This window comes from Glycomyces tritici (assembly GCF_030403505.1).
In genome coordinates this window covers 605,782-719,136 of the sequence record NZ_JAUEMJ010000001.1, presented here as the reverse complement: position 1 = coordinate 719,136, position 113,355 = coordinate 605,782, and the positions used below count along the sequence as shown (strand labels likewise).

The window sequence follows — 113,355 nt, the reverse complement described above, 5'->3', positions numbered from 1 at the left end:
TGACCGGCTGCACCTTCACGTTCGAGCCGTTCCTGGAGCGCGCGGGCATACCGCTGCGCCACCTCGAGCAGGGCGTCAACGTCCCCATGTACCGCACCTCGCTGAAATGCCTGGGCGCCAGGCGCTTCCGCGGCCCCGTGGTGGTCTCGATGCGGCCCATGCCGGCCGCGATGATCGACCTCGCCGCGGCGGTCACCGCCGACATGCCGTACGCGCACGGCGCCCCCGTCCACATCGGCCGCCCCGGCGCGATCGGCATCCGCGACCTCGACCGGCCCGACTTCGGGGACCCGGTGCGCCTCCACGACGGCGACGTACCGGTGTTCTGGGCCTGCGGTGTGACGCTTCAGGAAGCGGTGGTCAAGGCGAAGCTGCCGTTCGCGATCACCCACGCGCCCGGGCACATGCTCATCACCGACCGCCGCGCCAGGCCCGGCGGCACCGGGGAGATCCGCCTGGTTTCATGAGCACCGCATCCGTAGAACGGACCCGGCCGCTAAACCGGGCCCGGCGTCGCCCCCGCCGATGCCGGGGCCGGCTCCGGCAGGCGGAACAGGCCCAGGAACCGCTCGGCCATCGCCTGGTCGCCCTGGACGGTCACGCGGCCCGCGTGCAGCGAGACGTCGAGGCTGCGGTTGCCCAGCGTGAGGCGCTTGAGCGTCTCGGCATCGGTGCGGATCACCGCGTGCGGGTGCTCGGGCCGGCCCGGCGCCAGGAGCAGCTGCGCGTCGATGATCTCGGCGATGAACGGCCGGTCGTCGACCCACAGCTCGAACGCCGCGTCGAACCCGCGCGCCGCGACCGGCATGAACAGCGTCCGCATCGACAGGATCAGCGCGTCCGCGCCCATCGGCGCGTCCAGCGGGATCGCTGCGGAGCGGGCGCCCCAGCGCAGCAGGAACACGATGACCGGTTCGAGGTCGCGGCCCCATTCGGTGAGCTCGTACACCTTGGAGGCGGCCGGGGGCGGCAGGCGGCGCTTGGAGACCACGCCGTGCGTCTCGAGTTCGCGCAGCCGCTGCGAGAGGACGTTGGCGCTGGCCCCGTGGAGGCCGACGCGGAGATCGGTGAAACGCTTGGGGCCCAGGAGCAGTTCGCGGACGATGAGCAGCGACCAGCGCTCGCCCACGAGGTCGAGCGCGTGGGCGGCCGGACAGCCGTCGCCGTAAGTGCGCACGGGTCTCCTCCAGAGCACAGAGTGGGGTGTGAAACCGCTGGTGAATCCCATTGCGGTTGTATGTATTCATCATAGAGTCACGTAAGGCGAGCCTCAAGTCCTGGTTAATGACCAACAGATCTCGAAACGGTAACGTGCGCTCTGTAAAAGGTGCGTGTCCGCTCTCGCGTCCGGGTTGCGCCGGGCGGGATCGTGCGGCACCATTCAGGGCGTGCCAGAACTGACCGCCTCCTCACTGATGGAGCACCAGCAAGCCGCCAACACGTTGGTCGCCCTCCTCGAGGGCAACGGCCGATTCATCGCCGGCGAGCCCCGCTACAAGCGCGACATCACCGCGGCCCGCGAGGCCGCACCCGGGCAGACCCCCAGCGCCGCCGTCTTCACGTGCATCGACTCGCGGGTGACCGCCGAGAGCGTGTTCGACTGCGACTTCGGGCAGCTGCTCGTGGTCCGCACGGCCGGGCACGTCCCGGACCGGGCCGCCGTCGGCTCGCTCGAGTTCGCCGCCGCCGAGCTCGGCATCGCGCTCGTGGTGGTGCTGGGGCACGAGCGGTGCGGCGCGATCAACGCGGCGCTGCACGCGGTCGAGGACGACGCGCACGACCCGCGCACCGACTACCTCGTCGAGCAGCTGTGGCAGCCGGCCTCGCAGGCGTGGTCGGAGACGAAGGAGCCCGAGGAGGCCGCCTCGCGCGCGATGCGGCTCCAGGTGCGCCGCACCGTCGCCGACCTGAGCCGCCGCGAGAGCCTCGACGGCGTCCTGGTGGTCGGCGCGGTCTACGACCTGGACACGGGCAGAGTAACCCTCATCGACGAGAACTGATCGCGAAGAGCTGTCAGAATCAGGGTATGAGCGACCAACCCTTGACCGAGGCCGAGATCGAACTCGCGCTGTCGGACCTCCCCGGCTGGAGTCACGTCGGCGACCGGCTGGAGCAGACCTGGACCTTCGACGGCCACCTCCGGGCGCTCGCCGCCGCGACCGCGGTCGGCTTCCTGAACGAGCAGCGCGGCCACCACGCGGACCTCACCGTCAACTACGACAAGCTGCGCGTCTCCGCGACCACCCACTCGGCAGGCAACAAGGTGTCCGCCAAGGACACCGAACTGGCGCGGGCCGTCAGCGACCTCCTCGACTGAACTCCCAACGGATCTGCTCGATCGGCCGCGCGGGAGTGGCTCCTGCGGCCTGTGGTGCACCTGTGCCACCTATGCGTACTACCAGGGGAAATGGGGAATGCATAGGGTCTTCATCTCTGCGAAGATGAAGTGAGCACAGGTGGGAGCACCTCATGGACGCAATGGACGCATTTGCCGCGCGGCCTTCCAGTACCGACAAGCGCATCGCCCTCGACCGCCTCGCCACGGCCCGGCGCAAGGGCGTGCTCGACGCCCGGCAGTACCGCCTGCGGCGCCGGATGGCCCAGCGGGCCCGGAGCGTCGCCGACCTCCAGGCGCTCCTGCTGGACGTCGGCGACGACGAGCTCGGCGGCGAGGACCACTGGCGGTACGGGCGCTGGCGCGGGCCGGTCAGGGAAGGCCGCGAACTCGAGATCCAGCGCTTCGTGGGCGCGCTGTTCGTCGTGGCCGCCATCGTGGCGGTGATCGTCTGCGTGTCCGTGGCGATCGTCCTCTACAGGCACTTCAGCTAGGCGACGAGCGCCTTCAGCTTGTCCCGCAAGGCGTCGAGGGACTCGGCGAGCCACGGCATCTCCAGCGGGTCGTCCGACATGAGCGCCGCGAGGCGCTGGGAGTCGGACTCGCCGTAGAGGCCGGTGACGGCGACGCGGATCGTCAGCGCCGCCGGGTCGTCCCCGAACGCGTCCCCCGCGATGACCACGATCCCGAACTCGTCCAGCAAAACCTGGGAGAGGTCGGCGCTGGTGCGCACGCCCCAGCGCTCGGCCAGCGCCGCGCGCAGGGGAGCGAACTCCGGCCACACGTAGAACCCGCCCTGCGGGACGCGCACCTGGCAGCCGACCGCCGCGAAGATCTCGGCGACGGCGTTCGCGACCGCGCCGTGCAGGCGCCGCGCCATGGCGACCCGGTCGACGAGCTCGGCCGGGTCCGACCAGGCGTAGGCGGCGGCGTGCTGCATCGGCAGCGGCGCCGAGGACCAGAGCTCGGAGGCGATGCCGCGCACCGACTCCTGGAGTCCGCGGCCCAGGTCCGAGTCGGGGAAGCGGGCCGCGCCGATGCGCCAGCCGCCGAGCGCGTAGTTCTTGGAGAGCGCGGTGGTCGTGACGGTGCGCTCGGGCGCCCACTCGCTGGGGGAGGGGAAGGCACCGGGTTTGAACACGAGGTCGCGGTAGATCTCGTCGGCGACGATGACGAGGTCGAGTTCGCGGGCCTTGGCGCACAGGGCCTGCACGGAGGCCTCGGAGGCGAGGCGGCCGGTCGGGTTGTCCGGGAGGGTGACCACGACCAGGCGCGGGTCCCGGCCGGCGGCGCGGGCCTCGCGCACGGCCGCCTCCATGAGGGCCGCGTCGGGAACGCCGCCTTCGCCTTCGGGCACGGGCACCCGGATCGGCTCGCGGCCGAGCAGGTGCGACTGGGCGGCGTAGGAGACCCACGCGGGGCGCGGGAGGACGACGTCGCCGCCGATGGCGTGCTGGAGCGCGAACAGCAGCGGCTTGGAGCCGGGGCCGAGGAGCACCTGCCCGCCTTCGGTGGGGTTGCCGCGGCGGGTCCAGTACCCGGCGGCGGCGTCGCGGGCCTCGTCGGTCCCGGCCACGGGGCCGTAGGCGATGCGGCCGGCGGCCTGGGCGAGCCGCTGGCTCAGCAAGGGGTGCACGGGGATGCCCGCCTCACCGAAGCCGAGCGCGACCACCTCCTGCCCGGCGGCGCGGCGCGCGGCGATGGCTTCGTTGGCGGCGAGGGTGGCGGAGACGGTCACGGTGACTCCCTGGTGGATGGTCGTGAGACGTGGACCAATCTCCTCTCGAATGAGCATCATCGCAAGTATTTCTAGCTTTCGCCGAGGGTAAGATTTCCTTATGCTCGATGTGCGCCGCCTGCGGCTTCTCTACGAATTCGCGGGCCAGGGATCGATAGCCGCCACTGCCTCGGCGACCGGCCAGACCGCTTCGGCCGTCTCGCAGCAGCTGGCCGCCTTGGAAAAGGAGACCGGCGTGTCGCTCCTGGAGCGCACCGCCCGGTCGGCCCAGCTGACCGACGCGGGGCGCCGCCTCGTCGCCCACACCGCGCACATCCTCGAGGCGATCGACGCGGCCGAGACCGACCTGCTCGCCGAGTCCGCCGAGCCGCGCGGACGGGTCACCGTCACCGCGTTCCCCACCGTCGCCGTCGCCCTCGCGGGCCCGATCGTGCGCCGCCTGCGCCGCTACCCCGAGCTCCAGATGGTCCTGCTCCAGCAGCACACCGTCTCGGAGTCCCTGGCGCGCGTGCGGTCCGGCGAGATCGACCTGGCCCTCATCGACGACTGGTCAGGCCAGCGCCGCCCGCCCACCTCCGGCCCGCTGACCTTCCACCACCTCGTGAACGACCCGCTCGTGGCGGTCCTGCCGACCAAGCACCCCTTGGCGGCCAAGGAGGTCCTCTCGGCGCACGAGCTGGCGGGGGAGTCCTGGATCGCCTCCCCGGACGGCGAGCCGTCGCGCATGGCGCTGGCGCGGCTGTGGCGGGCCGAGGGGATCAGCGCGCCGGTCTCGGAGTTCGAGGGGCTCGACACGATCCTCACTTTGGTCGCGAAGGGCCTGGGAGTGACGGTGGCGCCGTGGATGGCCGCGGCCGAGCGCAAGGACGTGGCGGTGCGGAAGGTGGCCGAGGACCTGCCGGGCCGGGAGGTCTACGTGGTGCACCGGACGGCCTCGACGGGCCGCCCGGCGGTGATGACCGTGCTCCAGGCGCTGCACCAGGCCGCGCGGAAGCTGATGACCGCTGCGGAGCGGTTCTAGGAAGCGAGGCTCACCTGAGGTGCGAGGGCGGGTAGGGCGACTCGTCCTCGTCCCACGCCGCCGCCTCAGGGGCGGGCTTGGGCTTCGGCTTCTCCTTGGGGGCCTTGGGTGCCTTCGGCTGGGGGTTGCGCCGCGCGAGGTAGGCGGCGAGCCAGGTCGTGATCGGCACGGCCGCGATGAGGCCGAGCGTGCCGGCGACCGACCGCACGATCTCGGTGGCGACGAGCTGGCTCGTGAGCACCTGCTCCAGGGGCCGGTTCGCGGCGCTGATGAGCACCAGCAGCGGCAGGGACGCGCCCGCGTACGCCAGGACCAGGGTGTTCACGACCGAGGTCAGGTGGTCGCGCCCGACCCGCATCCCCGATGTGAACAGCCGCCCCGAGCTCCACTTCGGGTTGGCCTTCGCGACTTCGTCCACAGTGGCGGCCTGCGAGACCGTCACGTCGTCGATGACGCCGAGCGCGCCGATGAGGATGCCCGCCAGGAGCAGGCCCGACATGTCGATCGGGTACTGCAGCGCCAGGTTCGTGGTGTTCTCGTCGAGCACCCCGTTGAGCTTCGTGAGGTTCACGGCCGCCTCGGCCAGCAGCACCGTGACGATGAGCGACGCGAGCGTCCCGACCACGGCCACCGTGGTCGTGCGGTTCCAGCCGTGCCCCAGGTAGAGCGAGACGAGCATGATCGCGGCCGAGCCGACCACGGCGACGAGGATCGGCGAGGACCCGTCGAGCACCGCCGGGACCATGAACAGCAGCACCACGGCGAAGGTGATCCCGAGGCTCACCAGCGACCGCAGGCCCTTCCACCGTCCGAACGCGACCACGGCGAGCGCGAACGCGATCGCGAGCGCCCACAGCGCGCTGGAGCGGTCGTGGTCGATGATGTGGTACTGCTGGCCCGAGACGGAGTCGGGCGTGTGGAGGAGGATGACGTCGTCCCCGACCTCGACGACGGGAGCGCCTGGGCCGCTGGGGATGTCGACGATCGCCTCCTCGTCCGCGTGCTCGCCGGACAGCAGGCGCACGACCACGTCGCCGCACACGGTCGCCTGCAGCTGCTCGTTCAGCTCGGCGTCCGCCTCGTCGCACTCGGTCTCGTGCACCGCGAGCACGTGGCCGTCCACCTCGGTGCCGTACGCGTCGATCGCCTCGGCGTCGGCGACCCCGGAGGGCCACAGGAGGATCAGGCCGAGGATCGTCGCGGCCGCCGCCGGGACCAGGATCCACAGGGCGGCACGGGGTACGGCGTCGTTCGGGACGGCATGGCTGTGCATCGGCTGATTCGCGGCATCCTCGTTCACGACCGTGAGCTTACGATCCCCGCCCCCCGCCGCCGCGCAGCAGCGCGCCCGACCGAGTGCCGCTCGGATGCCGCAACTCCGCACCGCCCGGACAAATCGGACCGTGAGCAGTCGGCTACCAGCAGTTTCGGACTGTAGCGCTCCAGTCGCCCAGAGTCAGAAACGTCATACGTCCACCGGGTCGACCCAGCGGACCGCGGAGTAATTGCGCCACAAGTGGAGCAGTGCCGGGTCCCCGCGGACCAGCAGGTCGTCGAACGGCAGCCGGTTCCACAGCGCCAGGTACAAGAGCTCCACCGGGCCCTCGATGACGCAGTGCGGGGTCTCGACCTCGCTGAACGTCACGAGCGGACCCGTGTCGGTGGGGTGGATGTACCAGTCGCCGCGCCCCGGCGGCAGATCGGTGGCATGGATGTGGAGCACGGACGGGCGCAGCGCCCGCACCCTGCTCGACGGCCTGCCGTGGAACCCCAGCAGCAGCTCGTCGATGCCGTCCGCCGCGAACTCGGGACAGATCGGTGAGATCTCGTCGCCCCGGGCCTGCTCGGCGTCGACACGGTGGATGGTGGTCTCGTGGGCCTGCCTGCGGACCCAGAAGCGGCGCGACGACTCGGAGGGGAACTGCTGCCAGCACTGGAGCCCGCTCGGGGCGGCCTCCAGCACGGCCGCGAGCCGCAGCAGCCCTTCGCGGACCCAGTCGACCAGCAGGTCGTCGTGCGGCATGGGCCCCACGATGCGCTGGAACTCCTGTTTCCGTGGATCGTAAGGCAACGCTTCGCCCACGATCGCCGCCGCCCATCGATGGACGGTCCCGATGTGGGTCAAGAGATCCTTGACGTTCCATCCTGGGCAGGTGGGCACGCTCGCATTCAGCGCGAGTTCTCCACCAGCGACAGCGATCCGCTCCCCTTCGGTGCGCAGCCCGTTGATTTGATCGCCGATGTTCATCCCCTGAAGTTTCGCACCTGTGTCGCGAATTACGCAAGCTCGGACATCGGACCGATACATAAGTGTTAAAAGAGGAAGCCCTGGCGAGTAGGACGATTCGGGACTCCAACCCCACCGGCAGCACCCGGATAAGGTCGACCCGTGGACCACCGACTGCTCGTCATCACCGCGATCCCCGGCTGCCCCCGGCCGCTCATCGAGCAGATCGCCCTCGCCCTCCGTGGCGGACCCTTCGCACTCGTCCTGCGCGACAAGCACCTCCGCTGGGACGAGCGCGCCGCACTCGCCGAGGCGCTGCAGCCGGCAGTGGACGCGGCCGGAGGCCTGCTCATCATCGCCGACCCGGCCGCACCCGTCGCCGCCGCGCACCTCTCGCGCGCGTTCCCGGTGCCCCGGCCCCGCCCCGCGCTCGTCGGCCGCTCCGTCCACGCCGGCGAGCCGATCGACCCCGGCCTCGACTACTGCACCTACTCGCCGGTCTGGGCCACCGACTCCAAACCCGGCTACGGGCCCCCGATCGGGACCGACGCCCTGCGCGAGGCGTGCGCGGCGAGCCCGGTCCCGGTGTACGCGCTCGGCGGCGTCACCGGCCCCGACCGCGCCCTCGCCGCAAGGGAGGCGGGTGCGGCGGGGGTCGCGGTCATGGGCGCGGTGATGCGCGCCGCCGACCCGGAGCGCGCGGTGCGCTCGCTCCGGGCCGCGCTGGGGTTACCTGGTCAGGCCGTTGTCGGCGATGACCTTTGAGTAGAACTTCGCGCTGTCCTTGGGAGTGCGCTGCTGGGTGGCGTAGTCGACGTGGACGATGCCGAAGCGCTTGTCGTAGCCGAAGGCCCACTCGAAGTTGTCCATGAGCGACCAGGCGGTGTAGCCGCGCACGTCGGCGCCGGCCTCGATCGCGTCGTGGACGGCCGCGATGTGCGCGCGCAGGTACGCGACGCGCTCGTCGTCGTGGACCTCGCCGTCCTCGCCCGGCCCGGTCGGGTAGGCCGCGCCGTTCTCGGTGATCATCGTGGGCACGCCGTAGTCCTTCTGGATGCGCACCAGCAGGTCGGTCAGGCCCGTGGCGTCGACGGCCCAGCCCATGTCGGTGAACTCCAGGCCCTCCGGCGTGTAGGTCTCGATGCCGATCGTGCCCGGGCCGACGTCGCTCTCCGGCTCGCCGGGCTTCGCGCGCAGCCAGGTGGGGCTGTAGTAGTTGACCCCGAGCACGTCGATGGGCTGGTTGATGGTCTCGAGGTCGCCCTCTTGGACGAAGGACCAGTCGGTGTGGTGCCGGGTGCGCTCGATGACGTCGGCGGGGTACCGGCCGAGCAGGATCGGGTCAAAGAAGACCCGGTTCGCGATGCCGTCCACGACCCGCACGGCCTCTTCCTCGCCGCGGCACTGCGTGGGGTTGAGCACGATCGAGACCTGCTCGGCCCCGGCGGCGCGCAGCGACTGCACGGCGAGGCCGTGCGCGAGGTTCAGGTGGTGCACGGCGGCGAGCGCGGCGGCGGGCTCGGTGCGGCCCGGCGCGTGGTGGCCGTTGCCGTAGCCGAGGTAGGCCGAGCACCACGGCTCGTTGAGGGTCCACCAGGTGTGGACCCGGTCCGAGAGGCGCGCGCCGACGATGGCGGCGTAGTCGCCGAAGCGCTCGGCGGTCTCGCGCACGGGCCAGCCGCCGCGGTCCTCGAACGCCTGGGGGAGGTCCCAGTGGTAGAGCGTGGGCATCGGCTTGATGCCGGCGGCCACGAGCTTGTCGACGAGGCGGTCGTAGAAGTCCAGGCCCTTGGGGTTGGCCGGGCCGGTGCCGTCGGGCTGGATGCGCGGCCACGCGATGGAGAACCGGTAGGTGTCGACGCCGAGGGAGGCCATCAGGGCGATGTCCTCGTCGACGCGGTGGTAGTGGTCGCAGGCCACGGCCCCGGACTGGCCGCGCCAGGTCTTGCCGGGGGTCGCCGAGAACGTGTCCCAGATGGACTGGCCCCGGCCGTCCTCGGTCGCCGCGCCCTCGATCTGGTATGAGGCCGTGGCGGTTCCCCACAGGAAGCCCTGGGGGAAGGTCAGCTGCGTCATCGGTCGCACCTTTCGCGAACTATTCGGCTGTACTTCTGTAACAGCAGGCGGTTGCCGGGCCCCGGAATGATACGTCATTGGTATCGCTCCCATGAATTGGGTGGCGACAGATATCGATCCAATCCCGCCGGGTAACGATTCGGCAATGCACACTTGACAATCAGTGTTACCCAGAGCACCATTGCCAGCGTCGCCCCAACGGCGGGTGAGGCAGTCCCTACCTGGGGCGGAACCAGTGAGAGCGGTTCCCGGCAGGCAGGGACAGGGAGGCAGTCGGACTCGCCGGGGGCACCAACACCTGCGAAGAGAGGGAAACCCCGATGAGCAAGACGCGAAGAATATCCTGCCTTGCGGCTGCCACCAGTGTCACCGCGCTCGCCGTGGCGGCGTGCGGCGCCCCTGACGAGGGGAACGAACAGGAGAGCTTCAACATCCGCGGCGAGATCCCCGCGGCCGCCGAGGACTGCGCGCAGTACGACTCCTACGGCGACTTCGAGGACGAGACCGTCACCATCTTCGCCTCCATCCTCGACCAAGAGGCCGACGAGATGCAGGCCGGCTGGCACTACTTCGAAGAGTGCACCGGCATCAACATCGAGTACGAGGGCACCGGCCAGTTCGAGGCCGACATGAAGGTCCGCGTCGACGGCGGCACCGCCCCCGACATCGCGCTCTTCCCGCAGCCCGGCCTCATGTCCAACTTCAAGGACGACCTGGTCCCGGCCTCGCCGGAGCTCACCACGCTCGCCACCGAGGGCTGGTCGGAGGACTGGCTCGCCTACGGCACCATCGACGGCCAGCTCTACGCCGCGCCGAACTCGGCGAACGCCAAGTCGTTCATCTGGTACTCGCCGCAGTTCTTCGCCGACAACGACTACACCGTCCCCACCACGTGGGACGAGCTGATCGCCCTCTCCGACACGATCGCCGCATCCGGCACCACCCCGTGGTGCGCCGGCTTCGAATCGGGCGGCGCCACCGGCTGGCCGGGCACCGACTGGATCGAGGACATCGTCCTGCGCGAGGGCACCGACGTGTACGACCAGTGGGTCAACCACGAGATCCCCTTCAACGACCCGCAGATCGTCAGCGCGATCGACAAGGCCGGAACGGTGCTCCAGAACGAGGAGTACGTCTTCAACGGTCCGGACACGATCAGCTCCACCGCGTTCCAGACCGCCGGGCACCCGATCCTGAACAACGAGTGCGCCTTCTACCGCATGGCCTCCTTCTACGGCGCCATGTGGCCTGAGGACACCGTGGTCGCCGAGGACGGCGACGTGTTCGCGTTCCAGTTCCCGGAGACCGACCCGGCCGCCAACACCATGCTCGTCGGCGGCGAGTTCGTGGCCGCGTTCTCCGACTCCGAGGCCACCGAGGCCACCCGCCAGTTCCTGGCGTCGGAGCTCTACCACAGCACGCGTCTGCAGACCGGCCCGTGGAGCACCGCCCAGCAGGGCGTCGACCCGGCGGTCGCCACGACGCCGGTCAACGTGTTCGCCACCGAGATCCTGACCGACCCGGCCGTCACCGTCCGCTTCGACGGCTCGGACCTCATGCCCGGTGAGGTCGGCGCCTCGTCCTTCTGGACCGGCATCGTCGAATGGGCCGACGGCACCAAGACCTCGCAGCAGATGGCCGACGACATCGAAGCCTCCTGGCCGCAGTAGCCTGCCGCCTGCACAGCTGTAGATGAGCACGCCGAGCGGGACCGGACCGGTCCCGCTCGGCCCCATTGCACCCGCGGCACCGCCCGCGACCCGCCGATGGACCCGCTCGGTGCAGCTGGCAAGCCGTCATCAGGCAGAGACAACTGGAGTCGCACAACGTGGACATCTCCGATTACACCGACCGCTTCGGCCTCCTGGGCGTCGGCCTCGTCGCCTTCGCAGCGGTCCTGCTGGCCCTCTACGGCCTCGCCGAACTCGCCTCGCGCCGCGACCGCAGCCGTGCGGTCGCGCTCGTGTTCCTGGCCCCCGCCGTCCTGTTCCTCGTGGTCGGCCTCGTCTACCCCGCCATCCGCACCGTCGCCATGTCGTTCTTCTCCGGCGACGGCTCGGAGTTCGTGGGGATCGACAACTACACCTGGGCCGTCACCGACCCGGACGCCCTGAAAGTCCTCATCAACACCGTCCTGTGGATCGTCATCGTCCCGCTCGTGTCGACGGTGGTCGGCCTCGTCTACGCCGTCCTCATCGACGGCCGCAAAGGCGAGCGCGCCTACAAGGCCCTCGTGTTCCTCCCCATGGGCATCTCGTTCGTGGGCGCCTCCATCATCTGGAAGCTCGTCTACGAGTACGACCGCTCGGGCGACCAGATCGGCCTGCTCAACCAGATCCTCGTCTGGTTCGGCGGCGACCCCGTCAACTGGCTCAACGAGACCCCCTGGAACAACTTCCTGCTCATGGTGGTCCTCGTGTGGATCGAGGTCGGCTTCGCCACCGTCGTCCTCTCGGCCGCGCTCAAGGGCGTGCCCACCGAGATCGTCGAGGCCGCCCGCATCGACGGGGCGAGCCCCTCGGAGATCTTCTGGAACGTCACCGTCCCGTCGATCCGCTCGGCCATCGTCGTCGTCGCCGTCACCGTCTTCATCGCCACGCTGAAGCTCTTCGACATCGTGCGCGCCATGACCGGCGGCCACCACGGCACCGACGTCCTCGCCCACAACATGTGGGACCAGGCCTTCCGGCTCGGCAATGACGGACGCGGCGCCACCATGGCCGTGCTGCTGTTCGCGCTCGTCATCCCCGTCGTCATCTACCAGGTGCGCAACATGCGCCGCCAGGAACTGGAGACCCGATGAGCGTCGACACCAAAGCGCAGGAGCAGGCCTCCCGGATCGGCGAGACCCGCGGCGCGCGCCTGCGCCGCGTCCTCTCCAGCCGGGTCGCGAGCATCGTCGCCCTCGTCATCGCAGCACTGTGGACGATCCCGACCGCCGGGCTCTTCATCTCCTCGCTGCGCCCGGAGGACGACATCAACGAGACCGGCTGGTGGATGTTCTTCACCAACCCGGGCTCGGCCACGCTCGAGACCTACAACTACGTCCTGTACTCGAACACGCAGGGCGGCGGGCTCATCCGCAACCTCATCAACACGATCGTCATCACCATCCCCGGCGTGGTCATCCCGGTGGTGTTCGCGGCCATGGCGGCCTACGCGCTGTCCTGGATCGACTTCAAGGGCCGGAACTTCCTGTACATCGCGATCTTCGCGCTGCAGGTCGTCCCGCTCCAGATGGCGCTCATCCCGCTGCTGTCGTTCTTCAGCAAGGGCCTCCACGTGGGCGGCGTGACCATCACGCCCGCCTGGGAGCTCGAGGGCGTGAACACGATCGTGCAAGTGTGGATCGCCCACTCGATCTTCGGGCTGCCACTGGCGATCTTCCTGCTGCACAACTTCATGCGGGAGCTCCCCGGCGACGTCATGGAGGCCGCCCGGATCGACGGCGCCACCCACTCGCAGATCTTCCGCAAGGTGGTCCTGCCGCTGGTGACCCCGGCGATCGCGTCCATCGCGATCTTCCAGTTCCTGTGGGTGTGGAACGACTTCCTGGTCGGCCGCACCTTCGGCGGCGGCGAGGCCACCCGGCCGCTCACCGCGGTCCTCGGCGACATGGCCGGCAGCTGGGGCAACAACTGGACCCGCCTGCCGGCGGCGGGCTTCATCGCGATCATCGTGCCGCTCCTGGTGTTCCTGCTGCTGCAGCGCTACTTCGTGCGCGGTCTGCTGGCGGGCTCCGTCAAGGGCTGAGCGAGGCGATCACCGTGAGGGGAGGGGGCCGCGAGAAGGCCCCCTCCCCTCCGGTCTACCTGCCGCCGTTCCACAGTCGCTGGAAGTGCTCGGCGTAGCGGTCGGCCACGCCCTGGTCCGCGACCCGCAGCAGGTTGTCGTCCGCGTGCTTCAAGGCGTTGCCGCTGAGGTTGTGCGTCCCGGTCCACACCACCGCGCGGTGCGTCCCGCCGAAGCCCGCCTCGGCGACGATGTACTTGTTCCGGTGCGACGCATGCACCTTCACGTTGCTCGAGCCGAGCTTCTCCTCGATCCAGCCCGGACTCGACGTCTCCGCGTCGAGCACCACCACCCGCACGGTGCAGCCGAGCCCTTGGATCCGGTCGAGCTGGGTCCGCACGGCCGGGCGGTTCGACTGGAAGTTCGCGTGCGCCACCAGCACCCGGTCGCCCCAGGCGCACTCGGTGATCTCCGCGAGCTGGTCGGCGACCGCGTCGCTGCCGCGCGGGAACACCCACGCCCGCCCGAGGACGCTCCTGGTGCTCTTCTCCTTGTCGGTCCAGCCGTCCCAGTTCCCGGCGTACAGCCGGTTCCAGTACGACGTGTAGAAGTCGAACAGGCCCCGGTCGCCGTGGACGCCGAGGAGGTTGTGCGCCTGCGTCGTCTGCGACCACGTGAAGTTGAAGCTCGTCACCAGCACCGTGGGCGCGCCGCCCTGCTCGATGAGGAAGAACCGGTTGTGCATGGGGCCCTTGCGGGTCCCGAACGCGTTCGGCAGGCACGAGCCGGGGCACTGGCGGACCATCGCCCCGGCGGCCTTGAGCTTGCCGATCGCCGGGTCGTTCGCCGCCGGCCTGTCGGAGCGGGTGCCGAGCACGGCCCGCACGTCCACGCCGCGCTTCTCGGCGGCGACCATCGCATCGGCCAGCGGCGCCACGGGGGCGTCGAGCGTCCACTGGTAGACGGCGGCGCGGATCGTGTCGCCCGCCGCGGTCGCGTCGACCTGCCGGACGAGCTCGCTGACGATCGCAGTGTCCTTGGCGCCGTTGGGATCGGTGGCGCACATCGTGTAGCTGCCGGTCCGGGTGCAGCCGGTGCCCGCCGCGTCGGCCTCGGTCGCGGCGTTCAGGGTCAGTGCCGCGAGTAGTACGCCCGCCGCCGCCAAGGCGATGATGCTCCGGTTCATGCCGGTTCTCCGTTTCTGCGGTGCCTGGGACATGAACATGGCACGGGTTCGGGCGGTCGGCGGGCTTTCGGGCGGGTACCGGACGTTTCGCATGGTAGGGCGGTCACGGCCGTGTAATTTCCACGAGGGTGAAATGCGGTTGTTGTCAGGCGGATTCCTGGAAACGACGGTCGGATAGCCGACGATCTCTCAACAATTGATGGAGAGATCCCCACTCGCAATGCCGCTTCGACCAGTGCAGTCAGGAGTCATCATGAGTATGAGCGCCGCAGACGAACTGCCCGAGGAATTCCGCCGCAGCCTCTCTGAGCAGGCCCGGCAGGACCCCGACCACCTGGAACCGAAGATCCTCGCGGAGGAGCAGCCCCGGCTGGCCGAGCCCGCGAGCCCCGGGTGGCTCTTCATCGGCATGCTGCTGGTGGTGGCCGTGGGGGTGCTGCTGCTGCTCATCTTCGCCTCGGGCGGGAACGCCGACCAGTCGCTGATGCTCTAGGGAACACGCTTGCATCACTGCCGCCCCATCACGGCGCCGTCCGCGTTGCGGGAGTGGCAAGATCTGGACCGTGGAAACCTGGCGTGGAATAGACGCGACCCCTGAGGGCTGGCCCGCCTCCGTCGTCGCCATCGGCGTGTTCGACGGGGTGCACCGCGGCCACGCGGCCCTCGTCCGCACCGCCGTCAAGGCCGCAGCCGAGCGCGAGGCCCGCTGCGTCGTCGTCACCTTCGATCCCCATCCGACCGCCGTGGTCGCACCGCACGCGATGCCCACGCAGCTCACCGGCATCGAGCGGCGCATCGAACTGCTCGGCGCGCTCGGCGTCGACGCCGTGTGCGTGCTGCCGTTCACGAAAGAGCTCTCGCAGCTGAGCCCGGACTACTTCGTGCGGCACGTCCTGGTGGGCGGCCTGCACGCCAAGGCCGTGGTCGTCGGCGAGAACTGGCGCTTCGGCCACAAGGCCGCCGGCGACGTCAAGAAGCTCGCCGAGCTCGGCGAGGAGTTCGAGTTCGAGGTGCTGCCGCAGACGCTCACCTCCGATGAGGAGGCGTTCTCCTCGACCCGCGTGCGCGGCCTCATCGCCGAGGGCGACGTCGCCGGCGCCGCGGTCCTGCTCGGGCGCGACTACGGCATCGAGGGCACCGTGGTCCACGGGGCCGGGCGCGGCGGGACCGCCCTGGGCTTCCCGACCGCGAACATCGAGTGGACGCCGGGCGCGGCGATCCCCGCCGACGGGGTCTACGCGGGCTGGTTCCACCACGACGCCCACCGGCACGCCGCCGCGATCAGCGTCGGCACGAACCCCACCTTCGAGGGCACCGCGCGCACGGTCGAGGCGCACCTGCTCGACTTCGACGGCGACCTCTACGGCGAGCACGTCCGGCTCGACTTCACCGCCCGCCTGCGCGGCCAGATCACCTTCACCGGGATCGAGCCGCTCATCGAGCAGATCGAGACCGACGTCGCAGACACCCGCCGGGCTTTGGACCTGGGCTGACGCCCTGTTAGCCTGGACGGGTTGTTCACTTGACCAGCCTGCTCGACACCGCGGGTTGGCCGTAACCATGAAAGGGTGTTCGAACATGGCGCTCGACGCTGAAAAGAAGGCCGCGATCATCAAGGAGTTCGCGCAGTCCGAGGGCGACTCGGGTTCCACCGACGTCCAGGTCGCGATCCTGACGACCCGCATCCGCGAGCTCACCGGCCACGTCCAGGAGCACAAGCACGACCACCACTCGCGTCGTGGCCTGCTCCTCCTGGTCGGCAAGCGCCGCCGCCTTCTCAAGTACCTGAAGAAGGAAGACATCACGCGCTACCGTGCGCTCATCGAGAAGCTCGGCATCCGCGACAACGCCTAATCACGACTTGCAGATAGGGAGCGTCCCGCCCGGGACGCTCCCTTTCGCGTACCCCGCCCGAGTGCCTGTCGCGGCTCACTTTTGCTTCGCCTCTGCCGCCGCGTCGGCCGGATAACGTATGGTGGGGGCTGAGCACACGCTCGACCGCAGCGCCTCAGGGAGGCGCGGCGCGGCCCGCCAGAGACCGCCCCGGTCCTCGGTAGTGGCATCCGGAACGTCCCGCACGACGCGGGGCCGAGCTTCCGAGTGCTTCGATCGAAGACCGGAAAAGCGCGCAGGCGAGCCGCATTCCGAACGACGCAGTGCGATGCACTGCAAAAGGAGATCGACACTCTATGTCCGATAACGAACGGACACCCGAGGCCTTCAACCTCGGGGAGCACCACGCCACCGCCGTGATCGACAACGGCGCCTTCGGCACCCGCAAGATCGTCTTCAGCACCGGCCGCCTGGCCAAGCTGGCCCAGGGCTCCGCGATCGTCCAGATGGACGACACCGTCGTCCTCGCGACCACCGCGGCCTCGAAGAACCCGAAGGACCACTTCGACTTCTTCCCGCTCACCGTCGACATCGAGGAGCGGATGTACGCCGCCGGGCGCATCCCCGGGTCGTTCTTCCGCCGCGAGGGCCGCCCGAGCGAGAACGCCATCCTCACCTGCCGCCTGATCGACCGCGGCCTGCGCCCGTCCTTCGTGTCGGGTCTGCGCAACGAGGTCCAGGTCATCGGCACGATCCTCTCGGTCGACGCCCGCGACGAGTACGACGTGGTCGCCATGAACGGCGCCTCCATGTCGACCCAGCTCGCCGGCCTGCCCTTCTCGGGCCCGCTGGGCTCGACCCGCATCGTCCTCATCGAGGGCACCTGGGTCGCGTTCCCGACCCTGGAGCAGATCGAGAAGGCCACCTTCGACATGATCGTCACCGGCCGGGTCCTCGACTCGGGCGACGTCGCGATCATGATGGTCGAGGCCGAGGCCACCGACAACACGATCAGCCTCATCGCGGCCGGCGGCACCAAGCCGACCGAAGAGGTCGTCGCGAGCGGCCTCGAGGCCGTCAAGCCGGTCATCGCCGAGCTCGTGCGCGCCCAGGCCGAACTGGCCAAGGTCGCCGCGAAGCCCGTCGCCGACTACCCGCGCTTCCTGGACTACCAGGACGACGCGTACGCCGCCGTCGAAGCGGCCGTCTCGGCCGAGCTCGACCAGGCCCTGCAGATCGCCGACAAGACCGACCGCCAGGACGAGCTCGACCGCGTCAAGTCGGTCATGCTCGAGAAGCTCGGCGCGGACTTCGAAGGCCGCGAAGGCGAACTGGGCGCCTCGCTGCGCTCGCTCACCAAGAAGCTGGTCCGCAAGCGCGTCATCACCGAGGGCGTCCGCATCGACGGCCGCCTCCCGGCGTACATCCGGCCGCTCGCCGCCGAGGCCGGGATCCTTCCCCGCGTCCACGGCTCGGCCCTGTTCGAGCGCGGCGAGACCCAGATCATGGGTGTCACCACGCTGAACATGCTGCGCATGGAGCAGGCCATCGACACGCTGTCGCCGGTCAGCAAGAAGCGCTACATGCACAACTACAACTTCCCGCCGTACTCGACCGGTGAGACCGGCCGCGTGGGCTCGCCCAAGCGCCGCGAGATCGGCCACGGCGCGCTCGCCGAGCGCGCCCTCGTGCCGGTGCTGCCGAGCCGCGAGGAGTTCCCGTACGCGATCCGCCAGGTCTCCGAGGCGCTCGCGTCCAACGGCTCGACCTCGATGGGCTCGGTCTGCGCGTCCACGATGTCGCTCATGAACGCCGGCGTGCCGATCAAGGCCCCCGTCGCGGGCATCGCGATGGGCCTCATCTCCGAGGAGGTCGACGGCGAGACCAAGTACGTCACGCTGACCGACATCCTCGGCGCCGAGGACGCTTACGGCGACATGGACTTCAAGGTCGCCGGCACCGCCGAGTTCGTCACCGCCCTGCAGCTGGACACCAAGCTCGACGGCCTGCCGTCGGACGTGCTGGCCCAGGCGCTGCAGCAGGCCAACGACGCCCGCCACGCGATCCTCGACGTCATGCTCGACGCGATCAGCGAGCCGGGCGAGCTGGCCGCGACCGCGCCGCGCATCACGACCCTGAAGATCCCCGTCGACAAGATCGGCGCGATCATCGGCCCGAAGGGCCAGACGATCAACCAGATCCAGGACGACACGGGCGCGGACATCACCGTCGAGGACGACGGCACGATCTACGTGTCGGCGGAGAACGGCGAGGCCGCTCAGGCCGCGGTCGAGACGATCAACGCGATCGCGAACCCGACCCTCCCGAACGTGGGGGACCGGTTCCTGGGCACCGTCGTCAAGACCACCGACTTCGGCGCGTTCATCTCGCTGACGCCGGGCCGCGACGGCCTCCTGCACATCTCGAAGGTCGGCGACGGCAAGCGCGTCGAGCGGGTCGAGGACGTGCTGAGCGTCGGCGACAAGGTCGAGGTCGAGATCGGCGACATCGACAACCGCGGCAAGATCTACCTGGACAAGGTGTACCCGGAGGGCCAGGAGCCCGAGGGGTACAAGAAGGGCCGTCCGGCCGAGCGCAAGGAGTCCCGCGGGGACTCTCGCGGTGACCGGGGCGACCGCGGCGACCGCGGCCCGCGCCGCGACCGCGAGCGTTCCGGCGGCGGCGAGCGCGGCGAGCGCCCCTCCAGCGGTGAGCGCGAGCGCACCGGCGAGCGCGGTGCTTCGAGCGACGGCGAGCGCCGCCGCCGCCGCACCCGCCGCAGCGACGAAGGCGGAGGCTCGGAAGAGTAGATGAGTCGACCCCAGACTCACACGCTGATTGACGATCCGCTGGGCGGCACGGTCCGAGTGACCGTGCTGCCCGGCGGTTTGCGTGTGCTCACCGAATCCGTTCCGACCATGCGCTCCGTTTCGGTGGGCGTGTGGGTCGGCGTGGGGTCCCGCGACGAGGCCCCCGAGCTCGCCGGCGTCTCGCACTTCTTGGAGCACCTGCTGTTCAAGGGCACCGAGAAGCGCACCGCCACGGAGATCGCCGAGGCCGTGGAGGCCGTCGGCGGCGAGTCGAACGCGTACACCGCGCGGGAGCTGACCTGCTTCTATGCGCGCGTGCTCGACGACGACCTGCCGATGGCCGTCGACGTGCTCGGCGACGCCATGTGCAACTCGCTCGTGACCGCCGCCGACGTCGAGGTGGAGCGCGACGTGATCCTCGAGGAGATCGCCGCGTCCGCCGACGAGCCGTCGGATGTGGTGCACGAGCTGTTCTCGCTGGCGCTGTTCGGCGAAGGCGCCCTGGGCCGGGACATCGCGGGCGACCCGGACACGGTCCGGGCGCTCACGCGCGACCAGATCTTCGACTTCTACCGGCAGCACTACCGGGCCCCGAACCTGACGGTGTGCGCGGCGGGCGGGGTCGACCACGCCGAGACCGTGAAGCTCGTGGCGGAGGCGTTCGCGCCGATCCTGGGCGGCGCCGAGGTGCCGCGCCAGCGCCGCCACGACGAGGACGTGCTGCCCGCGCCGGTGCCGCTCATGGTGGAGCACCACGACACCGAGCAGGCGCACCTGGTGGTCGGCTGCCGCCTGTTCTCGCGGCACGACCCGCGCAAGGACGCCTTCGAGGTGCTGAACAACATCCTCGGGGGCGGCATGTCCTCGCGGCTGTTCCAGTCGGTGCGCGAGCGGCGCGGCCTGGCGTACACGGTGTACTCGTTCTCGACGTACTTCGCGGACACGGGCATGTTCGGCGTCTACGCCGGCTCCAACCCGGACCGGGTCCACCAGGTCCGCGACCTGGTGCTCGCCGAGCTCGCGAAGGTGGCCGCCGAAGGCGTCACCGAGGCGGAGCTGCGGCGCGGCCAGGGCATGAGCAAGGGCGGCATGGTGCTGGCGATGGAGGACTCCGGTTCGCGCATGAACGCGCTGGGCCGCGAGGAGCTGCTGTACGGCGAGCACACGACGCTGGAGCGGGACATCGCCGACATCGAGGCCGTGACGGTGGAGCAGATCAAGGCGGTGGCCGCCGAGATCCTGACGCAGCCGATGACGACCGTGGCCGTGGGGCCGTTCGACCAGGGGGATTTCGCATGATCAAGGTGGGTGTGCTCGGCGCGCACGGACGCATGGGCAAGGCCGTGTGCGAGGCGGTCGACGCCGCCGAGGACATGGAGTTGGCGGCGACCGTGGACCGGGACGAGTCGCTGGACGCGCTCGCGGGCGTCGACGTGGTCGTGGACTTCACGCTGCCCGACGTCGTGATGGGCAATCTGGAGTGGTGCGTCGAGCACGGCATCCACACCGTGGTCGGCGTGTCGGGCTTCGACGCGAAGCGCTTGGAGGCCGCCCGCGAGATCATCGCGGCGGACCCCGAGGTCGGTTCCGTGATCGCCCCGAACTTCGGGATCGGCGCGGTCTTGATGATGCAGTTCGCTGCGAAGGCCGCCAAGCACTTCGACTCGGCGGAGATCATCGAGTCGCACCACCCGCGCAAGGTCGACGCGCCTTCGGGCACGGCCGTGCACACCGCGCGCGTGATCGCGGCTGCCCGCGCCGAGGCCGAGCTGCCGGACATGCCGGACGCGACGGAGACGGACCCGCAGGGTGCGCGCGGCGCTGAGGTCGAAGGGGTGCGGATCCACGCGGTCCGCTCGGCGGGGTACGTGGCGAGCCAGGAGGTGCGCTTCGGCGGCCCCGGTGAGCGGTTCGCGATCAGCCACGACTCGCTCGACCGGGCCTCGTTCATGCCGGGCGTGCTGCTGGCGGTGCGCGAGGTCGTGAAGCGACCGGGTCTGACGGTGGGTCTCGACGACCTGCTCGACTGAACTCAGCAGAACCAGAGCTCATCAAGACCAGAGCTGCTTGAACACCAGAGCCGTTTGAGCACCAGAGCGACGAATACGAAAGGGCCCGCCGGAAGGCGGGCCCTTGTTCGTTGCCTCCGCTACTCGATGGCGGGGCTTTCGCTGACGGTGTCGTCCTGCGGTGTCGGGCTGGGGGTCGCCTCGGAGCCGCCGGACCCGGTGTCGGGCGTGGTGGGCGCGCTCGGCGACTCGGTGGTCGCGGACTCGCTGGGGGAGGTGCTCGACGAGGGCGCCTCGGAGGTGGGCGTCTCGCTCGGGGACCCGGATTCGGTGGGCGCCTCGGAGGTCGTCGGGCTCACGGGGGCGTCGCTCTCGATGTGGGTCTCGGTGATGGTCACCTGCGGGTTGTTGGTGATGAACCGGTCGGGCTCGCCGGTCAGGGCGCCGAGGACGTAGAGGGCGCCGACGGTGAGGGCGAAGACGAGGACGCTGGAGATGAGGATGGCGACGAGGGCCCGCTTGTTCGACTGGGTCTTCGTGAGGTGGCCCTCGGGCGCCGGTTCGGCCGGGATCACGATGACGTCGGTGTCGGCCGCGCCGACGGAGCCGGTGGCATCGGCCGTGCCGGCGTCGCCGGGCCGGCCGGCGAGAACGGCCGTCTCGTCCCCGGGCTGTTCGGTGCCGGGGAGCTTCGCGGTGGCCGTGACCTTCTCGGCGCCCATCTCCACGGTCGCGGCCGTGACCTTGCCCCTGGCGACCGGTGCGAGTGCGGTGATCTGCGATTTGATCTTCTCGCCGGTGCGGCGCATGGCCCGGAGGATGAGGACGGCGCCGATGGAGGAGCAGACGCTCAAGACCGCGGTGCCGGCGAGGGTGCCCCAGAGGCCGAGGAGTTTGGCGAGGACTGCGCCGAGGACGGTGGCGCCCGCGGCGGCGAGGACCTGCCCGATGCTCAGTTCCATGCTGGGGTCGTGTTGCTTGTGCCCCTTGCTCTTCGACTCGTACTGAGTCACCGACCCTCCCCGCTGGTGTTATAGATCCGTTATGCCGACAGGCTCACCAGAATACGGGCCGTGTGGAACACGGCTACGGTTTGTGCTGGAGCTAACGGCTCACGCAGACGGGTTGCCGACGGAGAAGCGGCGCAAACGCGTCCACTGCCACAGCCACAGCAGCCCGCAGACGACCAGCAGGAACACGATGCCCGCTATGAGGAACGCGACGCCGTCGTTCGCGACGGCGGTGGCGTTGAGGTCGTACTCCTCGCCGGGGGTCATGGTCCAGGTGACGGTGCGGCCATCGAGGGTGCCGTTGTGCTCGGTGACGCGGGCGGGGAAGTCGACGCTGAGGAGGATCTCGGCGTCCTCGAACGCGGTCGGGTCGAGGAACCCGGCGGCGCGCAGGTCCCAGTGGCCCTCGAGGCCGTATTCGCGGCCGGTGTGGTCGAGGCGGAGGTAGCCCCAGTCGTCGCCGCCGAACTCCGCGAAGTCGGCGAGCGGGCGGTCGGTGAAGGTCGCGGTGTAGCCGCTGTAGCCGTCCTCGTCGTACGGGGTGCGCTCGGTGCCGGGCACGCCGTCGAGGAGGGCGTCGAGGAACGCGTCGAGCTGCGCCTGGTCCAGGCCCTCGTCGGCGGCCTGGGCGACGAACTCGTCGCTCCAGGCGGCGGTGAACTCGCCGCCCACGGTGTCGTCGGGGCGGACCTGGAGGCCGAGGTCGAGCCGGAGGCACCCGGAGGTAGCGACGAGCAGCCCGAGCGCGGCGGCGACGGCGAGCGCACGGCGAGTTTGCAGACCCAGCATGACCTGAGCCTAGGCCCGGAAAAGCGCCGCTTCGGCGGTTTCGACCGACTCGGGAGGAGCGGAATGTCGTACCCGTACGCCATCCTGTTTTCGGGGGCCCTGAAAACGAGCCCCGGTCCCTCCGGCCGTGCCCGAGAAACCGACGTGAGCGCGATGCGCTGCCCGCATGCCGCCCGATCCAGGTGACGCCTGCGAGCCATCGATCGGGGGGCGTCCGGGAACCCCGAGGAACGGGCCCCGATCCCCTCCCGCCGTGCCCGCCGAACCCGACCCGCTCACCCGTTCCCGTTAGGCTGTCGGGGAGGAGGCGATGTGTGCGCAGTCGATGAGGCCACGCTGGCGTCAGAGCCCGGTCAGGGCCCGCCCGAATCCAAGCGCGGCAACCCGGTGCAGCGCTGGGTCGCCGGCGTGCTCGGGCACCCCGCGTTCGCGCCGCTCGCGATCCTCGGCTGCTTCTCGGCCGCCGCGGCCGGGATCGTCGTCACGGACCCGACCGACAACACCGGCCCCAGCACCTGCCTGTTCAAGATCGCCACGGGCTTCGACTGCCCCGGCTGCGGCGGCACCCGCGCGTTCTACTACCTCGTCACCCTCAACCTGCCCGAGGCCGCGCGCCACCACCTCATGGCCGTCTTCGCCGCCCCGTTCATCGTCTGGATGTACCTCGCCTGGGCCCTGCCGCGCCTCGCCCCGCGCCGCACCTGGCGGCTCCCGACCTTCCACCTCACCCCGAACGCCCTCACCGCGTTCCTCATCGTCTGGGGCGTCTTCTTCATCGCCCGCAACCTGCCGTGGGAGCCGTTCAGCTTCTTCTACGTATGAGAAAGGCCCGGCCGCGCGAGCGGCCGGGCCTCATGTGGGTGTCGGATTGCAGCTGTTACGCGTAGGCGCTCGCGCGGTGCAGGTAGATGTCGCCCGAGACCGAGCGGGCCCGCACTTCGAGGCTCGTGCCCGTGCTCGACGGGGCCGGCGAGGTGTCGCCCGTGGCCAGCTCGGAGGTGACCGAGCCCGCCTTGGCGTCCAGGTCGACCCAGATGTCCGTCCCGGGGATCACGCCGAGGCTGATCCGGCCCGAGACCGTGTTCGCCTTGACCGAACCGGAGCGGAGCGCGCTCAGCTCGATCCCGCCCGAGAGCGTGTTCACGTTCGCGTTCGAGTCGAGCCGCTCGGCCGTGATCGAACCGGCCACCGTCTTCGCGGAGAAGTCCCCGCCGACGTGGTCGGCCCGCACCTGGCCCGAAGCGGTGTTCGCCCGGAAGTCCTCGACCGCGTCGATGACGCTGATCGAACCCGAGACGGTGTTCGCGCGGACGCTGGTCGCGTTCTCCACGGTCGCCGACCCGGCGACCGTGTTGATCGAGACCGCGCCGAGCTTGCCGTGCAGGCTGATCGGCGCCGACGTCGTCTTGACCGAGATCTCCGAGCGGACCGGCACCTTCACCGAGAGGTGCACGCCGATCTCCTTGCGGAAGAACCAGTTCTGCGCCTTCTCGGGGGCCACGACGCGCAGGTGCCCGTTCTCGAACTCGACGCGCGCCAGGTCGGCGGCGTCGGCGTCCCCCTCGGTGCGGCGCTGCGCGGGCTTGACCTCCACGAGCACCGTGTCGAGCTCGTGGGAGGTGACGGTGACCGAGCCGTCGGCGAGGGTGATCGCCGCCGTGATCGGCCCGTCATGGGTGAATTCGGTGTACTCGTTCATGCTCGGTGCTCCTAAGCCCTGGCGTAGCCGGTGATGCGCTGGCTGTACTTCGCGCCGGCGGGCTGGCCCGAAGTGCGCGAGATGTGGACGGCGTTGTTGATCGCGCGCACCAGCCAGGCGTTGACCGAGGCGCCGTCCGAGGAGGCCGCCTTCTCGACGTCCTCCTTCAGCGACTCGGGAAGACGCAATGTGATGCGGGCGACGTCGTCGTCCACCGGCGGGGCCGGAGGCGGCGCGATCTCGGCGGTCTCGCCGCCGCTCACCCGCAGGTCCACTTCGCGGCCGCGCACGCGCAGGTCGACCGAGGCCGAGGAACCGGCCTGGTCGAGGCCCGCGGTGATCTCGGCGGCGGCCTCCGAAAGGGCTTCCATGAGCGCCAGGCGAGCCCCCGCGTCGAGCGCCTCGGACAGCAGTTCAGCGGTCCGCGCGGCTTCCTCGCCACCGGGCGCGGCGGCAGCGGTGAGGCTCCGGCGGAGCGATTCGATATACGGCGTCAAGTCCATGACACCATGGTGACATCATTTCTGACGTCTGTCAAGCGGCGTCATAGAACCAGACAGTGCGATCCGAACCACCACCCCCACCCGCACACCGACCCGACACCCCCCGAAGCCGGGCGCGTGCCGGACCACACTCCGCAGCCGAGTACCCTCAGGGAGTCGAGAACCAGCAATAACAGGCACCGAACACGAAACGAGGGGGAGCGGGGATGCCCGAAATCGTACCGATGGACGTCCAACTCATCGCCTGGACGCACTTCGAGTCCCCGGCCGACGTCCCCTGGGAGACGGACGCCGACGGCGGCCAAGCCCTCGCCGAATTCGCCGGACGCGCCTGCTACCAGTCCTGGAAGAAGCCCAACCCCAAGACCGCCACGAACGCCGGATACCTCGAGCACATCCTCCAGGTCGGCCACCTCTCGGTCCTCGAGCACGGCACCGTCAGCTTCTACCTCAGCGGCATCTCCCGCTCCCTGACGCACGAGCTGATCCGCCACCGCCACTTCTCGTACTCCCAGCTCTCCCAGCGCTACGTCCCCGAACGCGACGCCGCCATGGTCGAACCCGACGCCATCGCGAACGACCCCGAACTGCACCAGCGCTTCCTCGCCGCGGCCGAAGCCGCCCAGAGCGCCTACAACGACCTCCTCGAAGGACTCGAGAAGCAGTTCGCCGACGTCGCCAACCCCACGCTGCGCCGAAAGCAAGCGCGCCAAGCGGCGCGTTCAGTACTCCCCAACGCCACCGAGACCCGCATCGTCGTGACCGGCAACTACCGCGCCTGGCGGCACTTCATCGCCATGCGCGCCTCCGAGCACGCCGACGTCGAGATCCGGGCGCTGGCCATCGAATGCCTCAAGCAGCTCAAAGAGAAGGCCGCCAACGTCTTCGCCGACTTCCAGATCACGAAGCTCGACGACGGCACCGAGGTCGCCTCCAGCCCCTACGTCACCGAGGGCTAGAGCCGCGGGCAACTTCACGCACCACCGGGCAACGCTCGCAAGGACCGCCGAGCGGGCCGACCACAGGCCCGCAAGGCCCCATGAGCGCCGTTTCAAGGTGGCGCGGCGAAAAAACTTGAGACAGTTACAAACGCAGCGAGCGGCCGGGCGCAGGCGCCCCGGCCGCCGGACCAAGCATTGGTGAAAGCAACATGCGCAACGCAACGCGCCCCTTCGGGCGAACACTCGCGGCCATGATCACGCCGTTCACGCCCTCGGGCGAACTCGACGTCCCCGGCACCGCCGCCCTCGCGCGCCACCTCGTCGACGAGCAGGGCTGCGAGGGCCTGGTCGTCAACGGCACCACCGGCGAATCCCCCACGACCACCGACGCCGAGAAGACCCAGGTCCTGGAGACCGTCCTCGAAGCCGTCGGCGACCGCGCCCACATCATCGCCGGGGCCTCCACCTACGACACCCGCCACTCCGTGCGCCTCGCCCAGGACGCCGAGAAGGCCGGCGCCCACGGGCTCCTGCTCGTCACCCCCTACTACAACAAGCCCACCCAGGCCGGCGTCGTCGCCCACTTCACCGCCATCGCCGACGCCGCCGACCTGCCGGTCATGCTCTACGACATCCCCCCGCGCTCGGTCATCGGCATCGAAGAGGAGACCTTCCAGCGCCTCGCCGAGCACACCCGGATCATCAGCGTCAAGGACGCCACCGGCGACCTCGCCAAGGCCCAGCGCGTCCGCGCCGCCACCGGCCTCGCCTTCTACTGCGGCGTCGACGAACTCAACCTCGCCGCCTACGCCACCGGCCAGGTCGGCATCGTCTCCGTCGTCGCCCACCTCATCGGCAAGCACCTCAACGCCATGTTCGACGCCTACGACGACGGCGACACGGCCAAGGCCTCCGAGATCAACGACCGGCTCCTGCCCGCCGTCACCGCCCTCATGGGACGGGGACCCGGGGTCATCGCCGTCAAGGCCGGACTCGCCGGCCAGGGCGTGCCCGCCGGCGAACCCCGCCTGCCGCTCCTGCCCGCGGACGACGCGCTCGCCGCCGACATCGCCACCGCCCTCGCCGACCTGAAGGAGGCCTGATGGGCCTGACACGACCCAAGAACCTCGGCGCCCCGGGCGCCCTCCCCGAAGGGGCGCTGCGCGTCATCCCCCTCGGCGGACTCGGCGCCATCGGACGCAACATGACGCTCTTCGAGTTCGAAGGGCGCCTGCTCATCGTCGACTGCGGGGTGCTCTTCCCCGACGTCGACCAGCCCGGCGTCGACCTGATCCTGCCGGACTTCACGCAGATCCTCGACCGCCTCGACGACATCGAGGCCATCGTCGTCACCCACGGCCACGAGGACCACATCGGCGCGATCCCCTACCTCCTGGAGCACAAGAACGACATCCCCGTCGTCGGCTCCAGGTTCTCGGTCGCCCTCGTGGAGGCCAAACTCCGCGAGCGCCGCATCAAGCCCGCCGGGATCGTCGTCGCCGAGAACGAGACGCTGCAGCTCGGGCCGTTCGGCTGCGAGTTCCTCGCCGTCAACCACTCGATCCCGGACGCGCTCGCCGTCGCGATCCGCACCGATGCCGGCCTGGTGCTCCACACCGGCGACTTCAAGATGGACCAGCTCCCGCTCGACGGCCGCATCACCGACCTCGCCGGCTTCGCCCGCCTCGGCGACCAGGGCGTCGACCTGCTCCTCTCGGACTCCACGAACGCCGAGATCCCCGGCTTCGTGACCTCCGAGCGCCAGATCGGGCCCGTGCTCGACCGGCTCTTCGAGGACGTCAAGGGCCGCATCATCGTCGCCTCCTTCGCCAGCCACGTGCACCGCGTGCAGCAGGTCCTGGACGCCGCCTACGCGCACGGCCGCAAGGTCGCCTTCGTCGGCCGCTCCATGGTCCGCAACATGGCGATCGCCCGCGACCTCGGCCTCATGGAGGTCCCCGAAGGCCTCCTCGTCAGCATGGACGAGGCCGTGCGCCTGCCCGCCGACGAGATCGTCTACATGTCCACCGGTTCGCAGGGCGAGCCGATGAGCGCCCTGGGCCGCATGGCCTCCGGCGACCACCGGCACATCGCCGTCGAGCCCGACGACACGATCATCCTCGCCTCGTCGCTCGTGCCCGGCAACGAGACCGCCGTGTACGGCGTCATCAACCGCCTCGCGCGCACCGGCGCCACCGTGATCCACAAGGACGTCGCGAAGGTCCACGTCTCCGGCCACGCCCCCGCGGGCGAGCTGCTGTACGTGCTCAACGTCGTCAAGCCCTCCAACATGATCCCGGTCCACGGCGAGGCCCGGCACCTCCAGGCGCACGCGCGCCTCGCCATCGAGTCCGGGGTCCCGGCCGACCAGGTCATCGTCATCGAGAACGGCGACGTCGTCGACCTGATCGACGGCCGCGCGCGGCTCGTCGGGAACGTCCCGAACAACCTGATCTATGTGGACGGCCTCTCCGTGGGCGACGTCGGCGAGCCGGTGCTCAGCGAGCGCCGGATGCTCGGCGACGGCGGCTTCATCGCGGCCACGGTGGTCATCGACTCCGAGAACGGCAAGATCGTCGGCGGCCCCACGGTCTCCGCGCGCGGGTTCTCCGAGGACCCCAAGGCCTTCGACGGCGTCCTGCCGCTCATCGACGACGCCATGGAGCGCGCCGCCGTGGACGGCATCACCGACCCGCACCAGCTCCAGCAGATCCTGCGGCGCACGGTCGGCAAGTGGGTCAACGACACCTACCGCCGCCGCCCGATGATCGTGCCGCACGTCCTCGAAGTATGAGGGGACGCTTGAGGCGCAGTCTCGGGGTATGAGTGGACGCATGAGGCGCAGTCTCGGAGTATGAGAGAACGCCTGAGGCGCAGTCTCGGAGTATGAGGACGCGAGCAGCGCAGTCGGAAGTCCGAGGCGCGCACGTCTCGAAGCAAGCGAACGCAAAGCGGCGGGGCCGCGTCCGATCGGACGCGGCCCCGCCGCTTTCTCGACGCCTACTGCTGCGGGTTGTGGCCCGGCCAGGCGTTGCCCGGCTGTTGCTGCTGCGGGGGCTGCGGCTGGACCGTCATCTGCATGGTCTGCGGCGGCTGCTGCTGGTACGGCTGCTGCGCGTACTGCGGCTGGGCGGGCTGCTTCGGCGGCGACCAGCGCATGAGGAAGATGCTGGCGGCCAGGAGCGCGGCGGCCAGGATGTAGAGCCAGATGCCGCCTCCGGCGCTGGCCTTCACATCGATGTCGGCGTCCTCCCAGGCCTCGCTGCTGAAGGCGTTGTTGAACTCGATGACAGGGTGGAGCGCGGCGGCGATGGTGATCGCGGCCAGGCCGATGCCGCCGAGCTTGGCGGCCCACTGGAGTCCGGGCTTGACGCCGGCGGCGGCCCAGCCGGCGAGGACCGCGAGGACGAGCGCGGGGGCGAGGCCGGGCAGGCCGACCCCGGCCGTGTCGATCCCGAAGACGCCGACCTCGTCGGCGTCGCTGCCGCCGAACGAGACCTGCGGGATGAGGGAGCCGATCGCGATGAGCAGCAGGCCGGCCCCGGCGAGGCCGAGTCCGATCGGCGTCGGGCGGTCCGGGCCGCTCGGGAGGAGCTGCTGGTAGACCGGCTGCGCCTGCGCCTGCGCCTGCGCCTGCGGCTGGCTCGGCTGAGGTTGGGCAGAGTAGTGGGCTGCGGGGTCGCTCAAAGGAGTGATCACACCTAACTGCGCATCATGGTGAGGACGGGTCACCTTGTCGGACATGGGGCATGCCGTTCCACATCCTAAAGGGTGCTTGCCAGTCGCGAGATTCACTCGCGTCACAAGGGTGTAGGGGCGATGTCGTACCCCCGCGCTATTTTTGTGCCAGGGGTCCCTTAAGGGGGATTTATCAGCTTAAAGCAGGATTTGCTAGCCTTTCGCGCGGAATGGCAGCGGGTTCGGCGGTTCGATGCGGAGCTCGTTGACCACCATGTCCTCGGGGGAGTTGAGGAGGCCGATGATGGTCGCCGCGATCGACTCCGGGCTCGTCGCGCGGGCCGGGTCGTAGTCCGCGCCGTACTGCTCGCGCACACTGCGCTGCATGTCCGTGGCGAAATGCGAGGGGTACACGCTGGTCACCCGCACCCCGTTGGGCTGCTCCTCGCCACGCAGCGAATCCGCCAGCGCCCGCAGCGCATGCTTGCTCGCCGCGTACGAACTCCACTTCGGCCCCGCGTTGAGCCCCGCACCCGAGTTGACGAAGACGACGTGGCCGCGCGCGGCGCGCAGGGCCGGGAGCAGGGCGCGGGTCAGCTCGGCCGGGGCGGTCACGTTGATCGTGAGCGTCCGCTCCCACTGCTCGAGCGGCTGCTCGGCGACGGCGCCGAGGTGGGCGATCCCGGCATTGTGGATCACGGCGTCGAGCCGTTCGAGGCCGAGTGCGGCCACCGCGTCCGCGATCCCCGCCGGCTCGGCCAGGTCGAGCACGAGCTTCCGGTCGTGCGACACACCGTCCAGAGCGGACTCGCTGCGCGCGTGCGCGATCACCGTGTCGCCGCGCGCGGTGAGCTGCTCGGCGAGGGTGCGGCCGAGTCCACGGCCCGCGCCGGTCACCAGAATCGTTTTCGACATGCCGTCACATTAACCGTTTTCATGGTTGCCTTCGGGCCGACTCCGCTCGGGATGAGGGCGGTAACGTATGGGGCATGATGGCCAGGACGAGCGGCAGTTCGGGCGGCGCCGCCCGCAAGGGGGGCGCGGTCCGCAAGAGCAGTGCACCCGCGGCGCGCCGCAAGCCCGCCGCCTCCGCGGCCAGATCTCCCGCGAAGCCCGCCCCCCGCAAGGCGGCGAAGAAGACCGCCAAGAAGACCACCGCAAAACGGGCCGCCAAGAAGACCGCCGCGAAGCGCAAAGGCATGGACGCGGTCCCCGGGCCGCTCGAAGCGCTGGGCCTCGGCCTGCGCGGCCTCTGGGTCGGCACCGCCCGTTCTACGGGCTGGATGGCCCGTTCCGTCGGCAAGGAGGCCGCCACGGCCCGCGACATCGATCCCGCGCACCGTCGAGACGGCCTCGGGCTCTTCCTCATCGCCATCGCGATCGTCCTGGCCTGCGCGGTCTGGTTCGACGTGGCCGGCCCCATCGGGGAGCGGCTCGCGTTCATCCTCGACTGGCTGCTGGGCCTCGCCACGCGCGCGCTCCCGGTGCTGCTGGTCCTGTGGGGACTGCGCGTGATGCGGCAGGTGGCGCCCGAGGACGCGCACGGCCGTTCGCTGGTGGGCTGGTCCTCGATCTGGCTCTCGAGCCTCGGTCTGCTGCACCTGATCTCGGGCCTGCCGTCCGACATGGGGGAGCGGATGGTCGCGGGCGGCCAGATCGGCTGGATCGTGGGCGGCGGCCTCGCGCTGGGCGTCTCGTCGTACGTGGCGTTCCCGCTGCTGATCCTGCTGCTGCTCTTCGGGGTCCTGGTGGTGACGGCGACGCCGCTGAACCAGGTGCCGTACAAGCTCGGCCGCCTGTGGGACCTGGCGACCGGCCGGGTCGACGCCTATGAGGACGACGACGAGGAGGGCGAGGAGCCCACTCCCCGCATGACGCGCGCCGAGAGCCGTGAAGCGAAGCGGCTCAAGGAGGAAGAGGCCCGCCGGGTGCACCGTCCGACGACGGTGCTGCCGCGCCTGGCGCCCGAGGAGGTGCCGGAGCTCAACTCCGAGCACGTGTCGGCGCGCGACTCCACGCCGATCGCCGAACCGGAGCCGGTGCGCGAACCGCCGAAGCACTCGCCGCCGCCCAAGCGGATCGAGCAGCCGACCCTGTCGGACGGCGGCGCGGCCATGGACGGCGACTACCGGCTCCCGTCGATGGACCTGCTCCCGATCGGCCCGACCGCCAAGAAGCGCTCCAAGGCCAACGACTCGGTCATCGCCGCCCTGCAGGAGGTGTTCGCGCAGTTCCAAGTGGACGCCGCGGTCACCGGCTTCACGCGCGGCCCCACGGTGACCCGCTACGAGGTCGAGCTGGGCCCGGCGGTGAAGGTCGAGCGGATCATCCAGCTCTCGAAGAACATCGCGTACGCGGTCAAGAGCTCCGACATCCGCATCATCAACCCGATCCCGGGCAAGAGCGCCGTGGGCGTCGAGATCCCGAACACCGACCGCGACGACGTGGCGCTGGGCGACGTGCTCCGCTCGCCGCTCGCGCAGTCCGACGCGCACCCGATGATCGTGGGCCTGGGCAAGGACGTCGAGGGCGGCTACGTCCTCACCAACCTGACGAAGACCCCGCACCTCTTGGTGGCCGGCGCCACAGGCTCAGGTAAATCGAGCCTCATCAATACTTTGCTGGTGTCGATGCTGGTGCGGGCCACGCCTGAGCAGGTGCGACTGCTCCTCATCGACCCCAAGCGGGTCGAGCTCACCAACTACGAGGGCGTGCCGCACCTCGTCCATCCCATCGTCACCAACCCGAAGAAGGCGTCCGACGCCCTCCAGTGGGTGGTGAAGGAGATGGACATGCGCTACGAGGACCTTGCGAAGGCCGGTGTGCGCCATGTGGACGACTTCAACCGGAAGGTGCGCTCGGGCGAGCTGAAGACCGATCCGGCCTCGGGCCGGGAGCTGCGCCCGCACCCGTACCTGCTGGTGATCGTGGACGAACTGGCGGACCTCATGATGGTGGCGGCCAGGGACGTCGAGGAGTCGGTCGTCCGCATCACCCAGCTGGCCCGCGCGGCCGGCATCCACCTGGTGCTCGCCACGCAGCGGCCCTCGGTGGACGTGGTCACCGGCCTCATCAAGGCGAACGTGCCCTCGCGCCTGGCGTTCTCGACGTCGTCGCTGGCGGACTCGCGGGTAATCCTCGACCAGCCGGGCGCGGAGAAGCTCGTCGGCCGCGGAGACGGGCTCTTCCTGCCGATGGGCGCGTCCAAGCCCGAGCGCATCCAGGGCGCGTGGGTCAGCGACGCCGAGATCGAGGCGGTCGTGGAGCATGTGAAGTCCCAGATGGAGCCGCAGTTCATCGAGGAGGTCACCGCGACCCCGGGCTCGACGCGCGACATCGACCCTGACATCGGCGACGACCTCGAACTGCTCATCCAGGCGATCGAGCAGGTCGTGACCACCCAGTTCGGTTCGACTTCGATGCTGCAGCGCAAACTGCGCGTGGGCTTCGCGAAGGCCGGGCGGCTCATGGACCTCATGGAGACCCGCGGTGTCGTGGGCCCCTCGGAGGGGACGAAGGCCCGCGATGTGCTGGTGAAACCCGACGAGCTGGACGGCGTGATCGCCTCGCTCCAGGGCTGACGATGCGCGAAGGGCCGGTCCGCAGTGGACCGGCCCTTCGCGTTGCCGTCTAGGCGAAGCTGACGGCGAGTTCGTGGTTCTTGTCGCCGGTGATCGGCATGTCGATGTCCTCCGCGGGCCACTTGACCGGGCCCTTGGGGTGGAAGCTGATCGTGTAGTCGAGCGACTCGGCGGGCACGTCGTACGTGAAGGTGTACGTGCGCCAGACGGCGTCGGTCAGGTCCTCGTCCACGTGCTCGGAGGAGAGCGGCGTGAGCGTGCCGTCGGCGTCCGCGATCTTGAACGCGTCGTTGACGTCGATGGGCCATTCGAGGCCGTTGGCCGATTGGAGCCAGCCGAACTCGACGGTGATCAGCGCCCGGTCAGGTTCGGCGACCCAGCCCGCGCCGGGCCGGAAGGCCTCGCGGGACATGAAGAACTGGGTCTGGTAGCGCCAGTCGTCGAAGGAGTACTCGTAGCTGCCGCGGGTGGCGGAGCCGCTCACCTTGCCTTCGACCACTTCGGACTCGGCCACGGAGTTGCCGGTGTACAGCGCCTGGATGAGTCCGTCGCGCGTGCGTGCGCGCAGGTCCATGGTCTGGGCGCGTTCGACGTCGACCACTTCGAGCGTGACCGGGGCGTCCTTCTTGGCGACGGTGAAGAAGACCTCGCCGGGGGCGGGCACCTCGCCGTCGAAGTCCCAGGTCTGCTCGCCGACCTTGAGCGTCGCGGCCAGCTCGCCGGCCTCGGCGTTGAACGGCGCCTCGACACCGGGCTCGCTCGAGAACTGGATGAGCGTGAACTCGTATCCCGGCTGGGGCGAGTACAGGCTCGGGTCCTCGCCGAAGAGGTAGTCGAACTCGAAGCCCTCGGGCAGGGCGTCGAACGACGCGACGCACTCGACGCGGAGCGCGAAGTGGGCGCCGATGAGCAGGCCCTCGTCGTCGACGAACCGGGACGCGTCGCCTTCGGGGCACACCGAGACCGGGACCTCGTCGCTGGTGAGCGTGTAGCCGGCGCGCGTGTGGAGCGTGCCGGTGGGCGGGGCGCCGCAGGCGGCGACCGTCATCACCGCGATCGAGGCGAGCAGCGCGAACGCGGATCGTCGAAGGGCGGGGCGATGGGCTGGGGCGATGTCTTTGAGGGACATAGCGCAAGCCTAGGGTATGGCCACCAGGTGCGGCGATGCACTGTTGCCCCTGCGCAGACGGGCACTGAAAGGACCGGATTGTCCGTTCCGTAACCGACTCATAACCGGTCGATAGCGACGCCCGGAGTAACGCCGGTCACCCCGCCGACCAGGGTCACTGTGGCCCGGCCCGCCGCCGGGGGCATTCGCGGCCCGCCGGTAGGTACGCTTTCCTGGTGTCTGCAGCTCATTCGACCCGTTCCGAGGATTCGACCGCACGCGAAGCCGGCAAGAGCGTCGCGCTCTTGACCCTCGGCTGCGCCCGCAACGAGACCGACTCCGAGGAGCTGGCCGCCCGCCTCGCCGCCGGCGGTTGGCGCATCAGCGACGACGGCGAGAACGCCGACGTCGTCATGGTCAACACCTGCGGTTTCATCGAGCAGGCGAAGACCGAGTCCATCGACGTCCTCCTCGACGCCTCCTCCACCGGCGCCAAGGTCGTCGCGACCGGCTGCATGGCCGAGCGATACGGCCGCGAGCTGGCCGAGAGCCTGCCCGAGGCCGACGCCGTGCTCGGCTTCGACCACTACCCGGACATGGCCGCCCGCCTGGACGACATCCTCGCCGGGCGCTCGGTCGAGTCCCACCAGCCGTCCGACCGCCGCAAGCTCCTGCCGCTGGCCCCGGCCGCGCGCCAGAGCGCCGCCGCCGTCGTGCCCGGCCACTCCCGCGCCTCCCAGGCCGACGCCGCGACCCTCGGGGCCGGCGCCCCGCAGCACCTCGCGGTCGTGCGCAAGCGGCTCACCGACGGCCCCGTCGCGAACCTCAAGCTCGCCTCCGGCTGCGACCGCCGCTGCACCTTCTGCGCGATCCCGTCCTTCCGCGGCTCGTTCGTCTCCCGCACGCCCGAGGAGATCCTCGCCGAGGCCGCCTGGCTCGCCTCCGAAGGCGTCAAGGAGCTCAACCTCGTCTCCGAGAACACCACCTCCTACGGCAAGGACCTCGCCGACTCCCAGGCGCTGGAGCACCTGCTGGAGGGCATGTCCGCGATCGACGGCATCGAGTGGATCCGCCTCTCCTACCTGCAGCCCGCCGAGCTGCGCCCCAGCCTCATCGAGGCGATGCAGCGCACCGAGAAGGTCGTGCCGTACTTCGACCTCTCGTTCCAGCACTCCTCCGCGAAGGTGCTGCGCCGCATGCGCCGGTTCGGCTCCACCGAGAACTTCCTGGCGCTGCTCAAGCAGATCCGCGACGTCGACCCGCTCGCCGGGGCCCGCACCAACGTCATCGTCGGCTTCCCCGGCGAGACCGAAGAGGACGTCGAGGAGCTCATGGGCTTCCTCGAGGAGGCCCGCCTCGACTCCACCGGCGTGTTCGCCTACTCCGACGAGGACGGCACCGAAGCGGTGCACCTCGACGGGCACGTGGACGAGGACGTCGTCTCCGAGCGCCACACCCGCGTCTCGATGCTCGTCGACGAGCTGGTGAGCCAGCGCGCCGCCGAGCGCGTGGGCGAGGTCATGAAGGTCCTGGTCGAGTCCGTGGAGGACGACGGCGTGGACGGCCGGGGCGCGCACCAGGCCCCGGAGGTCGACGGCACGATCGCGCTCGTGGGCGAAGTCGAGGGCCTGGAGCCCGGCGACTTCGTGACGGCGAAGGTGATCGACTCGCACGGCGTCGACCTCGTGGCGGAGATCGTCGAGGAGGCCTGGTGACCACTGAGGACCCGCCGGTCTCGCCGTGGAACATCGCGAACGTGGTGACGGTGGCCCGGATCTTCCTGGTGCCGGTCTTCGCGGTGTTCGTGGTCCTCTCGGGGATGGAGCACTCGGGGTGGCGGATGGCCGCCTGCGTGCTGTTCGTGTTCATCTCGGCGACGGACTTCGTGGACGGCTGGCTGGCGCGCTCGCGCGGCCTGGTCACCGATTTCGGGAAGCTCGCGGACCCGATCGCCGACAAGATCCTCATCGGCGCCTCGCTGATCCTCTTGAGCTACTACGACCACCTGGCGTGGTGGGTGACCGTGGTCATCCTTCTGCGTGAACTCGGGATCACGGCGTTGCGGATGGCGGTGCTGCGGCGCACGGTGATCGCGGCCGACCGGGGCGGGAAGCTCAAGACGGTCCTGCAGATCACGGCTGTGGCCTGGTACCTGTGGCCTTGGCCGTCCCCGCTCGACGCGGTGGGTCCGTGGCTGATGGGGGCCGCGCTCGTCCTCACGGTGGCGACGGGAATGGATTACCTCTGGAAAGCATTCAAAACGAAGAAGAGCGAGCCGAACCGGACGAGATAGGCTTGCGGAACCCACCTAAGCTCATGTGAGCTATCGCGGCGCGGAGGAGAATCTCATGGTGTTGTTGCGGGAACTGCTGGGAGAGACCCTGCGGCGCCGCCGCCGCGCGCAGAAGCGGACGCTGCGGGACGTGTCGAAGCAGGCCAATGTGAGTCTGGGATACCTCTCGGAGATCGAGCGGGGCCATAAGGAACCGTCGAGCGAGCTGCTCGCTTCGGTGTGCGGGGCCCTGCAGGTGCGCCTGTCCGAGGTGCTGGCGGAGGTCTCGCGCGAGGTCGCCGTCCACGAGCGCGGTGAGGCGGAGACCCTGGGGCGCGAGGCGCTGGCGCAGGGCCGTCAGGTGGCGGTGCTGCCGCGGCCGCGGGACAAGGCCGAGCCTTTGAGCGACGTCCAGGAGGAGGTCGCCCGGCGGCGTCGCGCCCTGTCGGCGGCGCCCGCTTCGATCGCGCAGGTCCGCTCTCGGCACCGTCGTGGTGAGGTGACCGATTCGGTGGTCCGCGCGGCGGCTTGAAATCCGCTGATGATGTAGTTTTGGCGATTGAGGCGTCACCCTGTCCCACGCATGTGGCGCCGATGTCCGACACTAGAGGCATGTCGGCGTAGCAATCACCGGAAGGACCCCGATAATGGCCAATCCGTTCGTCAAGGGCTGGAAATACATGATGGCGCTCTTCGGTGCGAAGATCGATGAGCACGCCGACCCCAAGATCCAGATCCAGCAGGCGATTGAAGAAGCCCAGAAGCAGCACCAGGCGCTGGTGGGGCAGGCGGCGTCCGTGATCGGGAACCAGCGTCAGCTGGAGATGAAGCTCAACCGCTCGATGTCCGAGGTGGAGCGTCTGCAGGCGCAGGCCCGCCAGGCGCTCGTGCTCGCGGACAAGGCCCGCGCCGACGGCGACGAGGCGAAGGCGCAGCAGTTCGAGTCGACCGCCGAGATCCTCGCCGGTCAGCTGGTCTCCACCGAACAGTCCCTCGAGGACATGAAGGTGATGCACGACCAGGCGCTCACCGCTGCGGACCAGGCCAAGAAGGCCGTCGAGAACAACCAGATGATCCTGCAGCAGAAGCTGCAGGAGCGCACGAAGCTGCTCGGCCAGCTCGAGCAGGCCAAGATGCAGGAGACGATCGCCTCCTCGCTCGAGTCGATGTCGCAGACCGCCGCCCCCGGCAACGTGCCGAACTTCGACGAGATCCGCGACAAGATCGAGGGCCGCTACTCCAACGCCATGGGCCGCGCCGAGCTCGCCTCGAACTCGGTGGAGGGTCGCCTCCTGGAGGTCAACCGGGCCACGCGGGACATGGCGGGCGCCTCGCGCCTGGACCAGATCCGCGCGTCGCTGGAGGGCGAGCAGCTCTCGGGCGGCAAGGCGAGCCCGGCGATCGAGTCGAAGGAGTCGGTCACCAGCGCCCGCCTCGCGGACATCCGCGCGTCGCTGGGCAACGACGACGGCACGGCCGAGCCCGAGGCCGAAGCCGACAAGGCCAAGAGCTGATCTGAGAGGACTGCCGGTGGACGCTAAGGACCGCAAGCGCGCGTTCAAGCGCCTGCGCTCGCGGCTGTCCTCCGCCAAGTCCTGGACCACCATTGCGGGAGGCGCTGCCGCCGGCAGCGCCTTCTTCGTGCCCTATGCCGGTCTCGGTGCGGCGGACGGCGTCTGGGTGACGATCGCGGGGTTCTCGACCGCGATGGCGGTGGTCCGGTGGTTCGACTACCGGCGCCTGGCCCGTGCGCTTCCCGCCGCCGAGCGCGTCTCCTTGGAGCTGCACGGCCCGGCGAAGCTGGCGAAGGAGGCGCAGGGCCTGTTCGGTGAGACGGCCGAGGCGATCCGGCGCGGGCGGATCCGGGCGCGGTTCCGGGGGAGCCGGGCGCTGCCGCCGTACGAGCGGTTGGAGCGGGCCTCTGTGGCCGCCGAGCAGATGGCGAACCGTCTCGAAGGGAATGTCGAGGCGGTGGCGATCCTCGCGGGGGCGTCGAAGGCCGGGCAGGAGCTGTACCGGCTCGCCTTGGGCGTCAAGGACGTCGAGGCGGCGATCGCGATCGCGCCGGAGGTGAAGCGGGCCGGTCTGGGGGCGAACCTGGACCGGATGGTGGAGCGCCTGGAAGCGGGCGTGGCCGCCTATGAGGACATGGTGAGTGCGGCGGGGGAGTGCCTGGCGGGTTCGATCGGGCTCCAGCAGGCGCTGTCGGCGCATCGTTCGGACGAGACGCTGGACCTGCTCACCGACGCCGCGGACCGGTTGCGCGCGGCCGGGGACGCGGCGAGCGAGATCCGCGGGAGTGTCGGGCCGCAGGCCACCGGCTGACCTTTGGTCACGCCTAGTGACGTGGAAGACGCGCTTCGGAGTGGAAAAAGGCAAGTATGTCTCATTTGATCTAATTCGAAGATGAGATTCCCGATGCTTCAGGCGGCCGCTGTCGCCGCCGCCTGCCTGATCGCGACCGCCTTCGGCGGCACCGCACAGGCCCAGAACGTGCCCTCGGGCGCCGTGAAGGTCTATCTCAAGGACCACCCGACCCTCCCGCTGGCGGCGTCCGAGGACGGCGCCCGTCTGACGGCCGACCACCACCTGTGGCGGCTCGTGGCCGTCGAGGCGCTGCAGGGGCTCGGCGCGTACCAGCTCGTGCACGACGACTCGGGCCGGTGCCTGAGCGCCGACACCGGCGGCGGCGGCGAGACCGCGCCCGTGTTCCTCATCGAATGCGCCGACGCGATCTCCTGGGAGCTCGTCTTCGACCCCCTGCCCTCCCACAGCGACTTCCGCTTCGTCACCGCCGACGGCTACTTCCTCGGCCTGGCGGACGGGTCCGACGCGGAGGAGGGCGCCGAGGTCCTCGCGGTGAAGCCCGAGACCGGCGCCAGCAGGCACTTCCAGGAGTGGCTGTTCGAAGCCCCGCCGGTCAACCCGCCGTCGTCGCCGCCGCCCTCGTCGCCCGCGCCGAGTGAGAGCCCGTCCGTCCCGGCCGCGTCCGAGTCGCCGAAGCCGACGCTGCCGACCACGGGCGCCGGGCTCGGCCTCGGGATCGGCGGCGGGGCCGTGGCCCTCGCCGGCGGTGCGGCCCTCGTCCTGTGGTGGCAGCGCCGCCGCGCGCTCCGCTCGGACTGGTGAGAGGCCAAGGCGCGCAAGCGCACGGCCCCGCGCAACGCGATCGACGGTCACGACACACTGAATCCCACGATGCGGGAAATGGTGGTTCGGGTCCACGGCCGGTGGCATACTACTTTTCGTGACCTTCCAGCTCATGATTAGCTGCGGGCGTTCCGCGGAGCACCGCCGTTAGATGCTCCCGCCGAACGCCAGACCTCCTGCCGCCCGCAGGGGGTCTTTTTCGTTCAGGGCAAACGAACGTTCAGGTAGGCCCCGCAGCGGCCGTGCCAAAAAAGTAGAAACCTGGAGCACCAAGTGACGCAACCAGAACCGCACCACGGCAGCGAACCTGCGAACGGCGGCGGGGACTTCCACGTCTTCGACACCACACTCCGTGACGGCGCGCAGATGGAGGGCCTCCGCTACTCCGTCGCCGACAAGCTCGCCGTCGCCGAACTCCTCGACGAACTCGGCGTCGACTACATCGAGGGCGGCTGGCCCGGCGCGATCCCCTCGGACACGGAGTTCTTCGCCCGCGCTGCGGAGGAGCTGAACTTCAAGCACGCCAAGCTCGTCGCCTTCGGCATGACCCGCCGCGCCGGTACGAGCGCCGCCGAGGACCCCGGCTTCCAAGCCCTCCTCGACTCGCGCGCCCCCGTGCTCTGCCTGGTCGCCAAGTCCGACATGCGCCACGTCGAGCAGGCCCTCAAGACCACCCCCGAAGAGAACCTCGCGATGATCGCCGACTCGGTGCGCACCGGCCGCGAGCAGGACCGCCAGGTCTTCATCGACTGCGAGCACTTCTTCGACGGCTTCCGCCACGACCCCGAGTACGCCAGCCTCGTCGTCCGCACCGCCCTCGAGGCCGGCGCCGAAGCGGTCGTCCTCTGCGACACCAACGGCGGCTCCATCCCCTCCGACATCACCGCCGTCGTCACCTCCCTGCGCACCCGCCTCGAAGCGGTCCTCCCGCGCGAGCGCGTACGCCTGGGCATGCACGCCCAGAACGACACCGGCTGCGCCGTCGCCAACACCCTCGCCGCCGTCCAGGCCGGCGTCATGCACGTCCAGGGCACCGCCAACGGCTACGGCGAGCGCCCCGGCAACGCCAACCTGTTCTCCGTGGTCGCGAACCTGGAGACAAAGCTCGGCCTCAAGGTCCTGCCCGAAGGCGGCCTCGCGCAGCTCACCCGCATCTCCCACGCGATCGCCGAGATCGCCAACATGACCCCCGACGAGCACGCCCCCTACACCGGCCACGCCGCGTTCGCGCACAAGGCCGGCATCCACGCCTCCGCGATCAAGGCCGACCCGGCCCTGTACAACCACGTCGACCCCGTCGTCGTCGGCAACGACATGCGCATCCTCGTCACCGAGATGGCCGGGCGCGCCTCCGTCGAACTCAAAGGCCGCGAACTGGGCATCGACCTCTCCGGGGACAAAGCCGCACTCGACCGCATCACCAAGCGCGTCAAAGAGCTCGAGTCCAAGGGCTGGTCCTTCGAGGCCGCCGACGCGTCCTTCGAACTGCTCGTGCGCGACGAGGTCGAAGGCGGCCTGCCCCGGCCGTTCCAACTCGACACCTACCGCGTCATCGTCGACCACGACCCCAGCGCCGTCACCGTCGCCGAGGCCACCGTGCGCGTCGACGTCGACGGTGAGCGCGTCATCGCCACCGCCCAGGGCAACGGCCCGGTCAACGCGCTCGACGCGGCGCTGCGCAGCGCCCTGGCCGCCCGCCACCCGCGCCTGGCCGAGCTCACCCTCTCCGACTTCAAGGTCCGCATCCTCGCCGGCTCCAAGGGCACCGACGCGGTCACCCGCGTCCTCGTCTCCATGAGCGACGGCGAATCCGAGTGGACCACGGTCGGCGTGGCCCCCAACCTCATCGAGGCCTCCTGGAACGCGCTGGCCGACGGCCTCGCGTACGGACTCAACCGGCGGGGTTCCTCCAAGTCCTGAACTCCCACCGGACCGCGCGGCGCCCCATGAACGGCGCCGCACGGCACTGACACGGCCCGGTCCACGAGACCGGGTCCGCGCCTGCACCGCGCCGATCGTGCGGCAGGCGAGTGAAAGGGCCCGACTTCCGCGACGAGCGCTCGCGGAGGTCGGGCCCTTTGCCGTGGCCCCTAGTCGAAGACCGCCAGGCGCTTCTGCTCCTGCGTGCCGCCCCCGAAGGTCGTGAACGAGCCGCCCACCGTCAGGTTCGTGCCCGACGGGTGCGCGGTCGCGTCCCAGGCGCCGACGACGCCGTTCGCGGCCGGGTTCCAGTCCAGGAGCTTCCCGTTCATGTCGACCGCGAGGAGCTTCCCGCGCTCGGCGCGCACGCCGTCCACGCACTGGCCCAGGGGCCCGGCGTGGTTGGTGACGCAGGCCTTGTCGAAGTGGCCGCCGCCGATCACGGTGCTGCCCCAGACCTCGACGGTCTGCATGCCGCCGTCGACCGCCTGGTACCAGAGCGACTCGCCGCTGCGGGTGAACGCCCGGATCTCGCCGCCGCGCCCGTCCAGAGCCGCGTACACGCGGTCCCCGGCGACCTCGACCTCGCGGGTGAGGACGTACACCTTGGAGACGAACGACGTGTCGACCGCGCCCGTGGACGGGTTGACCGCACCGAGCTTCCCGTACTGCTTCTCGCCGCCGAGCGTCGCGAACGACCCCGCGACGTACAGGCGGTCGTGGCCGAACTGGAGGTCGCGCACCCCGCCCTCGGCGACCTTGGGCACGAACGTGGTGACGGGCGCGCCGTTGACGGCGGAGACGGCCGCGAGCGCCGGCTGCGCGAAGCCGCCGACCGACGTGAACGTGCCGCCCAGGTAGACCGTGGAGCCGACCGGCTCGATCGAGTACACGGTGGCCGACGGCTTCGGGTTCCAGGCCGTGTCGAGCTTCCCGCTGTCGAGCCAGAACCGGGCCACGCGGGACCGGGCGACCCCGTCGACCTGCGTGAACTTCCCGGCGATGTACAGGTGGTCCCTGGAGGTCTTGACCTCGTGGACCGCGCCGTTCAGGGCCGGCGCGAACGGCAGGAGCGCCCCCGTGGTCGAATTCACGGCCGCGAGGTACGTGCGGTTCGCGAACGCACCGTCCGTGTTGCGGGCGCGGGTGAAGATACCGCCCGAATAGACGACATCGCCGTCATAGGCCACTTTGTAGACCTGGTCGTTGAACGACGCAGTGGACTGCGGGAGGCTGGAGTCGATCGCTCCGGCGGGCGCCTGCGCGATGAACAGGGCCCCAAGCAGTACGAAGAGTGTGATCAAACGACGCATACGGCAGTCTTGCACGCAATTCGCGCGGCACCAGGCATTGGGCACGGCGCGTCACGGTGAGGTGACGCTCGATGCATGGGCCTCGGCGGTTTCCAAAGGAGACGGCGCCCGCGTGCCGCGCCCGCAGGGCCCGTATCCCAGTGAATGCCGTGGCCGCGCCGTTGGTGCGGGCGTACTAGAGTTGAGGTGTGACTTCCTACAAGACCGATCGTGCCCGCGCGGCGGCCATGGCCGCGGATTCGGCCGTGTATGGGCGCCGCCGCTTCATGTCCGGTTTCTTCCTCGGCCTCGTGATCCTCGTGATCGCCGCATTCGGCTTCGGCTTCGCGCTCGTGGGCGACATCGGCGAGACCATGAAGGTCCGCTTCGGCGCCACCGCCATCTCCCTCCTCGTTGCCGCGCCGCTGACCTGCGTGCTCGGCTTCCTCATCGGCCTGTTCGGATCGGTCCGCCGCCTCGGCATGGGCATCGTCGTCGGCGCGCTCGTCGGCGTCGTCATCATCGGCGGCATCTTCCTGCTAGTCCGCTAGCGCCGCAGCACCGCCGCCGCTCCGCACACTGCGCGGTTCGACCGCGCTCCGCGCGACTGCGTGACTCGATCGCGCTCCGCACGATAGTGCGTCGATCCCGCTCCGACCCCGAACTAAGCTGAGGCCGCAAGGTTTCGAACCAGTCTCAGAGAGGGGCCGACTGTGCGGATCGCGCGGATCGCTCAACCGACCGGCATGTCGTTCGCCGTCCTGGAAGGCGAGGGCCCCGGGGCCACCGCCGCCGAGATCGAGGGCCACCCGTTCGCGCAGATCAAGCTCACCGGCCAGCGCTGGGCGCTCGAGGACGTGCGGCTGCTCGCCCCGATCCTTCCCTCCAAGGTGGTGTGCGTCGGGCGCAACTACGCCGACCACGCCGCCGAGCTGGGCAACGAGGTTCCCAAGGAGCCCTTGATCTTCCTCAAGCCCTCCACTTCGGTGATCGGCCCGAGCGAGGCCATCCGGCTCCCGGCCGTGTCCGACCAGGTCGAGCACGAGGCCGAGCTGGCCGTCGTCATCGGCCTGCACGGGGCCCGCGGCCTCGACCGCGAGGCCGCCAAGGGCGCGATCTACGGATACACCTGCGCCAACGACGTGACCGCCCGCGACATCCAGCGCCAGGACGTGCAGTTCACGCGCGCCAAGGGCTTCGACTCGTTCTGCCCGATCGGGCCGTGGATCGAGACGAGCCCGGAGGTCGACATGGCCGACGCCGAGGTCCGCTGCGAGGTCAACGGCGAGGTGCGCCAGCTCGGCTCGACCAAGGACATGGTCTTCGACCCGGCCGCGATCGTCGCCTACGTGTCGCAGGTGATGACCCTGCTGCCGGGCGACGTGGTGCTCACCGGCACGCCCGCCGGCGTGGGCCCGCTCCAGGCCGGCGAGACCGTCTCCGTTTCCATCGCCGGCATCGGCACGCTGTCCAACAAGGTGGTTCCCAGTGAGTAACGTCCGCACCCGCTTCTGTCCCAGCCCGACCGGGTCCCCGCACGTGGGCCTGGTGCGCACCTGCCTGTTCTCGTGGGGCTACGCCCGGGCCAAGGGCGGCGAGTTCGTGTTCCGCATCGAGGACACCGACGCGGCGCGCGACACCGAGGAGTCGTACGACCAGCTGCTCGAGGCGCTCTCGTGGCTGGGCATGACCTGGGACGAGGGGCCCGACATCGGCGGCCCGTACGCGCCCTACCGGCAGTCGCAGCGCCTGGACGTGTACGCCGACGTGATCAAGCGGCTCCTGGACGGCGGCTACGCCTACGAGGCGTTCTCGACGAACGATGAGGTCGAGGCCCGCCACCGCGCCGCCGGGCGCGACCCGAAGCTCGGCTACGACAACTTCGACCGCGACCTCACCGACGAGCAGAAGGCCGCCTTCCGCGCCGAGGGCCGCAACCCGGTGTACCGGATGCGGATGCCGAACGAGGACATCACCTTCCGCGACGCGGTGCGCGGCGACGTCACGACCCCGGCCGGCACGGTGCCCGACTACGTGATCGCACGCGGCGACGGCTCGCCGCTGTACACGCTCACCAACCCGGTGGACGACGCGATCATGAAGGTCAACATGGTCACCCGCGGTGAGGACCTCATGCCCTCGACGCCGCGCCAGATCGTCATGTGGCGCGCCCTCGTGGAGCTGGGCATCGCCGACGCCGAGCCCGAGTACGCGCACCTGCCGCTCATCGTGGACGAGCGCGGCAAGAAGATGTCCAAGCGCGACCCGCGCTCGAACCTCCTGCAGTACAAGGAGGCCGGGTACCTGCCCGAGGGCGTGCTCAACTACGTGGCGACCCTCGGCTGGTCGATCTCGGGCGACCGCGACGTGTTCACCGTCGCGGAGTTCCTGGAGGCCTTCGACCTGCACGACGTGAAGTCGAACCCGGCGAGGTTCGACGAGAAGAAGTTCGACGCGATCTGCTCGGACCACTTCCGTGCGGTCGACACCGACGAGCTGATCGGGATGCTTGTGCCGCGCCTGCAGGACGCGGGGCTGCTCGGCGCCGACGTCACTGCGGCGGAGGCGCATGTGCTCGAAGTGGCCGTGCCGCTGGTGCAGGAGCGGTGCGCGACGCTCGCGCAGGCCGTGGAGATGCTGCGGTTCCTGTTCTGCGGCACCGAGGTGGCGCTCGACGAGGACAGCGCGAAGAAGACCTTCAAGGACGACGCGGCGCAGGTGCTCGACGCCTCCATCGCGGCGCTCGAGGGCATCGACTGGACCACCGGGGCGATCGAGGAGGCCCTGAAGGCCGCCCTCGTGGACGGCATGGGCCTCAAGCCCCGCAAGGCCTTCGGCCCCGTGCGCGTGGCGATCAGCGGCAAGACCGTGTCGCCGCCGCTGTACGAGTCCATGGAGCTCCTGGGCAAGGACGTGAGCCTCGCGCGCCTGCGCGCGGCCCGCGCGACCCTCTAAGCACGGCAAGCGAAACGGCCCCGTCGGCGACGACGGGGCCGCTCGCGTTTGCACGCGTCCACTACTGTGCATTGCATGGTACTGTGGATAGCGTGGACCGATCGCAACTGCTCAAGGGCCTGCTCGACATCATCGTGCTGCGCGTGCTCGAACGCCAGGACGGATACGGGTACGAGATCCTCAACCGGCTCCGCGCCGCGGGCTTCGACGATCTCGGCGACGCCTCGGTCTACGGCACGCTCCGGCGGCTCTACCGGGCGGGCTACCTGTCCACCTACGTGCAGCCGAGCGAATCGGGCCCGCACCGCAAGTACTACTCGCTCACCGAACCCGGCCGGAAGTACCTGCGCCAGGCGCGCGAGGCCTGGGAGGACGTGAGCACCAAGATGCGAGTGCTGTTCGACGTGCCCACGAAAGGTTGACCATGACCGACGCCCCTACGCCGACCGACGTGATCGCCGCCTACCGCGCCTCGGTCGAGCACCACCTCGCCGTCCTGCTCGAGGAGATCCGCGAGGACCTCGCCGCCGGACTGCGCGCCCACCTCGCCGACGTCGCCTCGGACCTGCGACCCGGCGAGACCCTGGAGCACCGCCTCGGCAGCCCCGACCGGCTCGCCGTCGCCGTCCTCGGATACAGCCCCGCCCTGGAGGCTTTCCAGGAGGACCGTGCAACGCCGCCGTCGCCGCGGGCGGTCTACACATCATGAGCATCGCACCACTGACACCGCAGCTTGAAGGTCAGCCGAGAAGGGCAGCACCATGACGACCACACCCGACCGGTCCACGGAGATCGCGTCGTACCTGACCGCGGTCGAGCGGCACCTGAACGACCTGCCCTCGCACATCAGGCAGGACCTGATGTCCGAACTGGACGCCCACCTGTCCGAGGTCGCCGCCGACCTCGAACCGGGCGCGTCGCTCCGCGACCTCCTCGGCAGCCCCGAGGCCTACGCCCGCGAACTCCGCGACACCGCCGAGGTCGACAAGGAACCGGTCGCCGTCCGCATGCGCCGCAAGTTCGCCGACACCGCCGCCCCGGCCCTCGGCCGCCTGAAGACCGCCGCCGACAAGTACGCCGTGAGCACCGGGTACGCCGACGCGGGCGAACTGCGCGAACGCCTCCGCCCCGGCTGGTGGGTCCTGCGCGGCGCGATCGTCACGGCCCTCTTCGTCTACTGGCTCGCGTCCGCCCAGTTCGGCGTCACCGGGTACTCGATCATCGGATCGCTCCCCGGTCTGCTGCTCATGATCGCCGTGCTGCTGGTCTGCGTCTGGGCCTCGATGCGCCTGGGCGCCAAGTCCCTCGAATGGCGCGGCCGGCGCCGCCGCTGGATGATCGCGGGCGGGATCGCGATCGTCGCGCTGGCGGGCTACCAGTTCTCCTGGATGATCACGGGCGCGATTCCGACGCGGTTCGTCGAGACCCAGTACATCGACGACGGGTCCGAGTACGAGTACATCAGCGACCTCTACGTCTACGACGAGAACGGCAACCTGCTCACCGGCGTGTACCTGTTCGACCAGAACGGCAGCCCGCTCTACCTGGGCGACCCGAGCCGCTGCCCGACCACGCCCGGCGACCCGTTCGCGACGGCACCGCCGGAGGAGGAGACGGGGTACGCGTACGACGAGAACCTCGGCTACCAGTACCCGCTGTGCGCCCCGCAGGACGACGCCGCGACCATGCCCTCCGGCGATTCGCCCACGTCCGAGGCGGGGGCGGCGACCGAGCGCCCGTCCGCGGACGCCGAGCCGACCGCGGGGGAGACGCCTTCGGGGCAGGAGACGAGTCCCGAGGCGGCCGAGTCCGCGACCCCCGGCGAGTCGCCGACCAAATAGGCGCCGCGCGAGACGCGAACCGGCCCCGCCTCCCGGTGGGGCCGGTTCCGTGCTTTCCGGGCAATACGGGCATGTTAGCGGTCCTTTATGACATTGATCTCACTAGACCTGCGTGGAAGAAGGTCTGCCGGGGCGTCGCGGTGTCAATGGGCCGTTCGGGGGAGTCCCGGTGCCCCGGTCCCAGGAGGACGGCGACTTCCGGCGCGATACCGTCGCTATCGGGCGAACCAGGCACCCGATAGCTTCGCTCGCATGTGGAGATGTGCCGTATTGGTGCGATTACCGAGCGGTACGACCGCTCGGTTTCGCACCCCTAGGGTTGCCCCGATGTTCACCCGCATGCAGACCTCCCGTGCGCGGCACCGAGCCGAAGACCCCGAGCGGCACCCCGCCCGCAAACGCGTCCTCGTGTCCGCCGCCGCCGTCCTCTTCGCCGTCGGCTCCGCCAGCAGCGCGAGCGCCGCCATCATCAGCACCGACGACCCCACCGCCGAGGAACTGCTCGCCGCCGAGATCGTCGCCGACGCCGGCGACGCCGAGCGCCAGTGGGACCAGGTCGCGCCGATGGACAGCATCCTCCCCGTCAAGGAGGCCGCCGCGGTCGAGCCCACCGAGAAGACCGAGCCCGCCGAGGTCCCCGAACCCGAACCCGAGCCCGAACCCGCCGAAGAGGAGACCTCCGAGTCCTCCGACGGCGGCGGCAGCGTCGACATCGCCGCCGACTGCTCCGAATACTCCGGCAACAAGGCCATCGGCTGCACCATGACCCTCGAGGCCGGCTGGGACATGAACGAGGTCGGCTGCCTCGTCGACCTGTGGGACCGGGAGTCCGGCTGGGACGAGAGCGCCTACAACTCCGGTTCGGGCGCCTACGGCATCCCGCAGTCCCTCCCCGGCGACAAGATGGCCGCCAACGGCGACGACTGGGAGACCAACCCGGCCACCCAGATCGCCTGGGGTCTCGACTACATCGAAGGCCGCTACGGCAGCCCGTGCGGCGCCTGGTCGCACAGCGAGTCCAACGGCTGGTACTGATCCACCTCTAAGCTCGAACCCAAGCGGACCCGGAGTTCGCTGACCCGCAGAGCAGCCCCGGCGCGACGGCGCCGGGGCTGCTCGCACGTTCGGGCCCTAAGGCCGGTCGTCAGTCTCCCTGGACGCCGCCCGCACCGAGCGCAGCAGCAGCCGCGGGTCGCCCAGCATCCGCTTCAAGCGGCGCTCGAGCCCCGCGATCGGAGTGAGGTTCTGCGGGGCGCGCGCGTCCTTGTGCGCCGCCGAACCCAAGGGCGGCAGGGCCGCCGCAGTGGCGTCGGCGAGCGCGATGGCCGCCTCCTCGCTCAAGTCGTCAGCGGCCTCGAGCCGCGCGACGCCCGCCCAGCCCCGGGACGACGTCCCCGGCAGCCGCAGGTACCACGTGTAGCGCGGCCAGCCCGACATGAGGTGGAAGACCGGCGTGCGCTGGCCCGGCCGCAGCCGCTCCACGACCGCGTTCAGCTCGCCCTGCAGGTACGAGCGGTGGTGGCTCTTGATGTACCCCACCGAGTTCGGCAGGCGCGTGCGCCCGCGCAGCGGCCCGTCGAGCACGGACAGCTGGGCGTCCATCGCGCACAGCGTCGCCATCTTCGCCTCGAGGTCGGCCATCTTCTGCTGCGCCTCGTTGACGAGTTCGCCCGGATCGGCCGAGACGGCCTCGCAGTACGGGTAGTAGCCGAAGTCCACGCCGGGGCTCACCGCCGCGAACAGGCCCCGCTCCACGGCCGCCTCGGCCACCGTGGAGACCTGCCCGTCGAGGTCGCACGCCACCGCGCCGGCCGCCCACGAAACGCACACGCCCGGCCAGCGCTCGCCGTCCTCCAGCAGCTCGACGCGGGCGTCGATGCGGCGCACGCCGTCGACCACGAGGATGCGGCGCGGCCCCGAAGCGGGCGCGTCGACCGGGCGCCAGTCGGCGGGTTCGAGCTCGACACCGGCGTTCACGATGGCCTGGTTCGAGCGCGAGGGCGACTCGGGGTTGTCCGCGAAGGACGGGTCCCAGGCGTCGACGGTGATCTGCAAGGCGCACCTGCTTTCCGGAACGATTGCGGCCCAGCGTACTGCTCGCCGTCGACGCCCTGGACCGCGCTAGGAGACCTCGGTGACCAGTCCGGTCTCGAGGGAGTAGACGCCGCCGACCACGGTGAGCTCGCCGTCCGCGACGAGTTCGGCCAGGTTCGGGTGCTCCTTGAGGGCCTGGATCGTCAGGAGGACGTTCGCCTTGATCATCGCGTCGACGGGGTCGCCGGACTCGCCCTTGGACGCCTCGTAGGCGGCCCTGAGGGCTTCCACGGTCTCGGGGAGCGCGTACTCGTGCTCCTCGAGCTCGGTGCCCTCCTCGGCCGCGAGGAGGGCCTCGTGGGCGGCGGTGACGGCGCCGCACTTCTGGTGGCCGAGGACGACGAGGAGCGGGGCTTCGAGGGCGGCGGGGCCGTAGGAGACGGACTCGGAGACGAGCGGGTCGTAGACGTTGCCGGCGGTGCGGGTGACCATGAGGTCGCCGACGCCGGTGTCGAAAACGAACTCGGGGGCGACGCGGGAGTCGACGCAGGTGAAGACGGCGGCGCGGGGCTCCTGGCCTTCGGCGAGGGATTCGCGGAGGGCGACGTCGGTGTCGGGGTGGACGGCGCCGCCGTCGGCCCAGCGCTGGTTGCCGTCGAGCATGGCGTCCCAGATGTCGGTGGCCGAGTCGAAGTCCTTGAGGCTGGGGACGTCTGCGGTCTGCGCGGCGGCGTCCTCGCCGCCCATGCCGCTGCCGTCGGCGCTGCAGGCGTCGAGGGCGAAGACGGCCAAGGCGCCGGCGCCGACGGCGCCCGCTCCGGTGATCAGCTTGCGGCGATTGCCGCGGAAGTGCAATGTGGTCATATCTGCATAAGTACTTGAACATTCAAGTTTAACTGCAGGTGAGTGACCCTCATGTGTCCTGGTGCATAGCCGGATATCGCACGCATATCGGATGGCGTGCATGCCAACAGCGCGCGTGTGGTGTGCTGCCGTTGCGGCCTGACGCGGTGGACGATTTGAAATTACTCCCGGCCCCGGGGGATTGCCAGAATGCGGGCGCGCGGAAGCGCAAAGAGGCGTCAAGAATTCGTCAAGAGCCCGTGACCTGCACTAAGTGAAGGTCTTCTCCACATGGGACCCTTTGGCGTCCTTGGTGACCCGGAACCGCACGGGCACCCGTTCTGCGAGTTCGGTCACATGCGTCACGAGGCCGACGGTGCGACCGGCGGAGAGCGTCAGCGCCTCCAGTGTCGTCGCGACCGCATCGAGCGTTTCGGGGTCCAATGTCCCGAAGCCCTCGTCAAGGATGATCGACTCCAGGCTCGCGCCGTGCCGCGACAGGCTCGCCAGCTGATCGCTCAGGGCGAGCGCCAATGACAGCGAGGCCGCGAAGGTCTCGCCGCCCGAAAGGCTCCGCGCCGGGCGCGGCATGTCGGCGTCGTGGTGGTCCACGACCCAGAAGTCCTGCTCGCGGTACACCAGGTCGTACTGGCCGCCGGTGATGCGGTTGAGCATCACGGTCGCTCCCGCCACCAGCTCGTCGAGGGCCTCGCTGAGCAGCCACTCCATGAACTTGCGCGCATCCAGGTGCTTCGCGAGCTCCTTGGCCACCAGCGCCTCGCCCGCGAAGCGCCGCATCTCGGCGTCGAGGTCGATGCGCCGCCTCCGGGCCTCGGTGAGGGCCGCGGACTCCGCGCGCGCCGCTTCGACGGCGGTCGCGTGCCGGGCCACGTAGTCGCCGCCGGTGCCGTTGCGCGGCACCTCGACGTTGAACTCGCCCAAGGCGAACCGGAGCTCGCCGCGCAGTGTCTGGGCGCGGCCGTCCAGGCCCGCGAGCTCGGTGCGGGCGGCCTCGCGCTCGGACCCCGCTCGCTCCAGGGAGGCCTCGGCCCAGGCGACCAGCTGCTCCCAGCTCGCGGCCAGGTCGTCCCCGCCGGCGGGCGGGCCGAGCACGGCCACCTGGTCGCGGGCGTGCTGGAACTCCTTCCAGGCCCGTTGCTGCCGCTCGTCGGCGACGGCCTTGCGCTTCTCGGCCTCGCGCAGCGCCCGCCGCGCGGCCTTGAGCGCGGCGCCGGTGCCCGCGAGCTGCTGCCGGGCCTCCTCGGAGCTGGACCGCTGCTGCTGCAGGACCGTCGGTTCGGGGACGTTCTCGAGCTTCTTCTTCAGCCGCCGCTCGGCCAGCTGCAGCTCGGTGAGCCGCTCCTCGTAGTTCTCGAGCTTCGTCTGGAGGGCGACGACGGCCGCCTGCGAGTCGCGGAACTCCACTGTGGCCGTACGGGAGGCCTCTTCGGCCTGGTGCATCGACTCGGAGAGGTCGTGCTCCGGAACCTCGTCCACGGGCCGGTCGCAGACCGGGCACTCGTCGCCGACCGCCAGCCCTGCCCTGAGGGTCCCGGCGAGTTCGGCCATGCGGACCTTGTGGAGCGCCGCGTGCTGGATCTCGACCTCCTCCGAGGCGGCCTCTTCCAGTTCCTTCGCCTCGGCGAACTGGTCGCGCAGCTCCTCGGTGAGCTCGAGGCCGGTCTTGAGCTTCGACTCGGTCTCGGCCAGTTCGGCCCAGGCCTTGAGGTCGCGCTCGAGCTTCGCCAGGTCGAGGCCGTCCAGTTCGGTCCGCAGCCGCTCGTCCTCGGCTTCGGTGGCCTCGACTTCGGCCGCCTTCTCGACCACCGCGGCGGTCGCCGAGGCGACCTGCGCGGCGATGTCCGCTACGCCGGACGGCTGCTTGATGTACGTGAGCGAGGCCAGGTTCGCCTCGGCCTCGGTGAGCCGGCGCCGCGCGGCCTCGACGGCCGAGGCGAGCCCGTCGAGCGCGTTCGACTTGTCCCGCACGGGCTCCGAGAGCTTCTCCAGGCGCTCGACGCGTTCGGCGGCGTGCCGGATCTGCTCCTCGGTGACCGGCGCGATGCCGGCCAGCTGCGTCTCGTACGCCTGCCGCTTCGCGTCCGCGTCGACGAACCGGGTGCGGGCGCGCTGCTGGATGCCGCGGTAGACGCTGTGGCCGAGCAGGTTCTCCAGGATGTTCCGGCGGTCGGCCGAGGAGGCGCGCAGGAACTCCGCGAACTCGCCCTGGGGGAGCAGCACGCACTTGGTGAACTGCTCGAACGGGAGGCCGATGATCCGCTCGGCGGCGGCGTTGACCTCGTTCGGGCTCCCGCCGAGGGCCTTGCCGAGGCCTTCGACGAGCTCGGTGTCCTCGGCGGGGTTCACGCCGTCGGGCAGCTGCTCCATGGCGGCGGTGGTGGTCTTGACCTTGCCGTTGCGGTCGCGCCGCAGGATGCGCGTGGCCACGTAGTGCTGCCCGGCCGCTTGGAACACCAGCCGCACCCGGCCCTCCACTGAGGACGGTGCGAGGGAGTTCTGGGTGGCCGACTTCGGCCAGCGCGGGGTGCGGCCGTACAGCGCGAAGCAGATCGCGTCGAGCACCGTGGACTTGCCCGCGCCGGTGGGCCCGGTGAGCGCGAAGAACTCCGCGTCGGTGAAGTCGAAGGTCTCGGACCCGGTGTAGGAGCCGAATCCCTGGAGGTCCAGTCGGATGGGCCGCATCAGGCCTCCTCGGTGACGGTCTGGGTGTCTTCGTAGAGCTGGCTGAACAGCTTCGTGACGGCGGGATCGTCGTGCTGGTGCTCGGTGAGATACGCGGCGAAGAGGTCGCCGGGGCTGCGGCCGGAGCGCCGTTCGCGGGGTTTGGCCTCGTCGGTGCGCATGACCGGGTCGATGTGGATCTGGACGGCGCGGGGGAAGAGGTCGGCGACCTCGCCGCGGAGTCCGGCGCGGGCCGGTTCGGTGACGAAGACCCGCAGCCAGGCCCGCTCGTCGACCTCGGCCTTCGCGAGCTTCTCGAGGGTGCCGCGGATGGTCTGCAGCGGCACGGCGGCGGTGAGCGGCACGGTGCGCGCGCGGGCGGGGACGCCGGGCGCTACGTCGACGATGGCGACGCTCGGCGTGTGGTCCTCTTCGCCGAAGTCGACCGCGAGCGGCCCGCCGGAGTAGCGGATCGGGCAGGGCCCGGTGATCGCCTGCGCCTTGTGCAGGTGCCCAAGGGCCACATAGGAAGTGGTGGGCGGGAAGATCGCGGCGGGGACGGCGTAGTCGGCCACGGTGTGGACCTCGCGTTCGCCGCCGCCCACCTTGCCGCCCACGACGGTGAGGTGCCCGGTGAAGAGGTTCACGGTGTCGGCGGTGAAGTCGTGCGTCAGTGCGGAGACGAGGCGGCGCAGGTGGTCGGCGTAGTTCGCCTCGGCGCCGGCCGCGCCGAGTTCGAACAGCTCGGCGGCGCGCACGGCGTGCCGCTGGGCGATGAACGGGAGGGCGGCGCAGCGCCAGGGCTCGCCGTTCTCGGTCGTGCCGGTGATGAGGTGGTCGGCGGCCTTGCCGAGCGAGCCGCGCAGGTGGATGCCGGCGGCGTGGGCCCAGTGCCGGAGGGCCTCGAGGGCCTTGCCGTTGTCGTGGTTCCCGGCGATGACGACGACCTCGGCGCCGGTGCCGCGCAGGGCGGACAGGGCCGAGAACAGGAGCCGCTGCGACTCGGCCGAGGGCGAGGCGGTGTCGAAGAGGTCCCCGGCGACGATCACGAGATCGACCGCTTCTGCACGGGCGACGTCGACCATCTGCTTGAAGACGGCGCGCTGCTCGTCGAGGCGCGAGCGGCCCTTCATGGTGACGCCGACGTGCCAGTCGGACGTGTGGAGAATCCGCAAGGCCTGCTCCTCAGTGCTGTGAGTTCAGTGCTGTGGGCCCGAATCTAGAACGGGATGTCGTCTTCGTCGTCCCCGGCGAGGTCGAACGGGTCGACCTTCGCGGTGGGCGAGAGTGCGCGGCCGGACCGCGCGGTGGCGGCCGGGGCGGACCCGGCCTCGGAGGGGCGGGTGGCCCAGGCGGGGAACGGGAAGTTCACCACGAGCGGGACCGGGAGCTCGGGCTGGGCCACGAACATGGTGCCGGGCTTGGCCATGAGCACCCGCATGCGCTGCGCCTGCGTGAGGAACCCGTACTCGGGGCGGGTGGCCTCGGCGGCGTCGAGCCGGCCGACGACGCGGATCGCCGAGTTGGAGGCGATGCGCCGCTCCACTTCGGACGCGGTCTGCTGGGCGCCGATGAGGATGACCCCGAGGGAGCGTCCGCGTTCGGCGATGTCGAGCAGGATGTCCTTGATGGGGCTGGTGCCCTCGCGCGGCGCGTACTTGTTCAGCTCGTCGAGGACGACGAACTGGAGCGGGCGGGCGGTGCCGGCCTTCTCCTTGCGCTCGAACTCGGTGCGGAGCACGACGCCGACGACGAAGCGCTGCGCCCGGTCGGGCAGGTTGTGCAGGTCCACGACGGTGACCTGGGCGTCCGAGGTGAGCACGGCGCCCTTGGGCGGCAGGTCGCCGCGGATGAGCCGCCCGATGTCGCGCCCGGAGGCGATGAGGCGGCGGATGAACGCGTTCACGGTGCCCAGGCCGATCGCGGACCCGGCCCATTCGGTGCGGGTCTCGTCGTCGGAGAGGCGCTCGCAGATGAGGTCGACGAGGTCGCGGTAGCTGGTGAGCAGCTGCCCGTCGACGCTGATCGCGCCGTTGTCCTTGGGGCGGGCCTCTTTGCGCAGTCTGGCGGCGACCTGGTGGACGACCATCGTGTACTGCTGGCGGTCGTCGTCGCCGTCGGCGAACACGAACGGCAGCAGGCTGAGTTGGCAGAACTCGGCGAGGGTCCAGTAGAACGCGTCCACGCCGGTGGACCGGCACGCCACGTCGGGGACGCCGTTGGAGTCGCCTTCGCGCGGCGGTGCGAGCACCTCCACGGACTTGAACGCGCCGGGCTCCATGCCGAGGCGGCGGTAGGAGTCGCGCACGCTCTCGTCGATCTTCGTGTTGTCGTGGTCAAGGAGCAGCAGGTCCTCGCCCTTGACGTTGAAGATGAGCGCCTTCGTGTTCGCGGCTTCGGCGCCGAGTGCGCCGGAGTGCAGGAGCGAGTAGAGCATCCATGTCGCGAAGGAGGTCTTCGTGGCGACGCCGGAGATGCCGGAGATGGAGACGTGCGCGCCCCTCGTGCCGTCGAGGAAGTCGGGGTTGAGGAACACCGGCTGGCCATCGCGCGAGAACCCGAGGGGCACTTGGCGGGCCATGCCGTCGAAGTAGAGGGCCCGGTCGCGGTCCTCGCCGGTGGCGCGTTGCACCTCCGAGCCGGGGCGCGGCGGCACGAACACCTCGGGTTCGACGCGGGTCACGGTGACCTCGGCGGCCTCCTGGACCTGCGCGGGGAGCAGGCCCCCGGCGATGTCGAAGACGTCCGAGTCGAACTGCGCGCCTTCGTGTCGCGAGCGCACGGAGGTGACGACGCCGGAGATGCGGACCGTGCCGACCCCGGGCACCTGGCGTTCGGTGGTGAGCACGTCGTCGAGCTGCGCGTACGCCTCCGGCCCGACGCCGACCCAGAACGACAGGGGCGTCGCGTCCTCTGTGCCGAGCACGCGGCCCACCGATTCACTCATCGGTCGATCCTCGCAGATACCGCAGGATGAGGTTCCCCCCGGCTTCGAGGACGTGTCGCAGCTCCAGGGGCCGGGCCGCGTCGGCGGTGGTGCCTTCGGCGATGCGGATGGAGCCCGCCCCTACCAGGAGCGGCGAGAGCGTCAGGTCGAGTTCGTCGGCGAGGTCGGCGGCGATGAGGTCGCCGAAGACGTGGGGCCCGCCCTCGCACAGGATCTGGTGCAGTCCCCTTTCGCGGAGCGCGTCGACCGCGCGCGCGTAGTCGACCGCGCCGGTGCCGACGGCGATCACGTCCGCGACCTCCCGGAACGGCCCGACCTGCGTCTCGGGGAGGTCGGCGGGGACGATGACGATCGCGCGGCGCGGCGCCTCGGTGAAGATCCCCGCGGCCGGGTCGAGTTCGGTCAGCGTCCGGGAGGCGACGGCCATGACCGGCACTTCCGGCAGGCCGTGCGCCCGGCGCCAGGCCATGCGGTCGGGGGAGAGGACCAGCGGCCCGTAGCCCTCGGCGGCGACGGTGCCCGATCCGGCCAGGAGCACGTCGCAGCGCGCCCGCAGGACTTTGAACACGCGCTTGTCCTCTTCACCCGAAAGTGGACCGGAGAGCCCTTCCAGGGTCGCCGCGCCGTCGGCGCTGGAGACGAAGTTGACCCGCAGCCAAGCGGGAGCCGGCGGCTCGTACGCCGCGTAGACCTCGTCGTCGGTCATGTCATCGAGTTTTCGGTACCGCACCTCTGCCACGGCCAAAAGGTAGCCCACGCCCCTGACAACCGTGCGGAGGGGAAGTTCCCCGATATCGGCCCGGGTCGCGGAGCGGAACCGTAATCTTGTTCGCATTGTGTCGCCGCATCATCACGAGAAGTGACCGATCGTCATCGGCCGCAACATCACCCGAACAAGGAGACAACGATGTCCGCACCATGGAGCCGCCGCGTCACGACCGGACTCGCGGCCGCCGGCGCCGCGATCCTCGCCGGCTCGGCCTTCACGGCGGGAACCGCCGCCGCCGAACCGGCCCTCGAGGCGGGGACCTGCGACGCCGACCACGTCTGCATGTGGGAGGACGCCGGCTACGGCGGCGACAAGTGGGTGAACTGGCAGCCCAGCGGCACCGGCCAGATCTTCGAGATCGGCGGGTGGAACGGCGACAACGAGATCAGCTCTGCCCTCAACCGCACCGGCTACGCGATCATGGTCTACGCCGACGACGGCGCCCAGGGCGACGCGTTCTGCATCCACGCCTACCAGCCGATCCAGAACTTCCAGGAGGTCGGCTTCAACGACGACGCCGAGAGCCTCATGACCAAGAGCGCCTGCTGAGCGAAGCGCCCCGGCCCGCGGGCCGGGGCGCGGTCAGTCGCCGAGGACCCGCTCCAGGTACGGGTTCGAGAAGCGCCGGTCGGGGTCGACCTCCTTCCGCACCGCGAGGAAGTCGTCGAAGTGCTCGTACAGGTCGCCCAGGCGCTCGGCGTCCAGCGAGTGCATCTTGCCCCAGTGCGGCCGCCCGTCCGCGGCGTCGAAGATCGCGGCGCAGTCCTTGAAGTACGGCCCGTGGTCGTGCCGGTGGTACTGGTGCACCGCCACGTACGCGGTGCGCCGGCCCTGCGCGGTCGAGAGCCAGATGTCGTCGGCCGCCGCGAACCGCACCTCCACCGGGAACGACACGAGGTGCCGCTCCCGCTCCACCATCGCCTGCAGCTCCCGCAGCACCCCCGGCAGCGCCTCGCGCGGCAGCGCGTACTCCATCTCCCGGAACACCACCGACCGCGGCGAGGCGAAGACCCGGTGCGAGACGTCCGTGTACTCCCGGGCGCTCCACACCCGCCCGGCCAGGCGGTTCAGGCCCGGCACCATCCCCGGGAACCGCGCCCCGACCCGGTTGCTCGCCTCGAACAGCGTGTTCTCGGTGAACCCCTCGCTCCACCAGTACGACAGGCGGCTCGGCGCCCGGCTCGGCTCCGACATCGCGTACCGGTTGTTCAGCTTCGTGAGGGTCCGCGCGGTGTGCGGGAACCAGTAGAACTCGAAATGGTCGTTCTCGGACACCAGCTCGTCGAGGTTCTCCAGCACGGTGTCGAGCCGCTCCGGCCGCTCGACCGCCTTGAGGCGGAACGCCGGGACGCACTGCAGCGTGACTTCGGCGATCACGCCGAGCGCACCGAGGCCCAGCCGCGCCGCTGCGAACAACTCCGGCCGCTCGAACTCCGTGCACTGTACGGTCGAACCGTCTGCGAGGACCAGCTTCAGGCCCTTGACCTGCCACGCGAACCCCCGGTACCGGTCCCCGGTCCCGTGCGTCCCCGTCGAGATCGCCCCCGAGATCGTCTGCCGGTCGATGTCGCCCATGTTCTCCAGCGCCAGCCCGTGCGCGTCGAGGATCTGGTTCAACCGCCACAGCGGCATCCCCGCCTCCACGGTCACCAGGCCCGACCTCGGGTCCACCGCGACCACCTGGTCGAGAGCGCCCATGTCGACCTGCACGCCGTCCGCGACCGCGATCCCGCTGAACGAGTGGCCGGTCCCGACCGCCTTGACGCGCAACCCGTCCGAGGCCGCCGCGGTCACCGCCGCGGCCAGCTCCGCGACGTCCGCGGGCCGGACGGTGCGGGCGGGGTCGGCGTTCTCGGTGCCCGACCAGTTCTGCCAGATCGAGGATCCCACGGCAGCTCCCATAGCTACTCCGGTTGAATGTGAGGCGAACTTCACGGTAGCTTTCATCTAACCCCAATTACGCTGCCGAAGGGAAGTCGGATGGGCTACCAGCGAGTTACCGGGGTCGATGCCCCCGCCGCGCTCGAACACCGGTTCGCCGAACTCGGCCGCGCCACCGCCGGGCTCCAGCCGCCGTTCGCGGTCGTCGACCTCAACGCCTTCGACACCAACGCGGCCATCCTGCGCCGCAACGCCATCGGCAAGCCCCTGCGCCTCGCCAGCAAGTCCCTGCGCTGCCGCGCCCTCATGCGCCGCGCGCTTGCCCAGCCCGGATTCAGAGGCATCCTCGGCTTCACCCTCCCCGAAGCGATCTGGCTCGCACAGGAATTCGAGGACATCGTCGTCGCCTATCCGACCGCCGACACCGACGCACTGCGCGCCCTCGCCGCCGACGACGAGCTCGCCCGCCGCATCACGCTCATGGTCGACTCGGTCGAGCACCTCGACTTCCTCCGCCGCCACGTCGAACCGAACCCCTCCCGGCCCCTGCGGCTCTGCCTCGAACTCGACGTCTCGCTCGAACTGCTCGGCGGCCGCATCCACATCGGCGCCCACCGCTCCCCGGTCCGCACCCCCGAGCACGCCCTCGACATGGCCCACGAGATCGACAAGCGCCCAGGCGTCGACCTCGTCGGCATCATGGGCTACGAAGGCCAGATCGCCGGCGTCCAGGACGCCTACTCCGCCGCCGCCCTGAAATACCCGCTGGTGCGGCTCATGCAGCACGTCTCCCGCGTCGAACTCGCCGAACGCCGCGCCGAGGCCGTCGCCGCCGTGCGCAGCGTCGCCGACCTCGAATTCGTCAACGGCGGCGGCACCGGCTCGGTCGTCTCCACCGCCGCCGACCCCTCGGTCACCGAGATCGCCGCCGGCTCGGGCCTCTACTCGCCCGCGCTCTTCGACGGCTACCGGTCGATCCGCCCCCTCCCCGCCGCGTTCTTCGCCCTCCCGGTGGTCCGGCGCCCCCGCCCCGGCATCGTCACCGCCCTCGGCGGCGGCTGGGTCGCCTCCGGCGTGCCCGGCCCCGACCGCCTCCCGAAACCGACCTTCCCGGCCGGCATGCGCTTCTCCAAGACCGAAGGCGCCGGCGAAGTCCAGACCCCCCTCAAAGGCCGCGCGGCCGACGGCCTCGCCATCGGCGACCGGGTGTGGATGCGCCACGCCAAAGCCGGCGAGCTCGCCGAACGCGTCAACACCATCCACCTCGTCCGAGGCGGCGAGGTCGTCGCCGAGGTCCCGACCTACCGCGGCGAAGGCCACGCCTTCGCCTGAGCCTCACCGCAGGCCTCGCCCTGCGCCGCAACGAGAAAGGGCCCGGCGGGAAGTGATTCCCGCCGGGCCCCGCACGCTTCAGGGATCAGTCGTCGTCGCCGCGACCGCCCCCGTTGCCACCACCGCCTCCGCCGTTGTTACCGCCGTTGCCGCCGCCGTTGGTGTCGCCCGGCTCGCACAGACCGAGGTACTCCGACATCGGATCGCAGGTCTCGCCCGGCGGCGGCGCCGCCTGCACGCACTTCGAATCGCCCGCGTTCAGCGCGCAGTACGGGCTGCTGGCGTCGATCTTGCCCTCCGCGTTCAAGATGTCGTCCACGATCGGACTGCCCACATGCGAGGCCTCCGACCAGGCCTTCGTCTCATACCCCTCGGACTCGATCGCGCCGTTCATGAACTTGATCCAGACCGGATAGCTGAGCTTGGAACCGAAGGTGCCGTCGTAGCCGCCGCTCTTGTTCAGCAGCGGCGCCGACTCGGCGGTCGCGTTGCCCACCCAGGCGGCGATGCTCAACTGCGGGATCGCGCCCACGTACCAGGTGTGCGCGTTCGCGCCGTCCCCGTACTGGTCGCCGGCCTGCCAGGTACCGGTCTTGCCGGTCAGGGGGCGGTCGCCGTCGATCTCCTCGCCCTCACCGGTGATCGTCGAACCCACCTCCTGCAGGTTCCGCGCGATGCTCGTGTCGAGCGCCGCATAGGACTCCAGGCTCCGCTTCTCCGGGACCGGGTTGCCGTCGCGGTCGTACACGGCCTCCACGTAGTGCATCTCGTTGTACACCCCGTCGGCCGCGATCGTCGCGTACACGCTCGCCATGTACGCCACCGAGGTCGGGTACTGCCCGAAACTGATGTGGTAGAAGAACGGGTCGTTCATCGCCTCCAGATTCAGCTCGGTCCGGACCGGCGTGACGCCATCAGACTCGTACCCGTCCAGCGACGCGTCGATGTCGATGTTCCCGTTGTCGTCGGTGACGAACGAGCCGTCCTCCTTCTCGATGATGCCGTGGCGCGAGAAGGTGATGGTCCCGTCCTCGGCGCGGTAGAACCGGTACGTGACCTCCTTGCCGTCCAAGGTCTGCGTCAGCTGCCGCACGCCCATGTCGATCGCCGTCTGCAGGATCGCGTTCGCGCCCCACTTCTCGGCGATCGCGTACATCGGGGTGTTCTTGGACTGCCGCACCGCCTCGGTGAGGGTCATGTGGTCGGCGCCGTTCGTGTTCGACCCCGAGTTCGCGATCGTGTTGTCCTCGAAGTCCTCCAGCGAATCGAACTCGCGCGGCGACTCGGCGTTCCACCACGAGTCGACCGAGGCGTTGTTCTTGATCGCCGTCGCCGCCGTGATCATCTTGAACGTGGACGACGGCGGGTGCGGGTTCTCCAGGCCGGCCTTGTCGATGCCCAGGCCGTTCTCACCGCCGTAGTAGCCCAGGACCCGGCCGGTGCCCGGCTCGACCGCGACGACCGCGCTGGCCATCGACGCGTTGTAGTCCTTCAGCGCCGCCTCGTCGTTGTTGTTCTCGAACTCGAAGTAGTCGTCCTCGTTCACGTACTCGGCCGCGGCGGCCCGCTCCTCGACCACGACGTCGTTGTCGTCGACGAACTCGCCTTCCTCGTTCTTCTGCCGCTTGAGGTCGCCGCGACTGGCGGTCGACTGGGCCTCGGCCTGGATGTCGGGGTCCAAGGTCAGCTCGACGGTGTAGCCGCCGGTCTCCGCCTTCTTCCCGTAGAAGTCCGCCTGGGTCAGCCCGTAGCGGCTCTCCAGCTCGGCCCAGATGTAGCCGTCGGTCGGGTTGGTGATGAAGCCGGTGGGAGTGTCGTGGCCCCACGTGCCGGGGTTCTGGAGGGCTTCGAGGGTCGCGGGCATGCCGGCCTCGAGCTGCGCCTGGATCTCGGCCATCTGCTCGTCGTCATTGAGCTTGTCGCCCATGGTGAGCAGCGTGTTCATGCCGTGCGTCCAGCGGTCGGCCGGGGCGGTGCTCCCCTCCTCGGCGATGCGCGGGTCGAACGAGCCGTCACCGGCCTTGACCTGCATGACCAGCATCATGCCCTCACCCCAGGTGAGGTCCTCGACCTTCTTGTTGAACCAGACCTCGGCGGCGGCCTCGATGCCGTAGGCGCCGCGGCCGTAGAAGTTGAGGTTCAGGTAGTGGAGCAGGATCTCCTCCTTGGAGTGCTCCTGCTCGAGCTTCATGGCCATGACGGCCTCATTGGCCTTGCGGCTATAGGAGATGTCGCCGCGAATGTCGGAGACCATGCCCGCGTACTGCTGGCTGATGGTCGAGGCGCCCTGCGTGTCGCCGCCCTTGAGGTTGTTGACCAGGGCGCGCAAGGTGCCCTTGTAGTCGACGCCCTCGTGCTCGAAGTAGTCCTTGTCCTCCAGGGCCAGCAGCGACCACGTGACCTCGTCCGGGAGCTGGCTGTAGTCGTCGACGAGCTTGCGCGTGAACTCGCCGTAGCCGGCGATCGGGGTGTCGCTGCCCGCCAGGGTGAACGTGGTGGACTCGCCGAACTTGAGGTCCTCGGGGGTGGGGACGTCGTTGAAGAACCACGCCCCGGCCACGGTGATCGAGCCGAGCACCATCAGGCAGGCCATGATGAGCGCCGCGTAGACGCGGCGCCGTCGCTTGGACATGCGCTTCTTCTTGCGGCCCCGCTTCGCCGGACCGGTGACGGCCTTGGGCTTGGCGGCACTGACCACGGACGCGCGGCCCATGTTGCCGCCGCCGCCGCCGGCGACGGACGGCGGGCCGACGGGCGGACCGACCGGAGAGCCGGCGGACTGGCCCGCCGGCGGACGCATGGGCGGCCCGGGCGGCGGACCCATCGGCGGCCCCGCGGGGGGACCCATCGGCGGCCCCGAGGCGGGACCTACCGGCGGTCGCGATTGGGGGCCGATCGGTGGTCCTGCAGGGGGACGCATCGGCGGGCCTGCGGGGGGACCGGCCTGGTGGCGCGGGGCAGGGTGCTGAAAGTCGCTCATGCTCAACCATCCACGAGTTTGTGAGGTGCCGACCCGCGGCGTGCGGCCTGCGATCGACTTCGGCGAGCGCCGCTGAGGAGCGGTAAGGCCGGCGCCCGCAGAACCTTGGATGTTAGCGGACCACGCCCGGTAGGCGAGGAGTGCTCGGTTTCGCGGGTGAGAAAGGCCGCTTAGCGACCACCTTAGACCTTCACTGCCACACCAGAACCGGCATGCCGGTGACGAACCGGCACACAATGTCACGATCCGGCGACGCCACGCGCGGCCTGCCTCCCCGAGAACAGGCACCCGCCCAGGAAGGTGCCCTCCAATGACCGGTACCCGTGCATCCCGCCGCCGCCGAACCCGGCCGCCTCACCCGCTGCGTACAGGCCCGGCAACGGCGAACCGTCCGCCCGCAGCACCCGCCCGTCCAGATCGGTCTGCAAGCCGCCCAAGGTCTTGCGCGTCAAGAGGTTCAGCCGCACCCCGATCAGCGGCCCGGCCTTCGGGTCGAGCAGCCGGTGCGGGGACGCGACCCGGATGAGCTTGTCCCCCCGATAGTTCCGGGCCCCCCGCAAGGCGGTGACCTGCAGGTCCTTCGTGAACGTGTTATCCATCTCGGCGTCCCGCGCCGTGACCGCCGCCCGCACCGTCTCGTAGTCCAGCAGGCCCTCGCCGGTGATGCCGTTCATCTTGGCGACCAGCTCCGGCAGCGTGGCCGCGACCGCGAAGTCCGAGCCGTGCTTCTTGAACGCCTCCACCGGACCCGGCGCGCCCGGCAGCACCCGCTTGAGCAGCAGCTTGACGTCCTTGCCCGTCAAGTCCGGATTCTGCTCGGAGCCGGAGAGCGCGAACTCCTTCTCCAGGATCTTCTGGGTGAGCACGAACCACGTGTACTCGTGGCCCGTGGTCATGATGTGCTCGAGCGTCCCGAGCGTGTCGAAACCGGGGAACAGCGGCGCGGGCAGCCGCTTCCCGGTGGCGTCGAGCCACAGCGACGAGGGCCCGGGCAGGATCCGGATCCCGTGGTGCGGCCAGATCGGATCCCAGTTCTCGATGCCCTCGGTGTAGTGCCACATCCGGTCGCGGTTGATGAGGTTCGCCCCGGCCTCCTCGGCGATCCCGAGCATCCGGCCGTCCACATGCGCGGGCACCCCGGAGATGAGCCGCTTCGGCGCCGCCCCCATCCGCTTCGGCCAGTGCTTTCGCACGAGGTCGAAGTTCCCGCCGATCCCGCCGGAAGTGACGACGACGGCTGCCGCATTGAGCTCGAACTCGCCCAGCGGCTCCCGCGTCGTCGCGACTCCGCGAGCCGACTCGTCGGGGGACAAGAGCGTCCCGGAGACCCCGGTGACGACCCCGTCGGTCACCGTGAGCCGGTCGACCCGGTGCCGGAACTTGAGCTGCACCTTCCCGTCGACCTCGGCCTGCCGCACCCGGCGCGCGAACGGCTCCACGACCCCCGGGCCGGTGCCCCACGTGATGTGGAAGCGCGGCACCGAGTTCCCGTGCCCCTGCGCCGTGTAACCCCCGCGCTCGGCCCAGCCGACCACCGGGAAGAACCGCACGCCCATGGCATGGAGCCACGACCGCTTCTCCCCGGCCGCGAAGTCCACGTACGCCTCGGCCCAGCGCTTGGGCCACTCGTCCTCAGGCCGGTCGAACCCGGCCGTCCCGACCCAGTCCTGCCATGCGAGCTCGCGGGAGTCCTTGATCCCCATCCGGCGCTGCTCGGGCGAGTCCACCAGGAACAGGCCGCCGAATGACCAGAACGCCTGCCCCCCAAGGGACTGCTCGCCCTCCTGCTCGAGCACGGTCACACTCTTCCCGAGCCTGACCAGCTCCGCGGCAGCGACCAGCCCGGCCAACCCCGCCCCGACAACGATGACGTCACTGTCCATCGCCCGCGCCTCCCCAGCAGCAGATACAACGCCTACTGGCGCGTAGCGTCAATATGCCAGTACCGGGAACCCCCGTCAACTGACCGCAGCCTGCTTCTCACGAAGCCGCCGATGCGGCATCCGCCAAGCAGGTCCGTCAACGTCGCTACAGGGTGGCATCATCCGCTCGGGGACTCTGATCGGCAATGGTGCTTCGGCACGACCTGATCGCGTCCGCTACCCGGATGGCCGCCTGGAGCGGGTCTTCATGCTCCCAAACTCGGAGTGCGATCCAACCTGCCTTTGCCAGAAGGGCATCGGTTTCACTGTCTCGCTCTCGATTTCGTCTGACTTTTTCAGCCCAGTATTCGGCGTTGGTCTTGGCCTTGGTGTGATGCTCTGGACACCCATGCCAGAAGCAACCGTCGAGGAAGACGGCGATCTTCTCTCGGGTGAAGACCATGTCCGCGGTGCGGCGGATCTGCGGAAGCGGCCGCCGCGCGACACGATATCGAAATCCCAAGGCGTGGACTGCTCTGCGCAAGGCGAGCTCCGGCTTGGTATCGCGCGATTTATTCGACTGCATACTTTTACGCACGCCCTCGCTGAAGGCGCGTGATGGCCGCTCAACGTTCACTCTTCGATCCTATTCGACTCGGGGGGAGGGAAACCGGCTCGGATCCGACACCCCTCGCCCATGGACATGCCGTTCGAGGTCGCATCTGTGCTCCGTGAGTCGTCCCTGCGAGCGCCCTCAAGCCCCTGAGCTCGGCTGTTTCGATCGGCTCCGGATCGGCGCCTCGGCCAGCAGTTCCTCGAAAAGTTGATGAAGGATGTCGACCGACTTCGGAGGCACATGGCCGTCTTCGGGACCGTCCGGTAGGCGGTTCAGCGGTACAGCGGGTACTTCTCCTGCCTCATGGATCCATTCCAGGAGTTCGTCGTAGTCCTTCGACTCGTCGGGAGCCAACACGTCGTAGGCGAGGGTGCTACCTGCCGTGTTGACCGCCGATGAGAGTGCGTTGATCTGGTCTCCGGGCCTCGTCGATCCGTCGCCGAGCAGCCGGGCGACGATCCGCAGGATGGCCTGAGCCGTGGGGCGGTGGTCGATGACGTCGAGTCGCATGGTGGTGTTCAGAACATCCTGGACACGGCATGCGACCTCCACCGGTCGGTAGTCTGGGCCATTCCGGAAGAGTTCAGCCGCCCACCACAGGCGGGAGAATGCCTGGGTGTAATGAGGCCCGGTGAAACGTCCCGCCGCCGCGGTTTCGCCGTCGCTATGGCGCCACACCACGTAATCGGGGGCAACGAGCAGCGCGAGATAGTTCCACAATCGACTGTCCGCCGCCTCGGATGGTGCCATGCGAATCGTGGCGTGCAGCCGTGGCGCGAGCCAGCCGTCCGCCCCGACGCGGTCGTCGACGAACCGATCCATGGCCTCATCGAGTAGATCGAGGACGGGGGCGACGCTCCATCGTGCCTCGTTGACAGGGAAGGCTTCGGCGGCTTTACGAAGCGCGACGGGAGAGGGACGTTCTCGTCCCGCCTGGACGCCGTGAGTGAGGTGTTTGGACGCCACGGCGCCCGGGAGCAGTCCGAGGGTCTCAGGAAGGTCCTGGCGGGTTCTGAGAATCATCGGGCGCCCTCCTTTTCCATGCGATTGACCGACCGCACCGCATCGGTCAGTCTCCTGGCGATTCGGCTTCGTTTGCCGGCGGCGTACTGGATGTTCGTCTGCAGCTCGGCCCATCCGATGCCCTGGCGACGGCGCTCGATCTCACGTAGTGCGTCACCCAGGCTGCGGCCCGGAAGAACGTCCGGAAGCATCATGCGCAACACCGACTCACGCCATCCATCGGGCATGACGGGAGTACCGTCCTCATCCGCCTCCAGTCCGCTCGCCGCGGCATGGAACAAGGCGATCCAAGTGTCCTGGGCGATTTGGCTCGCCGTAGTTTCGCGCAGCGTCCGCTCGGCGATCGGTCCCCCCTTGCCGTGCAGGATGTCCATGAGACCTTCGATGGCACCCGTATTGAGGTGGACGGCTGGCTCCTCTCCAGAGGTCTCCACAATCCAGGGGGAGTCGGCATAGGGGCGGAGCCACTCCAATTCACCGCTGCGGAAGTCGACCTCATTGATGTTGATTTCCCGCTCCCGAGTCGGGACGGCGGCCATGAGATCGACGTACCAGGGGCGGTCGGCAGTCCCGAGTATGCGTCCGGAGGTTCCGTCGACTGTGCCGACAGTCATCAGCGTCAACGTGGCACGGTTGCGAAAGAAGGACTTCGGCAGTTCGATCGAGCCGCTTCGGCGTCCATCGACCGAGTGCGTCAACCGAGTCGTCGTACGTGCATTCGTACCCTTCTCCGAAAGGACTGCGACGCATGTGACTTCTGACCAGGGTCCTTCGGCGAGTTCTTGCTCGGGGAGGCTTGCATCGAGCTGGAGGGTCGCCTGACTCCAACGTTCGCGACCTGCCAAGTGAAGGGCCACTGTCTGCTCGGTCCGAGATATGCACGAATACGGCAGGCCGGCGCCGTCGACCGTGACCGATGCCACATCAACGGTGATGTCGCCGAACAGAGTCGGATACGGGTACGCGGACTTCATGCGGTGCCTCCACGCGTTTTCACGAGGTCCACGACGAGGCGTGCGAATCTGCTGCGCACGGGATGGGTGTCGGGATTCGTTACACCCGTGAACGATGCCGAGCGCGTCCCGGGAGGGATGAGCAAGTCGCCGGAGACGATCTGGCAGTTCTCCGTCGCCGAGAGCATGGCCCAATCCACGGTCGGCCTCCCGCCCGACCGAACGTCGAACTTTGCGATCGGCGTGATCTGCCAAGGATCCTGCGACTCGGGGACTTTCACGGTGACGGTCACTTTCCAGGCGCCGCTGTCGAGTACCCCGGCGTTGATGCCGTGCACGGTCGGGAATCCCTGCGGTCTACGGGCAGCCGTACCCTCGCTGCCCTCGAATTTCAACAGGTCTCGGAGCGACTCCGGACCATTCTTGCGAACCGACTCGCGGCGGGCCACCAGGGCCCGTACGGCCTTGTCGATCTCGCCGCGGAACTCGCGAAGACGTGTCAGCGCACCTCGCTCATAGAGCGAGGTGAGCTCTTCTGTTCGGTCCCAGCGATCATGCTCCGGCGGTTCAGAGGCACGAAGAAATTCCTCTGCCAACTTCACATCCACCTCATCGCGTTCCGTGGCGTATCCTGCCAGCAGCACCCCCTGGAAAGGCATCGCACCGAGAGGAAGTTCACGCGGTCGGTGCTCGGTAATCCTCATCCGGCTGCCGCGCATGAGCACCACTCGGTTGGGGTGTTCCGAGTCGTTCGCCGCCGCCGTGAGCAGAAGGACGGCCTGGTGCTCGCATCCCTTGTCCCGTCCCCTCCCTGTTCCCTTGCGCGGCGTGACAGTAAGCGGCACCTGGACGGCCGCCACCTGCTCCGCCTCGGTCAGCCTGGAGACGGTCGTATCGTCCAGGTATGCCTTCAGCGCTCGGGACAGCCCCGGATGCCGGGCGTATGGGTCGACGCGTTCTTCAGGAATGAAGGTCTGCCCGTTCTGCAGGGTGGCGACATGTGCCTCCAATAGCGGCCCTGCTCTGTTGCCCCCGACCATCGCTGCCCAGAAGTCGTTGGCGAGGGAATGGACGAGTTTCTCATGCATCTCCTGCAGCGACTCCGCGTCTCCCGATGCATCATGGGCGCCGACGACGAGGAACGAAGTTCCGGGCTCGTCACCGGTTCTTTCCAAGTGCAGTTCGCGCAACATCTCCTCATCGGCCCACCACGAACGGGAGACGCCTTTGTGCTCGGCGGCCGCGTCGGGCTCTCCGAACCATGCCGGACCCGCGTAGGAATCGCCGTCCACCTCATGCCAAGGAAGATCCAGCCGTCCCACGGTGCGATGTCGCGTTCGTCCTTCGTGCGGCTCGGACAGTGTCGAATTCATCAGTACTAGACCGAACCGGCTGGTCGCCCACAATGTCGCCTTGCCCAGCCCGTACGAGCCTCCCGCCCGATCGCCCGCCTTGTGGCTGTCCAGTTGCCGGCGGACCACTGCGGCGAATCTTCCGTCGCCGTAATCCGGTCCGGTCAGACCGGCGGCGTTGTAGTCGTCGATCCGAAGCAGGAGCAACGTGCCGGTGTCCCGAAGCTCTTCGAGCGCCGCATGGAGGCTCCGCGAGACCTTCTGTGGGGCGGACGCCGCTGAGTCAAAGTGCCTTTTCAGCTCTTGCCACTGGATCGCGGCCAAGAACGCTTGGAGTGTTCCTCCTGAAATCTCGTTCAGGGTGAAGCGAACCCGGACCGGCTGTGCGCGGTCGGCTTGTTCGTCGAGTGAGTTCTGCGTCGCCTCCCGCGCAAGCGCTGCAAGGTCGGCGTCGAATGCGAACGCGGCGGCATTGCCGTACTCCCGGCCGCCGTCGATGTGCGCGCGACGGTGATACCAGCCCAGCGGAAGGCTCACCGCCACATCCGTGGCGAAGTCGTGGACGGCCGAGAGTTCGACGCCGAAAACCTCGGCAATCGCCTGTTTCGTTTCGTTGCGGGGTACTGCACGTCCGTTCACCCAAGCGGACACTGCGGCCCGGGTGAGATTCAGTCGCTCCGCGAGCTCGGCCTGCGACATCTCGGATCGCTCTAGTTGTCGCCGCAGCCACGAGCCGAATGCGTCCCCTGCGCTCATTGGCACCCGCCTCCCGATGTAGAGGTGATCGCCCCAGGAAGGCGTTGGGACAGAGCCTATTTGACGTAAATGAAGATGTCAAATTTGATTATCATCGAGTTTGGCGAAGCCGATCGGGACCACCGAGGGAGAGTCACTCATGGGAGGGGTGCGCAACTCTGTAGGGCCTGTTTCTCATCTCACCGGTATGACTGGGTGCGGCCCGTAGCGCGAGACCGTCGGCGATTCCGCTCCACATTATGAAAGGCGGGCCCGAGGAGCGATGACCGCGGAGTTGTGAATGCAATGGGAGTTAGAACTAAGAAGCCGTCGTACTCGAGGATGGACCCCACGTTCTTCTTCGGAAGTCCGAGGGCCGCAATGAGGACATGCGCGGCAAGCAAAGGCGGGATGGCGTTGCCGACCTGTTGCTGGACGTTCTTACCTCGCCACGGATAGTGACGCGGAAAAGTCTGGAGCGATCCTGCCTCGGAAGTGGTGAGTCGTTCCTGGTCCTTACCATCGGGCCCGACGAGCCTGTTCCGGCCGATCTTGCCGGTGACGGTGAAGGCGGGGTCCAGATGGCGTCGAAGGCCGCGGTTTTTCGGGTCGCCTCCCGTGCCGTAGTTGGACACGACCGTGAATTCGCCGCGGTGTCGCAGCACGCTGCCCATGGAGTTCCAGGGGTGCAGACCCTTGGGGTGGTCTTCGACAGGTACCGATTCGTGGTCCTTGCGGTATCGCTGATGCGTATGGGCAGGGAATTCGACGGCGGTTCCCTTTCGGGCGATGAGGATCGCGCGTCGTCGGGTCTGGGGAACGCCGTACTCCTCGGCATTGAGTATGTGAGCATCGGCCTCGAAACCCAACTTTCCGAGTACATCCGCCATTTTCTGCCATACCGGGAGCACTGCGGGCACCTGCTCCAAGACGACAACCTGGAACGGATTTTCATTCTCACGGGCCAGCACCCATTTCAGCGGCTCCAACACCAATCCGGTTCGAGGGTCGTCGAGATCGGCGAGCTCTCCCGTGACGTCCTCGCCAGCCGCCATCCGGTCGATGTAGGAGTACACCTGATCAAGGTTCCGGCGGCCGGTGCCGGTCCCGGCGACGCTGAAGGTCTGGCAGGGGGGTCCCGCCGCGAGTACGTTCGCCGAGCCGAAATCCCTCGGGTCGGCGTTGCGGACGTTGCCGTGCACGGTCGTCATGGACGGCCCTCGGTCACGCTGAGACTCGGCGAACGCGTTTCGCGTCTCGCAAGCTTCCCTGTCGAGCTCGATGCCTGTGGCGGGGATCCCCAAGCTGTGAGCGGCCATGTCCAGCCCGCCGGGGCCGGCGAACAGATCGATGATCTCGAAATCGCCCACTTTTGCTCCAGTCCGATCTCCACTCCGCGCCCCGCCAATCGCGATGTCAGGGCCTTGCCCGAGGTGTCCACCACCGGCGGACCACAGACTACCCGCTTCGCAAGTGGCGCCTGTGATGTGCCCGGGAGAGTGCACAACTTGAGGGATCGGAGCCCTTGACGGATTCATGGCCGCTCGAGCGCCTTTCGAACGGCGTTCCCGAGGGCACACCCGACCGGTGGCGGGGTGGCGTGACCCACCTGCCGATAGCGAGCGGTCTTTCGGCCGGCAAAGACCCAGTCGGAAGGAAAACCTTGCAACAAAGCCGTCTGCGCGATGGTCAGCCGCACCATGCCCTCTCTCCCCTGCCCCGGATCCCACTGAAATTCGGGGCCGGGAACTTGGTCTGCAACAGTGCCGCCGTCCACGCCGAGCCGAGCCCAAGCCCGCTTGGAACCGGTGGGTCCGAGGTCGGCCCCACCGCGATTCCAAGAGCCTCCGACGAGCGTGGGAGCGACAGTGTCGGCGAGCGCAGCCCATTCGGAGGCCGCAGTCCAGCCCCGCTCACCCATGGACGAGTGAAGGGTCCCTCCCACTGTCGACGGCGGCTTGGTCTCAGGTTCCGGAAGAACGAAACGACTCATAGAGTCCTCGGAAAAGGCGATGAGGACCGACTGTTTGCGATTTTGCGGCACGCCGTAATCCATGGCGTTGAGCGTGAACCATATGTGTTCATAGCCCAAGTGAGAAAGTTCCGTGGCCATGAACTCTCGAATCGGTTCATACTCGGGCTTGACCGCGAGATCGGGGACGTTCTCGATAAGCAGGGCACGAGGTCGGACGGCGTGCGCGAGCATGACGGTGGCCTCTAGGATCCGTATTTCTTCGTCGCTGTCTCTGCGGCTCACGGCGGCGCTGGCCTTGACGCGGGGAAGACCGCCGTAGAGGAGATCGACGTCGTACGAGTACGGGTGAGCGTCCGGATCAAAATCCAGCAGGTCGCCTTCCAGGACATTCCAGGCAGGCCGATTCAACCGAAGCGTTTCACAGATCACCTGCCGTTTCTCGATCAGGAGCAAAGGTTCGAATCCCGCGCGCTCCATGCCGAGGGCGAGCCCTCCGGCACCAGCACAGACTGCTACTGCGCTCATCCGAGAATCGGTGCGTCGTTTTCCCATATTACCCACATACCCTCGATCGAGCTTTTCCAGATGCCATTCTCCGTCTACTCCCCGACGTCGATTACCAGTCCCTTCCCCGAGTCGATCGCCTCAAAGCGGACTACGCGTCCGTCGCTACTTTGGCTCGATGCGGGCGCCACAAAAGCAAATGTCATGACCAATTTGCCAGGGTCAATATCGCCTGATTCGCCAATTTCGAGACGGTTGTCCCATTCGACGACCGGATACAACACCACCACGCCTCGGCGGGGGGACTTCATCGATTCCGTGACTTCATTCCCGACCTCGGTCTTCGCGCCGGCGATACGTAGTGCTGCGGGGCGGTGCTTTGGGTCGCCGATCGCGCCGAACAGCGATTCACGTCGGCGGTCGCGGGCGAACCATGAGTAGCTGCGTCCGTTTACTTCGAGCGTGAACGTGTTATCGAGGTTGTGCTGTGGTGCCAGGACTAGCCAATCATCCACTTTCGGACGTTCGCCTTGGGTGATCTTCTTCAGGAAGGCCAGGTTGGGGAGGAACCTAACCCCGTCGTCACTCCAGCGCAGATCGCTGACGAGCTTTAGAAACTCCGTGGCGGAGAGTTCGCCTGTCAGCGCGGAGAATCGATATTTACCGCGGCCGTCACCAGGATGGGAGAACTCCTTGGGCTCGGTGGACAGTGATTCGAAAACTGAAGTCCACGTGTTTACGTTGTGACGCAGATCGGAGACGGCAGTCTGTTTCGGGTAGGCGCTGGGCTCGTGCCAGTCTCCCGCAGATCCCCGCTCCACCAGGCGGGTGTTGTACATCTTGTTGACACTGGTCGGTTTGATATGGGGAAGATGAGCGGAGACCAAAGGCGGCACATCTTTGGGACGAATCTGCGGTTCGCCGTTGACCGGTTCCGAATATTGCCGAAGTTCTGAGCGGAAGGCCTCCTCATCGAGACAGATCGCCTCGAAGAGTTCGTATAGGTCAACTTTCCTCCGGCCTACAATCTCTTCGCGGCCGAGATAGAGCCGCACGAGGTCGCGATACCCGTCGCGGAACCCGAACCAACGGCCCATCTGCATTAGAGTGGAGGCGTTGTTCGTCGACCGTCGGAAATAGGAGATCGTCAGCCCTTCGACCGTGAAGCCTCGCGAAAGCGACTGTCCACCGATGAGTATCTTCCAGATCGGTCGCTTGTCGAAGTCGGCTTTTCCGGTCTCAATGTCCTTGTCTCCGTTGACGACGATGATCGGTTGATCATCTCCACCGATGCGGTTGAGCGCTGTGCCCACGTGGCGGGCAAGCTCATCAAAGGTCGACGGGACGGCTTCCCCTTTGGCTCGAGCTCGGGATACGGGAAGGATGTCGCTCTCGAAGAGCCGGCGAAGCCGCTCGTGCCCGTTCTCACCCGTATAACCGGCACCCCACCACAGCTTGGTGACGCGTCCCAGCAGCTCGCGATGTACCGACTGGCGCACCGACTCGTGAATGAGCATCGTGTGGTGGGTGAAGTGTCCTGCACCCAAACCACCTTCTTCTTCACGGTAGAGCTTCATAGCCGCGGTGAGGATGAACATGTCCATCGCCTCCTGCAGGCAGGGGTCGTCGTTTTCGCCCTGTATGAGGATGTCGCGGACGTGCGACTTCTCGTTCGAGTTGGCAACGGTTCGTTCCTCAGCGTCGATTGGAAGGTCGAAGTCGTGGAAGTCCCGGGCGCCCATGTACCCGTCCGGAGGGAGAAGCGAGATGATGAAATCCTTCGGATAGATGTCCTCTGCGTCGCTGGGATCTACGAAGACATTGGCATACGGTGTAGCGGTGTAGCCCACGTACTGCGCTCGTGGTAGCAGTCGTAGCAATTCCGAGATCTTTTGATTGATCGCAGTTCGCTTCGCGGTTCGAGCAGGGTTTGAGGTGTTGACGGAGGCCTCATCGGCCTCGTCGTCGATGATCAGGACCGGAATCTCCGAGAGCGGCGTCTTGATCTTGTTGAGATCTTTGACCAATTTCGCAAGCACACCCTTGTGCTTTTTGACGACCATGAGGCGTGCGGAGGAGCGGTGCAGATTCTGCGGATCGTACAAGGGAAGTGCAGGCTCCTGCTTTTCGAATTCCAAAGCGACGATCCCCTGCAGCAGGCTCTTGTAGTCCTCGACCGAGGTTGTCATTCGCACGATGTCGAAGCCGCCGAGCGCCGACGGCAGTGCTCCGAATGTTGCGAACTGCCCCTTCGCCCACGCAGGATCGTCCGCATAGTCGGACTCGAACTCGCTGGCGCCACGAAGAATGTTCTCGCGGCCCACGAGTTCCATGTCGAGCCGCCGTTGGGTCTGTGCACGCAGAATGTTGAGGGTGCCGCTGAGGACGATCACCAGGCGGTAGCCCGCGTCCATGGCCTTCGCGATTACACCGGTGAAGTTGGCGGTCTTGCCGGACTGAACGTGTCCCACGACGAGCCCCCGAGACTGGTAGATCTCCGGATCCGAGGGGTTGGCCAGGCGTTCGACGACTTTACCCGAGGCGTCATTGACGGCGCCGATGGCGTGGTCGAGCCAACCCTTCGCGGACAGGAGGTCCAGGTACTTGGGCCAATACCACTCACGTCCGTGCAGCTCGGTAGTCGAATACCACTCCCGATGCGTATCGCTGATCACGACCGGTGCTTCGGTCTTATAGACCGGAATCAGTTGACTGAGGAGCTTGCGCGTCTCCGGTCCCAGTTCCAGGCGATCGTAGATGTCTCCTCGACGTTCCTCGGTTCGAGACGAGGCCTGGGACCAGGATGGCCCATCCGCATAGTCCCAGGAGGTCAGGCGCTTTCGCCACATGTCGACCAGCCGGTCCGTCGATGAGACTTCGCGGAGTGTTTGCCGAAAGTCGTCTTCTGACGCGCAAGACCTGGCCAGATCCGAAGGCTCGATGTCCTCCGCCTGGTATGTCAGCGACTTCTGCAGGCGCTTCGGTTTGCTGGTCGCCATGTCGCCGAGCACGGCCTGGTGGAGGGCGACTCGGACGTCAGAGACTTCATGCACGGCTTGGTCCTCACGATCATGGGAGTCGGAGAGTTGAAAGGTCGATCGGACAGTCGTCCGCGGATTGCGCCCCGGTCACGTCCACGTCGTAGACCACCGCTGCAATGTGACCGGAAGTCGCGGCGGGAAGCATCTCGAGCGTGAGCCGGGGCATAGAGGTGGTGGATAGCACCAGGGGATCGTTGCGAATCGTCCAGTGCTCGTCGTCGACATGGCCAGGGTTCAAGCCAACCGCCGTGAACGCGTCGTTCAGCTTCTGCAGCGCACGGAGGTCTGAGTCTGCGGTGGCTTGACGAACCGCCCCCACCGACTCACTCAAAGTCGTACCGCTTCCGCCACTTCGGGTGAGCTGGAGAGAAATAAACCACAATGGACGATTTGTTTTCTCCTGGAGCTGGCCGACGCCATGGATCGTGTGTCGACGCAGCTCTGAAGCGGTGGTCTTCACCTCGAGATCGCAGCCGGCCAGCGCGAAGTCGTGCTCCTCACCCTGAGGTCCGACCCATGCGTCGATGGCCGCAGGCCACCCTTCCTGTTCGGCCAGACACTGAAGTACCGCGAGTTCTCCATGAAGTCCCAGGCGCTGCTGCATACTCATCGATCGCGGCCGATCGAGCAGGGCGTTCCAGGCGTGGACCGTTGAGTCGAAGGCGCGTTCGAGGGAGGCGCCCTTGATGACAATGCGTTCTGCAATCGCCATCACCAGATCATGAAAGTCACGCAAGAGCTCGGGTCGGGTGGTGCTGAAACGCGCCGAACGCCGACCATCGAGGAACACCGTGTCGACCTTGACTGCTGACAGTGGGGACCGTGGCGGCTTCTGGGTACGGTCCAGCCCGACCAGTAGTGAGATTCCGTCGCCACCGTCTTCGACGTCATAGTGGACCTCCGGGCCGGTTCCATTGGAGAGGGGGTATCGGACGCCCATCCCATCGGCGAGTTGTTCCTCGACGGTCGACCAGGCCAATCCGGGAAATCGTGAGTCACTCAAGAGCGTCGTCCGCCGTTCGATGGTCAGGTGCGCTGGAATTCGGCGGTCCAAGGACTCGGAGCCAGGTCTCGAGGCCGTCTGCGACCCCATGGTCGACCTCGGCCGCTGCCGCTGACCGCAGCACGGCCTGCCACATTTGCAGGTTGTCCTTCTCTCTGCTGCCGCTGTACTCCTTCTCGAATACCTGGTGGAGCAGCAGGTACATCAGAGACTTCAACAGAGGGGCATCGTCGAGGCCACCGCGGCGGCCGGCGAGGACCGCTTCTCGGTAATCGCGATTCAACACGATCATTCGACCGTCGCGGTCGATGTCGAAGAAGGCTCCATCGTCGAGATGTCGCCAGCGCACGGTGATCGGTTGCTCGCCCGGGATGAGGGGGAGTTCCTCTTCGATGGCCTCTCTCACGACGGGATCGAACCCTTTTCCTGGTCCGATCACCGATTTGCGCTTCAAACCTTCCCGCTTGCGGGCCTCGCGATAGACCTCCTCGGCCTCCTCCAGGAACCTGCCGAACGTGCGTTCTCCGCTGCTGCAAGCCGTTTCGAGGGCGGAAGTGAACGCGGGACCGGCCTCCACTCCCTCCTTCTTCACGGTGAGTCGGAATACGTCTCCCGATTCTTCTGGGAGGTCCACGACGATTCGGGCGAGAGCGAGGTGCTGTTCGGGTTGCCGGTAACCGTTCCAGCCTCCTGCCTGCACCAACCGATCGTGGCGGTAGAAGTAGAAACCCTGCCGCTCCATGACCGAGCCAACGGCTCGATACTCGTCAAGCGAGGACTTCGGCGGCCAGATATGCGCAGTCAAAGGTATCGAACCAACGGAGGGAACATCGGCTGCGAACCGGAGGGGGTACTCCTGATGGCCTGGCACCGGATATGCGAAGGGGTCCATCGGTCGTACGCCGAAATTGACGTACTGGGCGCCCGTTGATACGTCCTCCACCGCGATCGTGATACTGAAGTCGTCGCGGGCGAGAAATCGATGCAGGTGCAGACCGAGGTGCATACCGAGCTTGTTGATGGTGCGATGCAGGTATCGATCTGTCTGGCCCGCGCCACCGTGCCGAGGGAAGTCTTTCACCTCATCCCACCGGATGATCGTGCCTTGATCTTCAATCGGTCGTGACGAGTAGCGGTCGATGAGCGACTGCGCATATCCGGGGGCGACGATATCGCATTGGAACCCTTCGACTGCGCGCTCCATGGCCCACTGGCGTCCTACTGCTCCGAGGTGTCGTGTCCTGCTGACGACCGTCACCGAAGCGGCATGGCTCAGCGAGGCCGATTTCAAGCCGGTGCCGAACATGCCAAGCGCTCGCCCGTCGTAGTTCCGTCGTCCACCGACGGTCATCGCCACGTCGAGATCGTCCTCTGCCATGCCCCGGCCGTCGTCGATCACGAGCAGGCCGACGAGCCGGTCATGATCCCGAAGGAAGCGGACCGCCACGTTCTCGGCACCGGCATCGATCGAGTTGTCGACCAGATCCGCAATGGCCACCTCAAGTCGGTAGCCCTGACTGCTGAGGGCTTCCATATACCGAGCGTCCGGTGGCAGGTGTTTGCGGCCCGCCGTGGGGACTTCGTAGATCCAATCGATGGTCATGACCTGCCTTGGAGGTGAGGGAGGCGTTCAGGGAGATCTCGCTCGAGGGTAACGGAGTATTGAGACTTGAACGGGTCCAAGGGTGGTTCACCGATAGTGTCGGTGGCCTTCAAGCCGACCCTCAAATCACTGGATCCCCGGTAGCGCGTTGGTTCTCGCCACCGATCGAGAGGGCGCTACCTAAACGGTGACCGATCGCAGGCCGCCGGTGTAGCACTGCGGCGTTCAGATGACGCAGTCAACTCAGGTGGGCTTTTGCCAGATGGAGACGTGGCTTCGGCTTTCGTGGGTGAAGGGGGTGCCGGCCCAGTCTTCCCAGCGGTTGCGGAGGGTCATGCCGGCGAGGCGGGCCATGAGGTCGAGTTCGGCGGGCCAGGTGTAGCGGAACGGGATGGACTTCTGGCTTGCGGTGCCGTCGTCGTTCATGGTGACGTAGTTGGAGCTCATCTGCTGGGTCGCGCAGTCGTAGAGGTCGAAGGCGAACTTGCGCGGTCCGATGGCGAACGGCACTGCATTCTGGCCTGGCGGGATGAGGCGGAGGTCGGGAACGCCGTTCTCGATGACGAAGCAGCCACCCGGTTCGAGATGGGCCGCGGCGTTCTCGAAGCAGGCGACCTGTGCGTCTTGTGAGGTGAGGTTGCCGATCGTGTTGAACACGAGGTAGACCACGCGGAAGTCGCCGTCAATGCGGGTGGACGCGATATCGCCGATCGTGATGTCGAGGTCTTGGCCGCCCGGTTTGGCGCGCAGCTCTGCGGTCATGTCCGGTGAGAGGTCGATGCCGCTCACCGGGATGCCGCGAGCGGCGAGTGGGAGGGCTATTCTGCCTGTGCCGGAGGCGAACTCGAGTGCGCGTCCGGTTCCCGCCAGATCTGCGAGCATGTCGACGACCGGGTCGACCTTCTCGGGCGCGAACATCTCGGACGAACTCTGGTCGTAGCGGGCCGCCGCGCTGCCGCTGAAATGGTCGGTAAGCTCAATCATTTACGGATGGTATCGGCGGCAAGTGTTCGCGGGCGAAGGTTTTCTCGTGCGGCGGCATCATGCTACTGTCGGGTAACTTGTCTGCTGGGTAAGCATGTCTACAGGACTATCGGCGGTGCTCTGTTGAACCTCTACTTTCGGTTGCTTCTCCTCTGGATGCGTTTGCGGCGTCGGAAGGCGCTGGAGATCTGGGATACGGCCGCGACTCCATTCCGGGTGATGCCGAACGATCTTGATCCCTTGGGGCACATGACTAACGGGCGCTACCTGACGATCATGGACCTCGGCCGTATCGATCTGATGATGCGATCCGGATTCTGGGCGAAGATGAAGGAGCAGGGCTGGTACCCGGTCGTGGCCGGGCAGACCATCACCTACCGGAAATCGTTGCGGCCATGGCAGATGTTCGAACTTCGGACCCGAGTGCTCGGATTCGACGAGCGCTGGGGATACATCGAGCAGACCTTCTGCGTTGGCGACACGGTGTACGCCCAGGCCTTCGTGCGCACCCGGTTCCTGAAGCGATCCGGGGGTTCGGTGGAGCACGACGAGCTCGAAAAGCTCGCCGGCGGATTCCCGCCAGATCTTCAGGTGCCCGAGTGGCTGCTGCAGTGGACTGCCGCGACTCGCATCAACGCGGTGAAGTGAGCCGCGACCCCCATCAACATGTGAAGTGAGCCGCGGCGCGGTCTCGGTCAGCGTGCGGGGGGAAGCAGCGGCGGCGAGGCCGGTGGTGGTGGTGGTGCCGGATCGGGCGGTGAAGGCGGCGCGTGCGGAGGCAGGGTCGGGAGTTCCCAAGCGGCGTGGCGGAGTTGGGTCACGAGGTGGTCGGCCGCGGATTCGATCTCTTCACGGCGGAGCCGGTCGTCCAGACGGTTCGAGGCGATGCGGGCGAGGATGAGGATGTTCAGCGCGGTCTCGCGGAGCAGGTGATTGAGCGGGATGCGTGTGCGGGCTCCGGCAAGGGCGGTTATGGAATCGGCGAGGTTCTCGAGTTCAGGTGCGGACATCGGTGCCTCCAGTTGTTGTGCAGTTGTCGGGCGAGCAAGGCCCGTTGCGGAAAGCGTAGAGACGGCCACTGACAGTTCTCCGTTCGATTGAGCGCCACGCGATCATGGCCGCGGCGTAGAACGTGGGTTGTGAATTGAGGTGGCCGCGCCCGGGACCCACCATCGCCGGACGCGGCCGTGAAGTGCCTCGGCGCCGAACCCCCTGGGGAGGCCGCGCAAACGAGACGTCTGACGAGCGCGACCGTGTCTGTGGAGGACTGAGATTGCAGTTAGTCCCACCGCCGCGCCCGAGTTGGTTAGGGATGAGATTGAGTCTGGGCTCTCCAGCTGCGGTAGAGGGCCAGGATCGTTTGGCGGAAGGCTTCGCGGAGTTCCGGAGTCGGGAAACGCCAACGCGATTCGGTGACGAGGTGGAGGTTGGCCGAGCCGGTATCCGGTCCGGTGAGGACTCCGAGATAGATCGAGGGCTCGCCAGAGGCGACGCGGAAGCACATGACAGTGCCCCAGTCATGGTCGAGGATGCAGCGGACGCGAGTCGATTCGAAGAGGACAACGCCGATCTCGTTCACATGGGGGACAGGCGAAGGACGCGGATCGTGCTCGATACTCGGATACTGCTGCATGGTGCCTCCAGTTCGCTGAAGCCTCTGGTGGGTTTCTGGTGGAGAAGGTGCGATGCAACGAAGATAGGTCCATCCACAAGGTCGAATCAAGATCAAAACCCCAGGTCATGGCACGGCGGAAAAGCTGGGCGCACGTGCTCGGCAATCCTGATCGGCGTACTGCCGACCAAAACTGCCGACCGTTTCGTGGTGGTTGTGTGGCAACGGATTCGTGTGATACTCAGCGGATGGCAGATGCAAGAGCGCTTCGCCGCGAGATCGGGCGCGAGCTCGACAAGATGCGTGCCTCGGCGGGTATACCCGCGAATGAAATTCGGATCATCAAGATCTGTGGCTCCACTCGGACCTATTCGCGGCTGGTGAAGGGCGAGCGAACCAACCTGACTTACCCGGTGATCGGTTCGCTCTGCGACCTCTTCGAGGCGACTCCGCAGAAGAAGTTCGAGCTCCAGCGACTTTGGGACGTGCTAGATGACACGAGCTTTGCGGAATCGGCGGAAGCCTGGGTGAAGGCAGGGTTCAGCCCCTACCTCGGTTTCGAGCGGATAGCGGTGAAGCTCGACCTGCACGAGATGACATTGGTTCCCGGCCTGTTCCAATCTGAGCGCTATATGCGCGGCCTCCACGACCGGAATTCGCAGCTTCCTCCGGAGGAGGCGGAAAAGATGGTCGAGCTGCGGTTGCGCAGGCAGAAGGAGATTGAGGACCGCGGCGAGGCCGTGCAGATCCGAGTGTTGCTCCAGGAAGGTGTTCTCCGAGGCGGGTGCGATCTCGAGCAGCTGGAGCACTTGTGGGAAGCCGACGAGCGGCCAAATGTAACGATCGTCTACCTACCGTTTGCGGCTGGGCCACATCCCTCGCTGATCGCGCCGTTCAACCTACTATCGTTCCTTGATGACGAGGACCCTGACCTCGCTTACTTCGAAGCTCCTGGTGAGTCGCGGTTCGTTGAAGCCGTTGAACCGGTGAAGGCCTGCAGGCGTGCGTTCGAGTCGGGGTTGGGGCAGGCCAGGGCGATCAAGGAGTTCAGACAATGAGTCAGAACGGGTGGCGAAAGTCCAGCCGCAGTGGCGGCGACGGAGGCAATTGCCTCGAAGCGCGCGTCGCACCGTGGCGGAAGTCAAGCCGTAGCGGTGGCGACGGAGACAACTGCGTTGAAACGCGTGTCGCGGTAGCCGGCTTCGAAGTTCGGGATAGCAAGCTCGGTGACTCTTCTCCGATCTTCGAGCTCGCTGCTACCGACTTTACGGGGCTGCTCCGCGCGGCCAGTCGGTCATAGCCTGAGTTGGTGCTGACACGCTGACGTTCAGAGGCCCGTGGGGTGGAAGGTTTCGCCTCCCACCCCACGGGCCTCGTTGTTGCGCGGCATCGGCGCGGCGGCTGCCTCAGCGGCCGTCAGGCCCTCGCCAGGACCTCTCCGTGCGGGATCATCAGCCAGCTTTCCGGGTTCTCTCCCCAGGCCTTCCATGCCTCGGAGACGGCCTGCAGCTCTTCCTGGGCGGCATGTCCACCCGAGACCGCCTGCTTGGCGAAGTCGGAATGCAGCGCCCGGTCGGCCCAGAGGCCGCCCCACCAGTCCCGTTCCTGTTCGTTGCTGAAGGTCCAGGTCGTCGAGGTCGCCTTGACCGCGTCCTCGGCGAATCCCGCTCGCAGCGCCCAAGCTTTCAACATGCGGCCCGCGTCCGGCTCGCCTCCGCCCGCCCTGGCGACCTCTTCGTACAAGTCCAGCCATTTGCTCAGACCCGCTGATGCCGGGAACCAGGTGAACGCCCGATAGTCGCTGTCGCGCACCGCGACCACCCCTCCCGGCTTCGCTACCCGCCGCATTTCTCGCAAGGCCTGGACTGGATCGCCCACATGTTGGAGGACCTGGTGGGCGTGCACGACATCGAACGAGTCGTCGGCGAACTGCAGGTCGTGGACATCGGCGACCCCGAAGGTCATGTTCGTCAGGCCCCGGGACTCGGCTTCCTTCGCGGCTTGCTCCACGATGGCCGGTGCGTAGTCGACCGCCGTGACATGGCCGTCCGGGGCGAGCGCGGCGAAGTCCGCCGAGATGGTGCCGGGGCCGCAGCCGATGTCGAGGATCGTGCTGTCCGAACGCAGCTCGGGCAGCAGGTACGCCGCCGAGTTCTCCGCCGTTCGCCAAGCGTGGGAACGCAGGACCGATTCGTGGTGACCGTGGATGTAGGTCGCAGTCTCTTTCGCCATGAGGTGACCATATCGAGTCATGCCTAGTATGTGGGAGAGACTTCCTGAATAATGGGAGCACTTCGTCCGGCTGAGTGTCGCAAATGTCGCAAACCTGACAAGCGACACGACTCGCAGTTCCCACGCTCGATTCCGTTGCCGCTTAGCGTGAGTCCATGAGGAACATGCCGCTTGAACGTGCCGAAGCCCATGCCGCGGGTCGCGAGACGGTCCGCGTTGAGACGCGGGCGAGGCTCGTGAGGGCAGTGCTGGCGTTCCTCGACGGGAACGGGGTACGAGTCAGTGACGAGGACCGGGCGCGCTTCGCCTCGTGCACCGACGACGCACTCATTGAGTCGTGGCTGTTCAGGGCCCCGTTCGTGTCGAGCGCGTCGGAGTTGTTCACCGAGGAGTGATCACCAGCCGCGCCGCCGTGCGAGCCAGTCGGCCGCTGCGAGTGCCGCCCAGCGCATGTGGTGATGGATCGCGGGGGAGACGATCCTCCGTGGTGCGTCGTCCCAGCCGTCGAGCAGCGCTCCGGTGATCGCGGCCAGCATCGTGTCGAGCTCCTCGCCGGTGACGCCTTCGGAAGTCGGGTGAGACCAGAAGCGGTGTTCCACGTCGTGCCCGTCGCCGTTCGCGACGATCAGCACGTTCACCGTGTCCACCCATGGCGGCACATGCCGGGGCTTGGACCAGTCGCAGATCCAGGCCCGTTCCTTGCCGAGAAAGAAGTTGTCGGGCCGCAGATCCCCGTGAGCCACCTGGTCGGTCACGAGGATGCGGTCGATGCCGGTTTCGATCTCCGCCAGTTCGGTCCATCGCCCGTCAAGGCTCGGCGGCAGCGGGATCGGTGAGGCGCTGCCGTTGGCGACGTTCTGGAAGAAGCTGAGGTTCTCGGCGGTCTTGGGGCTGATGCCGCACGCGACGAGGTCCGGCGGCGGCGGATTGAGCGCCCTCGCGGACGCCGCCCAGGTGTCCAGCATGCGGTCGAGCGTCTCCGAACGCATCGGAAGCGTCAGCGGTTCGCCTTGGAGCGCTTCGTATCCGCTCACGCTCCAGTGCTCGATGTCGGCGTGGAACAGCGCGCTCGGCGCAGGGACCGAGCGGGGAAGGGCGGCGGTGTACCGGGCCTCCATCTGGTAGGCGTCGCGGACCTCGGGGGTGGCCGGACCGGCCGCTTTGACGAACGCCGCAGCGCCGGAGGCAGCGCGAACCTTGGCCGCGAATCCGGTGGTGAAGCCGCCGCCGGCGATCAGCACTTCGACCGGCTCGCCGCCGAGCTCGGCGGCGATATGCCGGCGCACGGCCCTTGGCAGGTCGGTGTAGTCCGGTCGGACCGCGGTGTTGGCGAAGTCGACCGGCGAACCGAAGCCGAAGGCGCGCCCGGGTTCGGCCGAGGCCGGGCCGGGCGGCGCCTCGGCGGCGGTCGAGCTGGGCGGGGCCTCAGCAGTCGAGTCCGGCGGTGATCCGTCGCTCGCAGGCGGGCGTTCCCTCGCTCCGGACTCGCCGCGTGGGCCGGTCATGTCCAGCCGCGCCGCTGGGCGAGCCAGTCGGCGGCGGCGAGGCCGCTCCAGCGCTGGTGGGCCCGGATGTACGGGGATACGCCGGGGATCGGGGGATCGTCTGCCTGGCTGAGGTAGTAGCCGATGATCGAGGTGAGCGCGGTGTCGAGCTGGTCGGCGGTGGCGCCTGCGGCGGTCGGATGGGCCCAGAAGAGCGCGTCGGCGTCGTGGCCGTCGCCATGGGCCGCAATGAGGAAGCACACGGTGTCGAACCAGGTCGAGTGGACCTCGACCCAGTTCCAGTCGCAGATCCAGGCCTGGTCGGCGCCGACGATCATGTTGTCCGGGCGCAGGTCGAAGTGCATGACCGAGTCGGCGGTGAGCGCCTCGTCGATGCCCTTTTCGAGCTGCGCGAGTTCGCTGAGGCGCCCTTCGAGGACGGGCGGTACCGGGAACGGCTTGATGCCGCCCGACTCGATGAAGGCGAACTGGCGCAGGTGGTGGTCGACGGGCCGGGCGCTGACGCCGAGGTCGAGCAGCGCCTGCGGGGCCGGGGTGAGGGCGGCGGCAGCGGCGGCCCACGCGTCGAGCATGAGGTCGAGGTCGCGCGGGCTCATGGGGAGGGTCGGGGCGCGGCCGTCGACGGCTTCGAAGCCGAGGACCGTCCAGTCCTCGAAGTCGGCGGCGAACTCGAGGCGCGGGGCCGGAACGCCTTGGGGGAGTGCGGTGTTGATGAGCGCTTCACGGCGGCAGACGTTGAGCGCCCAGGCGTTGTCGGGTCCGGCGGCCTTGATGAAGAGCTCGGCGCCGGAATCTGCGCGCACTCGGGCGGCGAAGGCACTGCTGAAGCCGCCGCCGGCCATGCGGATGTCGGCGGGCTTGCCGCCGAGTTCGGCGATGATGCGCTCCTGGACGTATGCGGGGAGCGTCGACCAGTCGTTGCGGACGGCGGTGGCGTCGTAGGGGACCGTGGGTCCGAATCGGGACATGCGATGAGTGTGGACGGGCTCCGGCAGCGCCGCAACGGGTTTAGGCGGGAGTTGGGCGATTCCGGCGTCAGCCTTCAAAACGGGCAGCGGGAAGGCCCCCGTTTTCAAGCGTCCCATGTGGGTGCGACAAGGACCGGGCGAGGCGTGGCGGGGCGCATCAATCACCCGGATGTGAGCGGTCTTCGTCATTGTGGCGAGGGCGCGGTCGGCCGCTGGAATGCGAGCGGCCCTCGCTGCCGTGGTGGGGACGGCGGCGAGGGCCGGGTCTCATTCTATGCGTTCGCGAGCAAGGAGGGAATCACCACCGGCAGTACGTAGCAGCCGATGTCGCCCACGGCGCTGTACGTGAGGGCCCAGTCGGCGGTCTTCGCGTCGCGGCACAGCACCACGAAGACCACCATGCAGCTCATCGCCCGCTGCGCGTCCGTCATGAACCGGAGCCAGGACTCGGCCTGGGCGGGGTCGGGCTGGAGGACGGCGTCGAACAGGAGGGCGACGACCCGCTCGTCGCCTTTGGAGTAGGCCGCGGCGACGCAGACGCGGAGGCGGCCCGGCTGTTCGGGCAGGGTGATCGTGCGGCGGGAGACGCTGATGGCGTCGTAGTCGGGAAGGTCGGGTCCGTCGGTCCAGTTGTACAGTTCGGTCGCGAATTCGGGGCGTGTCTCCATCAACATGGCGAGGAGTTCGTTGTACTCGATCGACATTCGAGTTCCTAACTTCCGCGTGGGGTCACAAAAGGTGGGTTGTAGGAACAACGAGGACACGCTTTGCCGGTTACGGGTAGGAGACGCGACTTGTGGAGGCCCCCTGCAGATGCAGGACTATGGCATTTGCACGCAGAAGGGGCGCGACGGGATGATCCCGTCGCGCCCGGCGCGACGGGATGATCCCGTCGCGCCCCTTCCGGTGTCGCTGACCCGCCTTACAGGCCCAGCTGGTGTTCGAAGTTGCCCTCTTCGATGCGCTTGGTGACCGCTTCGAGGTAGCGGGCGGCGTCGGCGCCGTCGATGAGGCGGTGGTCGTAGCTCAGCGTCAGGTGCATGACCGAACGCACCGCGATGACCTCGCCCAGTTCAGGGTCGTTGATCACGCGGGGACGCTTGACGATCGCGGCGGTGCCGAGGATCGCGGACTGTCCGAGCGGGACGATCGGCGTGTCGAACAGCGCGCCCACCGAACCGGTGTTGGTGATGGTGAAGGTGGCGCCGAACAGGTCGTCGGGCGCCAGGCCGCCGTCGCGGGCCTTCTTGGCGATGTCGGCGATCCGCTTGGCCAGGCCCGGGATGTTCAGGTCGCCGGCGTTCTTGACGACCGGGACGATGAGGCCCTTCGGCGTGTCCACCGCGAAGCCGACGTGCTCGGCGTCCGGGTAGGTGATCGTCTTCTCCTCCATGTTCATGGAGGCGTTGACGATCGGGTACTGCTGGAGCGCCTCGATCGCGGCGATCGAGAAGAACGGCAGGAAGGAGAGCTTCACGCCGTGGCGGGCGAGGAACTCGTCCTTCTTCGCCGCGCGGAGCTTCGCCACCTTCGTGACGTCCACTTCGCGCACCGTCGTCAGCTGCGCCGTGGACTGCATCGAGTTCAGCAGCGCCTTGGCGGCGGCCTGACGCAGGCGGCTCATCTTCTCGGTGCGGCCGCGCAGCGGGCTGACCTCGGCCGGAGCCGGGGCAGCCTTCGCGGGAGCGGAAGCGGGAGCGGCGGCGGCCGGAGCGGGCTCCGGTGCCTTCTTCGCGTCGATGACCGACTGGACGTCCTCCTTGCGGATGCGTCCGCCCACACCGGAACCGGTGACCTCGGAGAGGTCCACGCCGTTCTCGGAGGCGAGCTTGCGCACCAGCGGCGTCACGTACGAGCCCGAGGGCTTGGACGCGGCGGGAGCCTGCGCTGCGGCCGGGGCCGCGGCGGGCGCGGGAGCGGTCTCCGGCGCGGCCGGGGCCGGCTTGGTCGGCGTGCCTTCGGCCTTCGCCGGAGCCGTCTCGGGCTCAGGCTCGGACTTCACGGCCGGGGTCGGCTCGGCGGCGGGTGCCGGTGCGGCGGGCGCAGCGGCACCGGAGCCGATGATCGCCAGCACGGAACCGACCTCGGTGGTCTCGTCCTCGGCGACCCGGATCTCCAGCAGCGTCCCCGCGGCGGGGGAGGGGATCTCCGTGTCGACCTTGTCGGTCGAGATCTCCAGCAGCGGCTCGTCCACCTCGACGGTGTCGCCCACGGCCTTGAGCCACGACGTCACCGTGCCCTCGGTGACCGACTCGCCCAGCTCGGGGAGCAGGACCTCGGTCCCCTCGGCCGGACCGCCGGAAGCGGCCGGGGCCGCCTCGGCGGCGGGGGCCTCGGGCTCGGACTCCTGGGCGGCCGGGGCCGGGGCCTCGGTCTTCGCCTCGGGCTCGGGTTCGGGCAGCGGTTCCTGGGCCGGAGCCGGGGAGGCCGGGGCGTCCCCGGTGGCCTCGGACGGGTCGCCGATGATCGCCAGCTCGCCGCCGACCTCGACGTCCGTGTCCTCGGGAACCACGATCTTCAGCAGCACACCCGCGACCGGCGAAGGAACCTCGGTGTCGACCTTGTCGGTCGAGACTTCAAGGAGCGGCTCGTCGACCTCGACGGTGTCGCCTTCCTTCTTGAGCCACTGGGTGACTGTCCCCTCGGTGACCGACTCACCGAGAGCGGGCATCGTTACCGATGTCGGCATCGTTCGTTCAACTCCTGCGGTTGTGGATTAGTCGTGGGCGTGCAGCGGCTTGCCGGCCAGCAGCATCGCCGCTTCGCCGATGGCCTCATTCTGGGTGGGGTGCATGTGGATGAGGTTCGCGACGTCGGTCGCGTACGCCTCCCAGTTGTAGATCAGCTCCGCTTCGCCGATCTGCTCGGAGATGCGGGCGCCGACCATGTGTACGCCCACGATCGGGCCGTCCTCGACCGCGACGAGCTTGATGAAGCCCTGCGTCTTGAGGATGTTCGACTTGCCGTTCCCGGCCAGGTTGTAGTTGACCGACTTGATCTTGTCGGCCCCGTACTTCTCCTTCGCCTTGTCCTCGTTGAGGCCCATGGAGGCCACCTCGGGCTCGGTGAAGGTCACGCGCGGGATGCCGGTCTCGTCGATCGGGGCCGGGTTCAGGCCGGCGATGTGCTCGGCCACGAAGATGCCCTGGAGGAAGCCGCGGTGCGCGAGCTGGATGCCGGGGACGATGTCGCCGACGGCGTACACGCCCGGGATGCTCGTCTGGAGGCTCTCGTTCACCGGGACGAAGCCCCGGTCGAGGGTGATGCCCTGCTCCTCGTAGCCGATGCCGGCGGTGACGGGGCCGCGGCCGACGGCCACGAGCACGATGTCGCCTTCGACGACGGTGCCGCCCTGGATCGTGACCTGCACGCCCGTGGCGGTCCTCTCGACCTTCTCGAAGAACTTGCCGGTGTGGAACTTGATGCCGCGCTTGCGGAACGCGCGCTCCAACTGCTTCGACGAGTCGGCGTCCTCGGCCGCGATGAGGCGGGGGAGGCCTTCGATGATCTCGACCTCGACGCCCAGGGACTTCCAGGCGGAGGCGAACTCGACGCCGATGACGCCGCCGCCGATGACGATGGCCTTGTTCGGCAGCTCGGTGAGCTCGAGCGCGTGCTCGGAGGCGATGATCTTCTCGCCGTCGATCTCAAGCCCGGGAAGGGTCTTGGAGTACGAGCCGGTGGCGAGGATGACGTTCTTGCCGGTCACGGTCTGACCGTTGTCGACCTCGACGGCATTGGGGCCGACGAGCTTGCCGGTGCCCTGGATGAAATCGACCTTGTGGGCCTTGACCAGGCCCTGCAGGCCCTTGTACAACTTCGACACGACGTCGTCCTTGTACTTCTTCACGGCCGGCATGTCGACGCCCTTGAACTCGGCGAGGATGCCGAACTGCTCGGACTCGCGAGCGGTGTCGGCGACCTCGCCGGCGTGGAGCAGCGCCTTGGTGGGGATGCAGCCGCGGTGCAGACACGTGCCGCCGACCTTGTCCTTTTCGATCAAGGCCACCTTGAGGCCCAGCTCAGCCGAGCGGAAGGCCGCCGCGTAGCCGCCGCTGCCGCCGCCCAGGATGACGACGTCGTATCCTGCGTTCGGGTCGCTCATTGCTCTCCCCACATAACGATGCTTAAGGTTCGGAGCCCATCCTTCCACCGGCGGCGACTCGTGATCGGCCAGACCCTGTGGTTGGAGTGTGCAACACCATTCAACCGCTTGCTGCGAGCATTCGGAAAGTCCCGTTCGTGTGCGGCTGGACACAGCTGTCCTCGCGCGTGTGTACGCTTGGAATTCACGCCTGGAGTGGTGCGGGAGGAGCGGCCGTGGGCTTGTTCGGACGGAAGAAGAAACAGGGCAAGGGAACGCTGGACCGTGCCTCTGACAACGTTGACCAGCGACATCTGATCGATTTCATCAAGACGCGCACGGGCGTCGAGGCCTACCTCGAGCCGAAGACCACCGTCACCGAGACCACGGTCATGCTCATCGCGCACGACGGCGAGTGGACCCGGCGCCGTGTCGACGGCCCGGCGGGCGCGTTCGCCCTGGGCCGCAAGTACAACACCCCGGTGTACGAGGTCGCGAAGACTGGATATCCGCAGCGTAAGCGGGATTTCGACGCGCGTCGGAAGCTCGAGCAGCAGCGTCGCCAGTAGCGATTTCCCCCGCCGTTCGCGCAACGATTCAGCAATATTCACCGCACTGTCCCGCCACTTGGTGGTGAGGTCCATCGGTGAAAGAGGGGCCCGGCTCGAGCCGGGCCCCTCTTCCATCGCTGTGATTACGCGGCGAACTCCTCGAGCAACGCCACGAGGGTGCGCACCGGGAAGCCGGTCGCGCCCTTCGCGATGTACCCGTACGTCGAGTCGGAGTCGGCCGGGCCGGCGATGTCGAGGTGCGCCCACGGCAGCTCCTCGGGCACGAACTTGGACAGGAAGACCCCGCCCTGGACCATGTGGCCGTCGCGCTTGAGGCCGGTCGCGCACTGCGAGACGTCGGCGATCGACGACTCCATGAGCTTCACGATGTCCTCGGGGAACGGCATCGGCCAGCCGTGCTCGCCGGTGACCTCGCCGAGGCGGCGCAGCCGCTCGGTCTCGGTGTCGGTGCCCATGAGGCCCATGGTGCGCCGGCCGAGTGCGACGAGCTGGCCGCCGGTGAGGGTCGCGACGTCGTACAGCGCGTCGGGCTCGTCCTCGAGCGCCCGCGAGATCGCGTCGGCGAGCACCAGGCGCCCCTCGGCGTCGGTGTTGAGCACCTCCACGGTCTTGCCGCCGCGGATGGTGATCACATCGGACGGGCGGAACGAGGAGCCCGAGAGCATGTTCTCGGCCAGCGCCACCGTGCAGGTGACGTCGACGGCCAGGCCCAGTTTCGCGGCGGCGAGGGTCGCGCCGACGACGGCCGCGGCCCCGGCCATGTCGCCCTTCATGTCCCACATGCCCGCGCCGGGCTTGATGTTGATGCCGCCGGAGTCGAAGGTGATGCCCTTGCCGACGAACGCGACGTGCTTGGTCGCGCCTTCGGGCCGGTAGGTGAGGCGGACCAGGCGCGGTTCGGCGGACGAGCCGCCGCCGACGGCGAGGACGCCGCCGTAGCCGCCGGCGGCGAGCGCCTCGGCGTTCAGGATCTCGACCTCGAGGCCGGCGTCGTGGGCGGCCTGCTCGATCTCGATGGCGAAGCCGGGCGGGCGCAGGAGGTTCGCGGGGGTGTCGGCCCAGTCCTTGACGAGGGCGACGCTCTCGGCGAGCACGGCGGCTTTGGCCACGGCGGCTTCGGTCGCGCCGTAGACGCGGATCTCGGCGGGGGCGGCGTCGCCGCTGCCGTCGGTCTTGTAGCCCGCGAACTTGTGGGCGGCGAGGGCGGCGCCGACCGCGGTGGCCGCGGGGTCGCCTTCGAAGGCGATGGCGACGCCGGCCTTGCCGAACGCGGCGCGCACGGCGGTGCCGGCGGCGCGGCGCAGGGTCTCGTCGTCGAGGTCGTCCGCGTCGCCGAGGCCGACCGCGTAGACGAGCTTCGCGGCCAGGCCCTCGGGGGCGGGGAGGCGGGTGAGCGAGGAGGCCGAGCCGGTGTTGCCGAGGACCGCGAGCTGCTCGGCGAGGCGTCCGCCGAAGGCCGCGTCGACGCCCGCGAGGCTCTCGGGGAGCTCGGGGGCGTCCTCGCCGGAGAAGACGCCGACGACGAGCACTTCGGCGTCAGCTGCCGCAATGTCGCCGGAGGCGGAGATCAGTTCTGTCACGGTGCATCCTTAGCGTCGTGGTCCACGGCACATGGAATGACAACCATTGCGGCCGCGGGTGTGGGGACCAAATGCTCCGATCCTAGTCACTGGGACGGCCGCGATAGTCTCTGTCCCATGTCGGAGACTCTGCTCACCTCGCCCCTGCACGAACGCCACCTGGTCCACGGCGCGAAGTTCGCCGAATTCGCGGGCTGGAACATGCCGCTCCAGTACTCGAGCGGCGTGCTCGCCGAGCACCAGGCGGTCCGCACCGGCGTGGGCGCGTTCGACGTCTCGCACCTGGGCAAGGTGTGGGTGACCGGTCCGGGCGCGGCGGCGTTCGTGAACCGGTGCCTGGCGAACGACCTCGACCGGATCGGCGCGGGCGGCGCGCAGTACACGCTCTGCCTCGACGAGGAGGGCGGTGTGGTCGACGACCTCATCGCGTACCGGTTCGCGGACGACCAGGTCTTCCTGATCCCCAACGCCGCCAACACGGCCGAGGTGGCGCGCCGCCTGCGCGAGGCCGCCCCCGAGGGGGTCGAGGTGCGGGACGTGCACCGCGCCTTCACGGTGATCGCGGTGCAGGGGCCCGAGTCGCCCCGCATCCTCGAGTACCTGGGCCTGCCGCACGACCACGAGTACATGACGTTCCGCGAGCACCTGGTGAACCAGGCCGATGTGATCGTCTGCCGCTCCGGCTACACGGGCGAGACCGGGTTCGAGCTGGTCGTCCCGAACGAGGCCGCGGTGGACCTGTGGGACGGCATCCTCGTCGCGGGCGCGGCCCCGTGCGGGCTCGGCGCGCGAGACACGCTGCGCCTGGAGATGGGCTACCCGCTGCACGGCCAGGACCTGAGCCTGGAGATCACGCCCGTGCAGGCGCGGTTGAACTGGGCGATCGGCTGGGACAAGCCGGAGTTCTGGGGCAAGGCCGCGCTGGAGGCGGAGCGGGCCGCGGGCCCGAAGCGGCGGCTGTGGGGCCTGGAGGCCACCGGGAAGGGCGTGCCGCGCGCCCACATGGCGGTCATGGACGGCGACGACGTAGTGGGGGAGACCACATCGGGGACGCACGCGCCGACCCTGAAGAAGGGCGTCGCGCTGGCGCTGCTCGACGCGTCGTACAAGCCCGGAGCAGAGCTTGAACTCGATGTGCGTGGCCGCCGGTTGCCAATTCGGGTCGTCAAGCCCCCCTTCACGAAGGCCACGCCGAAATAAGCCCTGACAGATCCGGCTCTTGATTGTGGCAAGTTTCTCCGATAGCGTTTACCAAAACTCGCCGACGAAGGAGTCACATGCCTGGGACGCCGCATCGCTATGCCCTCGTGGGAACCGGTTCACGCGCCACGATGTACCGCAAGGCCATCACCGAGCGGAGCGACAAAGCCCGCCTCGTGGCCCTCGCGGACACCAACCCCAAGCGCATCGCCCGCCACCGCGAAGCGATCGAAGCCGCCGGCCACCCCGCCCCCGCCGCTTACGCCGCGGCCGACTTCGACAAGCTCCTCGCCGAGACCGACCCCGACACCGTCATCGTCACCTCGGTCGACGCCACCCACCACGAGTACCTCCTCGCCGCGCTCGCCGCCGGCAAGGACGTCATCTGCGAGAAGCCGCTGACGACCACCGGCGAGCACGCCGCCGCGATCCTCGAGGCCGAGGCGAAGTCCGAGGGCACGGTCACCGTCACCTTCAACTACCGCTACAACCCCCTCCACGAGAAGGTCGCCGAACTCCTGCGCGACGGCGCGATCGGCGAGATCACCTCCGTGGGCTTCGACTGGCTGCTGGACACCCGCCACGGCGCCGACTACTTCCGCCGCTGGCACCGCGAGGCCGAGCACTCCGGCGGCCTCCTCGTCCACAAGTCCGGCCACCACTTCGACCTCGTCAACTGGTGGCTCGACGCCGCCCCCGTGCGCGCCTTCGCCAAAGGCAAGCTCGCCTTCTACGGCGAGAACGGCAAGCGCACCGGCCACGACCGCGGCTACGACCGCGTCAACGGCTCCCCGCTCGCCGCGGACGACCCCTTCGCCCTCCACATGGCCGACAGCCCCGGCCTCAAGGAGATGTACCTCGACGCCGAAGACGAGGACGGCTACATCCGCGACCGGTCCGTGTTCGCACCCGGCGTCACCATCTACGACGACATGATGGCCCTCATCGACTACGACTCCGGCGTCACGCTCTCCTACCGGCTCACCGCCTACTCCCCCTGGGAGGGCTACCGCGTGCACTTCAACGGCACCCAGGGCCGCCTCGAACTCCTCGTCGTCGAGAACGACCACGTCAACCCCGCCCTCAAGGGCCCCAACGGCGCCACGCTCCACGGCACCGACGCCTCCCCCGAAGAAGGCCGGTACGAGCTCACCCTCCACCCCTTCTGGACCAAGCCCCGCAGCATCGACCTCGGCGACTACCAGCGCTCCGGCCACGGCGGCGGCGACGTGCGGATGCTCGGCGTCCTCTTCGACGGCGACACCGACCCCCACAACCGCTCCGCCAGCGCCCAGGACGGCGTGAACGCCCTGGCCGCGGGCCTGGCCGCGAACGCGTCCATCGAGACCGGGCTCCCGGTCGACGTCGCCGACCTCCTGAAGTAGGACACCCCAGATGAGCCTCCCGCACCCGTCGCTGCGCTCGCCTCTCCCCGAACCGGAGGGACACCGATGAGTCTTAGTCCCGACCGGCTGTTCCCGGCCGACGAGCGAACGCGCGCCATCGCCCGCGAGATCCACCAGCGCACCACCGACCTGCCGCTGGTCAGCCCCCACGGGCACGTCGACCCGCGCCTCATGTCGGAGAACCAGCCGTTCCCCGACCCCGCCCGGCTGTTCGTCGTCCCCGACCACTACCTGACCCGGATGCTCTACAGCCAGGGCGTGACCCCCGCCGAGATGGGCGTCCCGTCCGTCGACGGCACCGCCTCTGAAGTGGACGGCCGCACGATCTGGCGCCGCTTCGCCGAGCACTACCGCCTGTTCCGCGGCACCCCCTCCAAGATGTGGCTCGACTACACCTTCGCGGAGGTCTTCGGGATCTACAAGGAACTCGGCCCCGACACCGCCGACGAGTTCTACGACCACCTCTCCGCGCGCCTGTCCGAACCGGCCTACCGGCCCCGGGCCCTGTTCGACCGCTTCAACATCGAAGTGCTCGCCACCACCGAGTCCCCGGTGGACTCCCTCGAACCGCACGCCGCGCTGGCCGGGATGCCCGCCGCGGACGGCCGCAAGTGGGGCGGCAAGGGCGGCAAGGTCGTCACGACGTTCCGGCCGGACAACATGGTCGAACCCGGCTGGCCCGGCTGGCGCGAGCGCATCGAGCGGCTCGCCGAGATCACCGGCGTGGACACGTCCACCTTCGACGGCTTCCTCGCGGCGCTGCGCCAGCGCCGCCAGGACTTCATCGCCGCCGGCGCCACCTGCACCGACCACGGCAACCTCACCGCGGCGACGGAGGACGACCCGAAGGCCGCCGCCGAGATCTACGCCAAGGCGCTCAAGGGCGACGCCGACGAGACCGAGATCCTGCGCTTCCCAGCGCTCATGCTCACCGAGTTCGCGCGCATGAGCGTCGACGACGGCCTGGTCATGCAGCTGCACCCGGGCTCGAACCGGAACCACAACCAGTGGCTCTACCGCGGCTGGGGCCGCGACGTCGGCGGCGACATCCCGAACCCGACCGAGTACACGAAGTCGCTCAAGCCGCTCCTCGACGCGTTCGGCAACGACCCGCGCTTCCGCATCGTCCTGTACACACTGGACGAGACCGTGTTCAGCCGCGAGATCGCCCCGCTCGCCGGCGGCTACGCCTCGGTGTTCATCGGCGCCCCCTGGTGGTTCCTCGACTCCCCGGAAGGCATGCGCCGCTTCAGGGAAGCCGTGCACGAGACCGCCGGGTTCTACAACACGGCCGGGTTCGTCGACGACACCCGAGCGTTCTGCTCCATCCCCGCCCGGCACGACGTGGCCCGCCGCGTCGACGCCGCCTACCTGGCCCGACTCGTCGCCGAGCACCGGATGACCGAGCAGGAGGCCGCGGAGGTCGCGATCGACCTCGCCTACCACCAGCCCCGCAAGATCTATGGATTGGAAAGCCAGTGACGTCGCAAATGCACGGCTCGCAAGCGTCGCCGAGGACGAGGATCGAACGACTCGAAGTCCACGACGTGCGGTTCCCGACCGCGACCGCCGGCGACGGCTCCGACTCGATCAACCGCGCCGACTACTCGGCCTGCTATGTCGAGCTGTTCACCGACGGCGGCCCCACCGGCACCGGCTTCACCTTCACCGGCGGACGCGGCACCGAGATCGTCGCCTCCGCCGTCCAGGCCTTCAAGCACCTCGTCGTGGGCAAGACCATCGAGGAGATCTTCGCGAACCCGGTCGAGTTCTCCCGCTCGATCATCCAGGAACCGCAGATCCGCTGGCTCGGCCCCGAGAAGGGCGCCACCCACATGGCCGTGGGCGCCATCGTCAACGCCGTCTGGGACCTGCGCGCCAAGCTCGAAGGCAAGCCCATGTGGCAGCTCCTCGCCGAGATGGACTCCGCCGAACTGGCCGCCCAGATCGACTACCGGCACATCGAGGACGAGCTCACGCCCGCCGAAGCCGAAGCGATCCTCGACGAGGGCCGCATCGGCTACGAGGACCGCCTCAAAGTCCTCCAGAACGACGGCTTCCCCGCGTACACCACTTCGGTGGGCTGGCTCGGCTACTCCGACGACAAGGTCCGCGCCCTCACCGAGCAGGCCGTCGCCGAAGGCTGGACCGCCGCGAAGATGAAGGTCGGCTCGCCCGACGTCGCCGACGACGTGCGCCGCGCCGGCATCATCCGCGACGTCCTCGGCCCCGACCGCCTGCTCATGATGGACGCCAACCAGATCTGGTCCGTGCCCGAGGCCATCGAGAACATGAAGCACCTCGCGGCCTTCGACCCGTACTGGATCGAGGAGCCCACGCACCCCGACGACATCCTCGGCCACGCCCGGATCGCCAAGGCCGTCGCCCCGATCCGCGTCGCCACCGGCGAGGTCGCCGCCAACCGCGTCATCTTCAAGCAGCTCCTCCAGGCCGAGGCCATCAAGGTCTGCCAGATCGACGCCTGCCGCGTCGGCGGCATCCCCGAAGTCCTCGCCACCCTCCTCATGGCCGCCAAGCACGGCGTCGACGTCTGCCCGCACTCGGGCGGCGTGGGCCTTTGCGAATACGTGCAGCACCTCGGCATGTTCGAATACCTTCGAGTGGGGAAGACCCTGGAGGGCCGCATGATCGAGTACGTCGACCACCTGCACGAGCACTACACCGACCCGGTCACCGTGGTGGACGGCCGCTACCGGCTGCCCACCCAGCCCGGGTACTCCGTGACGCTCAAGGACGCCTCCATCGCCGAATTCTCGTTCCCGAACGGGCCGGCATGGAGCGTCTGACCAACTCGGTCCTGAAACGGCTCCCCGGGGACGTGCAGGTCCCCGGGGAGCGCCCGCAGACCACCGGCGTCCTCCACCTCGGCGCGGGCGCGTTCCACCGCGCCCACCAGGCCGTCTACACCGACGACACCGACTGGGGCATCACCGTCGCCGCACCCCGCTCGCGCGAGGTCATCGACGCCCTCGCCGACCAGGACGGCCTCTTCTCCGTCGCCACCCTCGGCCCCGACGGGGCCTCCATGAGGGTCGTCGGCGCGATCGCGGACACCGTCCACATCGCCTCCGAGCACGAACGCGCCGTCGACCTCGTCGCCGCCGAGACCACCCACGTCGTGACCCTCACCGTCACCGAGAAGGCCTACCGCGACCCCGCCGGCGTCCCGGGCCTCCTCGCCGCCGGACTCGCCCGGCGCGCCGCCCGAGGCGGACCGCCCCTCACCATCCTGTGCTGCGACAACCTGCCCGACAACGGCAAGTCGACCCGGGCCTCGGTCGAACCCCTCCTCGATCCGGTCACCCGCGCCTGGGCCGAGGAGCACGTCACGTTCCCCTCGAGCATGGTCGACCGCATCGTCCCCGCCTCCACACAGGCCACCTACGAACGCGCCCTTGGGGAACTCGGCGTCACCGACCTCGCCGCCGTCGAAGCCGAGCCGTTCACCCAGTGGGTCATCGAAGACGACTTCGCCGGGCCCCGCCCCGGGTGGGACGCCACCTACACCCACGACGTCGCCGGCTGGGAGCGCCTGAAACTGCGCACCCTCAACGGCGTCCACTCCACGCTCGCCTACCTCGGCGCGCTCGCCGACATCGAGACGATCAGCGAGACGCTCGCCCTCCCCGGCGCCGAGGAGTACGCGCGCTGGCTCATCGCCGAGCAGATCGCCCCCAGCTTCACGCCGCCCGACGGAAAGGACACCGTCGCCTACGGCGAAGGCGTCCTCGAACGCTTCCACAACCCCGGCATCCGGCACCGGTGCCTCCAGATCGCCATGGACGGCTCCCAGAAACTCCCGCAGCGGCTCTTCGCGACCATCCACGACCTCGCCGAAGCCCACGTGGACCTCGACCTCATCGCGCTCCCGCTCGCCGCCTGGACCCGCTTCTGCGGCGGCCGCAGCGACGACGGCGCCGAACTGCCGCTCGACGACCCGCTCAAGGACGTCATCCGCCAGAGCCTCACCGCCGCCGGGGGCAACCCCGCCGCCCGCATTGACGCTATCCTCGGGCTCCACCAGATCGTCCCCGAAACCGTCGCCGACAACCACCAGCTGCGCCGGGCCGCCGCCAAATGGCTGCGCGAACTCGACCGGCACGGCGTCGCCACCACCCTGGAGCACTTGTGACCGAGACCCGCACGCCCCGCATCGCCCTCGTGGGCGCCAACGGATACGGCCTGCACCACCGCCACAACCTCGAACCGCGCCGCCGCAGCGGCGAACTCGACTTCGTGGCCCTGTGCGACACCGCCGAGATCTACGAGGACGACGCCATCCCCGTCGGCGACCTCCCCGTCTTCGACGACTACCGCGCCATGCTCGACGCCACCGACCCCGACGTCGTCATCATCGCCACCCCGCCCCCCACCCACCTGCCCATCGCGAGCGCCGCGATGCGCCACGGCGCCGACGTCCTCCTCGAGAAGCCGCCCGTCGCCAGCCTCGCCGAATACGCCGACCTCTACGCGGTCATGACCGAGACCGGACGCAACGTCCAGGTCGGCTTCCAGGCCCTCGGCTCCCACGCGTTCAACGCCCTCCGCGACGCCATCGAAGCCGGCGACCTCGGCGAGGTCGAGGCCGTCGCCGTCGCCGGATCCTGGCGCCGCCCCGACTCGTACTACCGCCGCTCCCCGTGGGCCGGGAAGCGCGAGGCCAACGGCACCCTCATCGCCGACGGCGCGCTCGCCAACCCCTTCGCGCACGCCTCCCAGGAGGCCATCGCGCTGGCGGGGGACTGGCCGCTCGACGGCCCGATCGAGCTCGAGCGCCTGCGCACCCGCGAGAACATCGAGGTCGACGACACCGCCGTCTGGCGCGCCACCAACAAGAACGGCGTGCAGATCACCGTTGCCGTCACCCTCTGCGGCGACCGCAAGCTCGAGGGCGACGTGTACGTGCGCGGCACCAAGGGCGAGGCCTGGTTCGAGTACCCCACCGACCGGCTCCTCCTCCCCGGCGAGACCGAGCCGAAGCAGTACGGCCGCACCGACCTCCTCGACAACCTGCTCGCGCACCGCAATAAGGGCGTCGGCCTCATCTCGGGCCTGCGCCGCGCGAAGACCTTCACCGGGGTCCTCGAACGCGTCCTCAACGACCCGATCCCGCGCCTCGTCGACGCCGCGCACCTCGAACGCGTCGGCACCGAGACCTCGGACGACGGCGTCACGATCCTCAAGGGAGCCGACCAGGCCGTCGAAGACGCCGCCCGCCAGGGGAAGCTCTTCTCCGAGCTCGGCCTGCCCTGGGCCTGACCGGGGTTCGCCGCACGCCGACACGCGCAGCTGCGCGGTCACCTGAAGGCCCGTCTGGGGATCCGGCGGGCCTTTCGCGTGCGTGCGGGCCCTCGACGACCGCCCCGCGGTCCGGTTCGACCAGGTGGAGTCGCCCGCGCAAGCGGCCGGGGCCTCCGCGAGGCCCCGGCCGTCCGGTGGTCCGGTTCGGTCAGCGGGCGCCGGCGCCGCCGGTGACGATGGACTTGACCTGCGAGGGCGTGTCCAGCTGGAAGCTGTAGGGCACGCCCGCGACCGAGCCGCGGCTCGTGGGGGCGGGGGAGTTGACGACGTGGTTGTTGCGCGAGACGATCCGGCCCGGGCCCGAGTCGCCCTGCCCGATGTCGACGGTCCGGTTGCAGTTCTCGAAGTAGTTGCCCTCGTTGATGACCCCGGCGTCCATGGTGGTCGCGATGCAGTACGACCGGATGTTCCCGTAGTAGTTGTTGTAGACGTGGACGGGCTCGGCGAAGCGGACCCGGGGGGTGCGCTGGGTGGTGCCGTTGAAGTAGTTGTGGTGGTATGAGACCCGCAGCTTGCCGCGGTCGACCGTGTGGCTGTCGCTGTGGCCGAGGAGGCAGGTCTTGTCGGTGCCGTCGAACCGGTTCCACGACACGGTGATGAAGTCCGACTGGCGCTTGATGTCGCAGGCGCCGTCGTAGCCGGGCTCGAAGGTGTTGTGGTCGATCCAGATGTTCCGCGAGCTCTCCTCGACGTTGATGCCGTCGTCCGAGTAGCCCCGGAACCGCATGTTCTGGATGATGACGTTGGTGACGGTGCGGAGCGTGAGCCCGCCGCTGGTGAGGGTCGCCCCCGAGTTGCCGATGATGGTGGTGTTCGATCCGACCCGGACCATCCCGGAGAGGGCGATCGTGCCGCTGACGCGGACGATCTTGCGGGTGTTGCCGCTGACGGCGGAGGCGAAGGCCGAGGCCGTGGTGACGGTGGTCGTGCTGCCGCCCGAGCCGCCGTTGGTGCCCCCGTTCTGGGTGGCCCAGCCGACGGGGCTGCCGGTCTGCGCCTGGGCGCTGTGCGGGTCGCCGAGGAGCGGTGCGGCGGCGGCGCCGATCGCGACGGCGCCGGCGGCGGTGAAGAGCGTGCGGCGGGAGTGCCTGCCGCCGAAGACGTTTTCCATGTCCGTGAGCCTTTCGAAGAGTGTAGATATTCATGATTGTCAATCTATTGCCGTAAGCCACGGTAAGCCCGATTGGACAGCGTTTGCAAGGGGTTGGCACAAAATAGACACGCACGAGGCCTACGGTGATTCCTCTGCCCCGTCTGGCGCGTGGCGAACGATGTTGTCCCAGGGGGCAGGGGTGCTCGAGCAATCCCTACCGAGCCGGGCAAGCGGTTGCGATTGCAGAAGTTCGTTTGGTCGTGCTACAAACTCTCCATGGCTCTTTTCGACCTTCCCCTTGAACAGCTCCGCGACTACCGACCCGAGGTGCCCGAACCGGCCGACTTCGACGAGTTCTGGAAGAGCACCCTCTCCGACGCCGCCGCCCACGACCTCGACGTGCGGCTCGAGCCGTTCGCGACCGACCTGGTCACCATGGAAGTGTTCGACGTGACCTTCGCCGGTTTCGGCGGCCACCCCATCAAGGCCTGGCTCGTGAAGCCCAAGGGCGTCGAAGGCCCCCTCCCGTGCGTCGTCGAGTACATCGGCTACTCCGGCGGCCGCTCGCTGCCGCTCTCGCACACCACGATCCCCGCCGCGGGCTGGGCCCAGTTCGTCATGGACACCCGCGGCCAGGGCTTCGGCCACTGGCAGCCCGGTGACACCGGCGACCCCTACGGCACCACCGGCCCCACCAACAAGGGCTGGATGACCCAGGGCATCGAAGACCCCGAGCACTACTACTACCGGCGCGTCTTCACCGACGCCGTCCGCGCGGTCGACGTCGCGAAGGGCCTCGACGGCATCGACCCCGACCGGATCGTCGTCGCCGGCGGCAGCCAGGGCGGCGGCATCGCGCAGGCCGTCGGCGGCCTGCGCGATGACCTCGCGGGCGCGATGATCGACGTCCCCTTCCTGACCTACTTCCGCCGCGCCACCACCATCACCGACTCCTTCCCCTACAAGGAGATCGGCGAATTCCTCGCCGGCCAGCGCCTCAGTGAGGAGCGGGCCTTCGCGACCCTCGACTACTTCGACGGCGTCAACTTCGCCGCGCGCGGCACCGCCCCCGCGCTCTACTCGGTGGCCCTGATGGACGACGTCTGCCCGCCCTCCACCGTGTTCGCGGCGTACAACCGCTGGCAGGGCGAGAAGCGGATCACCGTGTGGCCCTGGAACGGCCACGAAGGCGGCGGCATCCTCCAAAAGGGCGAGCAGCTCAAGTTCCTCGCCGAACGCTAGACGACGCGAGAGGGGGCGCGGCCGTTTCGGCCGCGCCCCCTCTCGCGTCTCGCCTTACGGCTCCCGGATCTTCAAGCGCTCCAGGGCCTCCGCGTGCAGCAGCCCGTTCGTCGCCAGTGCCGAGCCGCCATCGGGGCCGGCGCGGCCGCGCAGGTCGGTGAACGTCCCGCCCGCCTCCTCCACGATCAGCGCCAGCGGCGCCAGATCCCAAAGGGCCACTTCGGGCTCGGCCGCGATGTCCACGGCGCCCTCCGCGAGCAGGCAGTACGAGTAGAAGTCGCCGAAGCCGCGCTCGCGCCACGCCTCGTGGAGCAGCGCGAGCATCGCGCCCTGGCGGTCGAGCTTGGCCCAGCCCGTGATCGAGGAGATGCTCACCGACGCGTCCGCGAGCGTGCCGACCTTCGAGACCTGGATCCGCTTGCCCGCGCGCTGGTCGCGTCCGGCGAACGCGCCCGCGCCCTTCATGGCCCACCAGCGGCGGCCGAGCGCGGGGGCGCTGACGACGCCGACGACGGGCTCGCCCCGGTCGAACAGGGCGATGAGGGTGGCCCAGATCGGCACGCCGCGAACGTAGTTGCGGGTGGCGTCGATCGGGTCGATGACCCATTTGCGGCCCGAGGCGCCGGGGTTGTCGCCGTACTCCTCGCCGAAGATCCCGTCGCGGGGGCGGGCGCGTCCGAGCGTGGAGCGCAGCACCTCCTCGATCGTCGTGTCCGCGTCGGTGACCTCGGTCATGTCCGGCTTCGAGGAGACCCGCAGGTCAGAGGAGCGGAACCGGCTGTTGCCGATCTGGGCGGCGCTGTCCGCGAGCAGGTGTGCGAGGCCGAGATCGTCGTTGTAGCTGGAGGTGGGCATGGGCTCATCCTACTGAGCCCTCGAAGGTGCCCTCGACCAGCGAGGCAACGAAAAGGTGAACTAGTTCTTGGTGTCGGCCTCGTTGAGGGAGGCGAGCACGCGCCGGAACGACGCGAGGCGGCCCGCGCGCGGGTCGTCGGGGCCGATCGCGGCGTCGAGGGCGCAGTCGCCGATCTCGGGCGTGTGGGTGCAGCCGCGCGGGCAGTCCTGGGCGACCTCGAGGAGTTCGGGGAAGGCCTTCAGGATCGAGTCGGCGGTGACGTGCGCGAGTCCGAACGAGCGCACGCCGGGCGTGTCGATGACCCAGCCTCCCTGGGGCAGCGGGAAGGAGACGGTGCTGGTGGAGGTGTGGGAGCCCTTGCCGATCGAGCGGACCTCGGCCACGACGCGTCCGGCCCCGGGCACGAGGCGGTTGACGAGCGTGGACTTGCCGACGCCGGAGTGCCCGAAGAACACGTTCTCCTTGTCGCGCAGGAGCGCCGTGAGCTCCTCGAGCGGCGCGTCCGGTTCGGTGGTCACGATCGTCAGGTCGAGCTGGGAGTAGTAGGCGCGGGCCTCGGCGACCAGTTCGGGGGCGAGGTCGTGCTTGGTCAGGCACAGCACGGGCGCGACCCCGGCGTCGTAGGCGGCGACGAGGCACCGGTCGACGAACCCGTAGCGCAGCGGCGGGTCGATGAGGCTGGCGACGACCACGAGCTGGTCGACGTTGGCGACGACGACGCGCTCGGTGGCGTTCTCGTCGTCGGCCGAGCGGCGCAGCTCCCCGTGGCGCGGTTCGATCCTGACGATCCGGGCGAGGGTGCCGGGGTTGCCGGAGCGGTCGCCGACGAGCGCGGCCCGGTCGCCGACCACGATGGACTGCTTGCCGAGTTCACGGGCCTTCATGGCCGTCACGGTCCTGCCCTCGATCAGGCAGGTGTAGCGGCCGCGGTCGACCGCGGTGACGAACCCTTCCTGCGCGTGCTCGTGCTTGGGGCGGATCTTGGTGCGCGGGCGGGAGCGGCGGGTCGCCCGCACTTTGATGTCGTCCTCGTCCCACTCTTCGTCGTCCGCGCCGTCATCGGCGTCCCAACCCGCTTGCGGCACTAGGCGTCGGCCCCCTCGGTCGATGCGGCGTTCCCGTGCCCGAGCACCGACTGCTCCCAGACCTCGGCGAAGGCCGGCCAGGTCTTGGAGACGCAGTTGACGTCGGAGAGCGCGAGCCCGGGGACGACCAGCCCGGCCACGGCACCGGCGTGGGCCATGCGGTGGTCGTCGTAGGTCTCCCAAGTGCCGGTGTCGTGCCCGCCCTTGTTGATGCGGAAGCCGTCTTCGAACTCGTCCACGTCCGCGCCGATCTTGCGCAGCTCGGTGACGAGCGCCGAGACCCGGTCGGTCTCGTGGCCGCGGATGTGCGCGACGCCGCGGATCTCGAAGGGGCCCTCGTTGACGCCGAAGAGCGCCGCGAGCGTCGGGGTGAGCTCGGCGGCGTCGGCGAGGTCCAGTTCGACCGGCGGCACCGAGGGCGATCCGATGACGGTGAGGCCGCCGCGGCTCCACTCCACGCGGGAGCCGAGCCGGACGAGGAGGTCGCGGATCTTGTCCCCGGCCTGGGTGGTCTCGGTGGGCCAGCCCTCGATGGTCACCCGGCCGCCGACGGCGGCGGCGGCGATGAGGAACGGCGCGGCGTTCTGCAGGTCCGGTTCGATGACCCATTCGCGGCCCTGGAGCTCGCCGGGCGCGACGCGCCACCGATCGGGCTCGGAGTCGTCGACCTCGGCCCCGGCCTGGCGGAGCATGTGCACGACCATGTCGAGGTAGGGGCGGCTCGGGACGGGCTTGTCGCCGGTGTGGCGCAGGTCGAGGCCCTGCTCGAAGCGGGGTGCGGCCATGAGGAGCGCGCTCACCAGCTGCGAGGTCTTGGAGGCGTCGATGTCGAGCGCACCGCCCTTGACCGTTCCGGTGCCGTTCACGGTGAACGGCAGGGCGAGGCGCCCGCCGTCCTCGATCCCCACGCCGAGGTCCCGGAGGGCCTTGATGACGCCGTCATTGGGGCGCTTGCGGGCGTGCGGGTCGCCGTCGAAGGCGACCGGGCCGTCGGCGAGCGCTGCGACGGGGGGCAGGAACCGCATGACGGTCCCGGCGAGCCCGCAGTCGACCTCGCTGCCGCCCTTGAACGCTGCAGGTGCGACGGTCCAGACCTCGTCGTCGCCCGTGTCCACCGCGACGCCGATGGACCGCAGCCCCTCGGCCATGAGCAGGGAGTCGCGGGCGATGAGCGGCCGCCGGATGGTGGAGGGACCGGAAGCGAGCGCGGCGAGGATGAGGGCGCGGGCCGTCATCGACTTCGAGCCGGGCACGCGGACGATCGCGTCCAGCTCGGCCTCCGCGAACGGAGTCTCCCAGCGGCGCTTCTGCGGGGCGGTGGTTGCGTTCACGCCGCCATTCTAGAGGCCCGCGAGCTGCGGACTCGAAGGTCGGCGCACCGGGGGTGGCGCGGGCGGGGCCGCTGCGGCGAACGTCCCGGAATTGGGGAGCCGGAGTGTCGGTGGCGGGCGCTACCGTGTGGGCATGTGCGGAAGGTACGCCAACAGCAAGTCGAGCCCCAGCATGGCCGCGCTCTTCGATGCCGAAGACCTCATCGCCGGTGCTTGGGACCCTCGGTACAACATCGCGCCCACGACCCTCGCCCCCGTGGTGCGCCGCTCGAAGTCCCGCGAGGAGCGCGTGGTCGAACTCGCCCGCTGGGGCCTCGTGCCGCCGTGGGCCTCCGACCCGAGTGTGGGCAACCGGATGTTCAACGCGCGCATAGAGACCGTCGCGTCTTCGCGGGCGTACAAGCGGCCGTTCGCCTCTCGGCGCGCGCTCGTCCCGGCCGACGGCTGGTACGAGTGGCGCAAGCTCCCCGGCGGCGGCAAGCAGCCCTACTTCTTCACCCGCCCGGGCGGCGTCGTCTTCGCGGGCCTGTGGGACACCTGGCGTCGCGGGGACGTCGACCTCATGACCTTCACGGTCCTCACCTGCCCGGCCGTGGACGAGGCGATGGCCACGGTCCACGACCGGATGCCGTACGTCCTGCCCCCCGAGCGGTACGCCGCCTGGCTGGGGGAGGAGGACGCCGACGAGGGCGAGCTGCTCGCCGGCCCGGCCCCCTCGCTCCCGGACGACCTCGAGATCCGGAAGGTGGGCCGCTCGGTCGGCCGCGCCGACAACGAGGGCCCTGAACTCGTCCGCCCCGTCGACGCCGAGGAGGCCCCCACGACCATTCCAGGATTGTGAACTGAATCACTATTGGCTCCAGGTATCTGTACCCCAAGTCGTCGGTCTTTCGTGTACAAGCCGTCGCCGGCCGAAGGGAATCGCTTCTCGTGTCGAGATGATCGACACCGGAAGGGCGGGCGGCGGAAGACTCTGCATCCAAAGGAAAGTGGGAGGCAGCAATGCGGCGAATCCGCCCCGATGAAGTAGCCCGAGCCCGGAGAGACCCCCGGCTGCTCGATGCCGCCGAATACCGCAACGAGATCATCAGAGGCGCCTACCGGATGAGCGGCGACGCCTGGCTCCGCCAGGGCAACTGCGCCGACGCCGAGCCCGACGTCATGTACCCCGAGCCCCGCGAGCCCATCGACGAGGCGCTCGCCATGTGCGCGTCCTGCCCGGTGCGCACGCCCTGCCTGGTCCGGGCGCTGGAGGCCCGCGACCGCCACGGCGTCTGGGGGGCCACCGCGCCCCGCGAGCGCCGCGCGATGATCGAAGTCTGGAAGGACATCAACCCCTTGGCGGTCGGCGCCTAGCCGCACCCGCCGAACCGAAAGCCGCGACCGCTGGCCCAGCGAAGGTCGCGGCTTTTCGCCGTCCGGGGCCGCTTCGGGGGATGGTGACCTCCCCGGACCGACGACGGTGTCATGTTCGCCGGCCCGGGGCAGGTACTGGGAGTTCACGCGCCGGTCTCCCGACGCGATCAGGACCCTTCCGGGTCCACACACGATAACGACCCCATGCACCGAAAGTTGCCATTTCCATCTATTAAGTACCTATTTCAGGTGATATTACGAATTTCGTATGTTTCATCCGAAAATATCGAGGCGCGTTCGACGCGCACGGGTGATGTGGCGGATACGACTCGCGTGGTTTCGCCGAGGGCGGAATGAAGCCGCGCCGGACGCTGTTGTTCGGGACGAGTCTCCCGCCTCGGAGCGCCGGCCACGCGCCGTGCGAGCTGCGGCGAAAGGCTCACGGGCCACGAAGTCTGTCGAGAAGGAGCCCAGCGCATGACCACCACCCTCCGTGGACGCGAAGACGAGCGCCTCGCCGCGCTCCTGAGCGGCCCCGACTGGTCCCCGTCGCCGAACGGCGTCTCCCCGGTCGGCGGCGTCACGACCGCCGGTATTTCCTCCGCCCCTGCCCGCACCGCTGCCGTAGGCTCGGAACTGGTCGGCTACGAGAGGGAGACGGTGACCGAGGCAGGCAGCGAGAACACCCAGGAGCGGCGCGAGCGGTTCGAGCGCGACGCGATGCCCCTGATCGACCAGCTCTACGGTGCCGCGCTGCGCATGACGCGCAACCCGGCCGACGCCGAGGACCTGGTGCAGGAGACGTTCCTCAAGGCCTACTCGAAGTTCCACCAGTTCCGCGAGGGCACCAACCTCAAGGCGTGGCTGTACCGGATCCTCACCAACACGTACATCAACTCGTACCGCAAGAAGAAGCGCCAGCCGCTGACCTCGCCCACTGACGAGATCACGGACTGGCAGCTCGCGGACGCCGAGTCGCACTCCGCCTCCGGGCTGCGCTCGGCCGAGACCGAAGCGCTCGACCACCTGCCGGACTCGGACGTCAAGGACGCCCTCCAGCAGCTCGGCGAGGACTTCCGCCTCACGGTCTACCTCGCGGACGTCGAAGGCTTCTCCTACAAGGAGATCGCCGACATCATGGGCACCCCGATCGGCACCGTCATGTCCCGGCTGCACCGGGGCCGGCGGCAGCTGCGCCAGCTGTTGAGCTCGTACGCCGCGGACCGCGGCCTTTCGCCCGCACGGGAGGGACAGCAGTGAGCGCCGAACCGGAGAAGCCCAAACTCGACTGTCGCGAGGTCCTCGAAGAGGTCTACCTCTATCTCGACGAAGAGTGCTCCGACCGCCGCCGCGGCGTGATCCGCGACCACCTCGAGGAGTGCTCGCCCTGCCTCTCGGAGTACGGCATCGAGCAGGAGGTGCGCACGATCGTGCACCGCTGCTGCAGCCAGGAGAAGGCGCCCGACGAGGTCAAGACCCGCCTGCGCCAGAAGCTCAGCGCCATCGAGCAGGTCAGCGAGATCTTCAGCGAAGTCGCCGAGCGCGACCGCTAGCCCGCAACCGCGGTTCAGCGCGAACAGGCGCGTCCGCAGGGGCTGCGGAGGTCGGCCTCCCGCGCTACCGCTGTGCGGGCCCGACCGAGTCGGGCCCGACTGCGTGCATTGAGACCATCTTCATTACTACCGTGCCGACCGCAACCGTGCCCTGGACGACCGCGGCCGTCTGCGATGTGCGCCCGCCGGGAGCTTTCCAGGGGTCGTGTCGCCCCGTGCATCGCGGTCATCCGGGAACCGCGCTCGCAGGGGACGCGCTCAGGAAGGCGATTCCTCGGCGGCGTTGGCGCGGATCATGCCGATCGAGATCTGCAGCGACGCCTCGCGCAGGTCCTCCTCGGAGTCGTCCCCGCGCGGATAGGTGATCCAGTTGCTGTAGAGCGTCGTGATCGCGTCCCACGCCCGGAGGCGGTGGATGAGCGGCGCGTCCGACTCGACGAGCAGCGCGTGCAGGCGCCGCTGACGCAGCCTGAAGACCGACATGCGGTCGAGGCGCGTGAGCGCGGCCTGGTTGTTCTGCATGAACCGCAGCACCGGCACGTGCGCGCGGATGACCTCCGCGTAGCGGCGCAGCATCTCGGTGCGGGTGTCGAGCTCCCGCGGCCGGGTGTCGCCCCAGTCGCAGATGCGGTCCAGATCCTCCGCGTAGGAGTCGAAGAAGCTCGCCGCGATGTCTTCCTTGGTCTTGAAGTGGTAGTACAGCGCGGCCTTGGTGACGCCGAGCTGCTCGGCGATCTCCCGTAGAGAGGTGTGCTCGTAGCCGTGCTCGCTGAAGAGCGCGATCGCGGTCTGCTGGATCCGCTCTCGGGTGCTCGGCTGTTGCTGCTCGCGCGCTTCGCGCGGCGCTTCGGTCATGTGGGCAATTCTCGTTCTGCGCCGGGTGTCCAGTGCGATCTGCGGGGCAGTCGCGGCCTAGGCCGCCTGCCCCGCCACGCGCTAGCTGTTCGGGCGCTTCCCGTGGTTAGCGGCCTTCTTCTTACGGGACTTGCGCTTGCGGGCTGCTTTCGCCACGGCTCCTCCTTGGTGGTCGGGAATTCAGGGGTCAACCTTACCGGCACCTGCGCGGGTGTACGGAGGGCAGTGGACACACTTCATTGACGAGTGCCCCGAGTCGTAGCAGGGTTGGAGGTGCGGACACGGGAGTGCGGATGGGCCGACTGCGGTGGACGGGCGTGGTGACGGTCGACTACGCTTCATTATAAAGGTTTGTTTAATATTTTAGCGGTACCGTTTCACAAGGAGCGTCAAGTGAACCAGCCCCAGGTCGGCGCCACCGACAACGCCAGCACGGCAGAGCACGGCAAAGGCATGGCCGCCGACATCGGCGAGCAGCCCGGCGTCTACGCCGACGTGCTCGACCACGGCGCCGGCGAGATCGCCCGCATCGCCGCGGTCATCGCCGAACGGCGCCCGCGCTCGGTGGTCTTCACCGCCCGGGGCACCTCCGATCACGCCGCCCTCTACGCGGCCTATCTCACGGAGATCCGCCTCGGCCTGCCCGCGAGCCTCGCCAGCCCCTCCGTCGTCACCGTCTACGACGCCCGGCCCGACTGGTCCGACTCCCTCGTGATCGCCGTCTCCCAGTCCGGCGGATCACCCGACCTCGCCCAGGTCATCGCCGCCGCCCGCGCCTCCGGCGCCCTCACCCTCGCCGTCACCAACAACCCCGACTCCCGCCTCGCCGGCGAAGCCGAACTCCACCTCGACGTCCGCGCCGGGCACGAGCGCGCCGTCGCGGCCACCAAGACCTACACGGCCGAACTGCTCACCCTCCTGCTCCTCATCGAAGGCATCCGCACCGGCACCGGCCGCCTCGACGCCGCCGAAGCCACCGCGATCGGCAAACTCCCCGAACTCGCCCGGGGCGTGCTCGCCGACACCGACGCCGCCGAACTCGCCGGCCGCTACCGCTTCGCCTCCCGGTTCGTGACCACCGGCCGCGGCTACGCCTACCCCACCGCCCGCGAGACCGCGCTCAAGCTCATGGAGACCTCCTACCTCCCCTCGCTCGCGTTCTCCGGCGCCGACCTCCTCCACGGGCCCCTCGCCATGACCGACCCCGGCGTGCCCGTCCTCGCCGTCGTCGGCTCCGGTCCCGGCGGCCATGCAATGTGGAACGTCCTCACCCAACTCGGCAAGCAGCGCGCAGACGTGGTCGTCGTCGGCGCCGCCGACGTCCCCGGCCAGACCGCCCGACTCGCCACCCCCGCGGTCGACGAGCGCTTCGCCGCACTCCTCGATATCCTTCCGCTGCAACAACTCGCGCTCCACCTCGCCATCGAGCGCGGCGAGAACCCCGACGCCCCACGAGGTCTCAAAAAGGTCACGGAAACGGTGTGAGCCCAGCTAGGCGGGCACAGGGAAACGGGTGTTCACCTTCGGTTCACCGAAATGTTCACCCGTTTACCTACACTCTCTGTCATGCAGGCACCACCAGCCGCGCCGACCGGCACCACTGAAATCGTCTGGCACGAACGGCGATACCGGGCGCGAGCGATCGCCGGCGGTGCCGCATTCGAGCTCTATTCGGACACCCGCGAAGACGGATTCCGCGCCGGCGGCGGCGCCTTCCACCGATTCGTGCACGCCTCCGAGGTGACCAGCCCCGGAGGAGAACTGCTCCTCGCCGGCGTCGCCCCCCTGGCGATCCCGGTCATGCCGGGCGCCGACGCCGCCACCGTCCACCGGTACAGCCAGAACCCGCGCATCGGCCCCGCCGAACGCGCGCTCGTCTCCGCCGCGCGCGCCACCGCGTTCGTCACCGTCGGCACCCGCATGATCAAGCCGCTCAGCCGCCACCAGGTGGCCCGGCAACTCACGTCGGCGCCCGTCGTCAGCGGCGTGTGCTTCCGCGAATTCGACGTCGCCCACCTGCGCACCCCCGACGACCGGGTCGTCCTCTGCGGCGACCCCGACGACGCCCGCGACACCTCGTTCGCCCTGCGCTGGAAGGCGATCTGCGCCTGCGACTACCAGAGCACCGAAGCGGCCAACTTCCCCGGACTCGTCGGCGTCCCCGGCCGCGAACGGCGCGGATCGATGATCCTCGGCACCGGCTTCCTCCCCAGCGGCACGCACCTCATCCCCGAATTCGCGACAGCCGGATTCGCCGACCTGCCGCTGACCGCGCGCGCCGAGATCCTCGCGTACACGCCCGACGGCACGGAGATATCGCTCTTCCAGTACCAGCCGCAAACCAACGTCTGGGACCGCATGGCCGGCGCCCGCCACCGCGACCTCGTCAACCGCATCCCCGGCCTCGAGACCGGACGGGCGCTCTTCCGTACCAACCCCTCCGTCCACGCCGGACTCATGGGCGACCACGAGGGCGAACGCGTCCCGGTGACCGCCGACCCGGGCCACGGGTTCAGCGTCTTCGCCCGCGGCGCCACGAGCCGCAGCCCGGTGACCCGCCCGCAGCGGTTCCACACTCGGGCGCGCTGGCGCGACATCGACGTGCTCGCGCTCGGCCGCAACGAGGACTGGGTGCGCGTGCGGCTGAGCCAGCCCGACCTCGAATCGATCATGGCCACTGACGCGACCTGCGTCGAACGCGGCGTCTACGAATGCTGGGCCCCGCTCGCCGAGCTCGAGAACCCGCGCATGGTCGTGGTCGACTACCCGAACGACACCCACCGCGCCCTCTGCTGACCGCATCGCGGTCTTCGCCGGGCCGTGCGGCTTTGGCGCGGTTCCTCGGCGTGGCTCCGCCAGCGGAGGCCTGGCCGATCTGCCCTCACCCTTGGGGGCCCCTCCCCCCCGCCCCCACCCCACCCACCCCTAGTTTTCGGATGCGGTGCGCACCGCATTAATGGACTGGTCGTGTTGCCGTGTCGCGCGCTGGCGGCGCGTGGAGGTGGGGCGTGTGCGGTCTCCTTTCGTATTGCAGCTTTGGGCTTTCGGTCCAGCCGGTGCCGGTGCCGGTGCCGGTGCCGGTATGAGTGCCGATGTGCGGAGGGGCACGGGCTCGGTTCGCTGTCAGGACTGGCCTCCTCTCGCGAGGCGCCAGCGGTTGTCGATGCGGTCGACCCAGCCGGTCTGGAGGAGACGATCGAGCGTCTCCGCTGCAATCTCCGCGGGGACTCCGGCGGCTGCCGCCAGGCGGGGCGTTTCGACCACGTAGCCCCGCGGCAGGGACTCGACCAGCCGGGCCTCGATCTCCGTCAAGCGGTCGAAGGGGCGGCGCTGGGGCGGAGGCGGAGTCGCCAGCGGCCCGCTGATGCCGGTCAGGTCCTCGATGACCTCCTCAGCGCGGGTCACCAGCCGCGCTTCCCATGGTTCCCTTGCCAGTTGGTGGGCGCCTGCCGACATCGACGAGGTCACCGGGCCCGGAGTGAACATCAGGACGCGTCCGAGTTCGGCCGCGTACCGGGCCGTGTTCCGTGCACCGGAGCGGTGCGCGGCTTCGATGACCACCGTGCCGGCGGTCAGGGCCGCAATGACGCGGTTCCGGGTGAGGAAGCGGTGCTTCATGACCGTGGTCCCCGGTGGCCATTCGCTGATGATCAGCCCTCGTTCGGCGATCAAGTTGAACATCGAGTGGTTGCCCTTCGGGTAGGGCAGCTCGACGCCGCAGGCGAGGACTGAAACCGTTGACCCGCCTCGTGCCAGGGCGCCGAGATGCGCCGCCCTGTCGATGCCGAAGGCGCCTCCGGAGACGATGGTCCAGCCCGCTTCGGTGAGCTCGGCCGCCAGGTCGTCTGCGAGATGCTGGCCGTACTCGGTCGCGGCCCTCGAGCCCACGATGGCCACTGAGCGCCGGCACAAGTCGGCCAGATCCTGCTCGCCCCGCACCCAGAGACAGCGCGGGGGCCGCACATGCGGTTCGTCCGCATCGCAGACGAGCATCAGATCGCGGAGCTGCTCGGGCCAGTCGGGATCGCCCGGTATCAGGACGCGAGCGCCGGACTCCTTCGTGGCGGCCGCGATGTCGGCGGCTCTGGCCGCCGGATCGTGGGTGCACGAGATGATCGCGCTCGTGATGCGCTGCAGCCGTTCGGGAACCTCACCCTCCCAGAGGCGCTTGACCGCCTCGATCGGGCCTATCTCGCCTAGGAGGTCGTCCAGATCCGCATCGCCCGGCTCGACCATCGAGGACAAGAGCATGAGGGCGAGGCGAGGGTCGTCGGGCAGATTCGTCACGATGCCTCCTCGGGTATCGGGTATCGGGTGTGTCGATGTCGTTGGGGAAGTCGGGCAGCGGTATCGGTCGTCGTGGGTCGTGGGTCGTGGGTCGTGGGTCGTGGGTCGTGGGTCGTGGGTCGTGGGTCGTGGGTCGTGGGTTTTGGGTCAGCTGAGCGTGTAGCCGATGCGCAGTCCGCCGGCCATGGTGATGTCCTCTGCCGTCGGGCGGTCGTGGTCTCTCAGGTCGGCGATCGTCCAAGCGAGCTTCAGGATTCGGTCGTAGCCTCGGGCGGTGATCCGCTCCTTCATCAGCAGGTCGTCGACGCTCTTCCTGACCGGTGGCGGCAGACGCCACCGCTGCGACCGCAGCGCCGGCCCGGGGACCTCGCTGTTGCACTGCCACCCCTCA

At 68.9% G+C, this 113,355-nt stretch carries 104 protein-coding genes (2 of these 104 cut by a window edge); 54 read left to right on the top strand and 50 right to left on the bottom strand.

Annotated features, from left to right (window positions below; translation table 11 throughout):
• Positions 1-467 carry the 3' portion of a putative hydro-lyase gene (locus QWI33_RS03305; protein ID WP_289954858.1) on the top strand. 349 nt of this gene lie to the left of the window's left edge, so only the last 467 of its 816 coding nucleotides appear in the window; its start codon lies beyond the left edge, outside the window; it ends in the stop codon at positions 465-467.
• Positions 468-496: 29 nt separating this feature from the next.
• On the opposite strand, the gene QWI33_RS03300 is transcribed toward QWI33_RS03305, so the two are convergent.
• On the bottom strand, positions 497-1,228 hold the full coding sequence (locus QWI33_RS03300) for a winged helix-turn-helix transcriptional regulator (RefSeq protein WP_353895344.1): 732 nt from the start codon (positions 1,226-1,228) through the stop codon (positions 497-499).
• Positions 1,229-1,388: 160 nt separating this feature from the next.
• Here QWI33_RS03300 and QWI33_RS03295 point away from each other — a divergent pair, with 160 nt between their 5' ends.
• The 3 genes from QWI33_RS03295 to QWI33_RS03285 all read left to right on the top strand — a co-directional run bounded on the left by QWI33_RS03295 (position 1,389) and on the right by QWI33_RS03285 (position 2,829).
• Entirely contained in the window at positions 1,389-2,000 is a 612-nt protein-coding gene (locus QWI33_RS03295; RefSeq protein WP_289954852.1) for a carbonic anhydrase, read from the top strand.
• 26 nt (positions 2,001-2,026) lie between these two features.
• Positions 2,027-2,317 (top strand): 4a-hydroxytetrahydrobiopterin dehydratase, encoded by a 291-nt coding sequence (locus QWI33_RS03290; RefSeq protein ID WP_289954850.1) that lies wholly within the window; start codon positions 2,027-2,029, stop codon positions 2,315-2,317.
• 152 nt (positions 2,318-2,469) lie between these two features.
• Complete coding sequence (locus QWI33_RS03285; protein ID WP_289954848.1) at positions 2,470-2,829, top strand: hypothetical protein; 360 nt, start codon at positions 2,470-2,472, stop codon at positions 2,827-2,829.
• Here QWI33_RS03285 and QWI33_RS03280 read toward each other — a convergent pair.
• Complete coding sequence (locus QWI33_RS03280) at positions 2,826-4,073, bottom strand: pyridoxal phosphate-dependent aminotransferase (protein WP_289954846.1); 1,248 nt, start codon at positions 4,071-4,073, stop codon at positions 2,826-2,828. The two genes, QWI33_RS03285 and QWI33_RS03280, sit on opposite strands and share 4 nt — an antisense overlap.
• Before the next feature lie 100 nt (positions 4,074-4,173).
• Between QWI33_RS03280 and QWI33_RS03275 the strand changes: the two genes are divergently transcribed.
• On the top strand, positions 4,174-5,094 hold the full coding sequence (locus QWI33_RS03275) for a LysR family transcriptional regulator (RefSeq protein ID WP_289954844.1): 921 nt from the start codon (positions 4,174-4,176) through the stop codon (positions 5,092-5,094).
• 10 nt (positions 5,095-5,104) lie between these two features.
• Here QWI33_RS03275 and QWI33_RS03270 read toward each other — a convergent pair whose 3' ends face one another.
• Together QWI33_RS03270 and QWI33_RS03265 are read right to left on the bottom strand one after the other, a co-directional pair.
• Positions 5,105-6,394, bottom strand: a complete 1,290-nt coding sequence (locus QWI33_RS03270; protein WP_289954842.1) for a YibE/F family protein — start codon at positions 6,392-6,394, stop codon at positions 5,105-5,107.
• Positions 6,395-6,559: 165 nt separating this feature from the next.
• Entirely contained in the window at positions 6,560-7,342 is a 783-nt protein-coding gene (locus QWI33_RS03265; RefSeq protein WP_289954839.1) for a maleylpyruvate isomerase family mycothiol-dependent enzyme, read from the bottom strand.
• Between the two features lie 141 nt (positions 7,343-7,483).
• Here QWI33_RS03265 and QWI33_RS03260 point away from each other — a divergent pair, with 141 nt between their 5' ends.
• A complete protein-coding gene (locus QWI33_RS03260) occupies positions 7,484-8,086 on the top strand; it encodes a thiamine phosphate synthase (RefSeq protein ID WP_289954837.1) in 603 nt (200 codons plus the stop codon).
• Here QWI33_RS03260 and QWI33_RS03255 read toward each other — a convergent pair.
• Entirely contained in the window at positions 8,051-9,397 is a 1,347-nt protein-coding gene (locus QWI33_RS03255; RefSeq protein ID WP_289954835.1) for a GH1 family beta-glucosidase, read from the bottom strand. The two genes, QWI33_RS03260 and QWI33_RS03255, sit on opposite strands and share 36 nt — an antisense overlap.
• Positions 9,398-9,717: 320 nt before the next feature.
• Between QWI33_RS03255 and QWI33_RS03250 the strand changes: the two genes are divergently transcribed.
• From QWI33_RS03250 to QWI33_RS03240, 3 genes are all read left to right on the top strand, one after another.
• Positions 9,718-11,067 carry an ABC transporter substrate-binding protein gene (locus tag QWI33_RS03250; protein ID WP_289954833.1) on the top strand — a complete coding sequence of 450 codons (1,350 nt, stop codon included), beginning with the start codon at positions 9,718-9,720 and terminating at the stop codon, positions 11,065-11,067.
• 158 nt (positions 11,068-11,225) lie between these two features.
• Entirely contained in the window at positions 11,226-12,200 is a 975-nt protein-coding gene (locus tag QWI33_RS03245) for a carbohydrate ABC transporter permease (protein ID WP_289954831.1), read from the top strand.
• Positions 12,197-13,150, top strand: coding sequence for a carbohydrate ABC transporter permease (locus QWI33_RS03240; RefSeq protein WP_289954828.1), 954 nt, complete (start codon positions 12,197-12,199; stop codon positions 13,148-13,150). The genes QWI33_RS03245 and QWI33_RS03240 overlap by 4 nt, the downstream gene beginning before the upstream one ends.
• Positions 13,151-13,205: 55 nt before the next feature.
• Here the strand turns inward: QWI33_RS03240 and QWI33_RS03235 are convergent, their stop codons facing one another.
• Positions 13,206-14,315, bottom strand: a complete 1,110-nt coding sequence (locus QWI33_RS03235; protein WP_289954826.1) for a phospholipase D-like domain-containing protein — start codon at positions 14,313-14,315, stop codon at positions 13,206-13,208.
• Between the two features lie 259 nt (positions 14,316-14,574).
• Between QWI33_RS03235 and QWI33_RS03230 the strand changes: the two genes are divergently transcribed.
• The 6 genes from QWI33_RS03230 to dapB all read left to right on the top strand — a co-directional run bounded on the left by QWI33_RS03230 (position 14,575) and on the right by dapB (position 20,988).
• Positions 14,575-14,808: a hypothetical protein gene (locus QWI33_RS03230; protein ID WP_289954824.1), complete on the top strand. Its 234-nt coding sequence runs from the start codon at positions 14,575-14,577 to the stop codon at positions 14,806-14,808.
• A gap of 70 nt (positions 14,809-14,878) precedes the next feature.
• Positions 14,879-15,808 (top strand): bifunctional riboflavin kinase/FAD synthetase, encoded by a 930-nt coding sequence (locus tag QWI33_RS03225; protein ID WP_289954821.1) that lies wholly within the window; start codon positions 14,879-14,881, stop codon positions 15,806-15,808.
• A gap of 85 nt (positions 15,809-15,893) precedes the next feature.
• Entirely contained in the window at positions 15,894-16,169 is a 276-nt protein-coding gene (rpsO, locus tag QWI33_RS03220) for a 30S ribosomal protein S15 (RefSeq protein ID WP_289954820.1), read from the top strand.
• A 335-nt stretch (positions 16,170-16,504) separates the two neighbouring features.
• Positions 16,505-18,958 carry a polyribonucleotide nucleotidyltransferase gene (locus tag QWI33_RS03215; RefSeq protein WP_289954818.1) on the top strand — a complete coding sequence of 818 codons (2,454 nt, stop codon included), beginning with the start codon at positions 16,505-16,507 and terminating at the stop codon, positions 18,956-18,958.
• Complete coding sequence (locus QWI33_RS03210; protein WP_289954816.1) at positions 18,959-20,257, top strand: M16 family metallopeptidase; 1,299 nt, start codon at positions 18,959-18,961, stop codon at positions 20,255-20,257.
• Complete coding sequence (gene dapB / locus QWI33_RS03205; RefSeq protein WP_289954814.1) at positions 20,254-20,988, top strand: 4-hydroxy-tetrahydrodipicolinate reductase; 735 nt, start codon at positions 20,254-20,256, stop codon at positions 20,986-20,988. The genes QWI33_RS03210 and dapB overlap by 4 nt, the downstream gene beginning before the upstream one ends.
• A 119-nt stretch (positions 20,989-21,107) precedes the next feature.
• Here the strand turns inward: dapB and QWI33_RS03200 are convergent, their stop codons facing one another.
• Both QWI33_RS03200 and QWI33_RS03195 read right to left on the bottom strand, forming a co-directional pair.
• The gene (locus tag QWI33_RS03200) at positions 21,108-21,929 is read right to left on the bottom strand and encodes a hypothetical protein (protein WP_289954812.1); all 822 of its coding nucleotides are present in this window, start codon (positions 21,927-21,929) and stop codon (positions 21,108-21,110) included.
• 150 nt (positions 21,930-22,079) lie between these two features.
• Positions 22,080-22,766 (bottom strand): LppM family (lipo)protein, encoded by a 687-nt coding sequence (locus tag QWI33_RS03195; RefSeq protein WP_289954808.1) that lies wholly within the window; start codon positions 22,764-22,766, stop codon positions 22,080-22,082.
• 312 nt (positions 22,767-23,078) lie between these two features.
• Here QWI33_RS03195 and QWI33_RS03190 point away from each other — a divergent pair, with 312 nt between their 5' ends.
• Positions 23,079-23,588, top strand: a complete 510-nt coding sequence (locus QWI33_RS03190) for a DUF2752 domain-containing protein (protein ID WP_289954807.1) — start codon at positions 23,079-23,081, stop codon at positions 23,586-23,588.
• Between the two features lie 55 nt (positions 23,589-23,643).
• On the opposite strand, the gene QWI33_RS03185 is transcribed toward QWI33_RS03190, so the two are convergent.
• Both QWI33_RS03185 and QWI33_RS03180 read right to left on the bottom strand, forming a co-directional pair.
• Positions 23,644-24,465, bottom strand: a complete 822-nt coding sequence (locus QWI33_RS03185) for a DUF4097 family beta strand repeat-containing protein (protein WP_289954805.1) — start codon at positions 24,463-24,465, stop codon at positions 23,644-23,646.
• Between the two features lie 11 nt (positions 24,466-24,476).
• On the bottom strand, positions 24,477-24,968 hold the full coding sequence (locus tag QWI33_RS03180; protein WP_270114452.1) for a hypothetical protein: 492 nt from the start codon (positions 24,966-24,968) through the stop codon (positions 24,477-24,479).
• 206 nt (positions 24,969-25,174) lie between these two features.
• On the opposite strand from QWI33_RS03180, the gene thyX reads away from it, so the two are divergent.
• The 3 genes from thyX (at position 25,175) to QWI33_RS03165 (ending at position 28,703) form a co-directional block, all read left to right on the top strand.
• Entirely contained in the window at positions 25,175-25,927 is a 753-nt protein-coding gene (gene thyX, locus QWI33_RS03175; protein WP_289954801.1) for an FAD-dependent thymidylate synthase, read from the top strand.
• Positions 25,928-26,118: 191 nt separating this feature from the next.
• Positions 26,119-27,012 carry a 4-hydroxy-tetrahydrodipicolinate synthase gene (gene dapA / locus QWI33_RS03170; protein WP_289954799.1) on the top strand — a complete coding sequence of 298 codons (894 nt, stop codon included), beginning with the start codon at positions 26,119-26,121 and terminating at the stop codon, positions 27,010-27,012.
• Positions 27,012-28,703 carry a ribonuclease J gene (locus tag QWI33_RS03165; protein WP_289954797.1) on the top strand — a complete coding sequence of 564 codons (1,692 nt, stop codon included), beginning with the start codon at positions 27,012-27,014 and terminating at the stop codon, positions 28,701-28,703. The genes dapA and QWI33_RS03165 overlap by 1 nt, the downstream gene beginning before the upstream one ends.
• A gap of 206 nt (positions 28,704-28,909) precedes the next feature.
• On the opposite strand, the gene QWI33_RS03160 is transcribed toward QWI33_RS03165, so the two are convergent.
• Both QWI33_RS03160 and QWI33_RS03155 read right to left on the bottom strand, forming a co-directional pair.
• Positions 28,910-29,596, bottom strand: coding sequence for a hypothetical protein (locus tag QWI33_RS03160; protein ID WP_289954795.1), 687 nt, complete (start codon positions 29,594-29,596; stop codon positions 28,910-28,912).
• A gap of 204 nt (positions 29,597-29,800) precedes the next feature.
• A complete protein-coding gene (locus QWI33_RS03155) occupies positions 29,801-30,502 on the bottom strand; it encodes an SDR family oxidoreductase (RefSeq protein ID WP_289954793.1) in 702 nt (233 codons plus the stop codon).
• Positions 30,503-30,576: 74 nt separating this feature from the next.
• Here QWI33_RS03155 and QWI33_RS03150 point away from each other — a divergent pair, with 74 nt between their 5' ends.
• Positions 30,577-33,168: an FtsK/SpoIIIE family DNA translocase gene (locus QWI33_RS03150; RefSeq protein ID WP_289954791.1), complete on the top strand. Its 2,592-nt coding sequence runs from the start codon at positions 30,577-30,579 to the stop codon at positions 33,166-33,168.
• Between the two features lie 49 nt (positions 33,169-33,217).
• Here the strand turns inward: QWI33_RS03150 and QWI33_RS03145 are convergent, their stop codons facing one another.
• Complete coding sequence (locus QWI33_RS03145) at positions 33,218-34,297, bottom strand: hypothetical protein (RefSeq protein ID WP_289954789.1); 1,080 nt, start codon at positions 34,295-34,297, stop codon at positions 33,218-33,220.
• A 212-nt stretch (positions 34,298-34,509) separates the two neighbouring features.
• Here QWI33_RS03145 and rimO point away from each other — a divergent pair, with 212 nt between their 5' ends.
• The 7 genes from rimO (at position 34,510) to cimA (ending at position 41,618) form a co-directional block, all read left to right on the top strand.
• The gene (gene rimO / locus QWI33_RS03140; RefSeq protein WP_435367555.1) at positions 34,510-35,991 is read left to right on the top strand and encodes a 30S ribosomal protein S12 methylthiotransferase RimO; all 1,482 of its coding nucleotides are present in this window, start codon (positions 34,510-34,512) and stop codon (positions 35,989-35,991) included.
• Positions 35,988-36,569: a CDP-diacylglycerol--glycerol-3-phosphate 3-phosphatidyltransferase gene (pgsA, locus tag QWI33_RS03135; protein WP_289954786.1), complete on the top strand. Its 582-nt coding sequence runs from the start codon at positions 35,988-35,990 to the stop codon at positions 36,567-36,569. Before rimO ends, pgsA begins: the two co-directional genes overlap by 4 nt.
• A gap of 55 nt (positions 36,570-36,624) precedes the next feature.
• A complete protein-coding gene (locus QWI33_RS03130) occupies positions 36,625-37,080 on the top strand; it encodes a helix-turn-helix domain-containing protein (protein WP_270114442.1) in 456 nt (151 codons plus the stop codon).
• Positions 37,081-37,195: 115 nt separating this feature from the next.
• Positions 37,196-38,062 (top strand): PspA/IM30 family protein, encoded by an 867-nt coding sequence (locus tag QWI33_RS03125; RefSeq protein ID WP_289954781.1) that lies wholly within the window; start codon positions 37,196-37,198, stop codon positions 38,060-38,062.
• 16 nt (positions 38,063-38,078) lie between these two features.
• On the top strand, positions 38,079-38,873 hold the full coding sequence (pspM, locus tag QWI33_RS03120; protein WP_289954779.1) for a phage shock envelope stress response protein PspM: 795 nt from the start codon (positions 38,079-38,081) through the stop codon (positions 38,871-38,873).
• Between the two features lie 81 nt (positions 38,874-38,954).
• Positions 38,955-39,677, top strand: a complete 723-nt coding sequence (locus tag QWI33_RS03115; RefSeq protein WP_289954777.1) for an RICIN domain-containing protein — start codon at positions 38,955-38,957, stop codon at positions 39,675-39,677.
• A gap of 387 nt (positions 39,678-40,064) precedes the next feature.
• A complete protein-coding gene (gene cimA, locus QWI33_RS03110; RefSeq protein WP_435367554.1) occupies positions 40,065-41,618 on the top strand; it encodes a citramalate synthase in 1,554 nt (517 codons plus the stop codon).
• Positions 41,619-41,788: 170 nt separating this feature from the next.
• Here cimA and QWI33_RS03105 read toward each other — a convergent pair whose 3' ends face one another.
• Complete coding sequence (locus QWI33_RS03105; protein WP_289954774.1) at positions 41,789-42,931, bottom strand: hypothetical protein; 1,143 nt, start codon at positions 42,929-42,931, stop codon at positions 41,789-41,791.
• A gap of 188 nt (positions 42,932-43,119) precedes the next feature.
• Between QWI33_RS03105 and QWI33_RS03100 the strand changes: the two genes are divergently transcribed.
• The 7 genes from QWI33_RS03100 to QWI33_RS03070 all read left to right on the top strand — a co-directional run bounded on the left by QWI33_RS03100 (position 43,120) and on the right by QWI33_RS03070 (position 48,741).
• Entirely contained in the window at positions 43,120-43,461 is a 342-nt protein-coding gene (locus tag QWI33_RS03100; RefSeq protein WP_289954772.1) for a hypothetical protein, read from the top strand.
• Between the two features lie 162 nt (positions 43,462-43,623).
• A complete protein-coding gene (locus tag QWI33_RS03095; RefSeq protein WP_289954770.1) occupies positions 43,624-44,406 on the top strand; it encodes a fumarylacetoacetate hydrolase family protein in 783 nt (260 codons plus the stop codon).
• Positions 44,399-45,865, top strand: coding sequence for a glutamate--tRNA ligase (gene gltX / locus QWI33_RS03090; protein WP_289954768.1), 1,467 nt, complete (start codon positions 44,399-44,401; stop codon positions 45,863-45,865). The genes QWI33_RS03095 and gltX overlap by 8 nt, the downstream gene beginning before the upstream one ends.
• A 92-nt stretch (positions 45,866-45,957) precedes the next feature.
• Entirely contained in the window at positions 45,958-46,287 is a 330-nt protein-coding gene (locus QWI33_RS03085) for a PadR family transcriptional regulator (protein ID WP_289954767.1), read from the top strand.
• 2 nt (positions 46,288-46,289) lie between these two features.
• A complete protein-coding gene (locus tag QWI33_RS03080; protein ID WP_289954764.1) occupies positions 46,290-46,574 on the top strand; it encodes a hypothetical protein in 285 nt (94 codons plus the stop codon).
• Between the two features lie 52 nt (positions 46,575-46,626).
• Positions 46,627-47,706 carry an HAAS signaling domain-containing protein gene (locus QWI33_RS03075; RefSeq protein ID WP_289954762.1) on the top strand — a complete coding sequence of 360 codons (1,080 nt, stop codon included), beginning with the start codon at positions 46,627-46,629 and terminating at the stop codon, positions 47,704-47,706.
• A gap of 327 nt (positions 47,707-48,033) precedes the next feature.
• Entirely contained in the window at positions 48,034-48,741 is a 708-nt protein-coding gene (locus QWI33_RS03070; protein ID WP_289954760.1) for an aggregation-promoting factor C-terminal-like domain-containing protein, read from the top strand.
• A 96-nt stretch (positions 48,742-48,837) separates the two neighbouring features.
• Here the strand turns inward: QWI33_RS03070 and QWI33_RS03065 are convergent, their stop codons facing one another.
• From QWI33_RS03065 to QWI33_RS03040, 6 genes are all read right to left on the bottom strand, one after another.
• The gene (locus QWI33_RS03065) at positions 48,838-49,761 is read right to left on the bottom strand and encodes a hypothetical protein (protein ID WP_289954759.1); all 924 of its coding nucleotides are present in this window, start codon (positions 49,759-49,761) and stop codon (positions 48,838-48,840) included.
• Between the two features lie 66 nt (positions 49,762-49,827).
• Entirely contained in the window at positions 49,828-50,604 is a 777-nt protein-coding gene (locus tag QWI33_RS03060; protein ID WP_289954757.1) for a carbonic anhydrase, read from the bottom strand.
• 249 nt (positions 50,605-50,853) lie between these two features.
• Complete coding sequence (locus QWI33_RS03055; RefSeq protein WP_289954756.1) at positions 50,854-53,286, bottom strand: AAA family ATPase; 2,433 nt, start codon at positions 53,284-53,286, stop codon at positions 50,854-50,856.
• Positions 53,286-54,440 (bottom strand): exonuclease SbcCD subunit D, encoded by a 1,155-nt coding sequence (locus tag QWI33_RS03050; RefSeq protein ID WP_289954754.1) that lies wholly within the window; start codon positions 54,438-54,440, stop codon positions 53,286-53,288. The genes QWI33_RS03055 and QWI33_RS03050 overlap by 1 nt, the downstream gene beginning before the upstream one ends.
• A gap of 44 nt (positions 54,441-54,484) precedes the next feature.
• The gene (locus QWI33_RS03045; protein WP_289954751.1) at positions 54,485-56,212 is read right to left on the bottom strand and encodes an ATP-binding protein; all 1,728 of its coding nucleotides are present in this window, start codon (positions 56,210-56,212) and stop codon (positions 54,485-54,487) included.
• Complete coding sequence (locus QWI33_RS03040) at positions 56,205-56,918, bottom strand: pyrimidine reductase family protein (RefSeq protein WP_289954750.1); 714 nt, start codon at positions 56,916-56,918, stop codon at positions 56,205-56,207. Before QWI33_RS03040 ends, QWI33_RS03045 begins: the two co-directional genes overlap by 8 nt.
• Positions 56,919-57,119: 201 nt before the next feature.
• Between QWI33_RS03040 and QWI33_RS03035 the strand changes: the two genes are divergently transcribed.
• Positions 57,120-57,530, top strand: a complete 411-nt coding sequence (locus tag QWI33_RS03035) for a peptidase inhibitor family I36 protein (RefSeq protein ID WP_289954748.1) — start codon at positions 57,120-57,122, stop codon at positions 57,528-57,530.
• 33 nt (positions 57,531-57,563) lie between these two features.
• On the opposite strand, the gene QWI33_RS03030 is transcribed toward QWI33_RS03035, so the two are convergent.
• Positions 57,564-58,883 (bottom strand): D-arabinono-1,4-lactone oxidase, encoded by a 1,320-nt coding sequence (locus QWI33_RS03030; protein ID WP_435367545.1) that lies wholly within the window; start codon positions 58,881-58,883, stop codon positions 57,564-57,566.
• A 78-nt stretch (positions 58,884-58,961) separates the two neighbouring features.
• Between QWI33_RS03030 and QWI33_RS03025 the strand changes: the two genes are divergently transcribed.
• Positions 58,962-60,194: an amino acid deaminase/aldolase gene (locus QWI33_RS03025; protein ID WP_289954744.1), complete on the top strand. Its 1,233-nt coding sequence runs from the start codon at positions 58,962-58,964 to the stop codon at positions 60,192-60,194.
• Positions 60,195-60,279: 85 nt separating this feature from the next.
• Here QWI33_RS03025 and QWI33_RS03020 read toward each other — a convergent pair whose 3' ends face one another.
• From QWI33_RS03020 to QWI33_RS02965, 12 genes are all read right to left on the bottom strand, one after another.
• Entirely contained in the window at positions 60,280-62,907 is a 2,628-nt protein-coding gene (locus tag QWI33_RS03020; protein ID WP_289954742.1) for a transglycosylase domain-containing protein, read from the bottom strand.
• A 506-nt stretch (positions 62,908-63,413) separates the two neighbouring features.
• Complete coding sequence (locus QWI33_RS03015) at positions 63,414-65,057, bottom strand: FAD-binding dehydrogenase (RefSeq protein WP_289954740.1); 1,644 nt, start codon at positions 65,055-65,057, stop codon at positions 63,414-63,416.
• A 145-nt stretch (positions 65,058-65,202) separates the two neighbouring features.
• Positions 65,203-65,673, bottom strand: coding sequence for a very short patch repair endonuclease (locus QWI33_RS03010; RefSeq protein WP_289954739.1), 471 nt, complete (start codon positions 65,671-65,673; stop codon positions 65,203-65,205).
• A 117-nt stretch (positions 65,674-65,790) separates the two neighbouring features.
• The gene (locus QWI33_RS03005) at positions 65,791-66,675 is read right to left on the bottom strand and encodes a DUF6339 family protein (RefSeq protein ID WP_289954736.1); all 885 of its coding nucleotides are present in this window, start codon (positions 66,673-66,675) and stop codon (positions 65,791-65,793) included.
• The gene (locus QWI33_RS03000; protein WP_289954734.1) at positions 66,672-67,649 is read right to left on the bottom strand and encodes a hypothetical protein; all 978 of its coding nucleotides are present in this window, start codon (positions 67,647-67,649) and stop codon (positions 66,672-66,674) included. The genes QWI33_RS03005 and QWI33_RS03000 overlap by 4 nt, the downstream gene beginning before the upstream one ends.
• The gene (locus QWI33_RS02995; protein WP_289954733.1) at positions 67,646-69,736 is read right to left on the bottom strand and encodes a helix-turn-helix transcriptional regulator; all 2,091 of its coding nucleotides are present in this window, start codon (positions 69,734-69,736) and stop codon (positions 67,646-67,648) included. Before QWI33_RS02995 ends, QWI33_RS03000 begins: the two co-directional genes overlap by 4 nt.
• A gap of 179 nt (positions 69,737-69,915) precedes the next feature.
• Positions 69,916-71,085: a DNA cytosine methyltransferase gene (locus QWI33_RS02990; protein ID WP_289954731.1), complete on the bottom strand. Its 1,170-nt coding sequence runs from the start codon at positions 71,083-71,085 to the stop codon at positions 69,916-69,918.
• Between the two features lie 164 nt (positions 71,086-71,249).
• Positions 71,250-72,215, bottom strand: coding sequence for a DNA cytosine methyltransferase (locus tag QWI33_RS02985; protein ID WP_289954729.1), 966 nt, complete (start codon positions 72,213-72,215; stop codon positions 71,250-71,252).
• Positions 72,216-72,289: 74 nt separating this feature from the next.
• Positions 72,290-75,247, bottom strand: a complete 2,958-nt coding sequence (locus QWI33_RS02980; protein WP_289954727.1) for a Z1 domain-containing protein — start codon at positions 75,245-75,247, stop codon at positions 72,290-72,292.
• A 16-nt stretch (positions 75,248-75,263) separates the two neighbouring features.
• Positions 75,264-76,214 carry a PD-(D/E)XK motif protein gene (locus tag QWI33_RS02975; RefSeq protein WP_289954726.1) on the bottom strand — a complete coding sequence of 317 codons (951 nt, stop codon included), beginning with the start codon at positions 76,212-76,214 and terminating at the stop codon, positions 75,264-75,266.
• A 16-nt stretch (positions 76,215-76,230) separates the two neighbouring features.
• Complete coding sequence (locus QWI33_RS02970) at positions 76,231-77,841, bottom strand: ATP-binding protein (protein ID WP_289954724.1); 1,611 nt, start codon at positions 77,839-77,841, stop codon at positions 76,231-76,233.
• Positions 77,842-78,084: 243 nt separating this feature from the next.
• The gene (locus tag QWI33_RS02965; protein WP_289954722.1) at positions 78,085-78,825 is read right to left on the bottom strand and encodes a class I SAM-dependent DNA methyltransferase; all 741 of its coding nucleotides are present in this window, start codon (positions 78,823-78,825) and stop codon (positions 78,085-78,087) included.
• Positions 78,826-78,948: 123 nt separating this feature from the next.
• On the opposite strand from QWI33_RS02965, the gene QWI33_RS02960 reads away from it, so the two are divergent.
• On the top strand, positions 78,949-79,473 hold the full coding sequence (locus QWI33_RS02960; protein WP_289954720.1) for an acyl-CoA thioesterase: 525 nt from the start codon (positions 78,949-78,951) through the stop codon (positions 79,471-79,473).
• A gap of 47 nt (positions 79,474-79,520) precedes the next feature.
• Here the strand turns inward: QWI33_RS02960 and QWI33_RS02955 are convergent, their stop codons facing one another.
• Complete coding sequence (locus QWI33_RS02955) at positions 79,521-79,835, bottom strand: hypothetical protein (RefSeq protein ID WP_289954717.1); 315 nt, start codon at positions 79,833-79,835, stop codon at positions 79,521-79,523.
• Between the two features lie 296 nt (positions 79,836-80,131).
• Positions 80,132-80,458: a hypothetical protein gene (locus QWI33_RS02950; RefSeq protein WP_289954699.1), complete on the bottom strand. Its 327-nt coding sequence runs from the start codon at positions 80,456-80,458 to the stop codon at positions 80,132-80,134.
• 227 nt (positions 80,459-80,685) lie between these two features.
• On the opposite strand from QWI33_RS02950, the gene QWI33_RS02945 reads away from it, so the two are divergent.
• On the top strand, positions 80,686-81,495 hold the full coding sequence (locus QWI33_RS02945) for a DUF5753 domain-containing protein (RefSeq protein WP_289954697.1): 810 nt from the start codon (positions 80,686-80,688) through the stop codon (positions 81,493-81,495).
• Positions 81,492-81,737, top strand: coding sequence for a DUF397 domain-containing protein (locus tag QWI33_RS02940; RefSeq protein WP_289954695.1), 246 nt, complete (start codon positions 81,492-81,494; stop codon positions 81,735-81,737). Before QWI33_RS02945 ends, QWI33_RS02940 begins: the two co-directional genes overlap by 4 nt.
• A 116-nt stretch (positions 81,738-81,853) precedes the next feature.
• Here QWI33_RS02940 and QWI33_RS02935 read toward each other — a convergent pair whose 3' ends face one another.
• Positions 81,854-82,669 (bottom strand): class I SAM-dependent methyltransferase, encoded by an 816-nt coding sequence (locus QWI33_RS02935; protein WP_289954693.1) that lies wholly within the window; start codon positions 82,667-82,669, stop codon positions 81,854-81,856.
• A gap of 155 nt (positions 82,670-82,824) precedes the next feature.
• Between QWI33_RS02935 and QWI33_RS02930 the strand changes: the two genes are divergently transcribed.
• Positions 82,825-83,064: a hypothetical protein gene (locus QWI33_RS02930; protein ID WP_289954691.1), complete on the top strand. Its 240-nt coding sequence runs from the start codon at positions 82,825-82,827 to the stop codon at positions 83,062-83,064.
• Here the strand turns inward: QWI33_RS02930 and QWI33_RS02925 are convergent, their stop codons facing one another.
• From QWI33_RS02925 to lpdA, 5 genes are all read right to left on the bottom strand, one after another.
• A complete protein-coding gene (locus QWI33_RS02925; RefSeq protein ID WP_289954689.1) occupies positions 83,065-84,174 on the bottom strand; it encodes a phosphotransferase in 1,110 nt (369 codons plus the stop codon).
• On the bottom strand, positions 84,171-85,142 hold the full coding sequence (locus QWI33_RS02920; protein ID WP_289954688.1) for a phosphotransferase: 972 nt from the start codon (positions 85,140-85,142) through the stop codon (positions 84,171-84,173). The genes QWI33_RS02925 and QWI33_RS02920 overlap by 4 nt, the downstream gene beginning before the upstream one ends.
• Before the next feature lie 272 nt (positions 85,143-85,414).
• Positions 85,415-85,846, bottom strand: coding sequence for a hypothetical protein (locus QWI33_RS02915; protein WP_289954686.1), 432 nt, complete (start codon positions 85,844-85,846; stop codon positions 85,415-85,417).
• Positions 85,847-86,064: 218 nt separating this feature from the next.
• On the bottom strand, positions 86,065-87,831 hold the full coding sequence (sucB, locus tag QWI33_RS02910; RefSeq protein ID WP_289954683.1) for a 2-oxoglutarate dehydrogenase, E2 component, dihydrolipoamide succinyltransferase: 1,767 nt from the start codon (positions 87,829-87,831) through the stop codon (positions 86,065-86,067).
• A gap of 27 nt (positions 87,832-87,858) precedes the next feature.
• On the bottom strand, positions 87,859-89,247 hold the full coding sequence (gene lpdA / locus QWI33_RS02905; protein ID WP_289954682.1) for a dihydrolipoyl dehydrogenase: 1,389 nt from the start codon (positions 89,245-89,247) through the stop codon (positions 87,859-87,861).
• A 215-nt stretch (positions 89,248-89,462) separates the two neighbouring features.
• On the opposite strand from lpdA, the gene QWI33_RS02900 reads away from it, so the two are divergent.
• A complete protein-coding gene (locus QWI33_RS02900; protein WP_289954680.1) occupies positions 89,463-89,795 on the top strand; it encodes an oxidoreductase in 333 nt (110 codons plus the stop codon).
• Between the two features lie 125 nt (positions 89,796-89,920).
• Here the strand turns inward: QWI33_RS02900 and QWI33_RS02895 are convergent, their stop codons facing one another.
• Positions 89,921-91,378, bottom strand: a complete 1,458-nt coding sequence (locus QWI33_RS02895; protein WP_289954677.1) for a leucyl aminopeptidase — start codon at positions 91,376-91,378, stop codon at positions 89,921-89,923.
• A 117-nt stretch (positions 91,379-91,495) separates the two neighbouring features.
• Between QWI33_RS02895 and gcvT the strand changes: the two genes are divergently transcribed.
• The 6 genes from gcvT (at position 91,496) to QWI33_RS02865 (ending at position 99,264) form a co-directional block, all read left to right on the top strand.
• Positions 91,496-92,578: a glycine cleavage system aminomethyltransferase GcvT gene (gene gcvT, locus QWI33_RS02890; protein WP_289954676.1), complete on the top strand. Its 1,083-nt coding sequence runs from the start codon at positions 91,496-91,498 to the stop codon at positions 92,576-92,578.
• 77 nt (positions 92,579-92,655) lie between these two features.
• Complete coding sequence (locus QWI33_RS02885; RefSeq protein ID WP_289954674.1) at positions 92,656-93,963, top strand: Gfo/Idh/MocA family protein; 1,308 nt, start codon at positions 92,656-92,658, stop codon at positions 93,961-93,963.
• Between the two features lie 66 nt (positions 93,964-94,029).
• Entirely contained in the window at positions 94,030-95,466 is a 1,437-nt protein-coding gene (gene uxaC, locus QWI33_RS02880) for a glucuronate isomerase (protein ID WP_289954672.1), read from the top strand.
• An 8-nt stretch (positions 95,467-95,474) separates the two neighbouring features.
• Positions 95,475-96,791, top strand: coding sequence for an enolase C-terminal domain-like protein (locus QWI33_RS02875; protein WP_353895385.1), 1,317 nt, complete (start codon positions 95,475-95,477; stop codon positions 96,789-96,791).
• The gene (locus tag QWI33_RS02870; protein WP_289954667.1) at positions 96,779-98,137 is read left to right on the top strand and encodes a mannitol dehydrogenase family protein; all 1,359 of its coding nucleotides are present in this window, start codon (positions 96,779-96,781) and stop codon (positions 98,135-98,137) included. Before QWI33_RS02875 ends, QWI33_RS02870 begins: the two co-directional genes overlap by 13 nt.
• Positions 98,134-99,264, top strand: a complete 1,131-nt coding sequence (locus tag QWI33_RS02865) for a Gfo/Idh/MocA family protein (protein WP_289954665.1) — start codon at positions 98,134-98,136, stop codon at positions 99,262-99,264. The genes QWI33_RS02870 and QWI33_RS02865 overlap by 4 nt, the downstream gene beginning before the upstream one ends.
• A 190-nt stretch (positions 99,265-99,454) precedes the next feature.
• Here QWI33_RS02865 and QWI33_RS02860 read toward each other — a convergent pair whose 3' ends face one another.
• A complete protein-coding gene (locus QWI33_RS02860) occupies positions 99,455-100,417 on the bottom strand; it encodes a pectate lyase family protein (protein ID WP_289954664.1) in 963 nt (320 codons plus the stop codon).
• A 258-nt stretch (positions 100,418-100,675) separates the two neighbouring features.
• Here QWI33_RS02860 and QWI33_RS02855 point away from each other — a divergent pair, with 258 nt between their 5' ends.
• On the top strand, positions 100,676-101,641 hold the full coding sequence (locus tag QWI33_RS02855) for an acetylxylan esterase (RefSeq protein ID WP_289954662.1): 966 nt from the start codon (positions 100,676-100,678) through the stop codon (positions 101,639-101,641).
• A 54-nt stretch (positions 101,642-101,695) separates the two neighbouring features.
• Here the strand turns inward: QWI33_RS02855 and hisN are convergent, their stop codons facing one another.
• Genes hisN through aroA form a run of 3 tightly spaced genes read right to left on the bottom strand, consistent with a single transcriptional unit; the run spans position 101,696 to position 104,913 of the window.
• A complete protein-coding gene (gene hisN / locus QWI33_RS02850; protein WP_289954660.1) occupies positions 101,696-102,496 on the bottom strand; it encodes a histidinol-phosphatase in 801 nt (266 codons plus the stop codon).
• 60 nt (positions 102,497-102,556) lie between these two features.
• The gene (gene rsgA / locus QWI33_RS02845; protein WP_289954658.1) at positions 102,557-103,582 is read right to left on the bottom strand and encodes a ribosome small subunit-dependent GTPase A; all 1,026 of its coding nucleotides are present in this window, start codon (positions 103,580-103,582) and stop codon (positions 102,557-102,559) included.
• The gene (gene aroA / locus QWI33_RS02840; RefSeq protein ID WP_289954656.1) at positions 103,582-104,913 is read right to left on the bottom strand and encodes a 3-phosphoshikimate 1-carboxyvinyltransferase; all 1,332 of its coding nucleotides are present in this window, start codon (positions 104,911-104,913) and stop codon (positions 103,582-103,584) included. The genes rsgA and aroA overlap by 1 nt, the downstream gene beginning before the upstream one ends.
• A gap of 133 nt (positions 104,914-105,046) precedes the next feature.
• Here aroA and QWI33_RS02835 point away from each other — a divergent pair, with 133 nt between their 5' ends.
• From QWI33_RS02835 to rsrA, 4 genes are all read left to right on the top strand, one after another.
• Positions 105,047-105,754, top strand: a complete 708-nt coding sequence (locus tag QWI33_RS02835; RefSeq protein ID WP_289954655.1) for an SOS response-associated peptidase — start codon at positions 105,047-105,049, stop codon at positions 105,752-105,754.
• A 161-nt stretch (positions 105,755-105,915) separates the two neighbouring features.
• Positions 105,916-106,269 (top strand): WhiB family transcriptional regulator, encoded by a 354-nt coding sequence (locus QWI33_RS02830; RefSeq protein WP_205327957.1) that lies wholly within the window; start codon positions 105,916-105,918, stop codon positions 106,267-106,269.
• A 477-nt stretch (positions 106,270-106,746) separates the two neighbouring features.
• The gene (locus QWI33_RS02825; protein WP_289954649.1) at positions 106,747-107,529 is read left to right on the top strand and encodes a sigma-70 family RNA polymerase sigma factor; all 783 of its coding nucleotides are present in this window, start codon (positions 106,747-106,749) and stop codon (positions 107,527-107,529) included.
• Positions 107,526-107,822, top strand: coding sequence for a mycothiol system anti-sigma-R factor (gene rsrA / locus QWI33_RS02820; RefSeq protein ID WP_289954647.1), 297 nt, complete (start codon positions 107,526-107,528; stop codon positions 107,820-107,822). Before QWI33_RS02825 ends, rsrA begins: the two co-directional genes overlap by 4 nt.
• A gap of 258 nt (positions 107,823-108,080) precedes the next feature.
• Here rsrA and QWI33_RS02815 read toward each other — a convergent pair whose 3' ends face one another.
• Both QWI33_RS02815 and QWI33_RS29560 read right to left on the bottom strand, forming a co-directional pair.
• Complete coding sequence (locus QWI33_RS02815) at positions 108,081-108,677, bottom strand: TetR/AcrR family transcriptional regulator (protein WP_289954645.1); 597 nt, start codon at positions 108,675-108,677, stop codon at positions 108,081-108,083.
• A gap of 81 nt (positions 108,678-108,758) precedes the next feature.
• A complete protein-coding gene (locus QWI33_RS29560) occupies positions 108,759-108,833 on the bottom strand; it encodes a 50S ribosomal protein bL37 (protein WP_374209694.1) in 75 nt (24 codons plus the stop codon).
• Between the two features lie 297 nt (positions 108,834-109,130).
• Between QWI33_RS29560 and QWI33_RS02810 the strand changes: the two genes are divergently transcribed.
• Positions 109,131-110,162, top strand: coding sequence for an SIS domain-containing protein (locus QWI33_RS02810; RefSeq protein ID WP_353895383.1), 1,032 nt, complete (start codon positions 109,131-109,133; stop codon positions 110,160-110,162).
• 81 nt (positions 110,163-110,243) lie between these two features.
• The gene (locus QWI33_RS02805) at positions 110,244-111,473 is read left to right on the top strand and encodes a hypothetical protein (RefSeq protein ID WP_289954642.1); all 1,230 of its coding nucleotides are present in this window, start codon (positions 110,244-110,246) and stop codon (positions 111,471-111,473) included.
• Between the two features lie 327 nt (positions 111,474-111,800).
• Here QWI33_RS02805 and dprA read toward each other — a convergent pair whose 3' ends face one another.
• Positions 111,801-112,964, bottom strand: a complete 1,164-nt coding sequence (gene dprA / locus QWI33_RS02800; RefSeq protein WP_289954640.1) for a DNA-processing protein DprA — start codon at positions 112,962-112,964, stop codon at positions 111,801-111,803.
• A 147-nt stretch (positions 112,965-113,111) separates the two neighbouring features.
• Positions 113,112-113,355, bottom strand: the 3' end of a protein-coding gene (locus tag QWI33_RS02795; RefSeq protein WP_353895342.1) for a YifB family Mg chelatase-like AAA ATPase. It continues 1,301 nt past the right edge of the window; only the last 244 of its 1,545 coding nucleotides appear in the window; its start codon lies beyond the right edge, outside the window; the stop codon is at positions 113,112-113,114.

Coding starts and splice junctions, on each gene's coding strand:
- QWI33_RS02925 (WP_289954689.1), bottom strand. CDS start 84,174: ATGACCGGCCCACGCGGCGAGTCCGGAGCGAGGGAACGCCCGCCTGCG.
- QWI33_RS03235 (WP_289954826.1), bottom strand. CDS start 14,315: ATGAACCGGAGCATCATCGCCTTGGCGGCGGCGGGCGTACTACTCGCG.
- QWI33_RS03180 (WP_270114452.1), bottom strand. CDS start 24,968: ATGGACTTGACGCCGTATATCGAATCGCTCCGCCGGAGCCTCACCGCT.
- QWI33_RS02875 (WP_353895385.1), top strand. CDS start 95,475: ATGCACGGCTCGCAAGCGTCGCCGAGGACGAGGATCGAACGACTCGAA.
- QWI33_RS03290 (WP_289954850.1), top strand. CDS start 2,027: ATGAGCGACCAACCCTTGACCGAGGCCGAGATCGAACTCGCGCTGTCG.
- QWI33_RS03255 (WP_289954835.1), bottom strand. CDS start 9,397: ATGACGCAGCTGACCTTCCCCCAGGGCTTCCTGTGGGGAACCGCCACG.
- QWI33_RS02870 (WP_289954667.1), top strand. CDS start 96,779: ATGGAGCGTCTGACCAACTCGGTCCTGAAACGGCTCCCCGGGGACGTG.
- QWI33_RS03200 (WP_289954812.1), bottom strand. CDS start 21,929: ATGGAACTGAGCATCGGGCAGGTCCTCGCCGCCGCGGGCGCCACCGTC.
- QWI33_RS03115 (WP_289954777.1), top strand. CDS start 38,955: ATGAGATTCCCGATGCTTCAGGCGGCCGCTGTCGCCGCCGCCTGCCTG.
- QWI33_RS03020 (WP_289954742.1), bottom strand. CDS start 62,907: ATGGGCCGCGCGTCCGTGGTCAGTGCCGCCAAGCCCAAGGCCGTCACC.
- QWI33_RS03005 (WP_289954736.1), bottom strand. CDS start 66,675: ATGATTCTCAGAACCCGCCAGGACCTTCCTGAGACCCTCGGACTGCTC.
- QWI33_RS02995 (WP_289954733.1), bottom strand. CDS start 69,736: ATGAGCGCAGGGGACGCATTCGGCTCGTGGCTGCGGCGACAACTAGAG.
- QWI33_RS03210 (WP_289954816.1), top strand. CDS start 18,959: ATGAGTCGACCCCAGACTCACACGCTGATTGACGATCCGCTGGGCGGC.
- QWI33_RS03195 (WP_289954808.1), bottom strand. CDS start 22,766: ATGCTGGGTCTGCAAACTCGCCGTGCGCTCGCCGTCGCCGCCGCGCTC.
- QWI33_RS02835 (WP_289954655.1), top strand. CDS start 105,047: ATGTGCGGAAGGTACGCCAACAGCAAGTCGAGCCCCAGCATGGCCGCG.
- QWI33_RS03165 (WP_289954797.1), top strand. CDS start 27,012: ATGGGCCTGACACGACCCAAGAACCTCGGCGCCCCGGGCGCCCTCCCC.
- QWI33_RS03030 (WP_435367545.1), bottom strand. CDS start 58,883: ATGGGAGCTGCCGTGGGATCCTCGATCTGGCAGAACTGGTCGGGCACC.
- QWI33_RS03045 (WP_289954751.1), bottom strand. CDS start 56,212: ATGAGTGAATCGGTGGGCCGCGTGCTCGGCACAGAGGACGCGACGCCC.
- QWI33_RS03055 (WP_289954756.1), bottom strand. CDS start 53,286: ATGCGGCCCATCCGACTGGACCTCCAGGGATTCGGCTCCTACACCGGG.
- QWI33_RS02855 (WP_289954662.1), top strand. CDS start 100,676: ATGGCTCTTTTCGACCTTCCCCTTGAACAGCTCCGCGACTACCGACCC.
- QWI33_RS03285 (WP_289954848.1), top strand. CDS start 2,470: ATGGACGCAATGGACGCATTTGCCGCGCGGCCTTCCAGTACCGACAAG.
- cimA (WP_435367554.1), top strand. CDS start 40,065: ATGGAGGGCCTCCGCTACTCCGTCGCCGACAAGCTCGCCGTCGCCGAA.
- QWI33_RS02930 (WP_289954691.1), top strand. CDS start 82,825: ATGAGGAACATGCCGCTTGAACGTGCCGAAGCCCATGCCGCGGGTCGC.
- QWI33_RS02885 (WP_289954674.1), top strand. CDS start 92,656: ATGCCTGGGACGCCGCATCGCTATGCCCTCGTGGGAACCGGTTCACGC.
- QWI33_RS03155 (WP_289954793.1), bottom strand. CDS start 30,502: ATGTCGAAAACGATTCTGGTGACCGGCGCGGGCCGTGGACTCGGCCGC.
- QWI33_RS03035 (WP_289954748.1), top strand. CDS start 57,120: ATGTCCGCACCATGGAGCCGCCGCGTCACGACCGGACTCGCGGCCGCC.
- QWI33_RS02815 (WP_289954645.1), bottom strand. CDS start 108,677: ATGACCGAAGCGCCGCGCGAAGCGCGCGAGCAGCAACAGCCGAGCACC.
- thyX (WP_289954801.1), top strand. CDS start 25,175: ATGCCCGAAATCGTACCGATGGACGTCCAACTCATCGCCTGGACGCAC.
- QWI33_RS02830 (WP_205327957.1), top strand. CDS start 105,916: ATGCGGCGAATCCGCCCCGATGAAGTAGCCCGAGCCCGGAGAGACCCC.
- QWI33_RS03145 (WP_289954789.1), bottom strand. CDS start 34,297: ATGTCCCTCAAAGACATCGCCCCAGCCCATCGCCCCGCCCTTCGACGA.
- dapB (WP_289954814.1), top strand. CDS start 20,254: ATGATCAAGGTGGGTGTGCTCGGCGCGCACGGACGCATGGGCAAGGCC.
- QWI33_RS03130 (WP_270114442.1), top strand. CDS start 36,625: ATGGTGTTGTTGCGGGAACTGCTGGGAGAGACCCTGCGGCGCCGCCGC.
- QWI33_RS02945 (WP_289954697.1), top strand. CDS start 80,686: ATGGCAGATGCAAGAGCGCTTCGCCGCGAGATCGGGCGCGAGCTCGAC.
- QWI33_RS03230 (WP_289954824.1), top strand. CDS start 14,575: ATGAGCGCCGCAGACGAACTGCCCGAGGAATTCCGCCGCAGCCTCTCT.
- QWI33_RS03000 (WP_289954734.1), bottom strand. CDS start 67,649: ATGAAGTCCGCGTACCCGTATCCGACTCTGTTCGGCGACATCACCGTT.
- QWI33_RS03215 (WP_289954818.1), top strand. CDS start 16,505: ATGTCCGATAACGAACGGACACCCGAGGCCTTCAACCTCGGGGAGCAC.
- QWI33_RS03300 (WP_353895344.1), bottom strand. CDS start 1,228: ATGGGATTCACCAGCGGTTTCACACCCCACTCTGTGCTCTGGAGGAGA.
- QWI33_RS03075 (WP_289954762.1), top strand. CDS start 46,627: ATGACGACCACACCCGACCGGTCCACGGAGATCGCGTCGTACCTGACC.
- QWI33_RS03185 (WP_289954805.1), bottom strand. CDS start 24,465: ATGAACGAGTACACCGAATTCACCCATGACGGGCCGATCACGGCGGCG.
- QWI33_RS02825 (WP_289954649.1), top strand. CDS start 106,747: ATGACCACCACCCTCCGTGGACGCGAAGACGAGCGCCTCGCCGCGCTC.
- QWI33_RS03025 (WP_289954744.1), top strand. CDS start 58,962: ATGGGCTACCAGCGAGTTACCGGGGTCGATGCCCCCGCCGCGCTCGAA.
- QWI33_RS03070 (WP_289954760.1), top strand. CDS start 48,034: ATGTTCACCCGCATGCAGACCTCCCGTGCGCGGCACCGAGCCGAAGAC.
- QWI33_RS02970 (WP_289954724.1), bottom strand. CDS start 77,841: ATGACCATCGATTGGATCTACGAAGTCCCCACGGCGGGCCGCAAACAC.
- QWI33_RS03150 (WP_289954791.1), top strand. CDS start 30,577: ATGATGGCCAGGACGAGCGGCAGTTCGGGCGGCGCCGCCCGCAAGGGG.
- QWI33_RS03125 (WP_289954781.1), top strand. CDS start 37,196: ATGGCCAATCCGTTCGTCAAGGGCTGGAAATACATGATGGCGCTCTTC.
- QWI33_RS03240 (WP_289954828.1), top strand. CDS start 12,197: ATGAGCGTCGACACCAAAGCGCAGGAGCAGGCCTCCCGGATCGGCGAG.
- QWI33_RS02955 (WP_289954717.1), bottom strand. CDS start 79,835: ATGTCCGCACCTGAACTCGAGAACCTCGCCGATTCCATAACCGCCCTT.
- uxaC (WP_289954672.1), top strand. CDS start 94,030: ATGAGTCTTAGTCCCGACCGGCTGTTCCCGGCCGACGAGCGAACGCGC.
- QWI33_RS02805 (WP_289954642.1), top strand. CDS start 110,244: ATGCAGGCACCACCAGCCGCGCCGACCGGCACCACTGAAATCGTCTGG.
- hisN (WP_289954660.1), bottom strand. CDS start 102,496: ATGCCCACCTCCAGCTACAACGACGATCTCGGCCTCGCACACCTGCTC.
- QWI33_RS02940 (WP_289954695.1), top strand. CDS start 81,492: ATGAGTCAGAACGGGTGGCGAAAGTCCAGCCGCAGTGGCGGCGACGGA.
- QWI33_RS03040 (WP_289954750.1), bottom strand. CDS start 56,918: ATGACCGACGACGAGGTCTACGCGGCGTACGAGCCGCCGGCTCCCGCT.
- gcvT (WP_289954676.1), top strand. CDS start 91,496: ATGTCGGAGACTCTGCTCACCTCGCCCCTGCACGAACGCCACCTGGTC.
- QWI33_RS03250 (WP_289954833.1), top strand. CDS start 9,718: ATGAGCAAGACGCGAAGAATATCCTGCCTTGCGGCTGCCACCAGTGTC.
- QWI33_RS03060 (WP_289954757.1), bottom strand. CDS start 50,604: ATGACCACATTGCACTTCCGCGGCAATCGCCGCAAGCTGATCACCGGA.
- QWI33_RS02935 (WP_289954693.1), bottom strand. CDS start 82,669: ATGGCGAAAGAGACTGCGACCTACATCCACGGTCACCACGAATCGGTC.
- QWI33_RS02915 (WP_289954686.1), bottom strand. CDS start 85,846: ATGTCGATCGAGTACAACGAACTCCTCGCCATGTTGATGGAGACACGC.
- sucB (WP_289954683.1), bottom strand. CDS start 87,831: ATGCCGACATCGGTAACGATGCCCGCTCTCGGTGAGTCGGTCACCGAG.
- QWI33_RS02985 (WP_289954729.1), bottom strand. CDS start 72,215: ATGAGCGCAGTAGCAGTCTGTGCTGGTGCCGGAGGGCTCGCCCTCGGC.
- dapA (WP_289954799.1), top strand. CDS start 26,119: ATGCGCAACGCAACGCGCCCCTTCGGGCGAACACTCGCGGCCATGATC.
- QWI33_RS03080 (WP_289954764.1), top strand. CDS start 46,290: ATGACCGACGCCCCTACGCCGACCGACGTGATCGCCGCCTACCGCGCC.
- QWI33_RS02860 (WP_289954664.1), bottom strand. CDS start 100,417: ATGGAAAACGTCTTCGGCGGCAGGCACTCCCGCCGCACGCTCTTCACC.
- QWI33_RS02920 (WP_289954688.1), bottom strand. CDS start 85,142: ATGTCCCGATTCGGACCCACGGTCCCCTACGACGCCACCGCCGTCCGC.
- lpdA (WP_289954682.1), bottom strand. CDS start 89,247: ATGAGCGACCCGAACGCAGGATACGACGTCGTCATCCTGGGCGGCGGC.
- QWI33_RS02965 (WP_289954722.1), bottom strand. CDS start 78,825: ATGATTGAGCTTACCGACCATTTCAGCGGCAGCGCGGCGGCCCGCTAC.
- QWI33_RS03265 (WP_289954839.1), bottom strand. CDS start 7,342: ATGAACATCGGCGATCAAATCAACGGGCTGCGCACCGAAGGGGAGCGG.
- rpsO (WP_289954820.1), top strand. CDS start 15,894: ATGGCGCTCGACGCTGAAAAGAAGGCCGCGATCATCAAGGAGTTCGCG.
- QWI33_RS03275 (WP_289954844.1), top strand. CDS start 4,174: ATGCTCGATGTGCGCCGCCTGCGGCTTCTCTACGAATTCGCGGGCCAG.
- QWI33_RS02950 (WP_289954699.1), bottom strand. CDS start 80,458: ATGCAGCAGTATCCGAGTATCGAGCACGATCCGCGTCCTTCGCCTGTC.
- QWI33_RS02810 (WP_353895383.1), top strand. CDS start 109,131: ATGGCCGCCGACATCGGCGAGCAGCCCGGCGTCTACGCCGACGTGCTC.
- QWI33_RS03015 (WP_289954740.1), bottom strand. CDS start 65,057: ATGGACAGTGACGTCATCGTTGTCGGGGCGGGGTTGGCCGGGCTGGTC.
- QWI33_RS03105 (WP_289954774.1), bottom strand. CDS start 42,931: ATGCGTCGTTTGATCACACTCTTCGTACTGCTTGGGGCCCTGTTCATC.